General features: G+C 58.6%; 101 protein-coding genes, 1 tRNA gene and 3 pseudogenes (1 of these 105 cut by a window edge). 43 read left to right on the top strand and 62 right to left on the bottom strand.

All coding sequences use genetic code 11. The features are described from left to right. Positions 1-41: 41 nt before the first annotated feature. Complete coding sequence (locus LOY68_RS12200; RefSeq protein WP_265044832.1) at positions 42-968, bottom strand: LysR family transcriptional regulator; 927 nt, start codon at positions 966-968, stop codon at positions 42-44. Between the two features lie 132 nt (positions 969-1,100). On the opposite strand from LOY68_RS12200, the gene LOY68_RS12195 reads away from it, so the two are divergent. Further along, positions 1,101-1,499 carry a RidA family protein gene (locus LOY68_RS12195; protein WP_265044831.1) on the top strand — a complete coding sequence of 133 codons (399 nt, stop codon included), beginning with the start codon at positions 1,101-1,103 and terminating at the stop codon, positions 1,497-1,499. A 73-nt stretch (positions 1,500-1,572) separates the two neighbouring features. Here LOY68_RS12195 and LOY68_RS12190 read toward each other — a convergent pair whose 3' ends face one another. Beyond that, positions 1,573-2,226 carry an HNH endonuclease gene (locus LOY68_RS12190; RefSeq protein WP_265044830.1) on the bottom strand — a complete coding sequence of 218 codons (654 nt, stop codon included), beginning with the start codon at positions 2,224-2,226 and terminating at the stop codon, positions 1,573-1,575. A 321-nt stretch (positions 2,227-2,547) separates the two neighbouring features. Here LOY68_RS12190 and LOY68_RS12185 point away from each other — a divergent pair, with 321 nt between their 5' ends. The 5 genes from LOY68_RS12185 (at position 2,548) to LOY68_RS12165 (ending at position 8,398) form a co-directional block, all read left to right on the top strand. Further along, positions 2,548-3,924 (top strand): cystathionine beta-synthase, encoded by a 1,377-nt coding sequence (locus LOY68_RS12185; RefSeq protein ID WP_265044829.1) that lies wholly within the window; start codon positions 2,548-2,550, stop codon positions 3,922-3,924. Continuing rightward, the gene (locus LOY68_RS12180) at positions 3,921-5,099 is read left to right on the top strand and encodes a cystathionine gamma-synthase (RefSeq protein ID WP_054054970.1); all 1,179 of its coding nucleotides are present in this window, start codon (positions 3,921-3,923) and stop codon (positions 5,097-5,099) included. Before LOY68_RS12185 ends, LOY68_RS12180 begins: the two co-directional genes overlap by 4 nt. 157 nt (positions 5,100-5,256) lie before the next feature. After that, on the top strand, positions 5,257-6,390 hold the full coding sequence (locus LOY68_RS12175) for an aminotransferase class V-fold PLP-dependent enzyme (RefSeq protein ID WP_265044828.1): 1,134 nt from the start codon (positions 5,257-5,259) through the stop codon (positions 6,388-6,390). Positions 6,391-6,859: 469 nt separating this feature from the next. Next, a complete protein-coding gene (locus LOY68_RS12170) occupies positions 6,860-7,405 on the top strand; it encodes a GNAT family N-acetyltransferase (protein ID WP_265044827.1) in 546 nt (181 codons plus the stop codon). Between the two features lie 123 nt (positions 7,406-7,528). Next, positions 7,529-8,398: an AraC family transcriptional regulator gene (locus tag LOY68_RS12165; RefSeq protein ID WP_265044826.1), complete on the top strand. Its 870-nt coding sequence runs from the start codon at positions 7,529-7,531 to the stop codon at positions 8,396-8,398. Between the two features lie 294 nt (positions 8,399-8,692). Here LOY68_RS12165 and LOY68_RS12160 read toward each other — a convergent pair whose 3' ends face one another. Further along, on the bottom strand, positions 8,693-9,436 hold the full coding sequence (locus tag LOY68_RS12160) for an SDR family NAD(P)-dependent oxidoreductase (protein WP_265044825.1): 744 nt from the start codon (positions 9,434-9,436) through the stop codon (positions 8,693-8,695). A gap of 10 nt (positions 9,437-9,446) precedes the next feature. Further along, a complete protein-coding gene (locus LOY68_RS12155; RefSeq protein WP_265044824.1) occupies positions 9,447-9,854 on the bottom strand; it encodes a DoxX family protein in 408 nt (135 codons plus the stop codon). Between the two features lie 96 nt (positions 9,855-9,950). Here LOY68_RS12155 and LOY68_RS12150 point away from each other — a divergent pair, with 96 nt between their 5' ends. Beyond that, the gene (locus LOY68_RS12150) at positions 9,951-10,331 is read left to right on the top strand and encodes a winged helix-turn-helix transcriptional regulator (RefSeq protein WP_054614670.1); all 381 of its coding nucleotides are present in this window, start codon (positions 9,951-9,953) and stop codon (positions 10,329-10,331) included. Positions 10,332-10,521: 190 nt separating this feature from the next. Here the strand turns inward: LOY68_RS12150 and LOY68_RS12145 are convergent, their stop codons facing one another. From LOY68_RS12145 to LOY68_RS12130, 4 genes are all read right to left on the bottom strand, one after another. Further along, on the bottom strand, positions 10,522-11,361 hold the full coding sequence (locus LOY68_RS12145) for a helix-turn-helix transcriptional regulator (RefSeq protein WP_413787191.1): 840 nt from the start codon (positions 11,359-11,361) through the stop codon (positions 10,522-10,524). 205 nt (positions 11,362-11,566) lie between these two features. Further along, entirely contained in the window at positions 11,567-12,091 is a 525-nt protein-coding gene (locus LOY68_RS12140) for a hypothetical protein (RefSeq protein WP_265044823.1), read from the bottom strand. 67 nt (positions 12,092-12,158) lie between these two features. Beyond that, positions 12,159-13,079 (bottom strand): NADP-dependent oxidoreductase, encoded by a 921-nt coding sequence (locus LOY68_RS12135; protein ID WP_265044822.1) that lies wholly within the window; start codon positions 13,077-13,079, stop codon positions 12,159-12,161. Between the two features lie 20 nt (positions 13,080-13,099). Continuing rightward, positions 13,100-13,540 (bottom strand): ester cyclase, encoded by a 441-nt coding sequence (locus tag LOY68_RS12130; RefSeq protein WP_265044821.1) that lies wholly within the window; start codon positions 13,538-13,540, stop codon positions 13,100-13,102. Between the two features lie 91 nt (positions 13,541-13,631). Here LOY68_RS12130 and LOY68_RS12125 point away from each other — a divergent pair, with 91 nt between their 5' ends. Further along, complete coding sequence (locus LOY68_RS12125) at positions 13,632-14,543, top strand: LysR family transcriptional regulator (protein ID WP_265044820.1); 912 nt, start codon at positions 13,632-13,634, stop codon at positions 14,541-14,543. Positions 14,544-14,712: 169 nt separating this feature from the next. Here LOY68_RS12125 and LOY68_RS12120 read toward each other — a convergent pair whose 3' ends face one another. The 3 genes from LOY68_RS12120 to LOY68_RS12110 form a co-directional block, all read right to left on the bottom strand. After that, positions 14,713-15,114, bottom strand: a complete 402-nt coding sequence (locus LOY68_RS12120) for a hypothetical protein (RefSeq protein ID WP_265044819.1) — start codon at positions 15,112-15,114, stop codon at positions 14,713-14,715. A 121-nt stretch (positions 15,115-15,235) separates the two neighbouring features. Further along, positions 15,236-15,838 carry an NADPH-dependent F420 reductase gene (locus LOY68_RS12115; protein WP_265044818.1) on the bottom strand — a complete coding sequence of 201 codons (603 nt, stop codon included), beginning with the start codon at positions 15,836-15,838 and terminating at the stop codon, positions 15,236-15,238. A 72-nt stretch (positions 15,839-15,910) separates the two neighbouring features. Beyond that, the gene (locus LOY68_RS12110; RefSeq protein ID WP_163909540.1) at positions 15,911-16,645 is read right to left on the bottom strand and encodes an SDR family NAD(P)-dependent oxidoreductase; all 735 of its coding nucleotides are present in this window, start codon (positions 16,643-16,645) and stop codon (positions 15,911-15,913) included. A 110-nt stretch (positions 16,646-16,755) separates the two neighbouring features. Between LOY68_RS12110 and LOY68_RS12105 the strand changes: the two genes are divergently transcribed. Further along, positions 16,756-17,118 carry a winged helix-turn-helix transcriptional regulator gene (locus LOY68_RS12105; RefSeq protein ID WP_054615284.1) on the top strand — a complete coding sequence of 121 codons (363 nt, stop codon included), beginning with the start codon at positions 16,756-16,758 and terminating at the stop codon, positions 17,116-17,118. Positions 17,119-17,141: 23 nt separating this feature from the next. On the opposite strand, the gene LOY68_RS12100 is transcribed toward LOY68_RS12105, so the two are convergent. Continuing rightward, positions 17,142-17,636 (bottom strand): hypothetical protein, encoded by a 495-nt coding sequence (locus tag LOY68_RS12100; RefSeq protein WP_265044817.1) that lies wholly within the window; start codon positions 17,634-17,636, stop codon positions 17,142-17,144. A 123-nt stretch (positions 17,637-17,759) separates the two neighbouring features. Between LOY68_RS12100 and LOY68_RS12095 the strand changes: the two genes are divergently transcribed. After that, positions 17,760-18,662 carry an AraC family transcriptional regulator gene (locus LOY68_RS12095; protein ID WP_265044816.1) on the top strand — a complete coding sequence of 301 codons (903 nt, stop codon included), beginning with the start codon at positions 17,760-17,762 and terminating at the stop codon, positions 18,660-18,662. 16 nt (positions 18,663-18,678) lie between these two features. On the opposite strand, the gene LOY68_RS12090 is transcribed toward LOY68_RS12095, so the two are convergent. Both LOY68_RS12090 and LOY68_RS12085 read right to left on the bottom strand, forming a co-directional pair. Continuing rightward, the gene (locus LOY68_RS12090) at positions 18,679-20,538 is read right to left on the bottom strand and encodes an ABC transporter ATP-binding protein (RefSeq protein ID WP_265044815.1); all 1,860 of its coding nucleotides are present in this window, start codon (positions 20,536-20,538) and stop codon (positions 18,679-18,681) included. Positions 20,539-21,120: 582 nt separating this feature from the next. Then, a complete protein-coding gene (locus tag LOY68_RS12085) occupies positions 21,121-21,408 on the bottom strand; it encodes a hypothetical protein (RefSeq protein WP_265044814.1) in 288 nt (95 codons plus the stop codon). Between the two features lie 395 nt (positions 21,409-21,803). Here LOY68_RS12085 and LOY68_RS12080 point away from each other — a divergent pair, with 395 nt between their 5' ends. Beyond that, positions 21,804-22,643: a hypothetical protein gene (locus LOY68_RS12080; RefSeq protein WP_265044813.1), complete on the top strand. Its 840-nt coding sequence runs from the start codon at positions 21,804-21,806 to the stop codon at positions 22,641-22,643. Positions 22,644-23,693: 1,050 nt separating this feature from the next. Here LOY68_RS12080 and LOY68_RS12075 read toward each other — a convergent pair. Beyond that, positions 23,694-24,869 carry a XylR family transcriptional regulator gene (locus LOY68_RS12075; RefSeq protein WP_265044812.1) on the bottom strand — a complete coding sequence of 392 codons (1,176 nt, stop codon included), beginning with the start codon at positions 24,867-24,869 and terminating at the stop codon, positions 23,694-23,696. Positions 24,870-25,045: 176 nt separating this feature from the next. Here LOY68_RS12075 and xylA point away from each other — a divergent pair, with 176 nt between their 5' ends. The 5 genes from xylA (at position 25,046) to LOY68_RS12050 (ending at position 31,015) form a co-directional block, all read left to right on the top strand. Further along, positions 25,046-26,362 (top strand): xylose isomerase, encoded by a 1,317-nt coding sequence (gene xylA / locus LOY68_RS12070; protein WP_265044811.1) that lies wholly within the window; start codon positions 25,046-25,048, stop codon positions 26,360-26,362. Between the two features lie 149 nt (positions 26,363-26,511). Next, positions 26,512-27,513, top strand: coding sequence for a D-xylose ABC transporter substrate-binding protein (gene xylF / locus LOY68_RS12065; protein WP_265044810.1), 1,002 nt, complete (start codon positions 26,512-26,514; stop codon positions 27,511-27,513). Between the two features lie 166 nt (positions 27,514-27,679). Beyond that, the gene (gene xylG / locus LOY68_RS12060; protein ID WP_265044809.1) at positions 27,680-29,236 is read left to right on the top strand and encodes a D-xylose ABC transporter ATP-binding protein; all 1,557 of its coding nucleotides are present in this window, start codon (positions 27,680-27,682) and stop codon (positions 29,234-29,236) included. After that, complete coding sequence (locus tag LOY68_RS12055; protein WP_163909527.1) at positions 29,237-30,373, top strand: sugar ABC transporter permease; 1,137 nt, start codon at positions 29,237-29,239, stop codon at positions 30,371-30,373. 105 nt (positions 30,374-30,478) lie between these two features. Then, positions 30,479-31,015 (top strand): AAA family ATPase, encoded by a 537-nt coding sequence (locus LOY68_RS12050; RefSeq protein WP_265044808.1) that lies wholly within the window; start codon positions 30,479-30,481, stop codon positions 31,013-31,015. A 162-nt stretch (positions 31,016-31,177) separates the two neighbouring features. On the opposite strand, the gene LOY68_RS12045 is transcribed toward LOY68_RS12050, so the two are convergent. Continuing rightward, the gene (locus LOY68_RS12045) at positions 31,178-42,952 is read right to left on the bottom strand and encodes a peroxidase family protein (RefSeq protein ID WP_265044807.1); all 11,775 of its coding nucleotides are present in this window, start codon (positions 42,950-42,952) and stop codon (positions 31,178-31,180) included. A 692-nt stretch (positions 42,953-43,644) separates the two neighbouring features. On the opposite strand from LOY68_RS12045, the gene LOY68_RS12040 reads away from it, so the two are divergent. The 4 genes from LOY68_RS12040 (at position 43,645) to LOY68_RS12025 (ending at position 51,537) form a co-directional block, all read left to right on the top strand. Then, on the top strand, positions 43,645-45,381 hold the full coding sequence (locus LOY68_RS12040; RefSeq protein WP_265044806.1) for a type I secretion system permease/ATPase: 1,737 nt from the start codon (positions 43,645-43,647) through the stop codon (positions 45,379-45,381). A 6-nt stretch (positions 45,382-45,387) separates the two neighbouring features. Further along, the gene (locus tag LOY68_RS12035; protein WP_265044805.1) at positions 45,388-46,728 is read left to right on the top strand and encodes an HlyD family type I secretion periplasmic adaptor subunit; all 1,341 of its coding nucleotides are present in this window, start codon (positions 45,388-45,390) and stop codon (positions 46,726-46,728) included. 1 nt (position 46,729) lies between these two features. Beyond that, positions 46,730-48,058, top strand: a complete 1,329-nt coding sequence (locus LOY68_RS12030; RefSeq protein ID WP_265044804.1) for a TolC family outer membrane protein — start codon at positions 46,730-46,732, stop codon at positions 48,056-48,058. Positions 48,059-48,513: 455 nt separating this feature from the next. Then, on the top strand, positions 48,514-51,537 hold the full coding sequence (locus LOY68_RS12025) for an Ig-like domain-containing protein (protein ID WP_265045770.1): 3,024 nt from the start codon (positions 48,514-48,516) through the stop codon (positions 51,535-51,537). Between the two features lie 734 nt (positions 51,538-52,271). Here LOY68_RS12025 and LOY68_RS12020 read toward each other — a convergent pair. The 3 genes and pseudogenes from LOY68_RS12020 to LOY68_RS12010 all read right to left on the bottom strand — a co-directional run. Next, a complete protein-coding gene (locus LOY68_RS12020; RefSeq protein ID WP_265044803.1) occupies positions 52,272-52,739 on the bottom strand; it encodes a hypothetical protein in 468 nt (155 codons plus the stop codon). Between the two features lie 273 nt (positions 52,740-53,012). Then, positions 53,013-54,545, bottom strand: coding sequence for a sensor domain-containing diguanylate cyclase (locus tag LOY68_RS12015; protein ID WP_265044802.1), 1,533 nt, complete (start codon positions 54,543-54,545; stop codon positions 53,013-53,015). Positions 54,546-54,713: 168 nt separating this feature from the next. Next, positions 54,714-54,891, bottom strand: a pseudogene (locus tag LOY68_RS12010) (IS5/IS1182 family transposase); the annotation flags it as partial. A 140-nt stretch (positions 54,892-55,031) separates the two neighbouring features. On the opposite strand from LOY68_RS12010, the gene LOY68_RS12005 reads away from it, so the two are divergent. Next, positions 55,032-55,514 (top strand): GNAT family N-acetyltransferase, encoded by a 483-nt coding sequence (locus tag LOY68_RS12005; RefSeq protein ID WP_265044801.1) that lies wholly within the window; start codon positions 55,032-55,034, stop codon positions 55,512-55,514. Positions 55,515-55,654: 140 nt separating this feature from the next. On the opposite strand, the gene LOY68_RS12000 is transcribed toward LOY68_RS12005, so the two are convergent. Continuing rightward, on the bottom strand, positions 55,655-56,509 hold the full coding sequence (locus tag LOY68_RS12000) for an SDR family oxidoreductase (RefSeq protein ID WP_265044800.1): 855 nt from the start codon (positions 56,507-56,509) through the stop codon (positions 55,655-55,657). Between the two features lie 87 nt (positions 56,510-56,596). Between LOY68_RS12000 and LOY68_RS11995 the strand changes: the two genes are divergently transcribed. Continuing rightward, positions 56,597-57,004, top strand: coding sequence for a winged helix-turn-helix transcriptional regulator (locus LOY68_RS11995; RefSeq protein ID WP_265044799.1), 408 nt, complete (start codon positions 56,597-56,599; stop codon positions 57,002-57,004). 123 nt (positions 57,005-57,127) lie between these two features. Here the strand turns inward: LOY68_RS11995 and LOY68_RS11990 are convergent, their stop codons facing one another. From LOY68_RS11990 to LOY68_RS11975, 4 genes are all read right to left on the bottom strand, one after another. Then, positions 57,128-57,556 carry an ester cyclase gene (locus tag LOY68_RS11990; protein WP_265044798.1) on the bottom strand — a complete coding sequence of 143 codons (429 nt, stop codon included), beginning with the start codon at positions 57,554-57,556 and terminating at the stop codon, positions 57,128-57,130. A gap of 49 nt (positions 57,557-57,605) precedes the next feature. Next, positions 57,606-58,016: a nuclear transport factor 2 family protein gene (locus LOY68_RS11985; protein WP_265044797.1), complete on the bottom strand. Its 411-nt coding sequence runs from the start codon at positions 58,014-58,016 to the stop codon at positions 57,606-57,608. A 30-nt stretch (positions 58,017-58,046) separates the two neighbouring features. After that, positions 58,047-58,667, bottom strand: coding sequence for an NADPH-dependent F420 reductase (locus tag LOY68_RS11980; RefSeq protein ID WP_265044796.1), 621 nt, complete (start codon positions 58,665-58,667; stop codon positions 58,047-58,049). Positions 58,668-58,734: 67 nt separating this feature from the next. Next, entirely contained in the window at positions 58,735-59,673 is a 939-nt protein-coding gene (locus tag LOY68_RS11975) for an SDR family oxidoreductase (RefSeq protein WP_265044795.1), read from the bottom strand. Positions 59,674-59,844: 171 nt separating this feature from the next. Between LOY68_RS11975 and LOY68_RS11970 the strand changes: the two genes are divergently transcribed. Further along, complete coding sequence (locus LOY68_RS11970) at positions 59,845-60,297, top strand: winged helix-turn-helix transcriptional regulator (protein ID WP_265044794.1); 453 nt, start codon at positions 59,845-59,847, stop codon at positions 60,295-60,297. A 161-nt stretch (positions 60,298-60,458) separates the two neighbouring features. After that, positions 60,459-61,289: an alpha/beta fold hydrolase gene (locus LOY68_RS11965; RefSeq protein ID WP_054615301.1), complete on the top strand. Its 831-nt coding sequence runs from the start codon at positions 60,459-60,461 to the stop codon at positions 61,287-61,289. Between the two features lie 118 nt (positions 61,290-61,407). On the opposite strand, the gene LOY68_RS11960 is transcribed toward LOY68_RS11965, so the two are convergent. Then, complete coding sequence (locus LOY68_RS11960) at positions 61,408-64,476, bottom strand: efflux RND transporter permease subunit (RefSeq protein ID WP_265044793.1); 3,069 nt, start codon at positions 64,474-64,476, stop codon at positions 61,408-61,410. Then, positions 64,473-65,582, bottom strand: coding sequence for an efflux RND transporter periplasmic adaptor subunit (locus LOY68_RS11955; RefSeq protein WP_265044792.1), 1,110 nt, complete (start codon positions 65,580-65,582; stop codon positions 64,473-64,475). The genes LOY68_RS11960 and LOY68_RS11955 overlap by 4 nt, the downstream gene beginning before the upstream one ends. 216 nt (positions 65,583-65,798) lie before the next feature. Here LOY68_RS11955 and LOY68_RS11950 point away from each other — a divergent pair, with 216 nt between their 5' ends. Continuing rightward, the gene (locus LOY68_RS11950) at positions 65,799-67,256 is read left to right on the top strand and encodes an efflux transporter outer membrane subunit (protein WP_265044791.1); all 1,458 of its coding nucleotides are present in this window, start codon (positions 65,799-65,801) and stop codon (positions 67,254-67,256) included. 91 nt (positions 67,257-67,347) lie between these two features. Here LOY68_RS11950 and LOY68_RS11945 read toward each other — a convergent pair whose 3' ends face one another. From LOY68_RS11945 to LOY68_RS11935, 3 genes are all read right to left on the bottom strand, one after another. Next, a complete protein-coding gene (locus tag LOY68_RS11945) occupies positions 67,348-68,619 on the bottom strand; it encodes an OmpP1/FadL family transporter (RefSeq protein ID WP_265044790.1) in 1,272 nt (423 codons plus the stop codon). Between the two features lie 193 nt (positions 68,620-68,812). After that, a complete protein-coding gene (locus tag LOY68_RS11940) occupies positions 68,813-69,439 on the bottom strand; it encodes a TetR/AcrR family transcriptional regulator (RefSeq protein WP_163909508.1) in 627 nt (208 codons plus the stop codon). A gap of 135 nt (positions 69,440-69,574) precedes the next feature. Further along, a complete protein-coding gene (locus tag LOY68_RS11935) occupies positions 69,575-70,501 on the bottom strand; it encodes a Gfo/Idh/MocA family protein (RefSeq protein ID WP_265044789.1) in 927 nt (308 codons plus the stop codon). A gap of 153 nt (positions 70,502-70,654) precedes the next feature. On the opposite strand from LOY68_RS11935, the gene LOY68_RS11930 reads away from it, so the two are divergent. Both LOY68_RS11930 and proP read left to right on the top strand, forming a co-directional pair. Continuing rightward, the gene (locus LOY68_RS11930; RefSeq protein ID WP_163910419.1) at positions 70,655-71,560 is read left to right on the top strand and encodes a bestrophin family protein; all 906 of its coding nucleotides are present in this window, start codon (positions 70,655-70,657) and stop codon (positions 71,558-71,560) included. 116 nt (positions 71,561-71,676) lie between these two features. After that, on the top strand, positions 71,677-73,179 hold the full coding sequence (proP, locus tag LOY68_RS11925) for a glycine betaine/L-proline transporter ProP (RefSeq protein WP_163909506.1): 1,503 nt from the start codon (positions 71,677-71,679) through the stop codon (positions 73,177-73,179). 125 nt (positions 73,180-73,304) lie between these two features. On the opposite strand, the gene LOY68_RS11920 is transcribed toward proP, so the two are convergent. Both LOY68_RS11920 and LOY68_RS11915 read right to left on the bottom strand, forming a co-directional pair. Further along, positions 73,305-73,760: a hypothetical protein gene (locus LOY68_RS11920; RefSeq protein WP_163909505.1), complete on the bottom strand. Its 456-nt coding sequence runs from the start codon at positions 73,758-73,760 to the stop codon at positions 73,305-73,307. A 293-nt stretch (positions 73,761-74,053) separates the two neighbouring features. Further along, entirely contained in the window at positions 74,054-76,957 is a 2,904-nt protein-coding gene (locus LOY68_RS11915; protein WP_265044788.1) for an EAL domain-containing protein, read from the bottom strand. A gap of 230 nt (positions 76,958-77,187) precedes the next feature. Here LOY68_RS11915 and LOY68_RS11910 point away from each other — a divergent pair, with 230 nt between their 5' ends. Further along, positions 77,188-77,859: a class I SAM-dependent methyltransferase gene (locus tag LOY68_RS11910; RefSeq protein WP_265044787.1), complete on the top strand. Its 672-nt coding sequence runs from the start codon at positions 77,188-77,190 to the stop codon at positions 77,857-77,859. Between the two features lie 9 nt (positions 77,860-77,868). On the opposite strand, the gene LOY68_RS11905 is transcribed toward LOY68_RS11910, so the two are convergent. The 6 genes from LOY68_RS11905 to LOY68_RS11880 all read right to left on the bottom strand — a co-directional run bounded on the left by LOY68_RS11905 (position 77,869) and on the right by LOY68_RS11880 (position 83,921). Beyond that, positions 77,869-78,906: a GGDEF domain-containing protein gene (locus tag LOY68_RS11905; protein WP_163909502.1), complete on the bottom strand. Its 1,038-nt coding sequence runs from the start codon at positions 78,904-78,906 to the stop codon at positions 77,869-77,871. A gap of 54 nt (positions 78,907-78,960) precedes the next feature. Beyond that, positions 78,961-79,356: a RidA family protein gene (locus LOY68_RS11900; RefSeq protein ID WP_163909501.1), complete on the bottom strand. Its 396-nt coding sequence runs from the start codon at positions 79,354-79,356 to the stop codon at positions 78,961-78,963. Between the two features lie 17 nt (positions 79,357-79,373). Beyond that, complete coding sequence (locus LOY68_RS11895; protein WP_265044786.1) at positions 79,374-80,357, bottom strand: GlxA family transcriptional regulator; 984 nt, start codon at positions 80,355-80,357, stop codon at positions 79,374-79,376. Between the two features lie 579 nt (positions 80,358-80,936). Then, complete coding sequence (locus tag LOY68_RS11890) at positions 80,937-82,340, bottom strand: MFS transporter (protein ID WP_163909499.1); 1,404 nt, start codon at positions 82,338-82,340, stop codon at positions 80,937-80,939. A 496-nt stretch (positions 82,341-82,836) separates the two neighbouring features. After that, entirely contained in the window at positions 82,837-83,433 is a 597-nt protein-coding gene (locus LOY68_RS11885) for a hypothetical protein (RefSeq protein ID WP_265044785.1), read from the bottom strand. A 29-nt stretch (positions 83,434-83,462) separates the two neighbouring features. After that, positions 83,463-83,921 (bottom strand): metallophosphoesterase family protein, encoded by a 459-nt coding sequence (locus tag LOY68_RS11880; RefSeq protein ID WP_265044784.1) that lies wholly within the window; start codon positions 83,919-83,921, stop codon positions 83,463-83,465. 194 nt (positions 83,922-84,115) lie between these two features. Between LOY68_RS11880 and LOY68_RS11875 the strand changes: the two genes are divergently transcribed. Continuing rightward, the gene (locus tag LOY68_RS11875; protein WP_163909496.1) at positions 84,116-84,370 is read left to right on the top strand and encodes a DUF6555 family protein; all 255 of its coding nucleotides are present in this window, start codon (positions 84,116-84,118) and stop codon (positions 84,368-84,370) included. Between the two features lie 190 nt (positions 84,371-84,560). On the opposite strand, the gene LOY68_RS11870 is transcribed toward LOY68_RS11875, so the two are convergent. Further along, complete coding sequence (locus tag LOY68_RS11870; protein ID WP_265044783.1) at positions 84,561-85,436, bottom strand: LysR family transcriptional regulator; 876 nt, start codon at positions 85,434-85,436, stop codon at positions 84,561-84,563. Between the two features lie 103 nt (positions 85,437-85,539). On the opposite strand from LOY68_RS11870, the gene LOY68_RS11865 reads away from it, so the two are divergent. The 4 genes from LOY68_RS11865 (at position 85,540) to LOY68_RS11850 (ending at position 87,872) form a co-directional block, all read left to right on the top strand. Beyond that, on the top strand, positions 85,540-86,133 hold the full coding sequence (locus LOY68_RS11865) for an NADP-dependent oxidoreductase (protein ID WP_265044782.1): 594 nt from the start codon (positions 85,540-85,542) through the stop codon (positions 86,131-86,133). An 18-nt stretch (positions 86,134-86,151) separates the two neighbouring features. Further along, entirely contained in the window at positions 86,152-86,475 is a 324-nt protein-coding gene (locus tag LOY68_RS11860; protein WP_320110097.1) for a zinc-binding dehydrogenase, read from the top strand. A 34-nt stretch (positions 86,476-86,509) separates the two neighbouring features. Next, positions 86,510-87,379: an NmrA/HSCARG family protein gene (locus LOY68_RS11855; RefSeq protein ID WP_265044781.1), complete on the top strand. Its 870-nt coding sequence runs from the start codon at positions 86,510-86,512 to the stop codon at positions 87,377-87,379. 91 nt (positions 87,380-87,470) lie between these two features. Further along, on the top strand, positions 87,471-87,872 hold the full coding sequence (locus LOY68_RS11850; protein ID WP_265044779.1) for a DoxX family protein: 402 nt from the start codon (positions 87,471-87,473) through the stop codon (positions 87,870-87,872). Positions 87,873-88,136: 264 nt separating this feature from the next. Here the strand turns inward: LOY68_RS11850 and LOY68_RS11840 are convergent, their stop codons facing one another. Then, positions 88,137-89,036: an AraC family transcriptional regulator gene (locus tag LOY68_RS11840; protein ID WP_163909491.1), complete on the bottom strand. Its 900-nt coding sequence runs from the start codon at positions 89,034-89,036 to the stop codon at positions 88,137-88,139. Between the two features lie 156 nt (positions 89,037-89,192). Between LOY68_RS11840 and LOY68_RS11835 the strand changes: the two genes are divergently transcribed. Continuing rightward, positions 89,193-89,951: an SDR family NAD(P)-dependent oxidoreductase gene (locus LOY68_RS11835; protein WP_265044777.1), complete on the top strand. Its 759-nt coding sequence runs from the start codon at positions 89,193-89,195 to the stop codon at positions 89,949-89,951. Between the two features lie 132 nt (positions 89,952-90,083). Here LOY68_RS11835 and LOY68_RS11830 read toward each other — a convergent pair whose 3' ends face one another. The 5 genes from LOY68_RS11830 to LOY68_RS11810 all read right to left on the bottom strand — a co-directional run bounded on the left by LOY68_RS11830 (position 90,084) and on the right by LOY68_RS11810 (position 94,521). Continuing rightward, on the bottom strand, positions 90,084-90,710 hold the full coding sequence (locus LOY68_RS11830) for a LysE family translocator (protein WP_265044776.1): 627 nt from the start codon (positions 90,708-90,710) through the stop codon (positions 90,084-90,086). 67 nt (positions 90,711-90,777) lie between these two features. Then, a complete protein-coding gene (locus LOY68_RS11825; protein ID WP_163909488.1) occupies positions 90,778-91,776 on the bottom strand; it encodes a bile acid:sodium symporter family protein in 999 nt (332 codons plus the stop codon). 106 nt (positions 91,777-91,882) lie between these two features. Then, on the bottom strand, positions 91,883-92,146 hold the full coding sequence (locus LOY68_RS11820; protein ID WP_054048774.1) for a hypothetical protein: 264 nt from the start codon (positions 92,144-92,146) through the stop codon (positions 91,883-91,885). Between the two features lie 21 nt (positions 92,147-92,167). Next, the gene (locus LOY68_RS11815; protein WP_265044774.1) at positions 92,168-93,106 is read right to left on the bottom strand and encodes a class I SAM-dependent methyltransferase; all 939 of its coding nucleotides are present in this window, start codon (positions 93,104-93,106) and stop codon (positions 92,168-92,170) included. Continuing rightward, the gene (locus tag LOY68_RS11810; RefSeq protein WP_265044772.1) at positions 93,103-94,521 is read right to left on the bottom strand and encodes an iron-containing redox enzyme family protein; all 1,419 of its coding nucleotides are present in this window, start codon (positions 94,519-94,521) and stop codon (positions 93,103-93,105) included. Before LOY68_RS11810 ends, LOY68_RS11815 begins: the two co-directional genes overlap by 4 nt. A gap of 173 nt (positions 94,522-94,694) precedes the next feature. Between LOY68_RS11810 and LOY68_RS11805 the strand changes: the two genes are divergently transcribed. After that, positions 94,695-95,606, top strand: coding sequence for an alpha/beta fold hydrolase (locus LOY68_RS11805; protein ID WP_265044770.1), 912 nt, complete (start codon positions 94,695-94,697; stop codon positions 95,604-95,606). 28 nt (positions 95,607-95,634) lie between these two features. On the opposite strand, the pseudogene LOY68_RS11800 reads toward LOY68_RS11805, so the two are convergent. The 6 genes and pseudogenes from LOY68_RS11800 to LOY68_RS11775 all read right to left on the bottom strand — a co-directional run. Beyond that, a pseudogene (locus LOY68_RS11800) lies at positions 95,635-95,820 on the bottom strand (restriction endonuclease); the annotation flags it as partial. Positions 95,821-95,862: 42 nt separating this feature from the next. Next, positions 95,863-96,585: a LysR substrate-binding domain-containing protein gene (locus LOY68_RS11795; protein ID WP_265044767.1), complete on the bottom strand. Its 723-nt coding sequence runs from the start codon at positions 96,583-96,585 to the stop codon at positions 95,863-95,865. A gap of 36 nt (positions 96,586-96,621) precedes the next feature. Next, positions 96,622-96,753, bottom strand: a complete 132-nt coding sequence (locus LOY68_RS11790; RefSeq protein WP_265044765.1) for a helix-turn-helix domain-containing protein — start codon at positions 96,751-96,753, stop codon at positions 96,622-96,624. 86 nt (positions 96,754-96,839) lie between these two features. Further along, complete coding sequence (locus LOY68_RS11785) at positions 96,840-98,027, bottom strand: toll/interleukin-1 receptor domain-containing protein (RefSeq protein ID WP_265044763.1); 1,188 nt, start codon at positions 98,025-98,027, stop codon at positions 96,840-96,842. A gap of 61 nt (positions 98,028-98,088) precedes the next feature. Further along, on the bottom strand, positions 98,089-99,291 hold the full coding sequence (locus tag LOY68_RS11780; protein WP_265044761.1) for a hypothetical protein: 1,203 nt from the start codon (positions 99,289-99,291) through the stop codon (positions 98,089-98,091). 195 nt (positions 99,292-99,486) lie between these two features. Beyond that, complete coding sequence (locus LOY68_RS11775) at positions 99,487-99,888, bottom strand: DUF1801 domain-containing protein (protein WP_265044759.1); 402 nt, start codon at positions 99,886-99,888, stop codon at positions 99,487-99,489. A gap of 159 nt (positions 99,889-100,047) precedes the next feature. Between LOY68_RS11775 and LOY68_RS11770 the strand changes: the two genes are divergently transcribed. Next, a complete protein-coding gene (locus LOY68_RS11770; protein ID WP_265044757.1) occupies positions 100,048-100,710 on the top strand; it encodes a glutathione S-transferase family protein in 663 nt (220 codons plus the stop codon). A gap of 144 nt (positions 100,711-100,854) precedes the next feature. On the opposite strand, the gene LOY68_RS11765 is transcribed toward LOY68_RS11770, so the two are convergent. From LOY68_RS11765 to LOY68_RS11755, 3 genes are all read right to left on the bottom strand, one after another. Next, the gene (locus tag LOY68_RS11765; protein ID WP_054048786.1) at positions 100,855-101,238 is read right to left on the bottom strand and encodes a c-type cytochrome; all 384 of its coding nucleotides are present in this window, start codon (positions 101,236-101,238) and stop codon (positions 100,855-100,857) included. Between the two features lie 66 nt (positions 101,239-101,304). Further along, entirely contained in the window at positions 101,305-101,508 is a 204-nt protein-coding gene (locus tag LOY68_RS11760; protein ID WP_054615324.1) for a hypothetical protein, read from the bottom strand. A 128-nt stretch (positions 101,509-101,636) separates the two neighbouring features. Continuing rightward, positions 101,637-101,957 (bottom strand): hypothetical protein, encoded by a 321-nt coding sequence (locus LOY68_RS11755; protein ID WP_054615325.1) that lies wholly within the window; start codon positions 101,955-101,957, stop codon positions 101,637-101,639. Between the two features lie 162 nt (positions 101,958-102,119). Here LOY68_RS11755 and LOY68_RS11750 point away from each other — a divergent pair, with 162 nt between their 5' ends. Continuing rightward, positions 102,120-103,055 (top strand): transporter, encoded by a 936-nt coding sequence (locus tag LOY68_RS11750; protein WP_265044754.1) that lies wholly within the window; start codon positions 102,120-102,122, stop codon positions 103,053-103,055. Positions 103,056-103,061: 6 nt separating this feature from the next. Here LOY68_RS11750 and LOY68_RS11745 read toward each other — a convergent pair. Then, positions 103,062-103,969: pseudogene (locus LOY68_RS11745) on the bottom strand (LysR family transcriptional regulator). 100 nt (positions 103,970-104,069) lie between these two features. Here LOY68_RS11745 and LOY68_RS11740 point away from each other — a divergent pair. After that, entirely contained in the window at positions 104,070-104,732 is a 663-nt protein-coding gene (locus LOY68_RS11740) for an NADPH-dependent F420 reductase (RefSeq protein ID WP_265044753.1), read from the top strand. Between the two features lie 228 nt (positions 104,733-104,960). Here the strand turns inward: LOY68_RS11740 and LOY68_RS11735 are convergent, their stop codons facing one another. Next, positions 104,961-106,049 (bottom strand): polyamine ABC transporter substrate-binding protein, encoded by a 1,089-nt coding sequence (locus LOY68_RS11735; RefSeq protein ID WP_265044752.1) that lies wholly within the window; start codon positions 106,047-106,049, stop codon positions 104,961-104,963. Positions 106,050-106,098: 49 nt separating this feature from the next. Further along, positions 106,099-107,400, bottom strand: coding sequence for an NAD(P)/FAD-dependent oxidoreductase (locus LOY68_RS11730; protein ID WP_265044750.1), 1,302 nt, complete (start codon positions 107,398-107,400; stop codon positions 106,099-106,101). A 156-nt stretch (positions 107,401-107,556) separates the two neighbouring features. On the opposite strand from LOY68_RS11730, the gene LOY68_RS11725 reads away from it, so the two are divergent. Both LOY68_RS11725 and ahr read left to right on the top strand, forming a co-directional pair. Further along, positions 107,557-108,429 (top strand): LysR family transcriptional regulator, encoded by an 873-nt coding sequence (locus LOY68_RS11725; RefSeq protein WP_265044749.1) that lies wholly within the window; start codon positions 107,557-107,559, stop codon positions 108,427-108,429. A 73-nt stretch (positions 108,430-108,502) separates the two neighbouring features. Beyond that, positions 108,503-109,534 (top strand): NADPH-dependent aldehyde reductase Ahr, encoded by a 1,032-nt coding sequence (ahr, locus tag LOY68_RS11720; protein WP_054048802.1) that lies wholly within the window; start codon positions 108,503-108,505, stop codon positions 109,532-109,534. Between the two features lie 65 nt (positions 109,535-109,599). Here the strand turns inward: ahr and LOY68_RS11715 are convergent, their stop codons facing one another. Further along, positions 109,600-110,130: a MarR family winged helix-turn-helix transcriptional regulator gene (locus LOY68_RS11715; protein WP_265044747.1), complete on the bottom strand. Its 531-nt coding sequence runs from the start codon at positions 110,128-110,130 to the stop codon at positions 109,600-109,602. A 107-nt stretch (positions 110,131-110,237) separates the two neighbouring features. Here LOY68_RS11715 and LOY68_RS11710 point away from each other — a divergent pair, with 107 nt between their 5' ends. Further along, positions 110,238-111,044, top strand: coding sequence for an SDR family NAD(P)-dependent oxidoreductase (locus LOY68_RS11710; protein WP_265044746.1), 807 nt, complete (start codon positions 110,238-110,240; stop codon positions 111,042-111,044). Between the two features lie 107 nt (positions 111,045-111,151). Here the strand turns inward: LOY68_RS11710 and LOY68_RS11705 are convergent, their stop codons facing one another. Genes LOY68_RS11705 through LOY68_RS11695 form a run of 3 tightly spaced genes read right to left on the bottom strand, consistent with a single transcriptional unit; the run spans position 111,152 to position 113,287 of the window. Beyond that, positions 111,152-112,129, bottom strand: coding sequence for a saccharopine dehydrogenase family protein (locus LOY68_RS11705; RefSeq protein WP_265044744.1), 978 nt, complete (start codon positions 112,127-112,129; stop codon positions 111,152-111,154). Next, positions 112,126-112,527 carry a VOC family protein gene (locus tag LOY68_RS11700; protein WP_265044742.1) on the bottom strand — a complete coding sequence of 134 codons (402 nt, stop codon included), beginning with the start codon at positions 112,525-112,527 and terminating at the stop codon, positions 112,126-112,128. The genes LOY68_RS11705 and LOY68_RS11700 overlap by 4 nt, the downstream gene beginning before the upstream one ends. 16 nt (positions 112,528-112,543) lie before the next feature. After that, positions 112,544-113,287 carry an SDR family NAD(P)-dependent oxidoreductase gene (locus LOY68_RS11695; protein WP_265044741.1) on the bottom strand — a complete coding sequence of 248 codons (744 nt, stop codon included), beginning with the start codon at positions 113,285-113,287 and terminating at the stop codon, positions 112,544-112,546. Between the two features lie 138 nt (positions 113,288-113,425). Here LOY68_RS11695 and LOY68_RS11690 point away from each other — a divergent pair, with 138 nt between their 5' ends. Beyond that, entirely contained in the window at positions 113,426-114,334 is a 909-nt protein-coding gene (locus LOY68_RS11690; RefSeq protein WP_265044740.1) for an AraC family transcriptional regulator, read from the top strand. Positions 114,335-114,458: 124 nt separating this feature from the next. Here LOY68_RS11690 and LOY68_RS11685 read toward each other — a convergent pair whose 3' ends face one another. After that, entirely contained in the window at positions 114,459-114,794 is a 336-nt protein-coding gene (locus LOY68_RS11685) for a hypothetical protein (protein WP_054615337.1), read from the bottom strand. 159 nt (positions 114,795-114,953) lie between these two features. Here LOY68_RS11685 and LOY68_RS11680 point away from each other — a divergent pair, with 159 nt between their 5' ends. Then, a complete protein-coding gene (locus LOY68_RS11680; RefSeq protein WP_054615338.1) occupies positions 114,954-115,205 on the top strand; it encodes a hypothetical protein in 252 nt (83 codons plus the stop codon). 66 nt (positions 115,206-115,271) lie between these two features. Here LOY68_RS11680 and LOY68_RS11675 read toward each other — a convergent pair. Further along, positions 115,272-115,343: transfer RNA gene (locus LOY68_RS11675), tRNA-Gln, on the bottom strand; it runs 3 nt beyond the window's last position.

Raw genomic sequence — 115,343 nt, 5'->3', positions numbered from 1 at the left:
AAAATCAATTTCGGAAATGCCGAAGAATGTTTTCAAGGGCCTTATGCATCCGGCCGATCCGTGATCGGCGCATGCTGCGTCATCAGTTCCGCGACCCAATCGATAAACACCCGTAGCTTGCGGCTGATATGCCGGTTCGGCGGAAACGCTACATAAATCGGCATCGGATCAAGCTGCCAGCCCTCAAACAAACGCACCAAATCACCGCTCGCTTCGTGGGCCTTGGACATGTAGTCGGGCATCCACAGCACGCCGAGCCCGGCCAGGCCCGCCGCGAGATAAGCGTTGCCGTCATCGACCGCCAGTACGTAGCGCCCCTTTATCTCCACGCTCTCACTGTCGCTACGCATGGCGTAGGGCAAGGCCCTGCCGGTGCGCGCCCAGAGGAAACCGACGATGCGATGCGCCGAATCCTCCAGCTCCCGTGGGTGCAATGGCGTGCCGACGCGCGCCAGATAGCTCGGCGCCGCAAACACGCCGAGTTGCAGATCGCCGACCCGCCGTGCCATCAGCGACTGATCGGTGAGTTCGCCGCCGCGCACCACGCAATCGACGTTCTCGCCGATGATATCGACCATGCGATCGCTGACGCCCATGTCGATCTGGATGTCGGGATAGCGCGCATGAAACTCAGGCAGCGCCGGCACCAGAATCATGCTCGCCAATGGACTCGGCACATCGACCCGCAAGCGTCCCCGAGGCTGCACCGACGCACCGGACAAACCGGTCTCGGCATCGTCCAGGTCCGCCAACAGCCGCACCACGCGCTCGTAAAACACCGCGCCGTCGGCGGTGACGTTGACCTTGCGCGTGGTGCGATTGAGCAGCTTGACCCGCAACCGCGCCTCCAGTTGCTGCACCAATTGCGTCACGCTGGTCTTGCTCATGTGCAACGTCTCGGCAGCCTTGGTGAAACTGCCTGCCTCCACGACTCGCGCAAAGGCCTGCATCGCATCAAAACGGTCCATATTCGCCCCGGATTGTTTGGGTTTTACAAACAGTGATAGCTACGGTTGCTCGTTTATCGGGCGGGTGCAAGTCCTTACAGTCACTTCATCGTTAATGACGGGTCACTGTTGACCTGCCGATGGAGGCACTTTATGACTCAGCGTGATGTGGTTTTTCCGCCTGGACGCCAGGCACTTTACGAGCGCAATCGCTATTCGCCAGCGATTAAATCCAATGGCTTTTTGTTTGTGTCGGGGCAGGTCGGCAGTACCGAGGACGGTTCGCCCGAGCCGGTTCTGGAGGATCAGGTACGCCTCGCCTTCAACAACTTGAACGCGATTTTGAAGGAGGCCGGTTGCACGTTTGATGACGTGATCGATGTCACCGTCTTCATCGTCAATCCCGAAGAGAAGTTCGAAACCATCTGGAAGATCGTGCCGGAGTTCTGGGGTAATGCGCCGCACCCGACACTGACTGGCGTCGGGGTGACGTGGCTTTATGGGTTTGATTTTGAGATCAAGGTGATTGCCAGGTTGCCGGAGGCTGCCTAGGGCTATCTGCTAAACCTGTGGCGAGGGAGCTTGCTCCCGTTCGGGTGGCGCAACCGAACGGAAACAAGATTGGCTAGATCCGATTACCCTTGGATAGGTTGCAAGGTTCGCAGAGTAACTGCAGGTTTCTGACGGTGTTACTGCCACCGAGCGAAAACGGAACGATATGGTCGAAACACAGCAGCTTGCGCACCCCACGCTCGACGCAAGCCCCGCCATCCCGTTGCCAAACCTCACGTTGCACCGCCCGGGAGATTGCCTCCCTGCGCGGGGCGACGGGTTTTGGTGCAGGCATACCGTTGATATCAACGGGGAAGCGCATACCTTCGCCACTGACCTCAATTGAGGTGGTCAACACGGGTGCAGCGCTCACCGAAGGCAAAGTGGCCTTGGCGGCAAAGGCCTTGATATATGACACAACGTCATTGAGTTCGGCGTCGGAACTCAATATCAACTTAAGCGCAGGCTGCCCTTTTTCCAAGCCTGCGGATGCATAAGTGCCGCTATGTCGTCCTGAATCACCGGCGTACTCCAAGGCAATTTCCGGAACAGGTTGATCGTCCGGGGGGTACGGTAACCAGACGAACGCGGCATCTTCGCGATTGGGCTGGTCAGTCTGGACGACTATTCCAAGCCCCGCAGCATTAAAGGAAGTGACTTTCAGTCGAACTCGGTCCGGATGCCCGAATTCCTGAGAGAACCGTTCTATGACCCGATCTTTGAGCACTCGACATTTCCCTTTGCCTTAAATTCGAGATTCGTTGCCACCTAGCCGGTAAGACGGATGACGTTTGCCCCAAGACTATATGAGCGACGAGAAATTTCGTAGACGCTTAATTGAGTCCAGATCTCAGATTCATAGTTTGGCGCCTAATAAAGCCCCCAAGACCCAAACCACTGTCGCGCGACGAACAGCGTCGTGCCGTTACCGAATGGCGACACCCGGTTGCGGATGGGGCCAACCCGGCCTATGGTCCAAGCGTGATTTGCCTGCAACGGGCGGGCGACATTTCGCCGCCAGTTGCTGCCCCCCACAGGAGGTGACGCTATGCCGAATAATTCCCGCCCCGCCGTTCTCGAACTGATCGGCAATACCCCGCTGGTGCGCGTCAGCCGCTTCGACACCGGCCCGTGCACGCTGTTTCTCAAACTCGAATCGCAGAACCCCGGCGGTTCGATCAAGGACCGCATCGGCCTGGCGATGATCGACGCCGCCGAGCGCGACGGACGCCTTAAACCCGGCGGCACCATCGTCGAAGCCACCGCCGGCAACACCGGCCTGGGACTGGCGCTGGTCGGCCGGGCCAAGGGGTATCGCGTGGTGCTGGTGGTGCCGGACAAGATGTCCACCGAGAAGGTCTTGCACTTGAAGGCCATGGGCGCCGAAGTGCACATCACCCGCTCCGATGTCGGCAAGGGCCATCCCGAGTACTACCAGGACGTGGCGGCGCGTTTGGCCAAGGAAATTCCCGACGCGTTCTTTGCCGATCAGTTCAACAACCCGGCCAATCCGCTGGCCCACGAATGCAGCACCGCACCGGAAATCTGGGCACAAACCCAGCATGATCTGGACGCCATCGTCGTCGGTGTTGGTTCTGCCGGCACCCTGACCGGGCTGACCCGTTTCTTCAAACGCGTACAACCCAACCTCGAAATGGTCCTGGCCGATCCGGTCGGCTCGGTGATGGCCGAATACAGCCGCAGCGGCACCCTCGGCAAGCCCGGTTCGTGGGCGGTGGAAGGCATCGGCGAGGATTTCATTCCATCGATCACCGACCTCTCCAGCGTGCGCCACGCCTACTCGATCGGCGATGAAGAAAGCTTCGACCATGCCCGCCAACTGCTTCGCGCCGAAGGCATTCTCGGCGGCTCATCGACTGGCACCTTGTTGGCTGCAGCGCTGCGTTATTGCCGCGAACAAACCGAGCCGAAACGCGTGGTCACGTTCGTCTGCGACACCGGCACCCGCTACCTGTCGAAGGTCTACAACGACCAATGGATGAACGACCAGGGCCTGTTGCAGTACAAACGCTACGGCGATCTGCGCGACCTGATTTCCCGGCGCTTCGAAGATGGCCGAGTGATCAGCGTCGGCCCGGACGACACGCTGCTCACCGCGTTCCAGCGCATGCGCCTGGCGGATGTGTCGCAACTGCCAGTGCTGGTGGACGGCAAGCAATTGGTCGGGGTGATCGACGAGTCGGATATTCTGTTCGGCATGCAAGAAGATGCCTCGCACTTTCGCTTGACCGTGGCCAGCGCAATGACCGACAAAGTGCAAACCCTGTCGCCCGGCGCCAGTCTGGCTGAACTGCAAGCCGAACTCGATCGCGGACTGGTGGCGATTATCGCCGACGCCTCAGGCTTCCACGGCCTGATTACCCGCGTCGACCTGCTCAATCACTTACGGAGATCCCTTACATGAGTCAGCACGATGAAACCGGTGCGCCGCGCGCCTTCGCCACTCGGGTGATCCACGCCGGGCAGGTGCCGGACCCGTCCACCGGGGCGCTGATGCCGCCGATCTACGCCAACTCCACCTACCTGCAATCGAGCCCCGGCGTGCACAAAGGCCTCGACTACGGCCGCTCGCACAACCCGACGCGTTTCGCCCTGGAGCGTTGCGTCGCCGACCTTGAAGGCGGCACCCAGGCCTTCGCCTTCGCCTCCGGGCTGGCAGCGATTTCCACCGTGCTTGAGCTGCTCGACGCCGGCTCGCACATCGTCTCCGGCAACGACCTGTACGGCGGCACCTTCCGCCTGTTCGACAAAGTACGCCAACGCAGCGCCGGGCATCGCTTCAGCTACGTTGACCTGACCGACCTGTCGGCTTTCGAAGCGTCGTTGCAGGACAACACGCGGATGGTCTGGGTCGAAACCCCAAGCAACCCGCTGCTGAGCCTCACCGACCTCAGCGCCATCGCCCGCCTCTGCCGTGACCGCGGGATCATCTGCGTGGCCGACAACACTTTCGCCAGCCCATGGATCCAGCGTCCGCTGGAACTCGGCTTCGACATCGTCGTGCACTCGACCACCAAATACCTCAACGGGCACTCAGACGTGATCGGCGGCATCGCCATCGTCGGGCAAAACCCGGAACTGGCCGAACGCCTGGGCTTCCTGCAAAACTCGGTCGGCGCGATCTCCGGCCCGTTCGACGCATTCCTCACCCTACGCGGCGTGAAAACCCTGGCCCTGCGCATGGAACGCCACTGCAGCAATGCGCTGGAACTGGCGCAATGGCTGGAGCGTCAGCCGCAAGTGTCACGCGTCTACTACCCGGGCCTGCCCTCGCACCCGCAGCACGAACTGGCACGCCGCCAAATGCGCGGGTTTGGCGGGATGATTTCGGTTGACCTGAACACCGACCTGGCGGGCGCCAAACTCTTCCTTGAAAGCGTGAAAATCTTTGCCCTGGCTGAAAGTCTGGGTGGCGTGGAAAGCTTGATCGAGCACCCGGCGATCATGACTCACGCGAGTATTCCGGCGGAAACCCGGGCGCAGTTGGGGATTGGCGATGGCTTGGTGAGATTGTCGGTCGGGGTTGAGGATGTGGAGGATTTGAGGGCGGATCTGGCGCAGGCGTTGGCGCGAATTTGAATTGAGGGCTGGACTGCAAACATTGCCAAGTCCAGCAATCGACCTGATGAGGCCAGCCGCTCGATAGAAGTCGCCATTCAATCCCGAGCAATTTGTCATTTGCCAAGGCTTAGGGCAGGGTCGAAACCACTGAGATCCCTGCCAAAGGAGTTACCCCATGTCAAAGCTCTATCCCAGTATCGATCCCGAGGGGCTGGTCGAGTACTCAGTGGTCTATACCGACCGTTCACTCAACCACATGTCGCAGTCGTTTCAGGACGTGATGAAGAACATTTCCAGGACCCTGAAACAGGTCTACAACGCCCAGGCTGTCGCGGTGGTCCCGGGCAGCGGCACATTCGGCATGGAAGCGGTCGCGCGACAGTTTGCCACCGATCAGCAATGCCTGGTGATACGCAACGGCTGGTTCAGTTATCGCTGGAGCCAGATCCTTGAGATGGGCAACATCCCAGCGGCCACCACGGTGCTGAAAGCCCGACCGGTCGACACGGGCCGCCAGGCTGCCTACGCCCCACCGCCTCTGGACGAAGTGCTGGCAGCCATTGCGGCGCAGAAGCCGCAGATTGTCTTCGCGCCCCACGTTGAAACCTCATCTGGGATTATCCTGCCCGACGAGTACCTGCGGGCCGTCGGCGACGCCGTGCATGCGGTGGGCGGCCTGTTCGTGCTGGACTGCATCGCCTCGGGCACGCTTTGGGTTGATATGCAGAAATGCGCGGTCGACCTGCTGATCAGCGCACCGCAGAAAGGCTGGAGCGCCTCCCCTTGCTGCGCCCTGGTGATGCTCAGTTCTTTGGCCCTCGAGCGCATCGAACAGACGCAAAGCAGCAGCTTCGCCTGCGACCTGAAAAAGTGGCTGCAGATCATGCAGGCCTACGAACAGGGCGGACATGCCTACCACGCGACCATGCCCAGCGATTCCCTCGCGCGATTTAACGAAGTGATGAAAGAGACGCAAGCCTACGGTTTCGAAAAGGTCCGCGGCGAACAACAGGCTCTGGGCGATCGGGTGCGCGCGATGTTGACCGGCAAAGGATTCAAAAGCGTGGCCGCAGCCGGCTTCCAGGCCCCAGGTGTCGTGGTGAGCTACACCGATGATGCCGACATCAAGAGCGGTAAGAAATTTGCCAACCACGGCCTACAGATCGCCGCCGGAGTTCCGTTGCAATGCGACGAGCCGGCCGACTTCCAGACCTTCCGCATCGGCCTGTTCGGACTCGAAAAGCTGCACAATATCGAGCGCACGGTCAGTACCCTCGAGCAGGCACTGGACGAGGTGATGGGTAATTAAGGCCGATTCGGGCCTGCCGCAGGTAGCGAGGTTGTGAATTTCAGGAAGGCATTCGGCGCTGGGCACTGCCGGCCCATGGCGCTGATCTTTGGCGAGTTTGACGCTGGTCGCCCGGACGTCATGTTAGAACCATAAGGGACAGCCCGTGGACGTGTGTTACTGACACGGGCGTCCTTTTGCGCTATCAGAAAAGGTTTCCAACGACACCTTTCACGGGGCGGAAGATTGGTGGCTGGATGACTTGGATCGACCCGAGGCTGACGTTTGCCGAGGTTTGCTTTCGGCCAATAGCTGCCTTTCAGGAAGAGCAACTAACGATCCATAACCGCACAGCCAGCTGTTACTCGGAAAATAAATCCCCCCCTTTTCTACAGCGATGGCTCCATCATTACCCGTCACATTGGATCTTTCTTTATCAAACTGCCGCTCTAGACTGGCTCCAACCCCTAGGCCAATCGGAAAGAAACCCATGTCCGTCCCCGACTTCGACTGCCAACCCGATCTGTGCGGAAGCTCCCTGAGGCTTAAACCTCTGGCAGACAGTGATTTTGAAGGTATGTTTCAGGCAGCGGCTGATCCAGGCATCTGGGGTAGCCATCCCGCCAAGGATCGGTATAAACGCGAAGTTTTCGAGGCGTACTTCGCCTCTCTACTCACCACGAAGAAGGCGCTCGCTGTCATTGATATTGCCTCGGGGGAAATCGTTGGCACATCAAGCTACTACACGCCGCCGGATCTACCGAACAGCATTGCCATCGGTTTTACATTTCTGGTGCGTGCGAAGTGGGGTGGCAATTCCAACCGCGAGCTTAAGCAGTTGATGCTGGAGCATGCATTCACGGCTTACGACATCGTCTATTTCCACATAGCGGCTACGAACATTCGTTCGCAAACGGCCACGATGAAGTTGGGTGCGGTGCACTTGTATGACGCCGAACTGAAAATATCCGCCGCGCCTGCCTTGGCGAAGTGTTATGGACTTACACACGCTCAATGGAAGACGTCGCAGGGGTGAAAGGGGCGGTCACTCATCTATGGATATTCCAACCCAAAACCAGCGTTGAGCAAACCCGGCTAGGCATGCTCCCGTCGCTATAGTCGACTCTATTGCCGACCGTACTTCCAGGAGCTTGCCCCAGTGTCTGACACGCCGATCAACGCCGCTTACACAAAGCGCTTCAACGCCGTACTCGCCTACATTGATGAGAATCTCGAAGGTGATCTGTCGGTGAAGACGTTGAGTCATGTGGCGAATTTTTCGACGTTTCACTTCCATCGCCAATTCACCGCGTTCGTCGGCGTGCCGGTTTCACGTTATGTGCAACTGATGCGGCTACGACGCGCCGCCCATCGCTTGGCCGCCGTTGCGGATCACTCGGTACTGGAGGCGGCACTCGGTGCCGGTTTCGACAGTCCCGAGGCATTTTGCAGGGCGTTCAAGCGAGCGGTCGGTATGACGCCGAGTGCGTTCAGGAAGGCACCGAACTGGCAGGTCTGGCATGCGGTGTTCGCCATCCCTCACTTTTCCAGGACTATCATCATGCAAGTACGAATCGTGGAATTCCCCGAAGTCCGGGTCGCAGCGCTTGAACATTGCGGCTCCCCCGGGCTCGTCAATGAGAGCGTGAGCAGGTTCATCGAGTGGCGCATGCAGAGCGGACAGTCGCCGGTGGCATCGAGTCGCAGCTTTGGCATTCCCTACGGCAACCCCGACACCACGCCAGCAGAAGCATTCCGCTTCGCCATTTGCGGCGAGATTCACGAGGCGGTGGAACCGAATGCGTTCGGCGTGCGCGAACTGGTCATTGCTGGCGGTCGTTGCGTCGTAGTGCGGCACGTGGGGTCGCCGGACCACATCGGCGAATCGATTTATCCGATTTACCGCGATTGGCTGCCTGCCAGTGGCGAAGAACTGCGTGATCAGCCACTGTTCTTCCATTACCTGAGCGTGTATCCGCAAACACCGCAGGATCAATGGCAAACGGATGTGTATGTTCCGTTGCAATAACGGGACGACCTGCTTTTTGATCTTGGCTGACGAGTGTCTGCTCAGGGGGATAGCTTTTTGTGACAGGCTGCAATCGGCCAGAAGTGGACGTTCAACATCCGTCTTTTCGCCTGTTCTGAATGCTATACACGGTGAGGCTTTCTATTAGCGCGGCCCATGGGATAGAGGATTACTTTGGATCGAATGCAGCCGCCGCAACCGCATCCGAATTCCGCTTGACCGCTAATCACGAGACATGGCATGTCATGTCTCCTGATTTCCGTTGAGTTGGCATTTAGTGTTTGGACACGACAGTTAGCGGGCGCTGTCGATGATTTGACCTCCGTCAGGCGTGAGGCTGTATCCCGTCAAGAACTGCGAGTCCCTGCTGGCGAGAAACAATACCACTGGCGCAATATCCTCTTCCGGTGATCCATAACGGCCAAGCGCGTTAGTAGGGGCAGGCGCATCGACTGCTGTTCCCCAAGTATCAGCAACCGGCATGACATTGTTGACAGTGATCTTGTCAGCGCCCCACTCCCTGGCCGCAGTGCGAGTCAAAGCACGTACTGCCTCCTTTGCCATGTTGTAAGGCGCATAGCCCTGCATGCCAATTACGCCGGCCAAGGAAGCGAAGTTAATAACCCGGCCCTCACCGCTAGCTTTAAGGTAGGGATAGCACGCCTGCATTGTTCGCAGATAAGCAATCGGGCCCATTTCTAAATTACGCTGCAACAACTCGGCCGATAGCTCAATCACCGATGAAAAAACCGCAGAGGGATCGAAAGCATTGTTAACCAAAATATCGATTCGTCCATAGGCAGCCATCACCTTGTCGACAGCGACAGGAAATTGATCGGGATCAGCGATATCGCAAACGATTCCGAGGGCGCCACCGCCAGCGGCCTGTATATCGGCAACCACCTGATCAACATTTTCAGCCGTGCGCGAAACGACCGCGACTTTCGCACCCTCCGCCGCCAAAAGTTTAGCGGTGGCTCGGCCGATACCACGGCCGGCGCCGGTGACAATAGCAACTTTTCCATTGAGTCGAGTCATAGTATTCCCCTCACTTAAAAGCATCATGAATGATCGCCATCGGCGCATAAGGCGATGGATTTTCGCGAACAAAGTTTTGTGTCACGAAGGAAGCAGCGAGGAGAATGATCCCAACGGCTGCCGGGATAGATCCTTTGGGTTTACGAACACCCAGGTGGGCTGACGCTGATAGCAACAGGTGATAAAACATTCCGGCATACGCCAGATCACTGATTGCCACATTGAAACGCCACAAAATCGCGATGGGCCCCAGTATCTTCACCACGATCATCAACGGCACGAGATGGGCGGCTGAATAGCCCAACTCCGCTTGTGCGTTGCGAACAAAGTCTCCTTTGGCGATGTACATCGAGGCAGAGGCGAAATAGAGCAGCGAAAGAAGCGCTGTGCTAACCCAGTAAATATAATTTCCGATCATGATGTTTTTCCTAAACAGGTGTTGTTACTTCGACTTGGGGCAAAGATGTCGTTTAATATGAAAGACCACAAGTAGGATGAAAAACTGGTGCTTAGTATGGAAAACCAGACTAATGATGACGGTCAGATCAATATGCATGAGGAAATGCGGCGCGCATTTTCGCTGCTTTCAGGCAAGTGGAAGCTGGAGATCATGTGGCTGCTAAACCAGCGAATCTACCGTTTTGGGGAACTGCGCAAAGCGATCAGCGGCATTACACAACACATGCTGACGGCGCAACTTCGAGAGCTTGAGAGCGATGGCTTGATCTCGCGAACGGTCTTCGCAGAAGTGCCCCCGCGTGTTGAATATGAAATGACAGCAAAAGCACGTGCACTCGGACCGACGATGGAGGCGCTCGCTAAATGGTGGAACGAATACGGCGGAAGCGTGCCGGTGAAGCCCGCCTCACGTGGCCGCAAAGCAAAAATAATCTAGTTGGATCAACGACTGATTTGAGTCGATCTGGGTGTAGCTTGAAAGGCAGCAATGGGTCGAACGGCCGGTCATGACTGACTGCTTTTGGCCGATTGCTGTCTGTCGCGACCGACCGATAGCGGCCAGGAGCGAAGCTTAAAGAGCCCCCATGCTAAAAAGGTGATGCCCACCCTACCCTATTCACACCCCATCATTTCAACGCAACACTTCCCAATGCCAAATGCCTTTCCACAATCGCCCTAACGCGATCTGCATCAACGCTCGTAACCGGGTTGTAGACGATCATCGAAAGATCCGGGCGGCCGTCCACCGCAAAGCCGGAGTATTCCAGTTCGATAACGCCATGGGTTGCATGCCGCAGGCGTTTGGTTCCTTCTCCGTGTAGACGAACGTCGTTATCACGCCACAATGCCGAGAAATCCGGGCTCAGGCTGCATAGTTCATCGGCGAGTTTGATCACTTCAGAGGCCGCTCCGGCGCGGGTAGCTTCGGCCCGAAAAGAGGCGACAATGAAACGCGCGACAGCTTGCCAGTCGTCTTGTCTGGCTCGAGCGCCGGGGTTGCAAAACATCAGGCGCAGGATGTTGCGCTGTTCCACTGGCAGCAGGCTGTAGTCAGTAAACACTGCCGCCGCAGCGCTGTTCCAGGCCAGCACATCCCAAGTGGCAGTTTTAATAAAAGCGGGGCTGAACTCGAGGGTATCCAGAATTCGTTGCAAGCGCGGCGTCACGCCCTCTGGCGCACAGTAGACAACTTCGGGGGGATGACCAAAGGCGAGCATGAACAAGTGCTCCCGCTCCGGCTCGGTCATCAACAGGCTTTGAGCAATTCGGTTCAACACCTGCACGGAGGGTGCGCCGCCGCGCCCTTGCTCCAGCCACGTGTACCAGGTCGCGCTGATGTTCGCCCGGTGCGCGACCTCCTCTCGACGCAATCCCGGAGTGCGTCGACGCGCGCCGGAATATCCAAAACTTGCGGGGTCCGCTGGAAAAGCACCAACCAGGCGCTCGTTACCATGCCACTGCCGAATCAAACATCACTTTTCGCCTCATTGCCGAAACAATCAGCGAAGGTCTGGGCCTGCCTAAAGTGGCGGTGCCAGCGGATGAAGCCATGGCGACTTTCGGTTGGCTATCGAGCTTTGTGGGTAAGGACATGTCGAGCATGAGTACGAAGACTCAAACGCGGTTGGGTTGGCAGCCAAGCGGGCCGGGGTTGATTGACGACCTCAGAAGCTATTTCATCCTATAGGCATCCACGTCCCCATTGCCGGCGAGCGGAGCCGGCAAGATCATGTCGTCCAGGCCCATCTGGCGTAGAAACTCTGCCTGCTTCTGGTAATACACCGCATCGATTGTTTCGGTGCCTTTATGCTGACCATCAACGGTCACGCGTAAAGGTCGCTGGCCGCGAGGCATTGCAAGCACCTCGGCGGCAGCCTGACCGAGCGCTGAAACATCCAGCGCACCGCCATTGGCCAGGTCAATCGCATCAAGCTTCTCGCCCAGACCGGCCATGCGTGCGGCCAGCTCACCGTATTGATGCTCAATGGCCTGGTAGGCCGGAGCCTGCGCATCGGCAAAATGTTCGGTTCCAGAGGTAAACGCGCCCGGCACCAGGATGACGCTTTCGATACCTGACGGCATTACCTCCATGGCCATGACTTCGGCCAGCGCATCACCCGCCACCTTGCTCGCAATGTAGGGGCCCAGAAAGGGTTCGTGCAGCCGAGGCCAGCGCCAAAGCAATCGCCTTGCCAATGCCCGAACCTGCACCCGTAATCAGAACCACCTGTTGTGCATTGAGTGTCATGTTGTGACTCCCGAATCAATGGCCGGTACGGATGATGACCTTTCCACACGCATGCCCGGTGGCCACTTTTTCCAGCGCGGCGCGGGTCTCGTCCAGGGCAAAGATCGAGTCGGTGATGACCTGCAACTGCCCCGCACTGAACTGCCGAACGGCTTCCTGGAGAAAAGGCGTGGCACTGGCGAAGAACACCGCCTGGCCGACATGTCCTTCGCGGGATTCGATGTCAAATTCCACCAGGGTCGCAATACGGCCGCTCATACCCAGCACTGACCAAGAGTTCTCCAGCGTGGAGCCGCCCAAGATGTCGAGCACCAGGTCGATGTCACTCAGCGTGGTGAAATCCTGGCTGCGGTAATCGATCACTTCGTCCGCGCCCAGGCTCTTCACCAGTTCAATATTGCGCGCGGAGGCCGTGGCGATGACGTGGGCGCCAGCCATATGAGCCAACTGCACCGCCATGCTGCCTACGCCACCCGCTCCCGCATGGATCAACACCCGCTCGCCGCGTTTCAACTGCCCGACCTCGAATAACGCCTGTCGCGCAGTACCGAACGCCGTAGGCAGCGCCGCGGCCTGCTCGAAGCTCATGGTGGAAGGGATCACGCAAAGGTCGGCGGCGGCGACTATCAATTGCTGGGCAAACGCACCACCAGCGCTGGGTGAGCTGCGGCCGAACACGCGATCACCTGGTTTCAGGTGCGTGACTTGATCACCGACGCTGCTGACGACGCCGCTGAAATCGGTGCCGGGAATGTACGGCAGTTCGACTGGAAACACCGGCTGCATATACCCGGCGATTATCTTCAAATCCAGCGGATTGACGCTCGCGGCCTCGACACGCACGACGGCCTCGTCTGCGCCTGGCTGCCTTGGGCCGGCGTTGTGGAAAGTGACGACCTCAGGGCCGCCAAATAAAGAGATGGATGCTGCTTTCATGATGAGCCTCTCGCGGTGGTTCAAGCTTGAGCAGGGAATTGACCGAGTTGCAGGAACAGGCCGAACCAGTCCTCCATGTGCCAAGTCGTAACGACACGCTCGCCGTCCAGTGTATGGAACTCATGCAGACGGAAGCTCACCTTCTTGCCAGTGGCGGCAATGCCAAACAATTCGCCCAGATGGGTGCCCGTTATTTCAGCGCGAACAGCGATCTGACCAGGGACTTGGATCATGTCGTGGATAACGATGTGCACATCCGGAAATGCCTCGCCGAAGCTGCGGATAATCGGCTTGATGCCCTCCGGGCCTGGACCTTGCCCAGGCGCCAATGGGATGTCGTCCCAGTCGGCGGACAGCACGCTGTCGACGAGGTCAGGATTCTTTTCGCTAAAGGCGCGATACAGAGTTTCAACTGCCTGGCGTTCGGTGTTGAGGCGGGCGGTAAGTTCGCTGGAAGTCATTGCATTGCTCTCGTCGTGGGGTATGACGAAAGTGTCAGTGATGGGCTAACATCTGTAAAACAAATGATCTGTATAGGTGTTTATTTGAATTATGGATTTTCATGGCATCGATTTGAATTTGCTGGCCGCGTTTAACGCCTTGATGACAGAGCGAAACGTAACTCGAGCAGCGACTCAAGTCGGCGTCAGCCAGCCCGCCATGAGTGCAGCGCTTTCCCGTTTGCGCAAACTGTTAGGTGACCCGCTGTTTTTACGCAGTGCTGAGGGTCTCCTGCCGACACCGCGCGCGCGTGATCTGGCCCAACCCATCGCACTGGCATTAAGGCAAATCGAAGACGCATTGGTGACGAAACCCCGTTTTGCACCCGCCGATACAGTGATCACGATGAACCTTGGCCTGTCGGATTACCCCGCGTTCGTGCTGCTGCCAAAGTTGTTGCAGGCGGTGGAAGAACACGCGCCGAACCTGTCGATCAATGTCCACGCCGTCAACGGCCGCGACCACGCGGTGGACTTGCTCGATGCCGGGGTTATCGACGCCGCCATTGGCGTATTACCGAGCCATCAGGATGGCCGCATTCTGACACGGCCGATTCTGCGCGACGCTTTCGTCACGCTCATCGCTCACGACCACCCAGCGGCCAGAGGCGGGATGGACATGGATACATACCTTGCGTTGCCCCATGTGCTGGTCTCTCCAGAAGGAGAGCGACACGGCCTGGTGGATCAGGCGTTGGCGCAACTGGGTAAACAACGCAAATTGGCACTGACGCTGCCGCATATGTTCGCGGTGCCAGCGGTCATCGCCGCTTCTCACATGACCGCCACTGTCCTGAAACGAATAGCCCTCAGCTCACCCAATGGACGGCAACTCGCCCTGTTCCCTCCACCAGTGGCGCTACCGGAGATTGTTTTTCATCTGATCTGGCACCGTCGTGTCAATGGGAGTACGGCTCAAGAATGGTTCAGGGAGATGATTGAAAAGGTCGCGTTGGAGCTGTGATGGATGGGCAGCATCCGCTGGCCGGCGAACCTTTTCTTGAAGCGTCTCGCTTGCAGGACGTGGACATGGTGGCTGGTTTTTTTATTAACCAGGACACGCATCCATCGCGCAAAAAAAACCCGGCGGATAAGGCCGGGCTTTCGTCGAGTACTGCGGTAGAACCATGCATTCAGGCGGCACGGCGTTCGAGCAGACGGTCAGAACCACTTTCGGCAACCTGGTTGCCTTGCAGATGATCCGAACCATCAGAGGCAACAGAATCGCTGAACAGTGGATCGGTTTCAGTCGAGGCAACGGCGTCGCTGAACAGCGGGTCAGTCTCAGTAGCGGCTACGGCGTCGCTGAACAATGGATCGGTTTCAGTAGCGGCTACGGCGTCGCTGAAAAGACGATCCGAAGCATCCGCAACAGCGCGTTTTTCCAGAAGACGATCAGCGCCACCTTCGGCAACACGATTCTGCATCAGGTGATCCGAGCCGCCTTCAGCGACCACAGGTTGAGTAGAAGTGGCAGCGAATGCATTCAGTGCGAAGATCGAGAACACGATGCCGAGGATGGTTTGGCGTTTCATGATGGTGTGCTCCGGGGTGTAGTGATTGGGAATGGAGCCGATCTTACGCCGCGGTATTAATAAGAGAACTTCATTGAATCAATGGTTGTTATTGATACGATTAATGAGCCCTGGTGTGCGCCTATTGGTCGAACTTGACCAGGTCCTTGAAGATCAACTGACCCCAGCTATTTCCGCGTGCCTGCACCAGCAGTCCACCTTCCGAAAGCCCGCCCAGTTTGATCGGCGAAAAACCGAGATTTTCCGCAAGCGCACCTATCTCCGCTGCGGCGCCGTCATCGTCGCTCGCCAGGAACACGACTCGCTTGCCACCTTTTACCGCCGGATCCTGGTCAAGAACGCCAGCAACCAAATGGTTGAAGCCCTTGACCAGTCTTGCACCTGTGAAGGCCTGCGCGATGAACTTGGAAGAAGGCAGTCCTCCCAGTTCCTCGGGAGGTACGCCGTAGGCATTGGTCACATCGATGATGGTCTTGCCTTTCCAGCTCGGCAGGGCCTTGGCGACATCCCGGTGCGACTCGAAACGGACAGCCAAAAAGATGATGTCCGCCGTGAGGGCTTGCGCCAGTGTTTTGGGAATGATCCCGGGGCCGATATCGGCCGCAGCGGAGGCAAAACTGTCCGGGTCGCGAGTGGTTGCAACGGATACTTCGATGCCGCTGCGGGCAAACGCTTTGGCAAGCGCCTGGCCAAGTTTGCCGAAGCCGATAATTGCGTAGCTCATATATTTTCCTCAGGTTTTGGCACGCCCAACGGGCTCCGAATATCGATGGAGTGACCGGCCGGGCGTAGGGATTCAGATTTGCGCCAGACCGCCGTCGACGGCGACCTCGCTGGCGGTCATGAAGCTGCTGTCCTGCGACGCGAGAAACGCGGCAGCCGCGCCGATCTCCGCCGGATCGGCCATGCGCTGGAGCGGGTTCATCGAAGCGAAGAGCTTCATGCCTTCCTCGCCTAACGCTGCCTTAGCGAGTTCGGTCGCCGTCGGGCCGGGTGACAGCACGTTGACCCGGATGCCGGTGCCCTTCAGGTCCTCGGCCCAGGTCCGCGCGAGGTTGCGCACTGCCGCTTTGCTTGCGCTGTAGACGCTGAATGCCGGGGCGCCCGTGGTGCCGGCGCTCGATCCGGTGAGGATGATCGAACCGCCCTGCCCCATCAGCGGCAGCGCCTGCTGGACCGTGAAGATCAAGCCTTTCACGTTGGTTTCGAAGGTTTCGTCAATGTGCTCGGCGGTGATCTTGCCGAGCGGAAGCTGGCTGCCCGCCCCGGCATTGGCGAAGACGATGTCGAGGGTTCCGCGCTCAGCCTTCACCGCCGCGTAGAGTCGGTCGAGGTCGGCCAGCTCAGACACCGAGCCCTTCACTGCGCGGGCATTCGCCCCGAGCTCGGCTATAGCGGCGTCGAGCGCTTCCTGGCGGCGGCCGAAGATGAAGACAAAGGCGCCCTCCTCGATGAAGCGTTTTGCTGCGGCGAGGCCGATGCCGGTTGCGCCGCCGGTGATCACGGCGGTCTTTCCATTCAGTCTGGTCATATCGTGCATCCTTCGTTGGAGTTGTTCCCAAGCAGGATTGCTTGCTTGAGACGAGGATGCAGCGCTGATAACCTAAGGACAAGTATGCACCTTTTGGTAAGTATCGAAATATGACGACGACTTCTGAAATCTGTGGCACCGGTTGTGGGCTCAACGCCACGCTGCGCATCATCTCGGGCAAGTGGAAACCGCTGGTCTTGTTTTTCCTGCGCGACGGCCCGAAACGCTACGGCGAGCTCAAACGTTTGATCCCGGGCGTCAGCGACAAAGTGCTGATCCAGCAATTGAAGGATCTGGAAGCCGATCGCGTGCTGGCGCGAAACGACTACAAGGAAGTGCCGCCACGCGTGGACTACACGCTGACCCCGCTCGGTCGCAGTCTGGCTGACGCGATCATGCCGCTGTGCGCCTGGGGCACCGAGAACGCCGCGCAAATGGCCAGCATCTTTGCCGAGCGCGACGCTCTGGCCTAGCGGGAGGCTGAAGTACCGCTGTGTCAGGCAACCCTGCGCAGGCGCGCGCCGTTTTTCCGCAGAGCGAACACCTGAGCCGCCACGCCCACAACAAGCGCCAGGGCGATAAAACCCAGCGCACCTTTTAGCAAGGGCGAATTCGGGTCGGTGACGATCGGGTGGCCATCAGGGACTCGACGCAACGTCTCCGAGACGGTCGGAACCATCAGCAAGAACGCCGTCAGGCTCAGAAGAATGGTTTCAAGGTACACCCCTGCCCGGCCCAGCCAGGCAACGAAGCCGACTCCGTAACCGGCGAGCAACAGCACGATCGTGACCGCGCCGATCACCGGGCTGATAGGTTGATGGGCCACCAGAAACACAGTCAAGCCGCCGATCAGCATCGAGATGAAATACGCAAGGCCGGCCCGCGACCTTGGCACGATTCGTCCGTGCTTGATGAACATGTAGGCGGCCAAGGGAATGGCTGGCAAGCTTCCAAGGGTGTGTAGCCAGCCAAGGGCAGAGATCCCGAACATTCGACTATTCCTTTTTTGATTGGATGATGCGCATCACGCAGCGCACGTTGTTGCGTTGTCGATTAACCGCGTGAAAGCGTTATGCTTCGGGGCTCAGACTATTGAAGGCGTGGCCGGACTGACATGACGGATCTACTCGAAGACTTGACCATTCGTCCAGAGATGCAGCTAGAGGGGCTGGCCACAGGCGATCTGCTCTCGCAGGTTTTGGCGCAGATTCGTCTGACCGGGGATCGCGTCTACTCCACCACGCAAGCCTTGGGTCAACGCCTGAAACTGGACGAAAAAAGCTCGCACATCTGCGTCCTGCAACAGGGACAGCTGCACATCGAAGGCGCTGACGGACAGGTCCAGACGATCGAACAGGGCGACATCCTGCTGCTGCCCCACGATCCGTCATCGTTGAACATCACCGTCTCCGAGGGACCTGCGTCGCTCGTCATCTGTCGCTTCTGGTTCGATGCCAGCAGCTTTCAGGCCATGCTGTTCGCCCTGCCGTGGCTGATCCATATCAAGCACGCCGAAGCTGCGGCGTGGTCGGAAGGTATCCTGCATTTCATGCTGATCGAGGCCAATGACACCCAGCCTGGAGGCGCGTTGATGATTTCGCGCCTGATTGACCTCACTGTCATTCGCATCCTGCGCACCTGGGTTCAGCACGGCATGGCCTCAGGCTGGCTAGGCGGCTTGTCCGACGAGCGCATCGCCCGAACCCTCAGAGTGATCCATGAAAAGCCCGGACAACAGTGGCGCATCGAGGCACTCGCCACGATCGCCGGCATGTCACGTTCAAGCTTCTGCGATCGGTTCAGCGCGCTGGTGGGACGCTCACCGCTGCGTTACCAGAATGAATGGCGACTGACCCTGGCAAAAACCATGCTGGCCAAGCACAACAGCCGCATCGGCGAGGTCGGGTTTGCGATTGGCTACGAGTCCGAGGCTTCTTTCAGCCGCGCCTACAAGGCGTATTTCGGACGCTCGCCACGGGACGACAACAGCCTGGGTGGGGTTGAAGAACAGGTTTGAATCAGACGCGGCGTCCTCACAACTGATCCACAGCCTCGAACACGCCTTTATCCTCCCCCAGGAACCCGCCGCTTTGATGCTGCCACAGCCGCGCATACACGCCGTTCTTCCCAAGCAATTCGGCGTGAGTGCCCTGTTCGATGATGCGTCCATCATCCATGACGATGAGCCGGTCCATGGCCGCAATCGTGGACAGCCGATGGGCGATGGCGATTACGGTTTTGCCCTGCATCATTTCGTCGAGGCTTTCCTGAATGGCCACTTCGACTTCCGAGTCCAGCGCGCTGGTAGCCTCGTCGAGCAGCAGGATCGGAGCGTTCTTGAGCATGACCCGGGCAATCGCGACCCGTTGGCGCTGGCCGCCCGACAACTTGATGCCGCGCTCACCCACCAGAGTGTCGTAGCCGGTGTGGCCTTGTCGGTCGCTCAGTTGGCTGATGAACCCATCAGCCTGGGCATTCGTCGCGGCGTTGCGGATCTGCGCGTCGGTCGCATCGGGACGGCCGTAGGCAATGTTGTCGCGAATCGAACGGTGTAGCAGCGAGGTATCCTGCGTGACCATGCCGATGGCGCCGCGCAGGCTATCTTGTGTCACGTGTGCGATGTTTTGGCCATCGATGCGAATCTCCCCGCTGTCGATGTCATAGAAGCGCAGCAGCAGGTTGATCAGCGTGGATTTGCCGGCGCCGGAGCGGCCCACCAGACCGATCTTTTCGCCCGGGCGAATGCTCAAACTCAGGCCATCGAGCACCTGCCGTTCGCCGTTGTAGTTGAAGCTGACGTTGTCGAAAGTGACCGCGCCGCCGGAGGTTGCCAGCACGCCCGCGTCCGGCGCATCCTGCACCTTGGCGCCCTGGGTCAGCGTCGCCATGCCATCCTGTACGGTGCCGATGCTCTCGAACAGCGACGTCATCTGCCACATGATCCAGTGCGACATGCCATTGATCCGCAACGCCATGGCAGTGATCGCCGCCACGGCACCCGCGCCGACCTCGCCTTGATGCCATAGCCACAGCGCATAACCACCAGCGGCCATGATCAACGCCACGACCAGTGCCTGATTGACGATCTCGAACAGGCTGACCAGGCGCATCTGGCGAAAGCCGGTTTGCTTGAAATCCTCCATCGCCGCACGCGCGAAGTGCGCTTCACGATTGGAGTGGGAGAACAGCTTCACCGTCGTGATATTCGTGTAGGCGTCCGAGATACGCCCGGTCATCATCGACCGCGCATTCGCCTGCTCCTGCCCGACTTTTCCCAGGCGGGGCACGAAGTACAACATGGCCACGCCGAACAACACGACCCAGGCAACAAAAGGCAGCATCAGTTTCAATGCGAAGCCGCCGGCCAGTGCGATGATCGCGATGAAATACACACCGATCCCGGGCAAGATCTCGATCAGGGTGAACAGCACGTCGCGCACGGCCAGCGCCGTCTGCATGACTTTGGTCGTGACCCGGCCGGAAAACTCATCGGAAAAAAACGAAAGGCTTTGCCGCAGCATCAGGCGATGGAAATCCCAGCGCAGCCGCAACGGCAGGTTAATCGCCAAGATCTGATGCTGCACCATCGTGCGCAACGCCACCAGCCCGACGCTGGCCACCATGACAATGCCCATGCCCCACAACACGCGACTTTCCTGCGCAGCCGCCTCACCGCCCGCCTGCCAGGTCGAGAGCAGGTCCACGACCTGCCCGAGGAAAGAAAACAGCCAGGCTTCGTAAATCGATACAGCCGCACTGAGCAGCGCCAGCGCCAGGATGTAACCGCGAGCGCCCCGGGTGCAGGCCCACAGGAAGCGAGCCAGACCGTTGGGTGGCGGTGGTACCTCGTCAGGAGGAAAAGGGTCGAGTCTTCGTTCAAACGCACGAAGCATGGTGTTCTCCAAAACGATCAAGTTGAGGAGATTCTGCCATTGATCGGTTGCGTTGAGGGTTTTGCGAGGTTGGGTCGATCGTGAGCAGCATGGATCAACTTCATCAAAACCCTAACGAACTCAAGGCTTCGAGGAAACGCAACATCGCTGGTTTTTCGGCTGGTTTTTCACCGATGCAACACACTTGCGGGTCGCTTAGAGAGCACCAGACTGTAACGGGGTCGCCTACCTGCAACCCGTATGAGGCTTTATTGAGAGTTTCAGTTGACCAGGCGTCAACAGTCTCATTGAGAGACGTTTGAAAGCGCTTCCCATTGACGCTATAGCTGAAGCTCATGAACCGCGCCCCGATCCACGGTGCGTCACTCCCGACAAAGGTTACGTAACCTTGTACAACTTGCCCCACAGGTCCGTGCACAGCGCTCATAAATCATTTCCTGAGGGATGAAACCTTCAGGAATCATAGCAAGGGTTTAAGAAAGCGGTTTTATGCACTCTGGGCTGGAAGCGGTCGGTCGTACTCACCTGTTCTCGACATTTAGCTGCCATCCGCAAACGCTTAGAGATGAATTGAATCGCCTATCAGGCGCTGACCTGGTCGAATAGCCTTTGCAGAAAAACATCGCCCGCGACACAGTCTGAAAGCAAGTAATGCCCAGACCAATTGTCCCAGCCAGCCGATAGGGTGAACTCAGCACACTGGAAATCTTGGTGGATTTGTTCACTCATGCCCATGACGGGTGAACCCACCCGTTTGAACCCCCGAAGCTTGACCAGCTCTTCTGCTATCGATAGCCAACCAGCGTCTGACAACTCGTTGAAATCAAGTGCCAGATGACCATTAGCGGCCTTATGGAGAGTTGGGGTCATTCGTTTCCGTCCAAGGTGTGGCGCGAAGGGGATGCGCAAGCGGGGGTTGAAAACGGACCCAGGATACACATCAGTTCTCGCTTGCGGCATAAGCTACTGTTTCGCCAATAGAGTGCCCATGGGCCCCTTCTCGCCGTTCCCGGTCGGTTACGAAAGGCAGCAATCGACCCATAGCAGGCTCTCATAGGTACAACGATGCGGCCCTTCTCGCACGGAGAAATTGCCAATCGCAAAGTGTCGTGCAAAAGCATCACTTCTGATTGGACAAAATCTCAAACCAATACTAGCCTTGCGCCATGTCACATGAACCTTAGAGTATCAGGCAGATTTTAAGCTGCGAAAATTTAGTTTCTACGCGCGAGCAATTACAATTCTATACATAAGGCCATATTGAGATGATCAAGCAATTAATAATTATGGCAATCGGAGCGTCCTTGTCGGCTTGCCAACTACCAAATAGGACTGATGTGGTTCCGGATCTACCCTCAAACTTCAGTGCGAGAACAATAATAGAGTCTAATAATGGTCTGTTGTCAGAGGGGCTAAATAAAGTCCCAGGTTCCATATGTTTAGCGGACGAGGAAACCGGACTATGCAAAACTGAAAATCTGTTACCAAACCAATGCTTGGCCAAGGGTACCGCCGTACAAGTAAAAGCAGTAACTGACCCGTCACCAGCATACCATTCAATAATAACCAAAAACTACAACCTTAGCTTTACGACTCCTTTCATATCGGCCCCATCAAGTGCCGATTATATTGATGAGGTTAAAGCATCTATATCGGCTACTGCCTCTATTAGCACCGCCGGAACGGACGACGGAAACGGCTTTCCTGGAATAGACGGCATCAAGGCTTGTATTTTAAAAAATTTCGGCCCTGGAAATTATAAAAAAGTCATTTGGATTCAGTCTGCAAATATCATTTCTGTAACCACCTCAAGATACTCAAAAGTATCAAATGGCTCTGATGTTAAAGGTACTGGTTTCGGTTTCAATGGCTCAACCTACAACAGTAGTTCGGTAGGTGCGCAGACGATATGGATTGGGATTTTCGGCAACTCAATTTACAATGTCGGCGTAGTAAATAAGTCTGTGCTTGATAGCTCGAAAACATCTATAATCAGTTCCGACGATAAAACCACCATCATTGAAACTCCCTCGGCCCCTACTGCACCGCCACCTCCTGCCACTGTACCTATTCTAACTCCCGCAGTCGAGTCCACTCCATCCTAAAGATAGACGGCACAGAGAATAGTATAGTCTTCGATGAAGAACACTATATCGCCGGCAAGTCGAACAGTTTGTGAGATTTTTTATAAAGTATCCCGTCGGGCTTGTTCCAACGGGTTTTTATTTTAAGTTCAAACGATGATTAGTTGCTGGACTAACGGTTGTGAATGTCTGCACTTTGCCAATTCTGTTGAAAAAGTTGGCTTCAAATTCCACGCCAGAAAAGTACGCGCCTGAGATTGAACTCTGAATTTTTGGCAAAAGGTTCAGGACTCGGATTTAACATAGCGGCGTGCAACAGAGGTGTTTTCATCCATCAATATTCGAGTGTTTTGGAAAGCCGATTTTTTCAACACAATCGGCCGACTGCTGCCTCTCACGAAGGTCTGCAATCGACCCATTGCTGCCGGTGGCGACAGGCCTCATCGACCCATAGCGGGCAACGAAACGAAGACCTCGCCGTCAGCTAATCTATTTCAACTATAACGACACTGAAAGCGATTCAAGGGAATGAAAATGGGATTTAGGGATGATCTAGTCTGTTCAATGGTTTTGATCACTCTTGTTCTCGTTTACGCATCCAGTGCTGGCAGCACGCTTCACTTAGGCTTCTGGTATCTCATTGGAGTGCCAGTGGTAATGTTGCTTCCAGGCTTGATTCTACGTTCTCGGCCCCTGTTTCTAACTGGAACAACAGCCGCAGCGGTTGTCACTCTTCTGGTCTACATGGCGATCGTATCCAGCTCGGGTCGTGATGGCGGTCTCGTTGGGTTGGGTCATTTATTTTCTGTCCCGGGGATGGTCGTCGGCACAAGTGTTTCGGCTTGGTTGTTGAGGTTCCGTGTAAATACGAGCTTGCCATGGATTGTCGCGGGCTTTGCGTTTCTGGGAGCCGGCTTCGGTTTCATGATTGCCCAAGTTATCGTGTGCACCACCGCTATGTACTGCGGCGCACTATCGATGGGTGTTTGGAATTAACTGAACGAGCGTCCGCTTCTGGCCGAAATCCCCCCTCCGCCCCACACAACAATCAACAAATCCCACCCCACATCACTATCTAACACCCTGCTGATACTCACGAGGCGTACACCCAAACTCGCGACGGAACACCGTGTGCAGATACTGTGCAGATTTGAAACCACAATCGCGGGCAACGTCCGCAATCGCTGTCTCGGTATTTTCCAACCCGCTGGTAGCCGCCGCCAATTTGAAACGCAGAATCTCGTCATGCACGCTGCAGCCTCGCTCAGTGCGAAAGTGCGACTCCAGCGATGAGCGCGAGACGCCGACATACGCCGCCACTTGCGCGGTCTTGATGCCCTGGCAGGCATATTGGCGGATAAACAGCAGCGCTTGCATGACGTAGGGGTTGCCCAACGGTTGGTGCAAACTCGACACCTGCACGTTGATCGCATCCGGCGGGATCAGGATGTGCGTGCCGGTGGACGGCATGCCGTGCAGCATCTGGTGGAGTAGTTGCGCGGCGGTGCGGCCCATGGTTTCGGTGCCCTGGATGACCGAGCTCAGGGGGACTCGAGTCAGGCTGCGTGTCAGGGGGTCGTTGTCGATGCCGATCAACGCCACTTGCTCCGGCACGGCGATTCCGGCGGTCAGGCAGGCTTGCAGCAACTGGCGGGCGCGGGCGTCGCTGACGGCGATGATGCCGATGGGCTTGGGCAGGCTTTGCAGCCAGGCGATCAGTTGTTCGACGGCGCTGTCCCAGAGCGGTGCGCTGGTGCCCATGCCGCGATAGACCTCGGCGTGCAAGCCGTCACGTTGCATCAGTCGTCGAAAGGCTTTTTCCCGTTCCTGAGCCCAACGATTGGCCTGCGCTTCAGGCAGGCTGAAGCAGGCAAAACGCTGCAGCCCGGCCTCGATCAAGTGCGCGTAAGCCAGGGTGATCAGTGCGTTATTGTCGGTGGCGACGTACGGAATCCCTTTCGGATACGCGCGCTCATCCTGATAGGAACCCCCCACCGCCACCACCGGCAACTTGATGTCGGCCAGCGCCTCGCCAATCAGCGGATCGTCGAAGTCGGCAATGATCCCGTCACCTTGCCAGCGCTCGATCCCTTTCAACCGGCAGAGAAAATCCTCTTCCAGGAACAGGTCCCAGGACGCGCGGGTGCTGCTCAGGTAGTTGCCGATGCCGCTGATGATGCCCCGGTCATAGATCTTGCTCCCGTTGAACAACAGTGCGATGCGGTGAACAGGCGGTACTGTTTTCATTGTTTTCAGGCTTGTTCCGGGGCCCCTTCTCACGGAGGCGGTTTGCACAGACTAGGCGCGCCGGCGGCGAATCTCAATACGCAAAATCGCACCCTGTGTTGGTGATTTTCATAATCAGCAGGCATGGGGCCGTTGCTAGTATCGAGACACCGCCAAGAACAACAAGGACATTGCCAATGCTGTACTTCCCCGATGTCGACAAGATTCGCTACGAAGGCCCTGCCAGCGATTCTCCCCTCGCCTTCCGTCACTACGACGCTGACAAAATCATCCTCGGCAAACCCATGCGCGAACACCTGCGCATGGCCGCCTGTTACTGGCACACCTTCGTCTGGCCGGGTTCCGACGTGTTCGGTGCAGGTACTTTCAAGCGCCCATGGCAGCACGCCGGCGACCCGATGGAACTGGCCATCGGCAAAGCGGAAGCCGCGTTCGAGTTCTTCTCCAAACTGGGTATCGACTATTACTGCTTCCACGACACGGATGTCGCCCCGGAAGGCAACTCACTGAAGGAGTATCGCAACCACTTCGCGCAGATGATTGATCACCTGGAGCGACACCAGGAAGAAAGCGGGATCAAGCTGCTGTGGGGCACCGCCAACTGCTTCAGCAATCCGCGCTTTGCCGCCGGCGCCGCCAGCAACCCGGACCCCGAAGTGTTTGCCTTCGCTGCTGCCCAGGTGTTCAGTGCCATGAACGCGACCCAACGCCTGAAAGGCTCCAACTACGTGTTGTGGGGCGGTCGCGAAGGCTACGAAACCCTGCTCAATACCGACTTGAAACGTGAACGCGAACAACTGGGCCGCTTCATGCGCATGGTGGTCGAGCACAAGCACAAGATCGGTTTCAAAGGCGACCTGCTGATCGAACCCAAGCCGCAAGAGCCGACCAAGCACCAATACGATTACGACAGCGCCACCGTGTTTGGCTTCCTCCAGCAGTTCGGCCTGGAAAAGGAAATCAAGGTCAACATCGAAGCCAACCACGCGACCCTGGCCGGTCATAGCTTCCATCACGAGATTGCGACGGCCATCTCGCTGGGGATTTTCGGCAGCATCGACGCCAACCGTGGTGATCCGCAAAACGGCTGGGACACCGATCAATTCCCCAACAGCGTCGAAGAAATGACCCTGGCCACCTATGAAATTCTCAAGGCCGGCGGGTTCAAGAATGGCGGGTACAACTTCGACTCCAAGGTGCGCCGCCAGAGCCTCGATGAGATCGATCTGTTCCATGGTCACGTCGGCGCAATGGACGTCCTCGCCCTGTCCCTGGAGCGGGCTGCCGCCATGGTTCAGAACGATCAGCTTCAGCAGCTCAAGGATCAACGCTACGCCGGCTGGCAGCAGCCGTTCGGGCAGGCCGTGCTGACAGGTGAGTTCAATCTCCAGTCATTGGCCGAACATGCCTTCGCCAACGAACTGAATCCGCAAGCCGTCAGTGGCAGGCAGGAAATGCTCGAAAACGTCGTCAACCGGTTCATCTATCGCTAATCGCCAACGGAGTCTGCGGGCGCAACAACGCTGTGACATTCGCACGACAAATCTGTGTCCGCTGCGTCTGCCGATTCTCTACAGTTCTACCAGCCCGAGACTCATCGTCAGGCAGTGTCTTTCAAACAAAAATAAAAGGACGCACCACCATGAAGAATGTAAAACGCGCGCTATTGGCCAGCGCCCTGGCGCTGCTGTCGCTGCCAGTAATGGCCGATGCTGCCCACCCGAAAATCGGCTTCTCCATTGATGATCTGCGGCTGGAACGCTGGTCGCGTGACCGCGATTACTTCGTTGCGGCGGCGGAGAAAATGGACGCCAAGGTCTTCGTACAGTCGGCCGATGCCAACGAGCAAAAGCAGATCTCGCAAATCGAAAACCTCATTTCTCGTGGCGTCGATGTGATCGTCATCGTGCCGTTCAACGCCACGGTGCTGACCAACGCAGTGGCCGAAGCGAAGAAAGCCGGGATCAAGGTCGTGTCCTATGACCGCCTGATTCTCAACGCGGATATCGACGCCTACATTTCCTTCGATAACGAAAAGGTCGGCGAGATGCAGGCCAGTGGCGTGCTGCACGCGGCGCCCAAGGGCAATTACTTTCTGCTCGGCGGTGCGCCCACCGACAACAACGCAAAAGTCCTGCGCGAAGGTCAGATGAAAGTGCTGCAACCAGCCATCGACAAGGGCGATATCAAGATCGTCGGCCAACAATGGGTGAAGGAATGGAACCCTACCGAAGCGCTGAGCATTGTTGAAAACGCCCTGACCCGCAACGACAACAAAATCGACGGCATCGTCGCCTCCAACGACGCCACCGCAGGCGGCGCCATCCAGGCACTGGCGGCTCAGCAACTGGCCGGCAAGGTGCCGATTTCCGGGCAGGACGCAGACCTCGCAGCGGTCAAGCGAGTGATCGCCGGCACGCAAACCATGACCGTGTACAAGCCGCTGAAACTCATCGCCTCCGAAGCCGCCAAGCTCTCGGTACAACTGGCGCGTAACGAGAAACCCGCCTACAGCTCGCAGTACGACAACGGCAACAAAAAAGTCGACACCATCCTGCTGACCCCGACTCCGCTAACCAAGGACAACATCGACCTGCTGGAACAGGACGGGTTCTACACCAAGGCGCAGATTGCCGGGCAGTGACCAAGGCATCAATCCCTGGTTATGCGTAACCCCTTGTGGAAGCGAGCCTGCTCGCGAAGACGGTGGTTCAGCCTGCATCGCGATTGAATGTGCTGACGCCTTCGCGAGCAGGCTCGCTCCCACAAAGATTAGTGCCATGTGAGTCTTTGTTATACGAGCCCTCTCCATGTCCGACTATCTGCTGCAAATGAACGGTATCGTCAAAACCTTCGGCGGTGTCAAAGCGCTCAATGGCATCGACATCAAGGTCAGGCCGGGTGAGTGCGTCGGGCTGTGCGGCGAGAATGGCGCCGGCAAGTCCACGCTGATGAAGATCCTCTCTGCGGTCTACCCCTATGGCACCTGGGACGGTGAAATCCTCTGGGAAGGTCAACCGCTCAAGGCGCAATCGATCAGCGAAACGGAAGCCGCCGGTATCGTCATCATTCACCAGGAACTGACGCTGGTTCCCGACCTGTCGGTGGCCGAAAACATTTTCATGGGCCATGAACTGACGCTGCCCGGCGGGCGGATGAATTACCCGGCGATGATTCACCGCGCCGAAGCCCTGATGCGTGAATTGAAAGTGCCGGACATGAACGTATCGCTGCCGGTGTCGCAGTACGGCGGCGGCTATCAGCAACTGGTGGAAATCGCCAAGGCCCTGAACAAGCACGCGCGCCTGTTGATCCTCGACGAGCCTTCGTCGGCCCTGACCCGCTCGGAAATCGAGGTGCTGCTGGACATCATCCGCGACCTCAAAGCCAAGGGTGTCGCCTGTGTCTACATCTCCCACAAGCTCGATGAAGTGGCCGCCGTGTGCGACACCATTTCGGTGATCCGCGACGGCAAACACATCGCCACGACCGCCATGGCGGACATGGATATCCCACAGATCATCACCCAGATGGTCGGACGGGAAATGAGCAACCTCTACCCCACCGAGCCGCACGACATTGGCGAGGTGATTTTCGAGGCGCGTCACATCACCTGCTACGACGTCGACAACCCCCGGCGCAAACGGGTCGACGATATTTCGTTCAGCCTCAAGCGCGGGGAAATCCTCGGCATCGCCGGGCTGGTCGGTGCAGGTCGCACGGAACTGGTGACAGCGCTGTTCGGCGCCTACCCCGGCCGCCACGAAGGCGAAGTCTGGCTGGACGGCCAACTCATCGACACCCGCACGCCGCTCAAATCAATCCGTGCCGGCCTGTGCCTGGTGCCGGAGGACCGCAAGCGTCAGGGCATCATTCCAGACCTGGGCGTCGGCCAGAACATTACCCTGGCCGTGCTCGACAGTTACTCGAAACTGACCCGCATCGATGCCGAAGCCGAACTGGGCAGCATCGGTCGGGAAATTTCGCGTCTGCACCTCAAGACCGCGAGTCCGTTCCTGCCAATCACCAGTCTGTCCGGTGGCAATCAACAAAAAGCCGTCTTGGCGAAGATGCTGCTGACCAAACCCCGGGTGCTGATTCTCGATGAGCCCACCCGAGGCGTGGATGTCGGCGCCAAGTACGAGATCTACAAGCTCATGGGGGCGCTAGCGGCCGAAGGCGTGTCGATCATCATGGTGTCATCGGAGCTGGCCGAAGTGCTCGGCGTTTCCGACCGCGTACTGGTGATCGGCGAAGGCCAGTTGCGTGGCGACTTCATCAACCACGGACTCACCCAGGAACAGCTGCTCGCCGCCGCACTCAGCCAGCCTGATGGCCATAACAATAATGATCGGAAATCCGCGTAAATGAATCAGGTCAAACAACTCTTCACCCGCTACAAGATGCTCGCGCTGGTGTTTGCCGTGGCGTTTATCTGGCTGTTCTTCAGCTGGCAGACCGAGGGCGGATTCCTCACACCGCGCAACCTCTCCAACCTGCTGCGCCAGATGTCCATTACCGGGATTCTTGCCTGCGGCATGGTGCTGGTCATCATCAGCGGCGAGATCGATTTGTCGGTCGGCTCATTGCTGGGCCTGCTCGGTGGCCTCGCGGCTATTCTCGACGTTGTCTACCACATACCGCTGCTGGCGAACCTGAGCCTTGTCGCCCTGTGCGGACTGCTGATCGGCCTCGCCAACGGCTACATGGCCGCCTACCTGCGCATTCCGTCGTTCATCGTCGGGCTGGGAGGCATGCTGGCTTTCCGCGGTATTTTGCTGGGGATTACCGGCGGCACGACCATCGCCCCGGTATCGCCGGAGCTCGTCTACATCGGCCAGGGTTATTTGCCCCACACGATCGGCACGGGCCTGGGCGTTCTGCTGTTCGCACTGACGTTGTTCCTGACCTGGAAACAACGGCGCAATCGCGCCCTTCACGGCTTGGCGGCACATTCACTGGTGCGTGACGTTGTACGCGTGCTGTTGATCGGCGCGGTGCTGGCCGGCTTCGTCCAGACCCTCAACAGCTATGACGGCATTCCCGTACCAGTCCTGCTTCTGCTGGTTCTACTGGGCGGGTTCAGCTACGTGACCAGCCAGACCGTCTTCGGCCGACGCGTGTATTCCGTGGGCAGCAACATGGAAGCGACGCGTCTGTCCGGCATCAACGTGCAGGCCGTGAAGCTGTGGATTTTCGGGATCATGGGCGTGATGTGCGCCCTCGCCGGCGTGGTCAACACCGCACGCCTGGCCGCCGGTTCGCCCTCGGCCGGCAGCATGGGCGAACTCGACGCCATCGCCGCCTGCTTCATCGGCGGCACCTCCATGCGCGGCGGTTCCGGAACCGTCTACGGCGCCCTCCTCGGCGCACTGGTCATCACCAGCCTGGACAACGGCATGTCCATGCTCGACGTCGACAGTTACTGGCAGATGATCGTCAAGGGCAGCATTCTGGTGTTGGCCGTGTGGGTCGATGTGAGCACTCGGACCGGGAGGCGTTGATGCGCTGAGGATGAAGTTGTCCGCGGCAGTTTGCTTCTGGTCAGACTTTAATTGCCCATGCAAAACCTGCACAATCGCCGGCTTTTTCTGTGACAGGACGTCCCCATGCAACGGATTGTAATTCTGGGCAATGCCGGTAGCGGCAAATCTACCCTCGCCCGCGCCTTGGGCAAGCGCCTCGACCTTCCCGTTGTGCACCTGGACACCCTGTTCTGGGAGCCCGGCTGGGTCGAGCCCGATGCCGAGCAATTTCGCTTACGCGTCAGCGAAGCGATCGCCACGGATGCCTGGATTTGTGAGGGCAACTACGCCCGGCGCACATTCGACCTCCGCCTGCCCCGTGCCGACCTGATCATTTGGCTCGATACGCCACGGCTCACCTGTTTCACCCGGGTGATCATCCGCAGCATCATGAACCGCCCTCGCTCAGACCTTCCAGCAGGCTGCACAGAAAAGCTCGACCGAGCGTTCCTGACCTTCCTGAACTTCGTCTGGACTTTCGATCGCGGCTACCGCCCAGGTATCGACGCGGTGCGCCAAACCATTGGCCCGCAAATTCCTACGGTGCACTTGCGGGGCAGGCGTCAGATTGATGCATTTCTAGGTAGCTTGCCTGCGGTGCCTGAGGCCTGCTTTGAATAGATGACCCATCTCGGCCGGGCGCTCATTTGGCGGCCTCAGCCCATCGGGCCAGAAAATACGTGACAACCTTATTCAGGACGAGACAGGCTGATAAAAAAAGGGAGGGCATCCATTGCCCCCCCTCCTCTATGCACGCTCCCTGCAGCCATACCGATCAGAACCTCAACTAGCCAAAATGAAGTCCGAAGCAGTAACTGTCGTTGCGTCGGCCACCCCTATCAGGCGGATGGACTCAGCACCTGCGGAGCTGATCAAGGTATCCGCACCGAGATCGGTGATGATGACGGTGGCGGCAAAGGTCGCAGCTGTGACGCCGAACGAGGAAATATCGAGAAGGTCCTGGCCTCCCGCCGCGTTGGCATCGAAGTTGAAGATCTGATCGGCCCCGAAGCCCGCTGCGAACAGGAAGATATCGTTGCCATCGCCGGCATCCATGAGGTCGTTGCCGGCACCACCTGTGACCGTATCGCTGCCAGCACCGCCATCGATCAAGTCATTGCCGATGCCCCCCAACAAGGTGTCGTTACCGATACCGCCGAGCAACGTGTCGTTGCCATCGCCACCCTGGAGCAGATCGTTGCCGGTACCGCCATCCAGGCGGTCGTCACCCAGCCCGCCGAGCAGCGTGTCGTTGCCGAGGTCACCATTGAGCGTGTCGTTACCGCCGTTGCCGGTGAGGATGTCGTCGCCGCTGCCACCATTGAGGGTGTCATTACCTGCCCCGGCGGTGATGACGTTGTCCGACACGTTGCCGTTGCCGACGAAGTTGCCGACGCCGGTGTAGGTCAGGATTTCGACGTTGGCGCTGAGTGTGTAGCTGGCCTGCGACGCCTGCACGGTATCCGTCCCGCCACCGGCCACTTCTACTACCGCGTCCGCGGTTGCATCGACGATGTAGGTGTCGTTGCCGGCGCCCCCAACCAACTGGTCGGTACCCGCACCACCATTGAGGACGTCGTTGCCGGCCCCGCCGGTCAGGGTGTTGGCCAGCGCATTGCCGGTACCGGTGAAGTTGCCGACGCCGGTGAAGGTCAGGTTCTCGACGTTGGCACCCAGCAGGTAGCTGGCCAGACTGGTTTGCACCAGATCGGTACCGCCACCCAGTGCTTCGATGACGGTGTCGCCGACGTTGTCGACCACAAAGGTGTCGTTGCCGACACCGCCGTTCATGACATCCACGCCGAGCCCGCCATTGAGGATGTCGTTGCCGCTGTCGCCATTGAGGGTGTCATTACCTGCACCGCCGGTGATGACGTTGTTCAACGCGTTGCCGTTGCCGGTGAAGTTGCCGACGCCGGTAAAGGTCAGGTTTTCGAGGTTGGCACCCAGCGTGTAGCTGGCCAGCGCCGTCTGCACGGTATCCGTACCGCCACCCGCCGCTTCAACCACCACGTCCGCTACAACATCGACGACGTAGGTATCGTTGCCGGTTCCCCCCACCATCTGGTCTGCACCCGCACCGCCGTTGAGCACGTCGTTACCGGCCCCGCCGGTGATTGTGTTGGCCAGCGCATTACCGGTACCGGTGAAGTTGCCGGCGCCGGTGTAGGTCAGGTTCTCGACGTTGGCACCCAGCACGTAGCTGGCCAGGCTGGTTTGCACCAGATCGGTCCCGCCACCCAGCGCCTCGGTGACGGTGTCACCCGCGTTATCGACCACAAAGGTGTCGTTGCCGGTACCGCCGTTCATGGCATCAGCACCGAGCCCACCGTTGAGGATGTCGTTGCCGTCCCCGCCACTGAGGACGTCGTTACCGACTCCGCCGGTAATGGTGTTGGCCAGCGCATTACCGGTACCGGTGAAGTTGCCGGTTCCGGTGTAGGTGAGGTTTTCGACGTTGGCACCGAGCACGTAGCTGGCCAGGCTGGTTTGCACCAGATCGGTCCCGCCATTCAGCGCCTCGGTGACCGTGTCACCGACGTTGTCGACCACAAAGGTGTCGTTGCCGGCACCGCCGTTCATGGCATCTGCGCCGAGCCCGCCGTTGAGGGTATCGTTGCCGTCCCCGCCACTGAGGACGTCGTTACCGACCCCGCCGGTGAGGGTGTTGTCCAGCGCATTACCGGTACCGGTGAAACTGGCGACTCCGGTATAGGTCAGGTTTTCGACGGTGGCACCGAGGACGTAGCTGGCCAGACTGGTTTGCACCAGATCGGTCCCACCACCCACCGCCTCGATGACCGTGTCACCGACGTTGTCGACCACAAAGGTGTCGTTGCCGGCACCGCCGTTCATGGCGTCCGCGCCGAGCCCACCGTTGAGGGTGTCGTTGCCGTCCTCGCCATTGAGGATGTCGTTGCCGTCTCCGCCGTTGAGCGTGTCGTTGCCTGTGCCGCCAAACAACTGGTCAATGCCGCCCAGACCATTGAGCGTATCGTTCCCGCCCAGGCCACTCAGCACATCGGCACCCGCGCCACCGGTGAGCGTTTCCCCCAAGGCGGTACCCACCAGCACCACGCCAGGTGGCAGCGTAACGGCGGCGGTTGCCGCAGAGGTCACCGTCTCCAGCGTGCCGAAGCCATCGGTATAGCGCACGATCACCCGCAGTTGCAGATTGTTCTGCGCCACACCCGGGGTGAACGTCGCAGCGGTCGCGCCGGTAATGTTGGTGAAGGAAGCGCCGACACCTTGCTGCCATTGGTAGCTGAAGGTGCCCAACCCATCCGCATCGGCAATCCCGGCCGTCAGCGCGGTCAGCAGCTGCCCTTCTTCAGGCGTCGTGTCGCTGATCAGCAACGCGCCTGTCGGTGCATCGTTGACGTTGGCCACCGGGTCCGAAGGGTCGGACGCGATGCTTTCGGCCACACCGAAGTCATCCACGTAACTGACCACCACGCGCACCTGATCGCCGACCTGATCCTGAGTCAGCGTGAAGGTGCTGCCGGTGGCGCCGGCGATGTTGACGAAGCTGACCCCATTGGTCGCCTGCCACTGGTAGGTGAACTGCGGATTGCTGAGGCCATCAAGGTCGATGATGCTCGACGGGTCGGCGGTCAACAGTTGGTTCTGCACCAGAAGCCCGTTGATGGTCGGCCCTTCGGTCGGCGTGCTGTTCCCCGACGAGTCGATGATCTCCAGGGTGCCCTTGGCATCCTGATACACCGCCCTGACGCGGATGTTCAGGCCCGCCACATCGTCCGCCACCCGGTAGGTGGTGCCGGTGGCTCGCGACGCTTCGCCGGCGGCAAGAACGGTGATGTCTTCATAGATGCCCGTGCCGGGAATGTTTTCGACCTGCCAGTAGTAAGCCACCGCACCGGTTACCGCGCCGGTCGGATTGACCCCACTTACGCTGTCCGCGTCGTGTACCGCCCGATTGCTGACGCGCAGCAACTGGCCGGCGACAGGCGTGTCGTCACGCAGACCGGTAGCATCGTCGAGAATCGCCAGATGACCCGATGGGCCTTCGTTCAAGGCGGTACCCACACCGGACTCTTGTGCCAGGTCAGAGAACTGCAGACGCTCGATGCCCGTCAGTCGATCGACGCCATCACGCCCCGCCACCAGGTCGGTAACGATAACGGTGTCGCCCTGGACTTCGACAAGGTATTCCGTCGAATTACCGGAGTACACCGCGGTGTCGTAGCGGTCATTGCCGGTCAGAATCTCCCGCACGATGACCAACTGGCCGGGGTTGTAAGTACCGTTGAGCATGAACGGCACCATCGGCTCCATGCTGTCGAACGTGGCGATTTCCGGGCCAGTGCCATCGTTGTTCGCCCGCACGCTGATGCGTACGTTCAGCCACTTGTCACCATCGATGATGTCGTCACCACCGCGACCTTCGATAAGGTCGCTGCCGCTGCCACCGAGGATGATGTTGCCGCCGTCGAAGAACGTCGCTCCGTCTGGTAGCAAATCCGCCAGGCCGTTGATCAGGTTGATGTTGGTCAACACACTGCCGGTCGCGCCTGCGCCGGGCAGCGAGGTGGCATCTTCGTTATCACCGCGCAGGAAGTCACCGTGCTTCGAACCCGACAGCCCTTCCATGATGTCGAAACGCACGAGCGCCGAGGCACCCGATCCCGGCACCGGAGGGACATCGAAAAAGCGGTCGGTGAAATCGATGGACACGCCTTGGGCGAGGTCCTTGAAGGTTGCCCAGTCGTAGCCGGAACCGCCGATATAGCGGTCACCGAAGCCGAGACTGCCGACCATGATGTCGTCGCCGCCCTCGCCGTTGAACTTGTCGTTTTCGCTGGCGCCGATGAACACATCGTGGCCGATGACAGGGTCGTTGCCGAGCGGGTCGAAGTTGTCGCCAGGTGCACCGTCCGAGGTGCCCTTCTCGATCCAGTCGTCGCCTTCGTTACCCATGTCCTGTTCGTTGGCTTTGCTGCCCAGGATGAAGTCGTTGCCCTGGCCACCAATGGCCTCGGAAGCGTCCTCGCCAGTCACGATGAAGTCATTACCAAAGCCGCCAATGATCAGGTTGATGCCGTTACCGCCGTGCAGCACGTCGTTGCCGTCGCCGCCCTGGATGTTATCGTCGCCGCCACGGTCGCTGATGATGTCGTCGCCTGCACCACCGCGCAGTTGGTCATTACCGTCACCGCCTTCGATGCGATCGTTGCCGCCGTCACCCCAGACCGTGTCATCGCCCTCACTGGCGATGAGGATGTCTGCGCTGTTGGTGCCGCCGAGTACGATGTGCTCTCCACCGGTGTATCGGATGTAGTTGGCGTCCGGCCCTGCGGTCAGCGGGTTGTCGCGGAACACCACCTGCTCGCCGTGCTCGCCCAGTGGATCGGCGCTGCCCAGGCCATCGTTGAACTGCTTGCTCTGGTCCCTTTCCAGATAGAACCCCGGGTCCGAGAACACCAGGCCTGGCAAGTGCGTGGCCGAGGTGTTGGCCATGATCAACTTGGCGAACGAGTTGCTTTCCAGCTCGGCATTCATCGAGAGGCCGGAGGTACGCTCCAGATAGTAGAAGCGGTCGCCGTCCTGCAGTTTTTCCATCTGGTTCTCGAACACGAAGTTGAAGGTCGAGCCGAGCATGCCGCCGAACGGCGTTTTCTCTTCGGCCAGGCCGCCAATCCAGAGGTCGATAGCATCGACACCCGTTACAGTCACACCCTTCAGATCGTCGACAGTCCCCAGCACACCGTCCTTACCGGCACGCGTCACGTTGGCCCAAGTGCCAGTGCCGTTGAGGAAGTCCATGCGGTCAGCCGGCGCACCCGTACCGCCGAAAACCAGCGCCATGGCAGCATCGCGTTTGGCTTCCAGGGTGGTCGCGGCCGTGATCGTGCCATGCGTGCCATAGGCCGCGATGAAGTTGATCAACGACTCCGGATGCTTGAGGTGTTGGACCAGGTCGACCCAGCTGGTGTAAGGCTTGAGTTGGGTATCACCGGTCTGGCTGTAGATGTCGCGGCGGATCGCGTTGAGTGAGGGAATCCCCACGTCGCGGCCACGGGCGATGTTGATCGCCGGCAGGTCGAGTGGCAGGCCGAGCAGGTTATTGCGCAGCGCCTCGGTCACGAACTCGTCGATTTCGTTACCGGCTTGCCGAGTCACCCCTCGGATGATCGCACTGGTCGCATCCTCTGGCGTCACGCCACTGGCGGCGTACGCCAACGGGTTGAGGAACGCCGCGATCAAGCCCAGTTGCTGATCGGGATCAGCGCTGCTCGGATCGCCCACTACGTTGAAATCGACATCGTAGCGATCGACGGTCTCGGTCAGCATCGAGTGGCCAAACCGGTACACGGTGTGGGCGAACTCGGCGACGATCGAGGCATCGAGGTCGACGTCATAGACCTGGGTCGGCGCAAAGAACAGGTCGACGCGGGGCTGGATGGTTCGCGCGAACTCCTCGAACACCAGGTGCTGATATTGCATCTCGGTGCCGAACTTGGCCGCCTGGAACAAGCGCTCGCCATTCCACACCAACGCATCGATTTCAGCCTGGTTGGCTGGCAACACGCTCACCGGATTGATCAGCCACTCGTTGAGGAAGGCCACGTCATGCGAATCGAGCACGGTGTCCTTCGTCTGCGCAACCAGCCGGTTGTGCTCGGCGTGGAAGATCGCATGCACGGCGGTCAGGCCGATGTTCTCGTTGACCCGGCCGTCGCCGGCGATGTAATGCGCATCCAGCAGTTCGTTGTCGTAAGCCAGGTTGGCCCCGGTCTGCGGATTGAACGGCACTGCATTGCCAGCGACATTATCCGCGTCAGGAACAAGCACGCCACCGCTGAACACCGGCGCCGCATTGTTATTGATGTCAACGAGGAACTGATGCCCCGTGCGCACAGCATTGGTCAGGCTGATGGGGGCCAGCGGATTGCCTTCGACGAGAACGTCATCCGCGGTGCCGCCAAGACCGTCGAGCCCCTTCATCACGACCATCGGGAAGCCGTTTGGCCCCTTGATGAAATTGCCATAGGCGTCTGTCGCCAACAGCGGCGCGTTATCGACATCGGCATCGGTAAGGCGGATACCCAGGATGTCGTTGGCTTGCGCCTTGACCACCTTCCAGGTCGCCATGCCACCGATTTCAGTGTCGTCCGCGGTTCCGTACTTGCCATCCGACCCCAGGTCACGGTTGGTGATCAGCCTGCCGGTCGCGATGGGGCCGTCATCGGTCAGTACATAACCGCGCAGGAACACCTGGTGCGAAGGATGCGAGCTGTAGGTCTGGTTCTGGTCCACGAACGGCGTGGTGGTGTTGGTATGTTCATGGATGTCGTCGGCCGTGCCGAGCACACCATCCGCCCCTGGCTGGTTGGTCGCGCGAGTCAGCACCATGAAATTGGTGTGGCCGCCGGGTACATACAGCGGATCATCCGGTTGCAGCGGAATGTAGACGGTGCCCGAACCGCCCTTGGTGAGCAGGTCCAGACCATGGTCGAAGAACTGCCCGAAGAAGGTCATCCAGGCGTTGAACGGCGCGGACAATCCCGCATCCGCGGCGGTGTTCTCGAACAGGTACACATCGTGGTCATCGGCAGTACCGAACTGACCATCCATGCCGGGGCTGGCGACGATTCGTACGCCATCCTTGAGCACATCGTCGTTACCGCTCCCCACTACGCCGTAGTTGAGCACACCGTCCGCACCCGGGTCGTAAGCCGTGGCATAGGCCGCCGGGTTGTTCGACGTCTGGTCGACGATCAGGTTACTGATGGTGCGCGGTTGCGAGTCAAACACAGCGCCGCTGTTCTGCGCATACGACGATCCCGGGATGGCCGGCGAGCCGGGGCCGAAGAAGCCGGCAGGAGCACCCTCTGCCGGATTGAAGACCGGCTCGGTCAAGCGCGGGAAGGTGTTATCGGCGGCACCAAACTCGGTGTGGTTGTTGCCGTTGAGGTTCATCAGGTTGTTGTTCGATCCATCGACCGACCGCAGGCCCAACGGTGCGCGGATATTCGGGATCAGCGAAAGGATGTCCTGTCCGGCCGCGTCAGCCTCGGCAATCTTGATCTGATCAAGAATGAAGTTGAGGTCGGAGCGGACCATGTGAAGGCCCTCGCCACCCGCGGTTGCATCGACGACAGGTGCCTGCGCCACCGGCACGACCGGCGCGCCGGGAACCACCACGGACGTCGGTTGCGAGAACACCACTTCTGTCGTGCCATGACCGTCCTGGTAGATCGCCTTGACCCGCAGTGACAACCCGGCGAGATCCGGAGAGACCTTGAACGAGGTGCCGTCGGCACTCTGGAACGCCAGGTCACCGGCAGGCAGCAGGATGATGTCCTCGAACACGCCAGTGCCTGGATCGGCCTCGAACTGCCAGTAGTAGGACACCGAGGAATTGTTCAGAGTCCCCCCGACGTTGTTGGCATCGGTCACCCCGGCCACGCTGACGGTCAGCATGTCGCCCACCGTAATCGCCCCGCCGTTTGCATCGGCAATGGTCGGTCTGCCAACCGGTTGCGCATTAAGCCCCGGCACCAGCACTCGCTGGCCATCGGCGAATTGCAGACGCTCGATATGCAGCAGTGTATCGGTGCCGTCGCGAGCCACGTCGGTATCCGTCACCGTCCAGACATCGTCCGACAGATCCGCCGTGCCGCGGGTGTTCTGAGTCACCACATACTCGGACTGAAGCCCGGAGAATATCGCGGTGTCGAAAGCCGCCCCACCCGTCGAGGTACCGGGCAGGATTTCCCGCACGGCCTTGAGTTGGCCCGGGTTATAGGTACCGTCGATCATGAAAGGAATCATGTCGACCATGCTGTCGAAGCTGGCGATCTCGGGCCCGGTATGGTTGACATCACCAGGGGCGTAGACCGCAATCCTGACGTTGAGCCATTTGTCGCCGTCGATCAGGTCATCGCCCCCGCGGCCCTCGATCAGGTCACTGCCATTGCCACCCAGAATGATGTTACCCGTGGCAAAGCCTGTGGTCGGCAGCCCGGCATCGGACAGGAACTGCGCCAGTCCGCGGATCAACGCGACATTGGTCAGTGCGCTGCCCGTGGTGCCACCGTGGTTGATGATCGTGTCGGCATCGACATTGTCGCCTCTGAGCACATCGCCGAACTTCGAACCGGACAAGCCTTCGACCTCGGCAAACCGGTCAAGGATCGAGGCCGGCGATGCGCCGACCGGGTTGAACGGCCCGTTGTTCTGGTTAGGCGCGTTGCCGTGTGGCTGCGCCAGCGCGGCCATGGTCAGGTCAACGGTCACGCCGATCCGGTCATTTTTGTGGGTCACCCAGTCGAAACCGGACATGCCGTCCATATTGTCCTGGGCATCGCTGCCGACAAAGATGTCATCGCCACCCTCGCCGATCATTTCGTCGAAGCCACCGCCACCGACAAAGATGTCGTTGCCGATCACATCGTCGTCGAGCAAGGGCGAGGCGTTATCGCCAGGTGCACCGTCCTGGGTGCCCTTTTCGATCCAGTCATCGCCTTCGTTGCCGGTGGCTGGCAGGTTGGTCTTGGCACCCAGGATGAAGTCGTCGCCCTGGCCGCCAAACGTGGTGCTGATATCTTCGGTGGTGATGATGAAGTCCTGGCCATCGCCACCCAGGATCAGGTTGCCTGCAACCCCCATGCTACCGGCCACGATCACGTCGTTGCCGGCATTGCCTTCCAGGCGGTTGTCGCCGAACGAGTCGGTGATGATGTCATCGCCCGCGCCACCCAGTACCGCATCGTTGCCGGCGCCGCCTTCGAGACGGTCGTTGCCGCCGTCGCCGTAAAGGGTGTCATCGCCGTCACCGGAGATGAGGATGTCATTGCCGGCGGTGCCGCCGAGGACGACATGGTCTTCACCGGTGTATTGCAGATAATTGCTGTCCGCGCCAACGGTGTCGGGGTTGTTGCGGATCACCAGCGGCACGATTTCCACGCCGTTGATCATGAGTCCGCCAGTCGGGTCGGCCTTGCCGTCCACGCCAAGGTTGGTGAACTGATCGGCCTGATTCACTTCAAGGGTGAACGTCGGCGTCAGGAACACGGTGTTCGACAGGTGGGTGACATCGGTGTTGAGCATCATCAACTTGGCAAAGGAGTTGTTCTCCAGCTCGGTGCCGAAGTTCAGGCCCGCGGTACGCGACAGGTAGTAGAAGCGGTCGCCGTTCTGCAACGCCTCCATCTGGGTTTCGAACACGAAGTTGAACGTCGAGCCGAGCATGCCGCCGAACGGCATTTTCTGCTCGGCGAGGCCACCGACCCAGAAGTCGACATCGTCGAGACCCGTGATCGTCACACCCGTCACGTCGTCGGCCGTCCCCATCAGCCCGTCCTTGCCAGCCAGCGTTACGTTGGCATAGGCACCGGTGCTGTTGAGGAAGCTCAGGCGGTCAGCCGGTGAACCGGCACCACCGAATACCAGCGCCAAGGCCGCAGCGCGTTTGTCGGCCAGTGTGGTCGCCGCTGTAATCGTGTCATGCGTGCCATAGGCCGCGATGAAGTTGACCAGCGACTCGGGGTGCTTGAGGTGGTCCGCAAAGTCAGCCCAACTGATGTATGGCTTGAGTTGGCTGTCGCCGGTGGATGCGTACATCTCACGACGCGCTTCATTCAACGTGGGGATGCCCGTGTCGCGGCCACGCGCCATGTTCAGGGCCGGCAAATCGAGCGGCAGACCGAGCAGATTGTTACGCAACGCTTCGGTGACGAACTCGTCGATCTCGTTTCCGAGCTGGCGGGTCACACCGCGAATGATTGCCCCGGCCGCTTCGTCCGGCGTCGCCCCGCTGCCGGCGAACGCCAGCGGGTTGAGGAAGGCCGCGATCAATCCCATTTGCGAGTCCGGGTTGTTCGGGTCAGTGAGCAGCGGATTGAATTCGGGGTCGAAGCGATCGACGGTCTCGGTCAACATCGAGTGCCCGAAGCGATACACCACGTGGGCGAACTCGGCGAGGATGGCCGGGTTGATCGAGGTGTCATACCCGTTGGGTGCAAGGAACTCGTCGATCTGTGGCTGAATGGTCCGCGCGAACTCCTCGAACACCAGGTGCTGGTACTGCATCTCGGTGCCGAACTTGGCGGCCTGGAACAGGCGTTCGCCGTCCCACACCAACGCCGCAATGCCGGCAGGTGTCGTCGGAATCGCGGTCACGTCAACCGCCAGCCACTCATTGAGGAAGGCCAGATCGCCGGCGGCAAGGAGGGTGTCCTTGGTTTGCTGGACCAGGCGATTGTGTTCGGAGTGGAACACATGGTGCACGGAGGTCAGGCCGATGTTCTCGTTCACCCGGCCGTCGCCGGCAATGTAGTGAGCGTCGAGCAGTTCGTTGTCGTAGGTCAGGTTGTTGCCGCCCGCGCCAACCGGCTGCGCATTGCCGATATCGTCGTCAGCATCCGCCTGCAGAACCCCGCCAACGACTACCGGCGCGGCATTGTGGGCGATGTCGTCGAGGAAGCCATGCCCGGCGCTCACGGCGCTGGCCAGACTGATCGGCGCATCCCGGTTGCCTTCGACCAGTTGCGTGACGTCATCCGCTGTCCCGGCAATCCCGTCATTACCGTTACTGACGCGCATCACCACCTGCGGCATGCCGCTCGGCCCCCGGATGAAGTTGCCATACGCATCGGTCGCCAGCAGCGGCACGCTGTGCACATCGGCGTCGGTCAGGTTGATGCCAAGAATGTCACGGGCCTGGGCCTTGACCACGGCCCAGGTCGCCATGCCGCCATTGGTGCCATCGCCATCATCGGCCGTGCCGAACTTGCCGTCGGCGCCGAGATCGCGGTTGGTAATCAAGCGTCCCGTTGCAATAGGGTCACCTGCCGCGTTCAGGGCGTATTCGCGCAGGAACACCTGATGCGAAGGGTGCGAGCTGTAAGTCTGGCTTTGGTCCACGAACGGCGAGGTGGTGTTGGGCTGGCCATCATCGGCAGTGCCGAGTATTCCGTCCGCGCCGGGGGTATGCACTGCACGTGGCAGCACCATGAAATTGGTCGGGCTGCCCGGCACGTACAACGGATCGTCCGGCAGCAGCGGAATAAACACGAAGTCGGTGCTGCTCTTGGTGACCAGGTCGAGGCCGTGATCGAAGAACTGGCCGAAGAAGGTCATCCACGAGTTGAAGCCGGCGGTCAGACCCGCGTCCGGCGACACGTTGGGGATGAAGAACACTTCCTTGTCATCGGCTGTGCCAAACACGCCATCCAGACCGGGACTGATCACCGGGTCGGCGCCGCCGTTCGCCGCAACCGCGGCCGGGTTGTTGGCTGTCTGGTCGTTGATCAGGTTACTGATGATCCGTGGCTGCGGGTCGACCACATTCCCTGGCGCGGCATAGGCCGCTCGATACTGGGCATCCAGCACGCGCAGGAAGGAGTTGTCCGCCGCGCCAAATTCGCTTTGCCCGGCGACCAGGTTGTTGTAGCTGCCATCGACGGTTCGCAGGCCGAAAGGCACCTGACTGTTGGGGAGCAAATCACTGAGGCTGGCGCCGTTGGCATGCGCTTCTGCGATGAAAATTTGCTTGAGGATAAATTCCAGGTCTGACTTGTTGAAATTGGCCATTGCGGTGTCCTCGATCGATTGGGAGAAAAGCACGGGACGATGAAACCCTCCCACGCCCAGTCAGGTGCTGGCTTGCGCAGTTCGTTGGTTCGGTTGTTTGGCGAGAGCAGGCGTGGATCAGGCAAAGCCGTCCCCAGCGCCCGGTAAGGCGCGCCTGGAATTCGCGAAATGTAAGGTCGCTGAGCGATTAGGCAGAGCGATTCCGGGCCGCTGGTGGGCCATGGAATCGGGAAGTCGAAGCGAACTTCCTGAACAGCTCCGTCACGGTGCTACAGAACGAAATGATCGACATGCCGTGCTCCTTCAGGACAACCGTGCCTTGCACTTTCGAAGCGATGGCAAGCTTCAGACGGGCGCCCTTGAAGATGACTAAAGTTCCATAGCCATACGATGTCAATATTACGACGTAAAAAATTCGATTTGTATTTGGTACCACAACTTACTGTTCTTAAAAGAGTTATAGAAATTCAGAAGAACAGCTAGAGCGAAATGTTATTTCAAACTGTATCGCTAGAGAAACAAACGCCACCTACGCTGCTGCATGTGAACATAAAAATTTATGGAACTTTTTCAAGAACGCTATCGCTTGTGTCCACGAGAAGCATTCGCAACTACATCTATGGTTAGCGATGACATTTGCTGCTGCTTTTTTGCCGCAAGCACAACCGACTTTTTCGGTGAGGGTCTTTCAAATGCACAATCTCTCGAGTACCCGATCCGAACTGGCTGAAGCTATTTTTCGCCTGCGTCGCAGTTTTTATTCGCTGGCAGGGTTCAGCGGCATCATCAACGTCATGATGTTGACGCCTGCCGTGTACATGCTTCAGGTGTATGACCGGGCCTTGGTGAGTCGCAACGTCACGACATTGACGATGTTGACCTTGCTGGTGATAGGGCTGTTCTTGCTGATGTCCACGCTGGAATGGGTCCGCACCCGCGTGTTGATCCGGGTCGGCAACTGCCTCGACATGGACCTCAACCGACGCGTCTTCACCGCTGCGTTCGAGCGCAACCTGAGCCGTGCCGGAGGCAATCCGGCCCAGGCCCTGCAAGATCTCGCGCAAGTGCGTCAGTTCCTCGCCGGCAATGCCCTGTTCGCTTTTTTCGATGCGCCCTGGACGCCGCTGTACCTGCTGGTCGCCTATCTGAACCACCCGCTGCTCGGACTGATCACCCTGATCGGCTCGCTGATTCTGGTGTTCCTGGCCTATCTCACCGAAAAGGCCACGCAGAAGCCGCTGGCCGAAGCCAATCAGGCCGCCCTCTCCTCCGCCTGCTACGCCAACAACAACCTGCGCAACGCCGAGGTCATCGAGGCCATGGGCATGCTGCCGTCGATTGGCAAGCGCTGGTACCAAAGCCATTTGCGCATCCTGGAAATGCAGACCCTGGCCTCCGACCGTGCTGCCCTGATCAGCAGCACCGGGCGCTTCGTGCGTATCACGCTGCAGTCGCTGATCCTCGGCGCCGGCGCACTGCTGGCGATCGAAGGCAAGATCACCCCCGGAATGATGATTGCTTGCTCGATCCTCACCGGCCGGGCGCTGGCCCCGGTGGAACAAGTCATCGCGTCGTGGAAGCAACTGCTCGGTTGCCGTTCGGCCTGGGGCCGGCTCAACGAGATGCTTGAAGACTATCCGCGCCGGCCACCCAGCATGTCGCTGCAGCGGCCGCTTGGCATGCTGGCGGTGGAGAATGTGTATGCCGGCGCGCCCGGCACCGGCAACACGATTCTGCGCGGGGTGAGCTTCAACATCTCGCCCGGCGAAAGCCTTGGCATTATCGGCCCATCCGCCTCGGGCAAATCCACCCTCGCCCGCCTGCTGGTCGGCGTCTGGCCAGCGCAGGCCGGCAAGGTGCGCCTGGACGGCGCGGACATTTTCACCTGGAACAAGGGCGAACTGGGCCCCTGGCTCGGTTACCTGCCGCAGGATGTGGAGCTGTTCGAGGGCACCATCGCCGACAACATCGCGCGCTTTGGCGAAGTGGACAGCGACGCGGTCATCCGCGCTGCAAGAGCGACGGGAGTGCACGAGATGATCCTGCGTTTTGCGCAAGGTTATGAGACCCGTCTGGGCACCGACGGCAGCCCGCTTTCCGGTGGCCAGAAGCAACGCATCGCCTTGGCCCGCGCGCTGTATGGAGAGCCCAATCTGATTGTGCTGGATGAGCCGAACGCCAACCTCGACGACGTCGGTGAAAAGGCCCTGGTCGATGCGCTGGCCCAACTCAAGGGCCGTGGCGCCACCGTCATCCTGATTTCCCACCGCCCCAACGTGCTTTGCGCCGTCGACAAGGTGCTGATGCTGCGCGACGGCGGCGTTCAGATGCTGGGCACACGTGAAGAAGTATTCGCAGCGCTGCGCAAGACCCATGTGATGCCTGCAGGCGCATCGACTCCGCTGGCCTCCGTCAAAGCACGGGAGTGACCGATCATGCAAATGAACCAACACATCGAGATGATTCACACCGATCCCCGGAACGTGGTGGATCTGGACGTCGGCAAACCCATGCGCAGGGGCATGTGGCTGGTACTCGCCGGCTTCGGCGGCTTCCTGCTGTGGTCCTGGCTGGCGCCGCTGGATGCCGGCGTGGTAGCGACAGGCACGGTGAAAGTCACCAGCAATCGCAAAGCCGTGCAACATCTGAGCGGCGGCACCGTGGAGGCCATTTTTGTACGCGAAGGCGATACCGTAAAAAAAGGCCAGGAGCTGGTCCGCCTCGACTCGCTGCGTGCGGTTGCCGAACTGGGTGCGATCAGCGCTCAGTACATCGTCAGCAAGACCGTGGAAAACCGCCTGGAAGCGGAACGCGACGGCCGCAATGTGGTGAACTACGATCCCGAATTGCTCAAGCATTTCGGCAACGACCACCGCCTGGTCGCCGCCATGGATCTGCAACAACGTTTGCTCGATACCCGGCGCGCCGGCCTCGCTGGCGAAATCAGCATTCTGCAGGAAAACCTCGCAGCGTCGGCGGTGCAGCTCAAGGGCTTGCAGCAGGTCTATGGCGCCCGCGCCTCGCAGATCAACTTCCTCAGCCAGGAACTGCAAGGCACCCGCATGCTGGCAGCCGAAGGCTATGTGCCGCGCAACCGGCTGCTTGAGCTGGAACGCAGCAATGCCGACCTCTCCGCAGGCCAGGCCGAAAACCTCAATAACATCGCTCGCATACGCAGCCAGGCCACCGAAATAAAACTGCGCATCCTGCAGCGCCAGCATGATTACCAGAAGGAAGTCGAATCGCAGCTCACCGACACCGCCAAGGAAAACACCACCCTGGCCGACCGCTTGCGTGCGCTGGATTACGAAGTGACCCACACGGTGATTCGCTCGCCCATCGATGGCATGGTCCAGTCCCTGAGCATTGCGACCATCGGCGGGATCATTCAGCCCGGTTTCAAGATCATGGAAATCGTTCCGGACAACGAACCGCTGCAGGTCGACGCGATGATTCCCGTACAGGCCATCGACAAGATGGTCCCCGGCCTGGCCGTGGACATTTCCTTCCCGGCCTTCAACCATGCCCGGACGCCCAACATCCCAGGCCGCGTGAAGACCATTTCCGCCGACCGCCTGCTCGACGAGGAAAGCAAGCAACCGTTCTATCTGGCCCAGGTAGAAGTCACGCCCGACGGCATGAGCCTGCTTGGCAGCAACCACATTCGTCCCGGCATGCCCGCCAGCGTCACCATCAAGACCGGCGAGCGCAACTTGATGAGCTATCTCCTCAAACCCATGCTCGAGCGAGTCGACAGCTCGTTCAAGGAGCAATGAAATGGACCGTCATTGCCTGATCTTCTGCCTGCTGGGGCTGTCCTTCCCGGCCAGCGCCATGGACCTCAAACAAGCCTGGGACCTGCTGCAGTACCAGGGCCCCGTCTACCGCGCCGCCGTGCATGAAAAAGAGGCCGGCCTGGAAAACCGCGCCATTGGCCAGGCTGGACTGCTACCGCAGATCAGCGCCTCGGCCTACGACAACAAGGTCAATGGCACCCAGCGCCAGAACGGCATCGAAAGGGACCTGGACTACGACTCCAAGGGCGCGAATGTGCGCTTGCGCCAGCCGCTGTTCAACAAACAGAAAATGGCCGAGTACCGCCAAGGTAAACAACGTGCCGACTACAGCGTCGCGGTGTTCGATGCCAAGAGTCAGGACGCCGCGGTGCGCCTGGCCGAAAGCTATTTCGACGTACTCCTGGCCAGTGAAACCATTGTCCTCGCCAAGTCCAAGCTGAGCGCCTTCGATGAACAACTCGCCTCGGCGAAACGGCGCATGGAACTGGGGGCCGGTACTGTCACCGACATCGACGAATCGGTCGCTCGTCGCGACCTCGCCGAAGCCGAGCTGATCGAAGCTCAGGACAACCTGATCAATGCGCGTCGCAAGCTTGAGGAACACATCGGAGAAACACCCGAATCGCTGACCACCTTGCGTCCGGGCTTCGACACCCCACCGCTGCTACCGAACAACCTGCAGGACTGGCTGATCAAGGCTCAGACCGATAGCCCGCTGATCCATGCGCGCCGCCATAGCAGCGACCTCGCTGAAGAAGAAGTGAAGCGCGCCAAGGCGGGACACTGGCCGACACTGGATTTCGTTGCCGGCTACACCGCAGGCGATAGCCAATCAATCTCCGAACTCAATCAACGCAACCGCTACGGCTCAATCGGGCTGGAAGTCAATATCCCGCTGTACAACGGTGGCGGCACCAGCGCACTCACACGCCAAGCCAGCGCCAATAGTTACAAGGCCCTGGACGAGCTCGACGCCACGCGACAAGAAGTCATCTCCGGAACCACCCGCGAGTATGCCGGCATCCACAGCGGCGCCAAGCGTATTCACGCGCTGGAGCGGGCCGTGGAGTCCAACGAACGCTCACTGACGTCGACACGCAAGGGTTTCAAGGAAGGCGGCACCAGCACCAATTCCGACGTGCTCAATGCTCAGGAGCTGCTCTTCGTTGCGCAACACGATCTGTTCGAGGCCAAGTTGCGCTACTTGATGTCGCGCCTGCGCCTGGCCTCTTCGGTGGGCAGTCTGGGCGACGACGATATCGACCAGATCAACAACTACCTTGGCCCGGAACTGCTGGTCACGAACTGACATTCGCCTGTCGACCGGTCGAGCCAAATGAGGGCCGACCGGCTCCCCCACTTCCGGGGAACGCTGATTCATCCACTCCCGCCGCTCAAAACCATCCCGCCGAACCACGCTCACCGCTATGGCGCTGATTTTTCACTGTCGAAAATGGGCAATCAGCATTCCCACAAATGGGCCACTACACCCACCAAAAACGGGGAGTTTCAACCGTATTTGAGGAATCTCCCCCACCCGGTTTTTCGATCACTTGTCACACTCACAGCCACCGGTCAATTAAACTGAACTTTTTCGTCGCGCTGCTGTAATGGCTCGTTTGTTGCTCCACACCCTTTACCCGCATTAGCTGTCGTCCCGAACGTGGAGACGGCGGGGCATCACGCGAGGGGTGAAAAATGAAACGCGCAAAAACACCATGCACTTCCATCGTCTTGTTGCGCAGGTCAAGCCTGCCCTATGCGATGCTCCTTACGCTCAACACCGCCAATGCCGTGCCGCTCGACGATGTCAGCCAGCCGCCCCCGACGGACCCCTCGGCGTATACCAACCCGCCCGCCGACCCTGCGGCAGCGCTGGAAGCCTTGAAAACAATGCCGCCGACCAACCAGGGCGCCATTGCCCTGCCCAACGGCGTGTACGGTGACCGCAACACTCCACGTGCTGACAACGCGCTGCCGCCAGCCCTGCAAACCTCGTTCAAAATCCCCACCAACGGCAAACCCAGCCCGTTGTTCGGGGCGCAGCCCTACACCCAGCAACTGCTGCTGATGGAGGAATTCGGCACGGAAAAACTCGACCCGACCCTGCCCGCGCCGACACTGACCTTCCCTGTGCCGCTTGCCGGCCCGGCGCCGCAGCAGGACCCGGACAGCATCGCTCGCAGCGGCCCGTCGAGTGCGGCACTGGAAGCCTTCATGCGCCAGCCCGGGATCTACCCGTTTCCGTCGCAGTACTCCAACGTGCTGGATCGCAACCCGTGGAAATCGCAGATCGAGGCCTTCCTCAACCGCCATCCGGTCGGTTCGCCGGCTGAAGGTCGTCCGCCAGGAAAGGGCTGGTCGCATCAGCGCTGGAACGAGTTCTACCCGCAGGTTGCCTTCAAAACCGTGCAAGCCGGTGCCAAACTCAACGGTGGCATGCGCGACCGCCGACAAATGCACAACTACGCCGTCGGTGAGTTCGGGCCTGGCGGGCTCTACTACCAGACCTCGGACATCCCGACCACCACGGGCACCACCAAAGGCATCGACACCCGTTTTCACCCCAAAATGCCGATTCAGAACCACAAGGCGCTATGGACCTTCGACGGCACCTTTCCAACCAAACTGCTGATGGTGCGCTACGGCCAACCGGTGCTGATGCGTCACTACAACGCGCTGCCGATCGACCCTTCCGCCAACATGGGTTTCGGCCTGCACACCCTCAGCACCCACGAACACAATGGCCACAACCCGGCCGAAAGCGACGGCTATACCAATGCGTTTTTCTTTCCGGGGCAGTACTACGACTATCGCTGGCCAATGCAACTGGCCGGCTACGACACCATCAACACCAAGGCTGAAGATCCTCGCGCGGCGTTCCCCTGCGCGCCGGGCGAAACCCTGTTCGTCAACGACGCCACCCCGGGCCTGAAGACCTGCAACAACGGCACCATCAAGATTCGAGGCGACTGGCGCGAAACCATGAGTACTCACTGGTTCCACGACCACATGCTCGATTTCACCGCGCAGAACGTCTACAAGGGCAACGCGGTGATGATGAATTACTACAGCGCCCTCGATCGTGGCAACGAGGCGGTCGAGGACGGCGTCAACCTGCGCCTGCCCAGCGGTTCGGCGCTGCCCTGGGGCAACCGCGACTATGACGTCAACATCATGATGGCCGACAAGGCCTGGGATAAGAACGGCCAGCTGTGGTTCAACCCGTTCAACACCGACGGCTTCCTCGGCGACCAGATCCTGGTCAACTGGCAGTATCAGCCGCGCCTGAACGTGCGTGCTCGCAGCTATCGTTTCCGCATCCTCAACGGCTCGGTGTCGCGCTACTTCAGGATCGCGCTGGTGCGTGAAATCGCCGGCACCGGCGGCGAGTTCCCCGGACCGGCAGGCTCCGGCGTGTCTTATGCGCGCGTGCCGTTCCACCTGATCGGCAACGACGGCAACCTCATGGAACACGCCGTGCCGTTCGACGGCAGCATGGACCTGGACGGCGACGGTGACCTGCAGGACCACAACGCTATCCTGCCGACCCAAGGCATCGCCGAGCGTTACGACATCATCGTCAACTTCGCGAAAAACGGGATCAAGACTGGCGACAAACTGTACTTCGTCAACCTGATGGTGCACCAGGGCGGGAGGGGGCCGGAGATGGATCCGATAAGCCTGGCCGACGTACTGTCCGGGAAGTACAAAGCGGTGCTCAAGCTGGGGAGCAAAGGACTGGAATGGGACGGCGGCGACCCGGTGGTGGGCAAGTTCATGCAAATGGTGGTGCAGCCTTACAGCGGCACGGATGTAAGCATGAACCCTGCCGAGTACGAGCCGGCCAAACCGGGCAAGGCGGCGGGTAAAATCATGATTCCGCTGACCCTCAACCGTGACGATCCGACGGTGCAGGCCAAACTCAAACTGGCGCGGCATCGCGAGTTCATCTTCGGTCGCTCCGATGGCACCGACGAAGCACCCTGGACCATCAAGACCGACGGCGGTTTTGGTTATCAGATGGACTCACGGCGAATCAGCGCCGCTCCGCAACTGGCCAACGGTCCGACGGATGCCGGGTACTCCGGCGACGGTACCCTTGAGGTGTGGAAAATCAGGAACGGCGGCAACGGCTGGAACCACCCGGTGCACGTGCACTTCGAAGAAGGCATCGTCCTCAACCGCGACGGCAAGGCGCCGCCGGAATGGGAAAAATGGGCGCGCAAGGACGTCTATCGCATTGGCGAGGGCATCGACAGTTCAGTGGATGTCGAAATGGCGATCCGCTTCCGCGAGTTCGCCGGGACCTACATGGAGCACTGCCACAACACCCAGCATGAGGACACTTCGATGCTGCTGCGCTGGGATATCGAAAGGCCCGGCCAGTTCCAGTTGATGCCAACGCCCCTGCCCGGCTGGGACGGCGTCACCTATGTGAACTCGGCGGCGCTGCCGACCTTCCGCACGGGCGAAGGCGAAAACAAAAAACCGGTCGCCAAACCCGACAGCGCCACCAACAGAGACGGCAAACCGCTGACCATCAATGTCCTGGCCAACGACTCCGACCCTGACGGTCATGTGCCACTTAAAGTGGTGGGTCTGACGCAACCGAGCGCCGGCAAGGGCACGGTCACCGTCAGCACCGACGGCCTACGTGTGATCTACACGCCACCGCCCACAATCGCCGCGTCGTTCGTCGCCAGCTTTACCTATCAAGCCAGCGATACCAAGGGCGCGCTATCGACACCGGCGACGGTGACCGTGGCGGTCTCGGCACCCCGGTAACACGCTGACATGACCGCAACGCCGCAGCCCTGCTCAGGCATTGCCTGAAGGGCTGTTCGCGGCGTGGCAGGTTGTGTTCCTGGACGGAAATCTCAATCGCTCGATAGCTGCCTTTCATGGGGTAGCTATCGAGTCTTGCCATTCGCGATCGGCAGCATTCAGTCCGGAATTTCAAGAACGGTCAGCTCAGGCTTATCGTTCATCACCGGGACGAAAATTCGGAGAGCGCCTCCTGAACCCACTTGAAAATGCTTCCCCCACGTCAGAGGAAACACCCCCTTAAACGGGCTTTATTTACCCCAACTTTATAGCGAAAGAGGCCCATAAAATGGGTTACAACGGCAGAACTTACAGGCTCTAAAAATTTGGCACAGAGCTTGCTGAATGTTAACCAAGCACATTAATCAAGAACGTCAAGTTGATTGAGCCGGGTCAGCGGTACTCCCAAGGCACCTGCATTCAATGGTTAATAAAATGCTCAGGCCCAAGTTCGCCGCTCATAGTACTTTGCTACTTTATGGAGTGACCATCATGCCCCATGAATCGATAACACTTACGTCTTTGCTCATACTGCTCATTTTTACTCTTGGGGTAGGCTGGAATCTCATCATTTTTTTATTCGATTAGGAATGAACGGTAAGTACTGAAGCCTTCCGACTGCCTTGATGCCCTCTATGGCCGTTTGCTTCCTATCGTGGAAGACGGCAATCGGGCTGAAGCGGACGCTCGTTCAGTTAATTCCAAACACCTATCGATAGTGCGCCGCAGTACATGGCGGTGGTGCACACGATAACTTGGGCAATCATGAAACCGAAGCCGGCTCCCAGAAACGCAACGCCCGCGACTATCCATGGCAAGCTCGTATTTACACGGAACCTCAACAACCAAGCCGAAACACTTGTGCCGACGACCATCCCTGGGACAGAAAATAAATGACCCAACCCAACGAGACCGCCATCACGACCCGCGCTGGATACGATCGCCATGTAGACCAGAAGAGTGACAACCGCTGCGGCTGTTGTTCCAGTTAAAAACAGGGCCCGAGAACGTAGAATCAAGCCTGGAAGCAACATTACCACTGGCACTCCAATGAGATACCAGAAGCCTAAGTAGAGCGTGCTGCCAGCACTGGATGCGTAAACGAGAACGAGAGTGATCAGAACCATTGAACAGACTAGATCATCCCTAAATCCCATTTTCATTCCCTTGCCTCGCTTTCAGCGTCGTTATTGTTGAAATAGATTAGCTGACGGCGAGGTCTTCGTTCCGTTGCCTGCTATGGGTCGATGACGCCTGTCGCCACCGGCAGCAATGGGTCGATTTCAGCCCTTCACCAAAGGGCTGATTTGGGTTGTCTTCTACCGGTCATTACCAGGGGGCGTGCTGGACAACGGGATGATTACCTGAAGGCAGAGCGTGGCTGCGAAGCTGTCGAGTTTTGGCTTTTGCGCAGTGACATCCGGGTAGCCGATCTGCTACCTATCTGCAAGTTGGACTTGATCTCTACCACTTGATTTTGCACTGTACATCGCGGTATCGGCACGCCGAATGAAGGCGTCGAACGATTCTGATGGAATCCACGTTGCAACGCCGAAGCTACAAGTCGCCTGTCCAATATCATCAAACGGTACGGTGCTTATTAGAACTCGAAGTTTTTCTGCCAGCAGCCTTGTATCGTTCAGTTCGATATCCGGGCAGATCAATGCAAACTCTTCACCGCCTGTTCTGCACAGCAGATCGGTTTTGCGTGTTGCCGAACGTATTCGTGCGCACAACGACTTCAGAACGTTATCACCACACTGATGGCCCCAGCGGTCGTTGATGTGTTTGAAGTGATCGACATCAAACATGATCAGCGACAGAGGGCGGTATTGCACGCTAGCCTCGATGAGCAGGCGCTCCATCAACTCTTCGAAGTATCGACGGTTATAGACTCCGGTCAGGTGATCGGTAATGTTCAACAAACGCAAATCTTGCGTGCGTTCATTAACCAGCGAGAGCGCGCGGGCGCGCTGCGTAATCAGCAAGTACACCATCAAGGTCAGCAGCAGCGTCAACCCTGCTCCGAACACGATAATCAGGCTGATGGACAGTGCGTAGCTGTTGGCGACCAGAAATGTTGAGCTGGGTCTAAACTGGATCAAGTAATTTTGGTCGGCTACTTTCAGCAACCGCTGCGTGTGCAGCGCTGAAGGGGCAGCAGGGGCCAAGCTCTGATAAATGTTTTCCGCTTGATGCTGCGTGCCGATCAATGAAAGCGTCACGTTCAGTCGTTGCAGACTTGGTAATGGAATGCCTTGTTCCATCAAAGAAGCCAAGCGTACGCTGGAGACAACGAACCCCTGCAAATTATCACCGTTCAATGCAACCTCAGGGGACTCGTGGAATACAGGAGCAACAAAGAAAACCCCCGACTGCCCATTGGTCATTTTCAACGGTTCCGACACGACTATTTGACGTGTTTCTCGTGCCTTGCCCATCAAGGCTTGGCGCCCCGGGCGAGCCATAACATCCATGCCGGGTATGATCTTTACGTCATCGCGCTTCAATAGGTAGAGCAATATCCAGTGTTCCGGCCGGCTGGCGAGGGGAACTCTTTCGCCGGTGACGGGATTAATTTCATGATATGAAAAATCACTGGTGCCATTGAGAAGCGCCTTGGCGCGAAACGCTTGTAGATCCTTCTCTAAGATCTTTGGTACCCAGCTATAGGCTTCCTCCTCTCCAACCAGAGGCGTAACGAATCCCAGAAACTCCTTTTCAGTGACATCGTCGGCGTTGATAAAGAAACGCCTCACAACGTCTAATTTCAAGACCTGAGTATTAAAGCGTCGTTGCAGGCGACTGAATCTTTCGTCGACCTCAAGTTGAAAAGCAACGCTAACGGTACGCTGCTCTGACCCTAAGAACAGAATCAGCACCAAGAACGTGACGGCCACCCCAGCCAGGCACACCAAACCGCAAAGAGTCACGTCTGATGCTTTGAGTACGCTCTGACGAGTAGACATCATTTTGTTTCCTTGCTCATCGCCAAAAACAGTGTGCAGTGACCTGGAGTACTTTTGGAGTATCGGCACGCTTGTCGTTATCTTTATGAATCAGGCGTTAGAGAAAGGGGTTTATATGAAGGATTCCAACCAGTTAACGGTTCAAATCTCGAGCGGTCGTGGCAAATGGGGATGGTGAGCAGGTCGGCCAGTATCGGCTGGAATGACACCTTCAAAACCCAGATGCATTCGGTCGAGTTCGTCGACGAAGACGTCGACTACGGATTGGTATCGCTCACGTAGTCGTCGAGGCTCTCGGGAAGTAAGGTACTTTGACTCGATGTTCACCTTGAATGAAGCGTTTCACTGGCTACCCCTGTAAATGAATGAGACAGCCCTTCATTCATATTTGAGATGGATGTCTGAGTTCGACGGTGAAGCCAAACTGGGAACCACATATCAGGCTCTCTATACTGGCCTCCCAGGATGGTAGTTGGAGCGCCAAATATGCCCGTCACACCCAATCAAAATTCCCCAATCATTTTGGTCCTAGCTCAACAAAGCGACTTGGATAATCTTGTAGCCATTCGAATTGAGGCCATGCGCGAAAGTCTGGAGCGTGTTGGGCGATTTGATCCAGTGCGCGCGCGCGAGCGGTTTCTTAGCGGTTTTGAAGCTCGCAACACACGCTATATCGAGGTATCTGGAGAGAGGGTTGGTTTTGTAGTGGTCAAGCATCACCACAATGAACTCTTGCTCGACCACTTGTATGTGAGACCGACCGCGCAAGGATCAGGTGTAGGGTCTGCTGTTCTCACTCAGATTTTCAAAGAGGCGGATGCGGCTGCGCTCCCTATTAAAGTTGGAGCACTCAAACAAAGCGCTTCGAATCACTTTTATACCCGCCATGGCTTCCAATTCATCGAAAGCAGTGAATTCGACAATTATTATGTTCGTCAGAGTGTTCCGGCGATTGGCCCGGCTTGCTAGCTGGATGTGATGCACCTCGACGTACGTTTTTACACACTCTGGGCCGAAAGCAGACGGTCAACCCGGTCCTCGATGGTTGGCGTGGATGGCTTTGCTCAATGCGGTTTGGAAGCATTAAGCAAAGCTGCTGCTGGCTAGTTTTAGTGCTTAAGCGCCGCGCTAACGGATTGAGCAATCGGGGTCGTTGGACGTCCCAACAACTCACTCAGTTGGCGAGAGTCATCAAACAGATCGCCTTTAGCTGCGGCGGCATCAGAATCAGCCAGCAGCCCTGCGAACTCTTCCGGTAGGCCCAATCCAATGAGTACTGCCTTGTATTGCTCTTGTGGAAGATCGTTGTAAACAACGGTCTTACCGGATTGTTTGGCGACTTCCGTGGCCAGTTCGGATAACGAGTAACTCTCATCACCTGCCAGTTCATATACCTTGCCTGCCTGACCTTCGCTGGTCAGTACAACGGCTGCCGCGTCAGCATAATCTTTTCGCGCTGCGGAGGAGATTCGACCCTCTTGTGCACTACCAATAATAGCTCCGTGCTCGACCGCAGGCGGCACGCTAACGGTGTAGTTCTCGCTGTACCAACCATTACGCAGCAGTACGTAATTCAATCCAGACTCTACCAACGCCCGTTCGGTATCCCGGTGCTCGACAGCCAGGCCAAGTGTCGACTTGTCTGCGTGCAGCATGCTGGTGTAGGCCAGAAGTTGGACGCCCGAAGATTTGGCCGCGTCAATGACGGCACGATGTTGTGCCGTACGCTGGCCGACTTCGCTTGACGAAATCAGCAGCAGACGCTGAACACCGACCAAGGCGCTACGAAGGGTGTCAGGCTGGTTGTAATCCGCTTGACGGACGTCAACGCCTTTCGCGCCAAGATCCTGCGCCTTGAGTGGATCGCGCACCAACGCGACGATTTCGTGTGGGTTGACGGTTTCAAGCAGCGAATCGATAACGAGACGGCCCAATTGGCCGGTAGCACCTGTGACGGCAATCATAATGAAGCACCTTGATTCCAAAGGAAGGAGTGATCATCCTATGGCACAGGCTAACTAATAGTAAGTACGTACAAAAAGGTAAGTATTATGAGCCGCCAAGATTATATCCCTCACCTTGTCTCCGAAAAAATACGTCGCGGCGAACTTATGCATGCTGATTGCCCTTCGCGAGAGGTCCTCAAGCATATGACCAGCCGCTGGGGCGTCCTGGTGCTAGTTGTTTTATTGGGGGGCACGCATCGTTTTAGTGAGCTGCGTCGGAAAATCGGTGGAGTGAGTGAGAAAATGCTTTCACAGACACTCCAGGGGTTAGAGGGCGATGGGCTCGTCAACCGGCTCTCTCGACCGATAGTGCCGCCCTATGTGGAATACACGTTGACTCCCCTGGGAGAGGCAGCAGCGACCAAGGTAGAAGCAATGGTCGACTGGATTGAAAACAACCTGCCCGAGATTATGCAGTTCAGGAGCGAAAACGCGGACGCTGAAAAGAGCTGACCTCCGCGAAGGGCCGCTTTGGGTCAATAGCAGCTTTCCACGGAGGACAACTCTGGGTCAGATATCCGAGCGCGCCCTCGCCTCCATAAAAGCAAAACTTGATGCGCCCCCCAACACCACCCATCACCCACCAACAAGCCCAAGCTGCTGCTGCATGACGGAAGCCGCGTTGTAGCAATTAAACGAGATGACCTTTCCATCCTCCAGGTGAAAAACGTCACAGCACGGAACATCAATCACCTTGCCCGTTGGAGCGACGGTCCCTGAGGGAAGTGTCAGCTCACCTTTATGCGTGCCCCGAATGGCGAGTTCGACGACTACGACATTCTCCGCGACGTAGATGTTGAATAGCTCGCGGTGAACATCAGGGAATGCACTTGCGAATGCGTCGATTGCATCGCCAATCGCCTGCCCGCGCAACGTCATGCCGGTAGGAATGTCGCGCATGTATCCTTCTTTCGAGAAGAAGGAGACGAACTTCGCGATGTCTTTTCCGCTTCCCTCCCCGGCGGCGTACAGTTCTGTGACGATTTGTTTATTGTTAAACATCATCAATCCTCCACGTAGTGGGTACAGACTCACTTGGTGCCGTAGCCGCTGTTCAACGGCTGGCGTTCGGCTCGGAAGCGCGGGCCAGTGCTTGCGTATCGATATATTCCCGGATGTGCGTCAGCTTTCCATTGCGCACCGTAATGGCGAAGACCCAATCGTCCTCCCACGTCTTGTTCGTCGCTTTTATTTTGCCGCTGGCGAAGCCGAGGACCAGGACGCGGTCGCCCTGCGCTATGAATTCAAGGGGTTCCAGGAGTGAGGTTTCCATCGTTTCGGATTGCGTCTTAAACAAATTCGCCAACCCGGCGTGCCCGCGGTGCGTGCCGGCCAGCGGCCATTTTTCGCCCGGAATGACCCACGCGATATCTTCGGCGAACAACGCCAGCAGACCTTGCCTGTCGCCGCGGCCGATGGCTGCAAACGCATCCTTCACAATCTGGACATTCTCTTGCTCGCTCATCGAAATCTCTCCGTTTCTCGGGCGTCTGACTCAGCCGATATCGACGTTCAAGGCGATGTCCCAACTGCCGGCACCGTTTTTCGCCAGGCCGATCATCATCAGCCCGAGCGCCTCGAGCGTCTGGGCCATGTGCAGGCCGCCGACATCCAGCGGGCGCAGCCCGATACTCTCGATGAACGTCGAGACGCGTGCTTTGGCCTGCGAATCGTCGGCGGCAATGAACGCGTCGAGGCGCCCGCCCTTGGCTAGAACGTGTCCGAAAAGGGTGTTGAACGCCTTCACGACATGCGCGCTGGCGGGGGCGATTTTGGCGATTTCCTGTGCACCCGAACTGCCGGCCGGAGAGACGAGGCCCGTGAGGTCCGGGGAGGCTGTGTTGGTGATGTCGATGATCACTTTGCCGTCGAGCGCGTCGCCGTAGTCGGCCACCACCGATGCAGCACCGGTGTACGGCACGGCGAGGATGACGATGTCGCCGGCCGGCGCGGCCCCGTAGATTCCAGTGGTCGCGCCAGCGGCGAGTTTGTCGGCCAGCGCCTGCGCCTTGGCCGGGTCGCGGCTGATCACCTCAACGGTATGTCCGGCGTTGGCGGTACGACCGGCAATCGCCGCGGCCATGCCGCCCGAGCCGATAATGCTGATAGTGCTCATGGGTATTTCCCTCGTGAAATTGTTGTACGCCGGGCCAGTGGCGACCCGGTTGCCTGCTCGACTCAAATCAGTCGGCAGGGAAGTAATGACCGTTGTCCAGGTCCTCTAGCAGGCCGGGCTGGGCAGGCTTCCATCCGAGGGTCTGGCGGGTGATGAGGTTTGAAGCCGGCAGGTCCAGCGTGACCATATTCGCGAGGAACCCGAAGTACCCCGGCAGCATCAGTACGTCCGCGGGAATGCTCACGGCCGGCATGCCCAGACGGCTGCCAATGGCCTCGGCGATCTCGCGGAAGCGGATGCCCTCGCCTTCAATCCCGTGCCAGGATTTGCCAGCGGGACCTTTCTCCAGCGCGAGGCGGAACAACGAGGCGAGATCGCGGGCGTGCACGGCGGGCCACAGGTTCGCGCCATCTGCGGGGTAGCCGATGACGCCCTTCTCCTTCGCGAGCCCAATCAGCAGCGTGAGGAAGCCGGCATCGGTCGTGCTGTGCGCGATCGGAGGAATCCGCACGACCGACGACCGCACGCCCCGCTCCGCGAGGCCGATCACGGTGGTTTCCACGACGTTACGCACCCGCAAGGTGCCTTTGTACTGGTCGCCGCCGGGAAGGGCCGGATCCTCCTCGGTGGCTGGCCGGCCGAGGTTTTCCCAACCGGGCGAGCCAATGCTCCCGGATACAACCAGCGGCTTTCCGGTGCCGGCCAGTGCCTCGCCGTACGCGAGCATGATCTGGCGCTCCGCAACCGCCACGGCGTCAATGCCGCCGGAGGGAAGCAGGTCTTGCCGGTGCGCGACGTGGATCACGCCGTCTGATTCCGATGCTGCCGACTTAAGCACGTCGAGGTCGGAAATATCCCCGCGACGCACCTTGGCGCCGAGTGCGGACAGCGCCGCCGCGGACTCGTCGGACCGAGCCAGGCCGGTGACTTCGTGGCCGGCGGCGATAAGGTCGGGGATGATGTACGAACCGATATGGCCGGTTCCGCCAGTGACTAAAACGTGCATGTTAAGGCTCCATGGGCGGGATGTGATGCGAGAAAGAGTGATGCGGGAACGCTCAGCGGAAGTGGCTGACGTCGATTGAGAATGTAAAACCATGCTGGTCGCTTCACTTGCAAAAAGCAAGCAATCAGTCGAATTTTACTTGCAGCATGCAAGCGATGCTAAGATCCCGCCATGAAGAAAACTCTTAAAGAAGACATTCGATCCCATTGCGCGGTGAACTACGGCGTGGAGATCTTCGGCGACCGTTGGTCACTCTTGATCATTCGCGACATCGTTTTTGTTGGAAAGAAAACCTATGGCGATTTCCTGAAATCGGAAGAGGGAATCGCGACCAATGTTCTGGCTTCCCGACTTGCCTTTCTGGAGGAGCAAGGCGTTCTCTCGAAGGCGCCCAACCCCAACGACAAGCGCAAGGATTTCTACACGCTGACCGAGAAGGGCCTGGACCTCATTCCTGTTGTGATCAGCATCGTGCTGTGGAGCGCGAAGCATGATTCGAAGTCGTACGTGCGGCATCACGAGGATTTGATTGCTCGATTGAGCCAAAACCCCATGCAGGCGAGCGAGGAAGTGAAAGCGCTGGTCCGCAATGGCGGGTGCATCTTTCCTGAGAACGGGGAATGAACAACGCGGTAAACGCGCCCTGCCCCACCCATCGCTTCAAAGCCCCCTTCCCCGTCCGTCTTCTACACTGACCAAGCCCGCGCGTGCCCCTTGGCGCACGACTGCGGGCTCACTGCCTTTTGCACGCCCCACACCCACCAAAACGCGAGGGGACACACGCCATGAACTCAATTACGACCAAAGACGGCACGCAGATTTTCTACAAGGACTGGGGACCGAAAGACGCGACGCCCATTGTGTTTCACCACGGCTGGCCATTGAGCGCGGACGACTGGGACAACCAGATGATGTTCTTCCTGCTCAAAGGCTTCCGGGTGATCGCGCACGACCGTCGCGGGCATGGACGCTCGACCCAAACCTGGGAAGGCAACGAGATGGACACCTACACCGCCGACGTCATCGAGCTGACCGATGCGCTCGACCTCAAGGGTGCGATCCATGTCGGTCACTCGACCGGGGGTGGTGAAGTCGCACGCTACGCAGCCCGGGCCAAACCGGGACGGGTGGCCAAGGCTGTGCTGATCAGCGCGGTTCCGCCGATCATGGTCAAGTCGGAAAAGAACCCCGGCGGGTTACCCCTGGAAGTGTTCGACGGGTTCCGCGCGGCATTGGTCGCCAGTCGCGCGCAGTTTTACGTGGACGTGCCGGCGGGGCCTTTCTATGGGTTCAATCGGCCTGGCGCCAAGGTCTCGCAAGGCGTCATCGATAACTGGTGGCGGCAAGGCATGATGGGCGGCGCGAAAGCGCATTACGATTGCATCAAGGCGTTTTCCGAGACCGACTTCACCGAAGACCTGAAAGCAATTCAGGTGCCGACGTTAGTCATGCATGGTGAGGATGATCAAATCGTACCGTTCGCCGACTCGGCGCCGCTGTCGGCCAAACTGCTGAAGCATCCAACGCTGAAGACTTACCCGGGCTTCCCGCACGGGATGCCGACGACCAACGCGGATCAGATCAACGCCGATCTGCTGGCGTTTATTCGCGGCTGAAGATAAGGGGACAGATTTATTTTCGAAGGAAATAGATCTGCCCCTTTTTGCTTTGAACGGTGAGAGAACGGTTGGCGTCCTCTCATCCAGCCTCGCGCGCTACGTCGGATTTGCTGTTTCAGTGCCCCTTATCGTCAGGACGGATCTTGAACCAGATGGAGTACATCGCCGGCAGGAACACCAGCGTCATGATGGTGCCAACGAACGTGCCTCCGATAAGGGTGTAGGCCAGCGTCCCCCAGAAGACCGAGTGTGTCAGCGGAATGAACGCCAGGATCGCGGCGAGTGCTGTCAACAGTACCGGGCGGGCACGTTGTACCGTGGCTTCGACCACTGCGTGAAACGGGTCCAGTCCTTCTTGCGCGTTCTGATGGATTTGCCCAATCAGAATCAGCGTATTGCGCATCAAAATGCCCGAAAGAGCGATTAGACCAACCAGCGCGTTAATACCAAACGGCTGCTGGAAGATCAGCAGTGTCGGCACCACGCCAATCAACCCCAGAGGTGAAGTGAGGAACACCATGATCATTGCCGAGATCGAACGAACCTGCAGGATGATGACCAGCAGCGTCATGGCAATCATGATCGGGAATAACGGCAACATCGCTTTACCGGCCTTGCCCGACTCCTCGATTGCACCCGCCTGCTCAATCCGGTAGCCGCCAGGCAGCTTGTCGATGACCGGCTGCAACTCTTTCATGATCACACTCGAGACGTCCGGTGGCTGCAAACCTTCGGCAATGTCACCGCGCACGGTGATGGTCGGTGTACGGTCACGACGACGGAGGATCGGATCTTCCATGCGCACATCGACCGCGCCCACCTGAGACAAAGGAATCCGCTGACCCGCCGTACCGATCAGCGTAAAGCCTTCTATCTTGGCGGGGTCGAGCCGGATATCACCCGCTGCGCGCCCCATCATCTGGACCGAGCGAATGTCCTCACGCACCGCAGTGATCGGTACGCCAGCCAGCAGGAACTGCAATTGCTGCGCGACTGAATTTGACGTCAACCCCACCGCCTCCAGGCGATCCTGATCCAACGCGAAATGCAGCGTCGGCGTCAGCGGTCCCCAATCGGTGTTGACGGTTCTCATCATCGGGCTCGACTGCAACACGTCCTGTACCTGGCCCGCAATCTCGCGCAACGTTGACGGATCCGGCCCCATTACCCGATAGGCAACAGGGAATGGCGAATACGGACCAAACACGAGCTGAGTCACCCTGACCCGCGCTTCCGGGGCAAGTCCCTGCGCAGCAGCCTCGCGGATACGAAACTTGAGGGCCTCACGCGCCTCCTGGCTGTCCGTCAGCACCACAATCTTGGCGAAAGACGGATCAGGGAGTTCCGGCGCCATCGCCAGATAGAAACGCGGCGCGCCTTGCCCGATATAGGCGGTGACGATTTTTGCCTCAGCCTGCTGTTGCAGCCAGGCCTCTATCTTGGCAGTGGTGGCGCTGGTCTGCTCAATGGAGGTGCCATAAGGCATTTGCACTTCAATCAAAACCTCTGGACGGTCCGAGGTCGGGAAGAACTGCTTCTTGACCAGGCTCATGCCGAGGATCGCCACGACAAACGAAGCGATAACAGTGCCAGCCACCAGCCATTTGCGAGCGATGACCCGCGTCAAAATCCGCCGGAAATGGTTGTAGTGAGGCGTGTTGTAAATAGCCGCGTGACCACCCTCGACCTTCTTGATGTCCGGCAACATCTTCACGCCCAGGTACGGGGTAAAAGCGACCGCAACCACCCAGGATGCAATCAGGGCGATGCCCACGATCCAGAACATGTTGCTGGTGTACTCGCCGGCGGTCGACTGCGCGAAGCCGTTGGGCATGAAGCCGATAGCGGTCACCAGCGTACCGGAGAGCATCGGCGCGGCGGTATGACTCCAGGCGTACGCGGAGGCTTTGATGCGGTCGTAGCCCTCCTCCATTTTCACCACCATCATTTCGATAGCAATGATGGCGTCGTCCACCAGCAGTCCGAGCGCCAGAATCAACGAGCCGAGGGTAATACGGTCAAAGTTCTTTCCCGTGGCCGCCATCACCACAAACACCACTGCCAACGTCAACGGCACAGCCGCAGCGACCACTACGCCGACACGCCAGCCCATGCTGAGAAAGCACACAAGCATCACCACCAGCAGCGCGACGAAGAATTTGACCATGAACTCGCCGACGGCCGAACTGATATTCACCGATTGATCGGTGACCTTGGAGAGTGTCATGCCCAACGGCATGCCTTGATTTATCTTGACCGTCTCCGCGTCCAGCGCCTTGCCGAGGTCAAGACCGTTCCAGCCCTCGCGCATCACGATCCCCAGCAACAAGGCCTCTTCACCGTTATTGCGCACAAGAAAGGTTGCGGGATCTTCATAACCACGTTCGATCGTCGCCACGTCAGAGAGTTTGAGCGTGCGCCCCTGAACGGAAATGGGCGTGTCACGAATCTTCTGCACCTTATCGAACGCACCATCCAGCCGCAGGAAGACCTGAGGCCCATTGGTTTCGATGGAACCGGCGGGCGTGAGCACGTTTTGATTGTTCAGCGCGGCAAAGATGTCCTGTGGAGAAATGCCCAAGGTGGCCAGCCGATCATGCGAAAAGGAAACAAAGATACGTTCGGGCTGCTCCCCGATAATGTTGACCTTCTTTACGCCTGGCACATGTAACAGTTGTTGGCGCAACGACTCCGCATCACGCACCAACAGTCGCTGCGGCTCGCCTTTGGCTTTCAGGGCAAACAGCGCAAAGGTCACGTCCGAAAACTCGTCGTTGACCATTGGCCCGATGACTCCCGCTGGCAGTTTGCGGGCCTCATCGTCGAGCTTTTTACGCGCCTGATAGAACTCCTCCTGCACTTGCGAGGGCGGCGTGCTATCGAGCAGTGACACCATCGTGAAGGCGAGGCCGGGACGGGTGTAGGTTTCCGAGCGGTCGTACCACTTCAGTTCTTGCAGGCGTTTTTCGAGTGGCTCTGCTACCTGATCCTGCATCTCCTGCGCCGTGGCGCCCGGCCAGGCAGTAATGACTGTTAACTGCTTGACCGTAAACGGAGGATCTTCCGCACGGCCCAGTTGAAAGAACGACAAGATGCCCGCGACGGCAATCAGGAAAATCAGAAACACCGTGATGGAGCGTTCACGAACGGCGATCGCAGAAAGATTGAAGCGACCTTCGCTCATGGACGACCCCCGGCAACTTTGGCGTCATCCTGTTGGGGCAGTCTCACCTCTTCACCCTCGCGCAACAGGTGCGCACCTAACGCCACGATCTGCTCGCCGACCTTGAGATCGCCTGCGACTCGCGCCGAGTCGTCGCTCAAGCCCAAGACTTGAACAGGTCGCCAGGCCACCTTCGCCGGTGTGCCGACGATGACCCACACGCCAGTGCCTTTGCCTGGGTCATAAACGGCAGCAATCGGCACTTGCATCGAATTCCCCTGCGCGGCGCCTTCAGCGATCCGAAGCGTGACCGTCGAACCTATCGGTGCATTGGCCAACGCACCCTCAAGCACATACCGCGCCTCAAAAGTGCGCGTCATACGGTCGGCCGAGTCGGACAGCAGCCTCAGCTTCGCTGTAACTGCGCCCGTGGTATTGCCATAAAGCGTCGCCTGTGCGGTGGATCCTGCTGCGGGACGCAACGTCTCGGGCAGGTGCACGATCGCTTCGCGCTGACCTGCCCGCGCCAGTCGGACCACGGGCTGCCCAGGGCTGACGACTTGCCCCGGTTCGGCAAGCGTCTCCACCACAACGCCGTCGGTATCGGCAAACAACACCGCGTAACCAGAAGCATTGCGGGCTACGTCAGCCTGCGCTTCAGCGGCGCTGAGCTGCGCCTTCGCGGTATCCGCTGCGGCTTTGATCTGGTCGTAGGCCGATGCAGAAATAGCGCCTGCGGCGACCAGGTTGCGATATCGGGCCTCGTCATCGACTGTCTGCTTGGCTCGGGCCCGAGCGGCTATGACCGACTCTTGCTGTGCACGCGCCTGCAACCCCAGGTCAATGGGGTCGAGGCACATCAGTGGCTGACCACGTTTAACGGTTTGACCGGTATCAACCAGACGCTCAAGCACCTTGCCTGACACCCGAAAACCCAGGTCGCCCTGGACGCGAGCAGCCACGACTCCCGTGAAAGAACGTGACGCGTCGGAGGAACCCTGAACCGCTGCGGACCTGACCAGAGGCGCATGCGTGCGCGGATCTTCAACGGTGGATGAGTCGCCACACGCCGTCAGGACGAGAGGCAACAAGCAAGCGGCAATGGGGATAGGTCGAAGCCTGCGCATAGGTTCCCTTACTTAAAAATAGGACGAGCGTCATATTCTCAGCCTAGTGACTATTTGTGTCAACGGTCACGAATCGTGAAGCGAACAGCCTCTACCGCGATATTGAAACCTCATAAAGCACTTAAAATATTTGGTTAAAGCTAAAATCACGTCAATTGACAGGAAGTGACCTATTAGTAATATAGTCACAAATATTCTCTTACTGAAGGAATCTCAATGCCTCCCCTCCGTCCAATTGCTCTTTTGGTCAGCGCCGGCTTGATGGCAGGTTGCGCGGTCGGTCCGGATTACCATCGTCCAGACGCTCCGCTGTCGGATCGTTACTTGGGCCAGCCTTCTGTCGAACATCGGCCTGGCGCGACGTCGACCAGCCTCGTCGCCTGGTGGGAAGGCTTTGGTGATCCCGTGCTGACCGACTTCATCTCCAAGGCACTTGAGCAGAATCTGGACCTGGCGCAGGCGTCGGCGCGAGTTACTCAGGCGCGGGCCGGACTCGGCGCTACCAATGCCGCGTTACTGCCCTCGGGGAATATCAGCGGCCAGGCTGCGCGCGCCTACCAGTCAATCGAGACGCCACTCGGTCAGGTGTTGAATTCAACACCTGGCTATGATCGGTACGGAAGTTCCTATGAGGTCAACCTCGATGCCAGCTGGGAGGTTGATGTCTTTGGCGGCCTGCGACGTGGACGCGAGGCCGCTCTGGCCGAGTATCAGGCATCCCGGGCGGGCGTCGCGGCGACACGATTGGCCGTCGCAGCGCAGACCGCCGATATCTACATCACTGTCCGCGGATTGCAGGCTCGGCTGGACATAGCGAATCGACAAGTCAAAACGCAGCAGGAGCTACTGGAGAAAGTCCAATTGCTCTACAGCAAGGGGCTCGCCGCCAACTATCAGGTTCGTCAGACCGAGGGGACCTTGGCGCAGGTCCAAGCAACAGTACCGGCCCTGCAGACCGGTCTGGATGCGGCGATGAATGCACTGGATGTCATGCTCGGCACGCCACCAGGCACCCACCGCACGCAACTGACAACGGCGGCGAGCATCCCTGTGGCGCCGCCGTTGAAGGCGATGGGAACGCCGGCTGATTTGCTGCGCCGCAGACCGGACCTGATGGTGGCTGAGCGCCGTCTTGCGGCCTCAAACGCACGCATCGGGGAGGCGATTGCCGAGTACTACCCGAAGTTCTCCCTTAGCGCATTGCTGGGCAGTGCCACCGCTGTATCCGCAGGCAATCTTTTTACCGGCGGCGCCAGCCAATCGGCGGGCGTACTGGGACTGCGCTGGAGGCTCTTCGACTTCGGTCGCATAAACGCCCAGATCGACCAAGCCAAGGGACAGGAAGCCGAAACCCTGGCCGCTTACCGTCAATCTGTTCTGCGCGCTACCGAGGATGTCGAGAACGCACTCTCTGCACTGGTGAATCGCGAATCTCAAGCAACCACCCTCGCCGGGGGAGAGGCGTCCCTGACACAGGCTCGACAATCGTCGTTCATCGCCTATGAGAAAGGCACGGCCAGCCTGATCGATGTCCTGCACGCTGACGAGACGCTGCTGCAAGCTTCCGATGCTCGAGCGCAAGCACGAACGGAATCTGCGCGAGCGGCGGTAGCAGCATTCAAGTCACTCGGTGGTGGCTGGCAACCTTGGGATGTCGCAGTGACGAGTCGATGAAGCTTGAGGGGGAAAGGCCCTAACCATGCTCTAAAAGGTCGGGAGGCAACGTGCGCTCCCGACCAGACGTCTATCGTGCAACAGCATTCAATTAGAAGCGGTAACTCACAGAAGTCCCAAGCCCGCTCGCACTGTTTTTATATTTGGCACTGTATGCACCTCTGGTCGCCGAAGTATCGTTGATCTGAACGCTCTCCTCCCACAGGTAGGAATAGGCGACATCAATCGTGACATTGTCCACCGGCGTCCAGCCAGCACCGAAGCTGACAACCTTGCGGTCGCCCGTGGGAATACGTGGTCCCCGATTGGTGTTGTTGGTGGGCGACTGGTCAACTGAAAAGCCTGCGCGAAGCACCCATTGGTTGTTCAGTTGATACGCCGCCCCGATAGCGTGAGCCCACGTATCGTGCCAATTCTGCTCTTCGGTAATGGTGCCCAACGCGCCGCTCAACACAGGGGGTAAACCGGTGTTCTCGATGGTTAACTCTTTGAAGCGACTCCAGCGAGTCCAGGTGCTCCCCAAGTAGACGGTCCAGTCGTTGTTGAGCTGATGCGTCACCGAGAAATCCACCGACTCTGGGGTATCCACATCCAGCGAAGCGTCATAACTGCGGCCACTGACCCCCAACACGCTGAAGATGCCGTCAGTGACCTTGGTCTTGGCATCCAATTTATAACTGACCTTGGAATGGTAGGTCATGCCCAAACGGGTTCGGTCTGTCGCCTGCACCAGGATACCGGCGTTGAAACCGAGGGCCGTGTCGTCACCCGTGCTTTTGAGTTTTCCGTCATTGCGACCAGGGCTAAGTGGATTGGGCACCATCCCGGATATCTCACCGCTGATTCGGTTGATGGTCGGACCGAACCCGATCGAAACTCTGTCGTTGAAGGCATAGCTGATGGTGGGCTGGAACGTAAGGGTCGTGACCTCGCTTTTGTTGGCGTAGTAACGCCCGGCGAAACCACTGCCATAGTCAGTCATCAAACCAAAAGGTACATAAAACCCTACACCGAACGCCCAATGCTCATCGATGGGTTTGACGTAGTAACCCATCGGCACGGTGGTGGTTGGCACCATGTCGCCGTCTTCCTGGCCGCCGAATGTGCTCTGGGTGTGGCTGATGTCGGACTTGGCAAAAAGCGTCGCAGCTCCCACGCTGACCTGCTCTCTTTTCAAACGAGACATTCCCGCAGGGTTACCGAATACCGTGCTCGCATCTTCAGCGGATGAGGAGCGACCGGCAAACCCCGACCCCATCCCGCTGATGCTCTGTTCATTCAGAGCAAAGCCGCTTGCAAGAACGTTTGAGGATGCGAGCACGACAGCAAGGCCAAGTGGGCTCTTGAGCACTGTTTTTTTCATTGTTTGAACTCTATGGGATCACTGAGATGACGCAGTAGATGCGACGGACCACCATACTTATTCATGTGACCAATTCAGTCAATGGTCACAATACAGATAAATAAATGCCCTTCGCCGGATGGACGAAGGGCCAAGTGAAAGCGTTTGATGATCTGTTGCTTACCCGGGGATGCCGTAAACCTTTAGCCGAAGGTCAAGGCATGAGGCTACGCAAGATGAGGTTGGAGGTGAGCATGGGCGCTTCCTCGACGAAATCGAGGTTGTATTGCAGCAGCAAGGGATTGACGAAGGGCCGCAACGCGAGATGTATCGCTTCTACTGTTTCATCTAGCGGAGTCTTGCGTTCAAATTCGCCAACCTCTCGCCCCTCCCGAACGATTTGCGACACGAAGCTTTTGATCTGTGCGTCATAAGCCTGCGTACTGGGCCAGCTTTCCGCCGCCGCGAACGCTGCTATGTCATAGAGTTTGCGGTCGTTGAAGAACAGATTCACACCTGTAGCGATAACTGTTTTGACCAAGCGTCGAAAGCGCTCCGTCGGCGACAGGCCTTCGACATTGATCGCCTGCTCGACTGCCGCGACGATTTCTGCCAGGCAATTAGCGCAGATGGCCTCACCGATTGCTTGTTTGGAATCAAAGAATTTGTAGATGTAAGCCTTGGAAAACCCGATGGCCTTTGCCAAGTCGGAAACCGTGGTTTTGCTGTAGCCGTATTGGCTGAAGTGCTCGTTGGCCGCCGCGACAATCTGGTCTCGAATGTCGTGATCGGCTGGGCCACGGGTGCTGGGCGAAGATGAAGATATTGATGGCTGATTCATGGGAACAGCTTACTCATCCTGTCGACGACTGACAACTTGTGACCGATCAGCTACACAGTCACAAAACAAGCCTCTCAACGCGTTCGGCTGAGCGCCTCGTCACCAGCCCAACGCGCTCGTTGCCCATAACCACTACTAATCGTAGAACGCCTCAACCAACACCCGACTCCCCACAAAAAAACTATCCGCAACCAGCCGCAACGGCTGCAAGTCCAGGTCACTGGCCTTGTCACCAATCAACTGCTGAAAATGCCGATACACCGGCGCGTACTCGCCCTCCTCCGACACCGTTTGGCGCACGCCGTCGATGCTCAACAGCGCACCACCGTTGTCCAGGCGCAGAACGCCTTCGGCGCAGCGGATTTCGATGCTCCAGAGTTCGTCATGGCCATGGTCGAAGTCGAACTCCGCGCGGATATCGAGCTGGCGCGCATCGGACATTTTGATGTCCGCAGCAATCGGCGACTGGCAGTTGTTGGGGACGCGCAGTTCGGCGGATTCGACAAACAGCGGCGACGGCAGCAGATGAGTAACTATCGACAAGGCATTGATGCCCGGATCGAACACGCCTAGGCCGCCGGGTTGCCAGATCCACGCCTGGCCGGGGTGCCATTTGCGCACGTCTTCCTTCCAGTCGATCTGCACGCTTTGCAGGGTGCGGGTGGCCAGCCAGTCGCGAGCGGCTTCGATGCCCGGCGCGTAGCGCGAATGCCAGGCGAACAACCCGCTGACGCCTTGTTCCGCGACCTGATTCACCAGCGCCATCGCTTCGCCCAAAGTGGCGCACGGCGGTTTTTCCACCAGCACGTGTTTGCCAGCGGCCAACGCTTGTTGCACCAGGGCGAAGCGTCCTTGCGGCGGTGTGCAAAACGCAATCGCATCGACGGGCGGGCCGTTTTCCAACAGCTCGCCCAGGGACTTGAAGTTCTCAACCCCGACGCACGGTTGGCCTTGGGTGGCGACAGACACTAACTGGAACGCGGGATTGGCGTGGATCGCGGGGACGTGTTGATCCTGGGCAATCTTGCCGTAGCCCACCAGACCGAGACGGATCGGTTGCATCACTGACTCCTGATTGTTTTTCTTATCTTGATAAGCGAACGCGCAAGATTACACCTCTCGGATCATTGATCGCAGCCCCCACCGAACCTTTACCCGGCAACTACCGTCCGAGTTAGAGCGTTAATGCCAAACACTCCGCTGCGAGGTCGCCGCTTGAAAGCCGCTGTCATCAAAAAATACCGCCTGATCATCAAGACCATGGGCTATGTGGGCTGGGCCCTGTTCTGGTTATTGCTGTGGGATATCGCTGTCACCGTGGACTTCATGCTGTTTCTCGACAGCAAGATCACCTTGCCGCTGATGCCTTTGACGTTGCTGGGTTCGGCGTTGGTGGTGCTGATCAGTTTTCGCAACAGCAGTGCCTACAATCGCTGGTGGGAAGCGCGCACGTTGTGGGGCGCGATGGTCAATAACTCCCGCAGCTTTGCGCGGCAAGTCCTGACGTTGCTGGATGACCGGGGTAACGAGGTCAATCCGATGAAGGCCACCCTGCTGCGGCGCCACGTGGCGTATGTGAATTGCCTGGCGGCGCACCTACGGGGTCAGCCGTGCCCGGACGAGATACGCGCGTTTATTCCCGCCGAAGAGTTCGCGCGCAGCGGCACCACCAATAATTTTTCCAACGATATTCTCAACGGAACGGCGGCGTTGCTGGCCCAGGAATACAAGGCCGGGCGCCTGGACAGTATTCGCCTGGCGCGGCTCGAATCGACCCTGGTTGATCTGTCCAACAGCCAGGGCGGCATGGAGCGGATTGCCAATACGCCACTGCCCTACCCTTACGTGTATTTTCCACGGCTGTTTATTTCGCTGTTTTGCCTGATTGTGCCGGTGGGGCTGGTCGAGTCCCTGGGCTGGTTTACTCCGCTGGCCTCGACGGTGGTGGGCTTCATGCTGCTGGCCATCGAACGCATCGGCACCGATTTGCAAAGCCCGTTTCGCGACAGCGAGCACCAGATCCAGATGGAAGCCCTGTGCGAAACCATCGAGAAAAACCTGCAATCGATGCAGCGTGATTCGCTGCATGGCGATCGACTTGCGTCTCCCGCTATCGCCTAGCGCTGATAAAAAAAGCGCTGGGCGGTGAATTATTCAGTGTCCTCATGTATCTGAACCAAAGAGTACGTGCCATTAAAACAATGGCAATGAAATGGATCAGCGACAGAGTAACTCGGATGAAATCACGCAAAAAAACCGTCAATCCGATCGGATTGGAAGACATCACCATTGTCGACGACGCCAAGATGCGCAAGGCGATCACCGCCGCCGCACTGGGCAATGCCATGGAATGGTTCGACTTCGGCGTCTATGGCTTTGTCGCCTATGTGCTCGGCAAGGTGTTCTTTCCCGACGCGTCCCCCAGCGTGCAGATGATTGCCGCGCTGGCGACCTTCTCGGTGCCGTTCCTGATCCGTCCCCTGGGCGGTCTGTTCTTCGGCGCATTGGGCGACAAATACGGTCGACAGAAAGTCCTCGCGGCCACCATCGTGATCATGTCCCTCAGCACCTTTGCCATCGGACTGATTCCCTCCTATGCCTCGATTGGCATCTGGGCGCCGATCCTGCTGTTGCTGGCCAAGATGGCCCAAGGTTTCTCGGTCGGCGGCGAATACACCGGCGCCTCGATCTTCGTCGCCGAATATGCCCCGGACCGCAAGCGCGGTTTTCTCGGGAGCTGGCTGGACTTCGGCTCGATCGCCGGCTTCGTCCTCGGCGCAGGCCTGGTGGTGATGATTTCTGCGGTGATCGGCGAAGAGAAATTCCAGGAGTGGGGCTGGCGCTTGCCGTTCTTCCTCGCCCTGCCCCTGGGCATGATCGGCCTCTATTTGCGTAACGCACTCGAAGAGACCCCGGCGTTCCAGCAGCACGTCGAAAAGCTTGAGCAAGGCGACCGTGAAGGTCTGGCGCGCGGCCCGAAAGTGTCGTTCAAGGAAGTGGCGACCAAGCACTGGCGCAGCCTGATGACCTGCATCGGCGTGGTGGCCGTGACCAACGTCACCTACTACATGCTGCTCACCTACATGCCGAGCTACCTCTCGCACAACCTGCATTACAGCGAAAATCGCGGCGTGCTGATCATCATCGCGATCATGGTCGGCATGCTGTTCGTGCAGCCTTTGATTGGCTTTATCAGCGACAAGATCGGCCGCCGGCCCTTCATCCTGTTTGGCAGCATCGCGCTGTTCTGCCTGGCGATTCCGGCCTTCATGCTGATCAACAGCGGCAAGCTGGGGCTGATTTTCTCCGGTCTGCTGATCATTGCCGTGGTGCTCAATTTCTTCATCGGCGTGATGGCTTCGACCCTGCCGGCGATGTTCCCCACCCACATCCGCTATAGCGCGCTGGCCAGTGCGTTCAACGTCTCGGTGCTGATCGCAGGCCTGACCCCGACCCTGGTGGCGTGGTTGGTGGAAAGTACCAACAACCTGTACATGCCGGCGTATTACCTGATGGTGATCGCCGTGGTGGGCCTGGTGACTGGCATCACCATGAAGGAAACCGCCAACAAGCCGTTGCGCGGTGCGGCCCCGGCGGCGTCCGACCTTGAGGAAGCGAAGGAACTGCTGCAAGAGCATGAAGACAATATTGAGCAGAAGATCGAAGACATCGACGCGCAGATCGCGGAACTGGAAGCCAAGCGCAAGAACCTGGTGCAACAGCATCCGCGCATTGAGTGACATCCGGTCAACCCGCACGTGTCCTATCGGCAATGGTGCGTTGGCTGGGGCGGCGGGCGTAGGCGCGCGTTTAATCACACCAGGTGAATTGAACGCACGCCTGCTTCATACAACGAACTGCTCACTCAATGCGTGATGGCTTCACATTCAGTGCGCTGGTCGCTGTTGGAGATCGAGTTGCAATTGCTTCTGCCTCCGCCTGCCTTGGCATTGCAGTAAGCGCGCTGGTCACTGTCGCTGATGCTGTTGCAATTGCTGCGGCCGCCGCCCGATTCTGCGTTGCAGGTGGCGCGCAGGGCGGAGTCGGAGATCGAGTTGCAATTGCTGCTGCCTCCACCGGCCTTGGCATTGCAGTAAGCGCGTTGGTCACTGTCGCTGATGCTGTTGCAATTGCTGCGGCCGCCGCCGCTTTCTGCATTGCAGGTGGCGCGCAAGTCGGAGTTGGAAATCGAATTGCATTTGCTGCTGTCTCTATCCGCCCTGGCATCGCAGTAAGCACGCTGATCACTGTCACTTAGGCTGTTGCAGCCGGCAAAGGCATAACCGCTAAGCATCAACAGCATCGCAACAATAATTCTCATCACTCTCTTCCCTGGTTTTCCGGGAAACAGCCCGGCACTGTCTGGCTCTGTAGGACGCGCGCTGCAAGGCGCATGTCAAATTGACACTACTGTTTAGAATAGTTCCCTTACTGCGGACGAAGTAGCCATGTGGAAGCAATCACACGACTTGGTTGCGACCATTTCGCTTGGTTTGATAGTCCGCATCATCGGCACGCACCACCAGGTTTTCCACCGTGTCGTCCGCGCCGCAAGCCAGGTGCAAAAACCTGGTGCAACAGCACCCACGCATCGACTGACGGGGCGATCGGTCGTCAGCCCTGACGACCGATCAGCTCACTCGCCAACAACGCCTTCAACCCCATCGGTTTGGCAAAGTAATAACCCTGGGCCTGCCCCGCGCCCATTTCGCGCAGCAGGTCCAGGGTCGCTTCATCCTCGACACCTTCCGCCACCACGCTCAGGTCCAGTGATTCGGCCATGCGCACAATCGCCCGGACGATTGCGCGGCTGCGCGGGCTGCTGGTCAGTTCGAGGATGAACGATTTGTCGATTTTCAAGCCGCTGAAACGGTACTGGTGCACGTAGCTCAGGGATGAAAACCCTGCGCCGAAGTCATCGAGCACCACCGACATGCCGTTGTCGGCCAGTTGCTGCATGGTCAGTCGCGCAATCGCCGGCTCGGCGACCAGCGCACCCTCGGTCAATTCCAGGCAGATCCGCGACGGCGCGACCCCGTGTTGCGCCAGCAAGGCAAGCACGTCACTGGCGAAGTCCGGGCGCGTCATGCTGTAGCTGGAGCAGTTGACGTGCACTGGCGGCCAATTGGCGTGCTCGGGTTGGGCGAGGATCACCGCGATGCTGGTCAGCATGTACAAATCCAGTCGGCCGATCAGGCGCAAGCCTTCGACATCCGGCAAAAACTCGCCCGGCGCGATCACCCGGCCGTCCGGCTGATGCCAGCGGATCAGCGCTTCGAGGGCCAGCAGTTCGCCGGTTTCAACGCTGACAATCGGCTGGAAATACGGCAGAAGTTCGTTGGTGCGTTTGAGCGCGTTGCGCAACGCCCCTTCCCGTTCGACTTGGTCCGAGACCTCGCGGCGCACTTCCTGGTTGAACACCGCGTAGCTGTCGCGCCCGGCACTCTTGACCCGGTACATCGCCGCATCGGCGTCGCGCAACAAGTCGGCGGGCTCGTGATGGAACTGACTGTCGGCGCTGACAATGCCGATACTGCAGGATGAAAAAACCTGATGGCCATTGATGTTAAACGGCAGGTCAAACGCCACCAGGATCCGTTCGGCGATTTCGATCACCACCTCCAGCGGCGCCTCGGGCGCGAGCACCGAAAACTCATCGCCTCCCAACCGCGCCAGCATGTCGGTGTCACGCAGGCAACCGCGCAGACGCTGGGCGGCCTGCATCAATAGCAGGTCGCCGAAATGGTGGCCGAGGCTGTCGTTGACCATTTTGAAACGGTCGAGGTCGATGAACATCACGGCCAGGTGTCCGCCCTCGCTGCCGAACTGCGACCAGGCCTGATTAAGGCGCTGTTGCAGGTAGGTACGGTTTGGCAGCCCGGTCAGCGCATCGTGAGAGTTCTCGTGTTGCAACTTGGCATTGGCGTGATCGAGTTCGCGGGTGCGGTTCTGCACCCGGGCTTCGAGCTTGAGGTTGGCGGCGTGGATCGCTTCGGCGGCGGTGCGGCGCGACAGGGCGGTGTCGATGTGTCGCGACACAAACGTCAGCAATTCCTGATCGCGCAGGGTGTAGCGCACTTGCGAGGTATAGCTTTGCACCGCCAGCACGCCGCGCACCACATCGCCATCGAACAACGGGATACCCAGCCAGGAATAGGATCGGTAATACACGTCGGCGGGTTCTATTTCAGCGTCCACCGTCAATCGATCAGCCTCATCGGCATCGATCAGGCAAGCTCGACGCTGACGGATCACGTACTCGGTCAAGCCCCGGCTGCCACGCCGTGCTACCGGGCGAACCGTTTGCCGCTCATCGACGTAATAAGGAAAGGTCACTTCAGCGGTCGCGTCATCGAACAGCGCAATGTAGAAGTTCTGCGCGAACAACAGATCGCCGACGATGCCGTGCAAGGTTTTAAACAACTCGGCCATGTCGCCAGGCTGGCTCGACAGCTCAGCAATCTGGAACAGCGCGCTCTGCAGATGTTCGGCGCGCTCCCGGTCGGCCACTTCCTGGCGCAAGGCGTCGTTGAGTGCCGAAAGCTCCAGGGTGCGGCGCATCACCGTCTCTTCCAGATCGGCGCGGTGCAGAATCCGGTCCAGCGCCATCGCCACATGCCGGGCCACCACCAGGAACAGCGCGCGGTCTTCAGCGCTGTAGGCACGGGAAACGTCGTAGACCTGCATCGCCAGCATGCCAAACACGTCGTCCGAGGCATTCTTCAGGGGTGCGCCCATCCAGAACTCGGGACGATCGCCCACGCAGTAGAAACGCCCCTCGGCCTGAGCCGCGAGAATGCCCGCAGAGTCGATCAGCAACGGCTGGCCCGTGGTCAACACATAAGCGGTCAGCGACAGGTGCGCAGGGTCAAGGTATTCATAGTTCTCGGACTCCAGCGCTTCAACGTCGATGATGTCGACGTAATACGGGTAGTCCATCTTGCCGGTGCGTGGGTCATATAGCGCGAGGTAGAAGTTCTCGGCGTCGATCAGGCTGGCCAGCAGTTGGTGAACCCCCACCAGAAACACCGAGCGGTCGCGAGTCGAACTGGCCAGGTAAGTAATTTCATACAGCACACGCTGGGTAATCTGCGCGCGGGCCAGGGTATCGGTCTGGACCTGAATGCCCAAACGCTGGGCAAATTCGTCGAGCGCCGGTTCTTCGGCATCGTCAATCGGCGCGAGCAACCAGCCGAGCACACTTTCGCCGCGACCGGTCGGCCAGCGGTGCAGGCGCCAGGTCTGGCAAAAGGCTTCAAAGTCTTCATTCGCAACGCTTGACGGCCACTGCACCCGCGGGTCGCCCTGCCCGACCAGATGCATTTGCTCACCGGCGCGATAAACCACCCAAGAGGTGGTATGCGCCCAGTTGCGCGCTGATTCCAGCAAATGTTCGATGGTATCTCCGTTGCCAGCGTAGGCCATGCCGAGCGTATCCACGTTCCCTTTTAGTTGAGAGGTGGTAACACCGCAATCGTTCGATTGCCGCGCAGAGTCGGTCAATGGACGAAAACTCATTAGCGCTCCCTGGGCTAAAAAACTGGCGATACTTTCTTATTGAACACTAGCGATGTACCAGTGATCTTTCCGTTTAAAGCTTATGGCAACTTTTATCAATAGTTTTATGCGCTTTAGTGCCAAGTATGGGACGGACGACGATTTATTCGCTAGTTATTGTTCAGGAGCACTGCTTCCTCGCACATCAACTTGTCCTATCCTTCATCCAACCAACCACTCTGGACATCAACATGCCCGCCCCGGAATCCACCCTTCTCGACAGTTGGCACCACAACGCCCAACCGTGGATTGATGCCATCCGCAACGGCACGATCGAAAGCCGCCTGCAGGTCACCGACCAGGCGATCCTGCTGGCGGTGCTAAGTCGTCAGCCCGCACGGGTTCTGGACCTCGGTTGCGGTGAGGGCTGGCTGTTGCGTGCATTGGCTGATCGAGCCATTGAGGCGGTCGGGGTGGATGGCGATGCGACGCTGGTCGAGGCGGCGCGAACGGCGGGTTCTTCGCAGGTGCAGGTGGCGAGCTATGAAGCGTTGGTGGAGGCGGAGATTGATATCGGCAGCGACTACGACCTGATCTGCGCCAACTTCGCACTGTTGCACCAGGACATCATCCCGTTGCTCGCCGCCATGAACGCCCTGCTCGCCCCCGGTGGCGCGCTGGTGATCCAGACGCTGCATCCGTGGACTGCGGCGGCGGGCGATTATCAAGATGGATGGCGCGAAGAGACGTTCGCCGGGTTCAAGGGCCAGTGGCAACCCATGCCGTGGTATTTCCGCACCTTGTCGAGTTGGCTGAATGCACTGGACATGGCCGGTTTTCGGCTGGTTGGCCTGCAAGAACCGCAGCACCCACAAAGTCCGGTGCCGCAGTCGTTGCTGTTGGTGGCTGAGCAACGGGGCTGAGCGCTGGCCTCACACGACTTGATTACGCCCATTGCGCTTGGCCTTGTACAGCGCGTCATCGGCCCGAACCACCAGGCTTTCCACCGTGTCGTGCGCGTTGGCAAGGGCGACTCCGAACGACGCCGTCACCGTATCCAACACTTCATTGGTGCCGCGCGCCTTGATCCGCAGCGCCTGAATCTTCTGGCGCAGCAACTCGGCAACGTCACGGACAGCCGAGAGGTCGGCGCAACCACGCAAGATCACGCAAAACTCTTCGCCGCCATAACGGGCCGCCAAGGCCTGGGGTGGCAGTGAGTTGCGCAGCACCTGCCCCACATGTTCAAGCACGCGGTCGCCCAGCGGATGGCCGTACTGATCATTGAATTGCTTGAAGTGATCGATATCCAGCATGACCAGCGCGACACCCTGCGCCTCGGTGCGCAGCGCTTGCTCCAGCACGCGGGAAAAGGTGTTGCGATTGAGCACTTGGGTCAGGCCGTCGAGCGTTGCGTCGAGTTGGGCTCGCTGCAGTTTATCGCGCAGGCTTTTGATCTCGTTCTGCGCCGAATGCAGTTGAGCGAGGAAGCGCTCTTGCTGATCGTGCATCGCCTGAGTGCTCTGTTGCAGCTCGATGAGGATGGTCGGCAATCGCTTGTCGTCCGGCTCTTCGAGCATTTCCAGGCATTGTCCGAGGCTGGCCTTGAAATTGAGGCTGCCACTGACGCTATGGGAGACGTCGCGCTCCATGCCATCAACCAGGTTGATCGCTTGCTGCTGGCCGGCGCGGGCATCTTCCAGTTCGTCGCGAATGATGAAGTCGCGGAACAACTTCGATGCAGACTCCGAAGGGAAATAGTCGAAGTCTTTGACCACCCGATCCAGATGACGATTGAGCTCCGGCTCCAGGCCTTTGCTGTAGGTGTACCAGAGCGCGTAGTGCACCGGATTCGGCGGAATATTGTGTCGCACCATGAGCGGCACGGCTTGTTTCAACAACGCAGCCGCCTCGCGGTAGTCCTCTGGATACAGTGCTAAAGCAGTCGCATGCAGCTCTGATTGGCTCATGACTTCACTATTATTGGTTGTTATTGGCGAATTCGAATGCGCGGCAGCATAGCGTTACGTTCGACGCACCGCTATGCACTTGATCTCCACCAATAATCCCGGATGAGCCAGTTCACTCACACCGATACACGTCCAGGCGCACAGCCCCTTCGGGAACAGGCGGTTTTTCACGTCCCGAAACACCGCCATGTGCTTCGACATATCAACGTGGTAGGTCGTCATCTCGACCACGTCCTCGAAGGTACAACCGCCCGCCTCGAGCACCTGGCTGAGGTTTTCCCAGGCACACATGAACTGCTGCTCAGGGTCTTCGATGACTTGCAGGTCAGGCGTCCGGCCCACTTGGCCGGCACAGTAAAGTGTGTCGCCGACCTTGACCGCAGGGGCATAACCCGCGCGTTCGACGATGGGTTTCATGGCGGCAGGAATGATGATTTCACGGTCAGGCATTACGGGGCTCCGGGGGGTTATTTGACCAACCGCGTTTCCTTGGACGGTCGGTAGCCAAAGTACGAGCTGTAGCATTTGCTGAAGTGGCTGGGCGACACAAAACCGCACGCCACCAGCACGTCCACCTGGGACAGTTCGGTGTGCTGCAGCAAGCGCCGCGCCTCGGTAATGCGCAGTTCCATGTAATAGCGTTGCGGCGTGGTGCCCAGTTGTTCCTTGAACAAACGCTCGAGTTGGCGACGGGATCGACCGGCGTAAACCGCCAGTTGCTCCAGCTCCAGCGGCTCTTCGAGGTTCGCGTCCATCAGCTTCACCACCTCGCGTAGCGGTGCGCTGACGCAGATATTTTCCGTCGGCTTGATGCGCCGGTAGCGGGATTCTTCGAACGCCAGGATGTCTTCGATGCCTTCGACCAAGGCCTTGTCGTGCAAGCCTTTGATCCAGTCCAGCGCCATGTGGAAAGCACCGGAAGGACTGGACGCCGTGAGCCGGTCGCGATCGATCACGTAGGGCTCGCTGGTGACTTGCGCAGCTTTGGCGATTTCGGCCAGTGCGGGGCGATGTTCGGGGTGGATGGCGCAGCGGTAGCCGTCGAGCAAACCGGCGCTGCCGAGGAACCACGCGCCGTTCCACAATCCGGACAGGATCACGCCGTGGTCTGCCGCGCTTCTGAGCAAGTGGATCAACTCATCGCTGGCTTTGAGTTCGGTGCGGTAGCCGCCACAAATGACCAGCAGGTCCAGGTCCTGAATCGCGGCACCTTCGAAACGCGCATCGGGCCGGATGACCAGGCCCAGGTCGCTGATAACTTCGCCATCGTGCAAGCCGAACGTTCGGGTGGAGAACAACTTGGGGCGAAGCAGGTTCGCGGTGACGATCGTGTCCAGCGCTTGCGTGAAGGCCGGCAGTGAAAAATGCTCCAGCAGCAAAAAGCCTGTGCGCGCCATGGGGACTGGCTCACCCGATTGCTCATTCAAATAGCGGAGATTTTTCCCCTTCATGCCTCCGCTGAATTGGCGTCGTTCGATCAAGGTCTGGGTTACTCGATGATGAGGGCTGATAACCCCACATGCTAACCCCCAGACTGGTGTTCGGGCTATCGGGCTGAATTGCTGACCTTTACCTGATTGTAGGAGCGAGGCTTGCCCGCGAAGGCGGTGTGTCAGGCATGACGCCTTCGCGAGCAAGCTTTGCTCCTACAAGGGATTGGTGTTGGCCGCAAATCCTGCGAACAACATCGAACAAATGTGGGAGCGGGCTTGCTCGCGAAAGCGGTGTGTCAGATGGCGGGGTTTTCGACTGGGCTGACGCCTTCGCGAGCAGGCTCGCTCCCACAGGGGATTGGTGTTGGCCGCAAATCCTGCGAACAACATCGAACAAATGTGGGAGCGAGCCTGCTCGCGAAATCGGTGTGTCAGATGGCAGAGTTTTCGACTGGGCTGACGCCTTCGCGAGCAAGCCCGCTCCCACAGGGGATCGGGCTTGCTCGCAACTCTTGCGAACGATACCTAACCCATGTGGGAGCGGGCTTGCTCGCGATGACGGTGGCACAGCCACCGTCGATCTAACTGATGAACCGCTTACAGATCAGTAATTTCTTTATGCTGCGGCACCAGCGCTTTCATCACGCTCCACGCCACCAGATAGGCCAGTGCGCAGATGGCAAACATGATCATGTAGCCGGTGTGAATGTCGTTGATCGATTTGTAGTAGTCGAACACCCAACCGCCGATCTTGGTCATCACCACTCCGCCCAAACCGCCGGCCATGCCGCCTATCCCCACCACCGAAGCCACGGTTTTTTGCGGGAACATGTCGGACACGGTGGTGAAGATGTTGCACGACCACGCCTGGTGCGCCGAAGCGCCCACACCGATCAACAGCACCGGCACCCAGAAGCTGATGTAGCCGAACGGTTGCGCCAACAACACCAGCAGCGGGAACAGCGCGATCACCAGCATGGCTTTCATGCGACCGTCATACGGCTTGTCGCCGCGTGCCATGAAGTAGCTCGGGAACCAGCCGCCACCGATGCTGCCGACCATGGTCATGCTGTACAGCACCGCCAACGGAACCACGATGTCCGGGCCTTTCATGCCGTACTGCGCCGACAGGTAGGTCGGCAGCCAGAACAGGAAGAACCACCACACGCCATCGGTCATGAACTTGCCGAAGGCAAACGCCCAGGTCTGGCGATAGGTCAGCAACTTGAACCACGAGACTTTCTTGGCCACTTCGCCCGCCACCGGCGTAGCGATCACTTGCACCGGTTCATCGCTGCGGATGTAAGCCAGTTCCGCCGCCGACAGACGCTTCTGCTGCTCCGGCTTCTGGTACAGCGTGATCCACACGGCCACCCAGACGAAGCCCAACATGCCGATCACGATAAACGCCGCTTCCCAACCCCACAGGCCCGCAATCAACGGCACGCAGATCGGCGCCAGAATTGCGCCCACGTTGGCACCGGAGTTGAAGATGCCGGTCGCGAACGAGCGTTCTTTCTTCGGAAAATATTCCGCAGTGGCCTTGATCGCGATCGGGAAGTTACCCGCCTCACCGATCGCCAACACCGCGCGGGACAACATGAAACCGGCAATCGACACCGGGATCACCGCCAAGCCGAACGCACTGCACACCGCGGCGATCCCCTCGCCCATCGGCACCGCAAACGCATGCATGATCGCACCCGTCGACCAGATGCCGATCGCCACCACAAACGCGGTCTTGGTGCCGATCTTGTCGACCACCCGACCTGCGAACAACATGGAAATGGCGTAGACAAACTGGAACACCGAAGCAATGTTGGCGTAATCGGTGTTACTCCAACCGAACTCCGTCGACAAACCCGGCGCCAACAGGCTGAGCACCTGACGGTCGAGGTAATTGACGGTGGTGGCAAAAAACAACAGCGCGCAGATCGTCCAGCGGTATTTGCCTACGGCTTGGCCGACGCGTTGCGCATTGATGGGTTCATTCAGATTCATAGCATCACTTTATTATTGGATTAGGGTGATGAACTCTCGACAACCGGACGAGAGCACAGGTGCACGTTCTCCATGCCCGGCGGCTGGAGTCAGACCTGTAGCAACTGCTATGGGGTATTTGTTGAAACCGTTGCCTGCAACGGACCGGACTGTGCATCAAGGCAAGCAGTCAGGATCGAACCACGGGGAGCGGAATTCGGGGAGACGAGTACGCAGGTTGGATTCATGATGGGGCCGACACTCTTTTTTATTTTTAGGGTTCAACAGCGATCTATCGTCTGTCGTCGTACAACTGTGCCTTTTATATCGAGGCTAATACCTGGCTGTCAATCTGAAAGATGGCCGTTCGTCATGACACGACCTCTCTATCCAGATCCAGCTCAGTAGGGAATACGACGGGTACAGGCGGGTTCAGTGGCGTGATTTGCTGCGCCAACAGCAGATGGGATGAAAAAAGCCGTTGTACGACAACGAAAGATCTAACCGGCGCGGGATATCACTCATCGGCGCCGCAATCGACATCGCCTGCGCCCATATGATCGAAGCCGGTCAGCATGACTGACGTAACTCCTGAAGACGGATCGCTTGGGCGTTTGCCCGTCGAATCATCGGCCGATTCATATTGCACGCTGGTGTCCATGATATTTTCCGGCAATGTCCCCTGCTCTGTTTCGGACAACAAGTAAGCTTCGGCGCGCGGCAATTTGAAGGCGTTGCGGACCTCGGCCTCGTTGAATGTCCCCTTGAGCAAGAGCGTCACCTGCTGCAACTCCCCATGCTCCCAGCTCAATTGCACCTGCGTCGCGAGCGGATGAATCCTGGCAGCCAGGTTTGCGGGCAATTCCGGGCCTTCGGTGTAGGCATCACCATTGCTGCAGGGGTCGCCTTGATTTTCGTAGCCCTTCAAGCTGCAGTTGAAGCGCTTGTCGCGATGCCCCAGCGACTGCTCCATATAGCAACCAAACTCGCTCGAAGACATGCGCGGCCATGCCAGCACATCGACGGTGGGCGGCGGCAGTCCAGCCCCCAAGGTCTGCCCTGCACAGGCCAGCAACGCGATGAACATCGCCATATCGGTATTGATCTTGAGCATCTTTCTTTGCACCAGAAGGCCAGGGACGATCATTCCACCAACGATACCAGACGCGGCTCCATCGACGTCGCCAGCACCTCAAGCAGCGCCAACGTCACCGGCAACTTGAAGCGGCGCCGCCCTGCACTGCCGGGATTGAGAAAAAGCCGTTCACCGCGCCATTCAATCAGTGGTTTATGAGAGTGGCCAGTGATCACCAGCCTGACGCCTGCATCGAGTGCAACGGGGACATCGGCAATGTCATGCACCAACAGCGTCTTCCAGCCATGGAGGTCGAAATACAGAAGATCGGCAATCTGTTTTGCCCACGGCGCGTCCAGGTCATTGTTGCCGCGCACGACGTATAGCGGAGCGATGGCCGCGAGTTGCTCAAGGATTTCCGCGCTGCCAATGTCACCCGCATGAACGATCCGTTCACAGCCCTGCAACGCCGCAATCGCCTCGGCACGGAGCAAACCATGGGTGTCAGAAATCACACCAATTTTCATGTACCGCTCCACATAAATGAATGACCTCGCCACCGGTCATTGCCATTGAACTCTCGCCTCACAGCACCGTCCAGCAGCGCCTTCAAACCCGCAATCTTCCCTTCAGAAATCAATCAGTAACAACAACTGAAAACGCTTTGAATTTTTTTCTGGCGCCACCACTCCTTTATCTATGAGCAAATGGAGGGGGCCTCATGAAGACCGATCTTTACATCATTGAATACCAGCTTCACGGGCAGACAAAATCATTCATCATCCGCGCGCAAAGCATGACCAATGCCCAGGCCTGGCACTGGGCGAGTTGTGATGCGGGGATAGCGCCGATACCAAAACCTGGCAGGCCACCACTCAAAGTCGTGTCCAAACCCCAGGCGGAAAAGTATGGGCTGACAGAGGTCAAATGGCGCGAGTCGGCGACGCTGAACTGGACGGAGGTTTCGACATCATGACTGTGGCCGGCAGCATCCCCGCAAAAGTTTGCTGTTGAATATGTCGGCGTTGGATTGAAGCAAAGCCTTCCCAATCATAAATCAACCAGTCGTGGGAAAAATTCTCGCATTCGGGACATTTGTGAGTTGGTGGAGGACTGCTTGCGATGTAACCACAGCGGGTCAATACCCGAGACCAGTAAGCGGCCTTCTATCCTGTCAGTACCAGAGACATGTCCGGATACTTCGCGCATATGAAATCGACGAATGCTCGAACTTTTGGAGTAGCCAGGCGCCTGGAGGTATGTAAGACCCAAAGCTCGGGTTCTACACCCGATACCGTGCCCCACTGGACCAACTCGCCACGGGCGAGCTGGTTCCATGCGATGGACTGTGGAATCAGGGCAACACCACCGCCGGCGACAGCCGCATCGCGGACCATCAGTAACGAGGAGAATCGCAGCCTTGGAATAGGCTCCAGAACCAAACGCCCTCCGTCGAGACTCCAGTGGGTCGGCTGGAAGCTCGACGTTACGATGCCAGGAATGGGTCTGACTTCCCCCGGATCGGGCTTAAGCACTTCTGGCGCCGCCACTACTACCAGCCGGTCTTTGGCGAAGCATCGGCCGACCAAATTGCTGTCTGGGCTCGGATTGATCCGAATGGCGACGTCGAATTGCTCCTCCACAAGGTCAACCAAGCGATCCTCCGCCACGACTTCGATTTCGACCTCCGGGTAGGCGGCACAGAATTCTGCTCCGATGCGGCCCATTGCGAGCTGGGAGAACAGGACTGGGGAGGCGACACGCAAGCGTCCGCGAGGCGTCGATACGCCCTCGCGAGCCGTTGTCATGGCATCGGCCACCTCGCTCAACGGTCCTTCTGTTCGAGCCATCAACAATTCGCCAGCTTCGGTCAGCTTCAGGCCGCGAGCGCTGCGCTCGATGAGCCTCACCCCGAGTTGCTCCTCAAGGTCGGAGATTCGACGCGACAAGGTGGCTTTGGATATGCCGCTCGCACGGCTCGCCTTTCCAAGCCCCTCATTCGTTGCAACGAGTATGAAATCGATCAGAGCGTTCAGATTCATGGTGTTCCACTTTTGAAACGAAGTGTCTGCATTTTGGTGTCTACGCATTATCCGTGCAACAGCCTATCTTCTCGTCATCGGAACTCGATACGAGGAACTGCAAATGAGCACCCTGCAACGAGCTGTACTGATCCGGGCATACGGCGGCGCTGGCACCGTGGAAGTGGCCACAATCAAAAAACCGGAACCTGAACAAGACGAGGTTCTCGTCCGGGTTCGTGCCGCCGGCATAAATGGCATTGATTGGAAAGTCCGCGAAGGTCATGTCCGAAACGCGTTTACGCTTCCATTACCAATAGTGCTGGGCGCCGAAATGGCGGGGGTTGTCGAGGCTGTCGGCCCCGGTGTCTCTCGCTTCCGTATCGGCGATCGTGTCATGGCCGCGATTGGGAAACTGGGCGCCTACGCCGAATTCGTGAGCATCAGTGAATCGAGCCTCTCCCTGACGCCTGAGAATCTTGATGATGTGCATGCTGCTGCGGTTCCTGTCGCAGCCGTGGCAGCCTGGAATAGCCTCCATCATGCGGGGCCGATCCATCCAGGCCAGCGCATCCTTATTCACGGCGCGGCTGGTGGGCTGGGCGCCTATGCCGTGCAGTTTGCCAAGCGGGCAGCTGCCGAGGTCTTCGCAACGGCGGGCACGACTGACCTGGATTATGTGCGCAGCCTCGGCGCCGATCATGTCATCGACTATTAAGCCCAACGTTTCGAAGACATCGTCCGGGACATTGACCTGGTGCTCGACTACGTCGGGGGCGAAGTACTGGATCGCTCCTGGCAGGTGCTGGCTGAGAACGGCGTCATTGTCGGCACGTCATCACCCGACATTCTGGCGCGCACGCCGGCGAATCGCCGAGGCCTGTGGTTCATGAACAAACCTGATCCCGAACTTCTGGCTTCGCTGGCAAAAGAAATCGCCAGCGGCACGCTGCGGTCCAGGATCGGCGAGGTCATTGGCTTCGCAGACATACCCACGGCGATTGAACGCAATCGCACCGTTTCCGGAACTGGAAAAGTCGTTGCGGACTTCTCTCGCTGATCCACTCCCCTCTAATCAATGCAGGAGATTCAAAATGAGCATTCTCGTTATTGGTGCCACGGGCACTATTGGTTCACTCGTCACTCAAGGTCTTGCCGACGCGGGCGCCGAAGTCAAAGCGCTCGTGCGCCAAGCGGGTAAGCGCGACTTCCCGGCAGGCGTCACTGAAGTTGTAGCAGACCTCACCGATGTACCTTCGATGCGCGCTGCGCTGTCTTCGATACGGACGCTGTTTTTGCTCAACGCCGTTACGCCCGACGAGGTCACGCAAGCCCTCATTACGTTGAACCTCGCTCACGAGGCCGGCATTGAGCGCATCGTTTACCTCTCGGTGATTCATGCCGACACGTTCACCAATGTTCCGCACTTCACTGGCAAGCATACCGTTGAGCGCATGCTAGAAAGCCTCGACATCCCGGCGACTATTCTGCGCCCGGCTTACTTTATGCAAAACGACCTGATGGTCCAACAGACGATCCAGAACTACTCGGTGTACCCGATGCCGATCGGCTCGGCGGGCGTCTCGATGATTGATGCACGCGACATTGCCGATGTCGCCGTGGCAGAACTGCTGCGACGCGACAAGGCATCTTCGGCTCTCGATCGTGTAACGCTGGAGTTGGTTGGGCCACAAGCACTGACGGGTGCATCCGTGGCCAAGACCTGGAGCTCAGCCCTGGATCGTGAGATCGCTTACGGTGGTGACGATGTAGCGGCCTTCGAAGGGCAACTGGCTTCGTACGGTCCCGGCTGGTTGGCATACGACATGCGCCTGATGATGGCGGGTATCCAGACGTTCGGCATGCAAGCAACTGAAGGAACCGTGGACCGACTGGAAGCCATCATTGGGCACCCGCTGCGTTCTTACGAAGACTTCGTCCGCGAAGCGACTGCTGGCGTTTAAAACAGGGCGGGGGGCATTATTTTCAACCAATGCATTGTCCCCTGTTAACCCATCTTCGTTCGGCTCCGCGCCGTCTAAAGTGGACACTGACATGAGTAATAAAGCGTTCAATCAATCCGCCAGCACGAGCACGGCGTTCAAGTACACGTCCCTTGGATTACGTCTTATAGCGGCCTTGGCGTTTCTGGCAGCTGGCGGTGCCAAGCTCGCTGGCGCGCCAATGATGGTCGATATCTTCGAACATATTGGCTTGGGTCAGTGGTTTCGTATCGCGACGGGGCTGATCGAAATCAGCGCTGCAGCCGCTTTGTTCATACCCGTCACCACGGGATTGGGAGGGCTGCTGCTGGCGATCACTATGTGCGGTGCGATTTTCACCCACCTCTTCGTTATCGGGGGCAGCCCTGTACCGGCAATCTTGTTGCTACTCATCACAGCCAGTATCGCCTGGCTCCATCGCGACAGTATTTTGAGTCTGATCCGTCCAGTGTAAGCCTCACCTTGCGGGAATCAACGCGATGACTACTTCCTCAACCGCTCCTGACACCCGAGTGCCCCGGCCTATTACTCATCGCACTCGAGGAGCGGCAGGTCATGGGCCTGTATCCCGCCTGATGAGTCCTTCCGATCTGGGTCGCGTCAAGCCCTTCGTGCTCCTTGATATCTTTGACGTCAGGGGCAATGTCATGCGCGAGTCTTGCCCATAAATTCGGCCTGGACTAGTCAGTCGTCAAGAATCCAAAAGTCAGTCTGACCTTTACGCCCTTGTTGAATTGGCGATTGCTTGCCGTACCTCGCGCACGTCGCGTGCAGGCGATACGCCGAATTGCCTTAGGTACTCGCGGCTAAACTGTGATGCGCTCTCATAGCCGACAGCGAACGCCACGTCAGACGCGCGATGCTCGCCGGCAAGCAAAAGCTGGCGAGCTTCCTGCAATCTGAGCTGTTTCTGATATCGGAGGGGACTGAGGCCAGTCATCGACAGAAAATGGCGATGCAGACTTGCCCGGCTCATGCCGCTTGCATCGCACAACGCATCGATGCGAAGTCGGACATTGTAATTGTCTCGGATCCACGCAACGGCCCGCCGGATGCTACCCAGTGCGCCTTCGGGTTGGGCAATCTGACGCAGTAGCCGCCCCTGAGGGCCTAGTAGAAGACGATAGAGCAACTCCCGTTCAACCATGGGGCCGAGAACCGGGATATCGGCAGGCGTGTCAAGCAATGACAATAAGCGCAGCAACGTGTCACGCAGCGAAGCGGTCATCGGGTTTATCGTGATGCCTATCCCCTTTTGTTCGCTCTCGCGAACCGGGGGCATAGTCGTCGCCAGTTCCGCCAGTATGGCCGGATCCAGAACGAGCGATACCGCAACGTAGGGCTGCCCTCCTTCAGCATCTAGAATCTGCCCGATCAGCGGCAGGTCCAGGGCGCTGATGAGATATTGCTCACTGTCGTAGCTTAGAAGATTGTCGTTAATCGCAACGCGCTTCGAACCTTGAAGAATGAAGCAGATCATCGAGCGATAAAGGCATGGCGCCTTGTCTGTAGAGCCTTGTCCGACGCAGATGTCCACACGCGGGATCGGTGTAAAAGTCAAACCCGGTGGCGCATGGCGCAGGGCTATATCAAGATGCGGTGCAAGGTCATTGTTCATGAGCCGATTATGCCTACGCCCCGCGACCGCGCAATGTGATTGATACAATCAGGCAATAAACTGAGCTTACTGGGTGTGGGTTACAAACCTGTCATTGCCTATCTTGAGCGGGTCAAAAACGCGCAGAAACGCGCGTTTACCTAGCAGAGACAAACCATGACCAACCAGATCGCACTCATCACTGGCGCCAGCCGTGGCCTTGGCCGCAACATGGCGCTTCACCTTGCCAAGCGCGGCGTCCACATCATCGGCACCTATCGCAGCGGCGAGGCAGAAGCCGAATCGCTGATGCGAGAAATCGAGGCACAGGGCGGCAAGGCCGCGATGCTGCCGCTAGACATCACCGATACTGCCAGCTATCAAGATTTTTCTAACGCACTGACTGATACGCTGAAGACAGACTTCGGCCGCGAGCGCTTCGACTTCCTCATCAACAATGCCGGCAATGGCCTCTTTGCGAACTTTGTTGACGCGACCGAGGACCAGTTCGGCTCACTGGTCGCCACACACCTTCGCGGGCCGATTTTCCTGACACAGAAGCTGTTACCGCTCGTGGAAGACGGCGGTCGTATCCTGAACGTTTCCTCCGGCTTCGTGCGCTTTACTCTGCCGGGCTACAGCATTTATGCGGCGGTTAAGGCTGCAGTCGAGGTGCTGACCCGTTTCATGGCCGTAGAACTCGGTTCGCGCCGAATTCGGGTGAATGCAATTGCCCCAGGCGCCATCGCAACCGATTTTGGCGGTGGTGCGGTGCGCGACAACAAGGATGTGAACGCCTATGTGGCACAGGGCATCGCGCTGGGCCGTGTCGGTCTGCCGGAAGATATAGGCGGTGCGGTTGCCGCCATCCTGTCCGATGACATGGCCTGGGCTAACGGGACGACTTTTGACATCTCGGGCGGGCAGTTGCTGTAGCCACCGCTGCCTTCACTCCATCCTGTCGCCGCCCTATCGAGAGACAACCCGATGGGAAAGGTGCGGTTGCCCAAGGTGGAACTGCCGGATAGGACGCAGGCAATACAATAGCGGTAGGCTCCCCAACCTCCCCTACCGCTGCTGAAAAGCCACCTTTACCCCAAGCCCGACAAACATCGTCCCGATGATTTTCCCTTCCCACCGACGCAGCCCCGACAGGCCTTTGATCAACCGGCTCAAAGGACGAATGCTGAGTGCAAGAACGCTGGTATAAGTGGCGCTGAGCGCCGAGAAGATCAAGCCAAGCACCGCGAATTGAATCAGGGATGAGCCCGACTCCGGGTGAATGAATTGAGGCAGGAACGCCAGGAAGAAAATCGCGGTTTTCGGGTTCAGCACTTCTGCGCCGACCGCTTGGAAAAAGGCCTGGGTCGAGGTCACGTCAGCCAATTGCTTTCGCTCAGTAGCGCCTGGCTTGGCCAGAAAGGCGCGCACGCCCAGGTAGATCAGATAGCACGCGCCCACCGTCTTCACGACATTAAACGCGAGCGCCGAGGTCATCAAAATCGCCGATAGCCCCAGCGCAGCACTCAGCGTATGGATCAGGTCACCCGATGCAACGCCCAGCCCTGTGGCGATCCCGACTTTACGTCCGCCCTGAAGGGTGCGTGTGATGACCAACAGCACCGCAGGGCCGGGGATTAGAAACAGACCGATCACGACGGCTACGTACGTCACGATAGAGGGCAGATCAAACATCGCAAGTCACCTCGAGGCAGGACAGGGCCACAGTTATCCTGATACGAGGTTCGAAAGCAACAGGTCCTTACGGATCAACCTGCCCCATCATTTCGGCGACCGTTTCCGTGCGATTGGCGTAGCGCTGCGCCAACACCGCACACACCATCAATTGAATCTGATGGAACAACATCAACGGCAGAATCAGCACGCCCAAGGTGCTGCCGGCAAACAGCACCTGGGCCATCGGCACGCCGGTGGCCAGGCTTTTCTTCGAGCCGCAGAAAAGGATGGTGATGCGGTCTTCCTGGCTGAAACCGAAGGCTTTGCCGAGTACCGTGGAAGCCAGCAACACCAGCCCCAGGACGATGCAGCACACGACCACCAGGCCGCCCAGTTCCCAGAGCGGAATCTGATGCCAGATGCCTTCGTTCACCGCCTCGCTGAAGGCACCGTAGACCACCAACAGGATCGAGCCCTGATCAACGAATTTCAGCCAGCTCTTGTTGCGCGCCACCCAGTTGCCGACCCAGCGCCGCGCGATCTGCCCGGCCACGAATGGCAGCAGCAGTTGCACGCTGATCTTCAGGATTGCATCGAGGGTCGAGCCGCCATCGCCGTGCACATCCAGCAGCAACGTGACCAGCAACGGTGTGAGGAAAATCCCGAACAAACTGGACGCCGCCGCACTGCAAATCGCCGCCGGGACGTTGCCCCGCGCCAGCGAGGTGAAGGCAATTGCCGACTGAACGGTGGCGGGTAGCGCGCAGAGGTAGAGCATGCCCATGTACAGATCGTTGCCGATCAGCGGCGACAGCAATGGCTTGAGCGCCAGCCCGATGATAGGAAACAGGATGAAGGTCAGGCTGAACACCAGCAGGTGCAAACGCCAATGGCCGGCGCCGGCGATGATCGATTCGCGGGAGAGTTTGGCGCCGTGCAGGAAAAACAGCAGGGCAATCGCGATGTTGGTCAACCAGCCAAAACCGACCGCAACCTGACCGCTGGCGGGCAGGAGACTGGCGAGGATCACCACGCAGATCAGGGTCAGGGTGAAGTTGTCGGGCAAGAAACGGGGGCGGGTCATCAGTAGGGTCATCCGGGCGCCAGGAACATAGCGACCACTCTATCCCGATGTCCGGTGACCGACTAACGCCAACGGGCCAGCAGATAGCGCCAAAAGGACAGAAAACCTACCGACTAACCACTGAATGGTAATCCCCTCCCGCCACCGCACGCGAATAAGCTGCATCTGCCTCCAGCCGCAAATCTCGCCACTCTTCCCAATTCACAATGCCCTGGCGATCCATTTCATCCGCTTGCCGAAGCAGCTCTTCATGATAGGCATCTGGGCAATCCATCCGCAGCGCGCAGTTCTCGAGCGCACAGTGCCAGGCATCCAGGGCGCAGAGCCGCTGTTCTTGAGCAGGAGTCAGCTGGTTTTGGAATGATTTCATGACGGTATCCTGAAAAAGGAACTACACCGGTAGACGTCGCGTGACGATCAATTCCACGGCCGCGATGCGATCAACCTGTTCATAGCCGGCCTCCAGCAACTCCTCGCCGAAGACGTCCGGGTCAAGCTCACGGTAACGCCAGTCCAGCGTCGGTTGATCCAAAGCCTCTTTGACTGACGCGAGAAACGGATCCTGGCCATCAACGATGGCAACGCCGGTATACAGCAGCAATGACCCGCCCACGGCCAAGCGCTCAAGCGATTCGTGAACGATCCGCACCGACAGGTCCGCGCCGAGCGCATCACCGCCATGGCGATAAGCCCGTTGCCTGGAATCCTTCATGTAAGGCGGATTGGCGACGATCAAGTCGAAGCGCCCTTCTACATCATTAAGCACATTGCTGGCGTGGCAGGCCACGTTGTTCAGGCCTGCGAGTTTGGCGTTGATCGCGGTGAACTCGAGCGCTTTGGGGTTGATGTCTACTGCGAAGACTTCAGCCTGGGGCTTAGCCTGGGCGATAAGCATCGCACCGGCGCCTGTGCCGCAACCGATGTCGACGGCGCGCTTGATGGCGCAACCGGTGGTTTGCACATGGCGGTTTATGGTTTGAGCAAAACGGTAGGTATCCGGGCCGAAGAACACCGAGTCTTCCTGGGTGGTCGGGAAGGCAGAATGAACCAGCAACAGGTTATCCAGTGATGACCATCTGACCGTACTGTTGAGCCGTTCATGATCACGTTCCAACACGCCGCTTTCGATCAGTTCGCTCTCTTCTTGGTGTGGCAGCAAACCGTGCTCGAATGGCCGATTCCAGCCAAACGCATCGCGCAGTGTGCTGCCGATGGCATTGCCAGCCCTGTCGTTGACCCGTTGATGAGTGATGGGCGTTGGCGTCACGAACGTGTATCCGCTAGCTCGCAGCAGCTTGCCTAGTTGCAACAGCGCGGTTTGTCCGCTCATACCGCTTGCCCCTTTACGTTCTCGCTCATCACCTTGACGAACTCCCGAGTGGCGTAGAGCCCGGCCGGGGTCGCATGCATGGCCGGGCACATGAACGCGCCAAGCACAGCCATTTTTTCACTGGCCGCGCAGTGTTCGAGATCGCTCAGCAGCCCTTGCAGGTCCGGGTCGGTTGGCATGGCCGGCGACGCTACATCTGCATTTGCAGGGCTCTTGCTCCTGAACTGAAATCGAAAGGCATTCGTAGCGCTTTCTTCCACGATCCGCTCACCTGCAATCCAGTCCCACAGCAGCTGTTTTTCGTAACCCGAGAAGACGCCAAACATCGGCGCGCCCGCCCCGTCGATCAACTTCCAGAACCGGCTGTTGGCCGGGTCCTCATCGCGCTTGATCCAGCCTTTGTTCAGCAAGACATCGAGGAATGCCGGGATCTGATCGGGTTCCGCCAGCCACTCATTCACGGTCTTGCCTTCCAGACGGCAATAGTCCGAATGCATGTGCTGGCCGAACGAGCGTTTGCGTTCGAGCATGGCGATGACTTGCTGCTCGAGGTCGAAGGACTTGATGATCGCCGTCGAGCCAATCCCCAGTTCATTGAGCTTGTAGCCTTGCACGACACGCCGATAAAACTCATCGCGCTCCGCCCCCATCGGCATCAGCGACAGCACACTCTGGGCGGCCTTGCGCGCATGGCCGGTGCTGGCGTTGTCGATGGTGACGTGCAACGAAAAATAGTACGGATCGATGCCCAGCTCATTCAATTCGAACGAGGTGATCAGCAAGTGCAACGGCAGCTGTTCATAGCCCAGGTTGTAGCCAATGACTTCGGGCAGAAACGCAGCGCCGTGCTGCCCCAGCGCCAGCTGGATCGCGCCCTGCTCGTAATAGATATCCGCCAGCGTATAGCCGGGGTCGCAGTCCAGGTCGGCGATGAGTTTTTTATACAACGCCACATGATTGAGCGCCGGTTCGCCGTCGCCCAATTCCTCCAGATACGTACGAATCAGCCCATGAAACCGATAATCCGCCCACTGCGGCAGCAGGCCGTAGAGCCACGCGCCATCGACTAACTTGGTCGGCGCGACATGCTGCAAGAAGTACAGCGCATGGCTGCGCCCCGTGAAAAATCGTCGAGGACCGCCGGCATGCCGCTCTTGCAGATACGCCGAGTACTGCTCGGCGACGTTCGCCACACCCTGGCCGATCCAGTCTTCAAGCGCCTGCGGGTTGCTCGGCACTTCGCAAGCCGCGTGCTCGGCGCGCGCCAGCTCGTGGTGCAGAAAGTCGACAACATCGACATCGCGCAATGCTTCGCTCGGCTGCATCAAGGCGTCGTAAACGGTCTTGGCCTGATTGCTGTCGGTGGCTACCGGGCTACCTATTGGCGTGCCTGTAAGGGTCTGAAGGTGTGTCATAGGAATACCTGGCAGTCTCAACACTTCAAAAGTCTCGGCTTTGCGCCGCTCTAATTCTTACGATTCACCCCTATTCAGAAGATTCATTGAATTTCACGACTGTCCGTTGGACGGCAATTTGTACAACGCCAGCTACCCTTCCATGGGCCCGCCCGCCCCTTTGGAGAACGCTGATGATCCGCACCCTGCTGACCGCTTCCCTGCTGCTAGCCTTGAGCCTTCCGGCACTGGCTGATGTAACGCCATTCCCCTCTGCTTTCCTGACCAAGGACATTCCCGTGGAAGGGGTCACGATGCATGTGCGCGTCGGTGGCAAGGGACCCACGGTGGTGCTGTTGCATGGTTTCGGTGATACCGGCGACATGTGGGCGCCGCTCGCTGCGGACCTCGCCAAGGATCACACCGTGGTGGTGCCCGACCTGCGTGGCATGGGCCTGTCGTCGATCCCGGACAGCGGTTTCGACAAGAAGACCCAGGCGGGCGATATTCGTGGGGTGTTGGCGGCGTTGGGCATCGAGCATTCGGTGGTCATCGGCCATGACATCGGCACCATGGTCGCCTTCGCCTATGCCGCGCGTTACCCGCAATTGACTGATCGCCTGGTGGTGATGGATGCGCCGGTGCCGGGCATTACGCCTTGGAACGAGATCGTCCGCTCGCCGATGCTGTGGCATTTCGACTTTGGCGGCCCGGATGCCGAACGGTTGGTTGCCGGTCGTGAGCGCATTTACCTGGACCGCTTCTGGAACGAGTTCGCCGGCGATCCCACCAAAGTCGACGAAGCCACCCGTCAGCATTACGCCAAGCTCTACGCCCGCCCCGGCGCCATGCACGCGGCTTTCGCGCAATTTCGCAGCATCCGCCAGGACGCCGTGGACAATGAAGCAACGATGAAGAACCGGCTGAAGATGCCGGTGCTGGCCATCGGCGGCGAAAAATCCTTCGGCAACAACGAGGCGATCGTGATGCGCAATGCCGCGGACAAGGTCACGGAAGTGGTGATCCCGGGGGCCGGCCACTGGCTGATGGAAGAAGCACCGACCGCGACCATTCGGGCGATTCGCGACTTTATTGCGCAGAAATAAAGCCGTTCATCTAACCGGACAAGTCGACTCACGGCACCGTGACATCCGCCTGCCCGTTGGATTTCAACGCTTCATGCACGAAGCCTTCGGCCTTTTTACGTTCCACGAAGGCCCTCACATAAGCCGCGCCTGCCGTCCGCTCCCGAGGGACGGCCATGGCTTGGCGAATCGCCGTGAAGGCCCCCTCAAGCACCCGATAGCACCGGTCGGATGATTTACCACGCAAGCATTCTCCATAGGAGAACGCTCGTCGTACTTACTCGGAAGGCAATTTCAGGTGGTCGATCAGGGTTTTTAACGTCGGGGGTGCCGCTTCGTATTTCTTGAAAGCCAGCAACAAGGAACGCTGCGCCCAAGGCTCATCAAGGGTGACCGCGTTCAGCTTATGGCTGCGCAGGTACTGATTGATAACGCTGCGCGGCAGCACCGCCACGCCCAGGCCGGCCGACACCATCCGGCACATGCAGTCGAAACTGCTGATGCGAATCCTCAGTTTGAGGGCCAGACCGAGTTTTGCCGCTTCGCTGGTCAGCAAGGTATGCATCGAGCTTTCGAGATGCGGCCCGACAAATTCGTGCTCCAGCACTTCTTTGAACCAGACTGATTTTCGTGAGGCCAGCGCATGGCCGGCCGGCACCACCAAAGTCAGTTCGTCATGGCGATAAGGCACCGTTTCCAGGCCTTGGGCCGCGGTCTGCACGGCAATAATGCCCAGATCGGCACGACCATCCGCCACCGCACGAATCACCGCTGAGCCGACTCGCTCTTCAATATCGAATTTGATTTGCGGGTAACGCGAAACAAAACTGGCCACGTCATCCGGCAGAAACTGCGACAGCGCCGAGGTGATTGCATGAATGCGCACATGCCCTTTCACGCCGGTGGCGTAATTCCCCAGTTCGTTGTCGAGCTGTTCGAGGGTTTGTTTGAGCTGCCGCGCATAAAACAGCATGGACTGCCCTGCCGGCGTCAATTCCACCCCCCGCGCATTGCGAATCAACAGCGGCGAACCGACCTAGGCCTCCAGCTCGGTGATCCGCTTGCTGATCGCCGACACCGCCAGGTGTTTTATGCGCGCGGCACGGGTGAGGTTGCGCTCCTGCGCCACAGTAATGAAAAGATCCAGGCTCGTCAGGTCGTATCGCAACGGGATAAATCCTTGGCTTGAGAGCGCTGAGTGAAACACGCCTGTCAATCATTGCGCTACGCGTGGATGCCCGACGCCACTGCTTTTTATGAATCACTTATAAAATTCGTGTAAATGTCCTGCTCGACCGCAGCATCGATTCTTTCCGCTTCCTCCTGATCGATAACATGATCAAATTTTCCCTCGGCAAACTTCGAATCCCAATACTGTTCCAAAATGAAATGGTCCTCACTGGACAAATTATTCAATACGCTGACCGACGCTCTATACACCTCATCCCAATCCACTTCGCCACTGGGATTAACATAACCACTCCGCGCGGTGGCATCATCATCCATTTCTTGAGCAAATCTGGAAAAAGCTACCCTTGCCAGGTTTATCGTCAGTGCCGGACTTGACAAATACTTATACTTATTCTGATCAGAAACAATATTAACCAGTACATCTTGAGCAAGATCTTCCGCCGCTTCTTCGCCTACGGCTTTTGACATGAAGAAACTAATCAGGCTACTCCTGTAAAATTCCAGCCGCTGATCTACTGGCTTCACGGCATGTTGCTCAAGCTGCCAGATACCTATGATTTTTTCATTGTTCAATTCAAGCTCATCTGCCTCAAAAAACTCTTGTTGAAGTTTTCTAAAGGTTTCGTATGCGGATTCAACATGAACGACTATAGAACCCCGAGTGATCTCAATGATTGAAATAGACGGATCCTTGAGTTTTTTTCCAAGATGCTGAAGTAGGGTTTCTACTCCTCTCTTTTCTGACTCTTCAAACTCCCCATCCAAGACAATGGCGTACCTGATCATTTCCTTTGGAAAATTCGGCTCTTTTCCATGGTCACTTGGAAAGCTTGGTTCGCTGACAGGTTTACGCCGCCCATACAACAGAGCTGTCTTTACAATTTCTTTCGCTGTGTTTTTATCTTTGCCGACGATATCCGCATAAACTCTTGCCTTTAACAAGCCGTCGGGCTTGCACTCTTTCACTTTAATAGGAATAATTTTTCTTTTCTCACCCAGGGGGTCATCTGCAAACGCAACTTGCCATTCGGCTGCCGTAAAATCGGAATTGAGAAAATCTTCAGTCAACACACAGATGGTGGAGTCTGAATTTTTTGTAGCATTGTGCATCTCTTGCGTCCAGCTGTTACCTGGGACAAAGTCCCACGCCTGAATAATAACTTTGTTCCCCACATCTTCCACAACCCACGCGATCCATTCAGCCCAAGCCACGTCATTTTTGTTGTAACTGACAAAATATGTTTTAGACATGAGAGCGTTATCCCAGAGTAATTACCCGTGGCTCAGGCACAATAACTGTGCACTGCCTTTATTATCCGAACATACTTGGCGGCTCAGTTCGGGTGGTTTTCTGTGTTTCATGATAAGCGCGAGGAGGATTACGCCAAAGAGATGCCAGTAGCCAACGTGCCTCTTTAGTATCCTTCTCTGCCCCCGGTCCAAAGTCGATTAATGATGCCTTTGAGCTAAATATCGGCTGGAGCATTTCGTAAGCGAACTTACCCGTTCTGACTCGCCGGGACACGATTGCATTAGATAAACGACGCCACACCAGACCTGAAACGTAGTTCCCCAAAAGGATTATCAGCAGCAGCACAACCATCAAAGTCAGAAAACACAAAAAACCTGCTATGAAGGCGCCCAAGAACAGCCCCTGTTGATTGGGAGAAAGGAAATGCCACGCGGCTACAAAAACAGGAATACAAAGACCGAACAACAAAGCGACTGAAACCATGACCAGGCTTATGGGCGTTATCGCAACGGCTAAAAAAGCCGACACCCAAGGTGCAGGCTGATGCCGCGACTGATAAAGTTTTAACGTCGAGCGCCAGTCACCATAAAGATACAACATCAGCGCTCTGACACTGGCAAAGCGCCTCGACTGAACTCTTTTCAAATTAAAAACCGGGTAACCTCTTTGCGCCGTATTCGGCAACCTACCAGAATTATACTCAACCAAAAATATCAAAGGCTTTTCCAAGTGAATGGCGGCCATAACCTCATGCTGCACAAACGACGGTTCAGGCCCCGGTATACATAAGACCATATCGCACTGGCGTATTCGGTCTTGAATAGCATCCAGCAGTTGATCATGTTCAGGGGCGGTCACAAATGGAAGGTATTCAAAATGAAGGCGACTGTCACCAATCATTGATATGAGCTCTTCCATCACCGTCAACTTGGAATGATGGTAGGACACAAACACCGCCAGCTTATTCCTGCGCGCTATAAAAGCCCAACCCAGAGTAGCTGTTACAATAATGGCTGATACACCTGCGATAGCAAAAACAAACTGCCCCGCCAACAACATCGGCGTCTTCGCCCAGTTCCACCCCTGCACAATTCCATCCCACTGCGCGCTGTAGACACCCAGCGTCGTCTGAATAGGGCTGGTAAAATAGTCAGGTATTATTTTTATTGCAGATATTAAATAGCCAACAACACTCACAATACAAACGACTACAACAACAAAAGCAAAAAGACCAAAAACAAAATAAGCCCAGGCGGAGCCCACCTGGCCCTGGGGGGGAACGACTCGCGTCCGAGGCCTTCTCATAAAAATCACCGCTGAATAATATCGACCCGTTAATCTATAAAAAACCTAGCACCTCCCGAGGCAACTCGCCAACGTGCAGGACGTATCCCTGACACTTTGACGAAGCGTCCGCCCGAACCATTCGAGCATCTCATCATGCCGTGACCAAGCCTTTCATTGGCCACGCTTCAAGGTGTTAAGCGCCACCGCCGCACGAATCAGCGCCTTCAACGCGGCCTCATCAATCTTCTCGTCCTGGTGAATATCAATCGCCCGCCGGGTGTTGCCTTCGAGGCTGGAATTGAACAGGCCTGAAGGGTCCTCCAGCGAGGCGCCCTTGGCGAAGGTCATTTTCACCACGGCCTTGTAGGCCTCGCCGGTGCAAAGGATGCCGGCGTGGGACCACACCGGCACGCCGCGCCATTTCACTTCCTCGACCACGTCGGGATCGGCCTTGTGGATCAGCGCGCGGATGTGCGCCAGGGTTTCGCCTCGCCAATCGTTCAGTTCGTGGATTTTTGCGTCGATCTGCGCAGCGGCGCTAGCGCCCTCTTCTGCGTCCGTTGCCTTTTTCATGCTGATCGCCTCACGGGGTGGTTGCCGACCCTTGAGTATTGCTGACGACGGATTTTTCTCCAGGCGCCGCGACCGCTGGGTAGGCTCGCCTCGCGCATCCCTGAACCTCGGTCGATACTGCAACGTTGTGGGCTGCACACGTTCATCGAGGACTGAAAGATGCCGCTGACTCTTTACTACCATCCGCTCTCGTCGTACTGCCACAAAGTGCTGATTGCGCTGTACGAAAATGGCCATGAATTCGAAAAGAGGATCGTCGATCTGGCGAGCGAGGCCGACCGCGCCGAGCTTCAGGCACGCTGGCCGATCGGCAAGTTTCCGGTGGTCCAAGATCACACGCGCCAGCGCGACATGCCGGAGTCCACGATCATCATCGAATACCTGGACCGCTTTTATCCTGGCCCGCAGCCGTTGGTTCCCGAGGATTGGGAGGCGGCGCTGGAGGTGCGTTTGTGGGATCGCTTTTTCGATCTGTACGTTCAGGGACCGATGCAGCGGATTGTGGCGGATCGTCTGTTCTCCCTGCATGGCGATTTGACCAAGGAGCGTGCGCTGCTGACGACGGCGTATTACATGCTGGAGCGGCGGATGGCGTCGAGGATCTGGGTGGCCAGCGAGGCCTTCAGCCTGGCCGACTGCGCGGCGGTCCCGGCGCTGTTCTACGCCAGCACGCTGCTACCGTTCCCCAACGACTGCGGGCATCTGAGTGCCTACTTTGAACGGTTGATCCAGCGACCGTCCGTGCAGCGGGTCATCGAGGAAGCCAAGCCGTACTTTCAGTTTTATCCGTTTGCGGAGGCGATTCCGTTGCGGTTTCGCTAACGTAGCCGCACCGCAAACTGATTGTAGGAGCGAGGCTTGCCCGCGAAAGCGCTATAACATTTAACCTCTGTGGTGGCTGTTACAAAGCCTTCGCGGGCAAGTCGGACCGCCGCACCGCTCGCTCCTACAATTGGTTTTGGGGTGCTAGGGAAAGGTTTGCAGGTAGGCCAGCAGGTTTTCGATTTTTTCCGGATCGCTGATGCCCCAGAAGATCATACGGGTGCCGGCCACCACGCTTTTGGGATCTTCGATGTACTTGGCCAGGGTTTCGCGGGTCCAGATCACGCCGGAGGATTTCATCGCCTCGGAGTACTGGTAACCGGTGGTGCTGCCGGCCGTCCGACCGATCACGCCATTGAGCTCTGGACCAAAGCCCGGGCGCGCCGATTCGCCGACTTGATGGCAACCGCCACAGGTGCGGCTGAACAGCTTACCGCCTGCCTCGGCATCGCCGGCCGCGTAGGCCTGGGTGCCGAGCAATCCAGTGGTGAGCATCAGGGCGAGGGTCAGGATGGCAGCGCGGTTCATGTAACGGCTCTCGAAAAAACGAGCGGCTATTTCATCACGACCCGCGTCGATACCGAAGCCTTCAATTTAATCGTGCAGCAAACCCGAGCTGTACTCGCTGAAGTTGCTACCGATAGCGCTCCCGCCGAAATTCAGCTTGTTCGAGGTGCGGCCATCAAACTGCTGGCAGCCATCGGAAAAACAACTGCTGGTGGTCACGCCGGAACCCGAACATGCGCTCAGGAGCAAAGCACCGGCGATCAACACGACTTTAAAGAGATTCGATTTCATTGTTCTGTTCCCTTTCGCTGCAAGCATGGCCACGCACCACCCGAAGCCATCATCCTAAGCCGCTCGCAGCTGAACAATCATGAAACTTCAAAGCTCGACAGCATCGGTTCAGCAATGCAAGCGACGGCTCATTTACGCGCCAATTTGTAGCGCACGCAGTCCTCATAAAAGCTCTTGCGGATCGCTTCGGGCTTGAACCGCGACTTGCTGTCGTAAGTTTGCTCGGTAATCCCCATGGCCATCATGCGCATCCATGATTTATCAAACTTGTAGCCCTGGATCTTCTGGCGCGCGGCGTACAGCGAAACGCCTTGCAGTTTCAATTCCTGAGCCCTCGCCGCTGTCCCTGCGCCCCAGCTGCACATGTACCGATCATTGGGCTTCAGCTCCTTGGCTTCCACCGGGATGGCAACGCTCGCCAGAGCCAGCGAGATCACTAGATTGCGCAATTAAATTCACCTAACCATCTGAAAGTGCGGCGATTCTGGCGATTAGTCGAAGGTTTGGGGGCCAGCAAAATGCCTTACTTGAGGCAGCCAAATCCGCACGTTCGCCTACACTTGCTTCCCGTGCATGGATTATTCAAATGTCAGTCGGCAAATGAGGCCCTGATGACAAAAACAAAAAGACTGATTGGCTTGATTGCCTTATTGCCTGCGATCACCGTGCAAGCGGACGACGGCGGCATCAGTTTCTGGCTGCCCGGCCAGTTTGGTGCACTGGCAGCGGCGCCAACCGAGCCGGGCTGGAGCCTGCCGCTGGTTTATTACCATGTCAGTGCCAGTGAAGGCGGGAGCAAGCCGTTTCCACGGGGCGGCCGGACCACCGTCGGGCTGGATGCAAAGGCGGATTTGCTGTTCGCCAGCCCCACCTACACCTTCGCCGAACCGCTGCTGGGCGCTCAAGCCGCGGTCTCGGTGGTTGCCGCCGTCGGCCGCTCCGAGGCCAGTGTCGATGCCACGTTGACCGGTCCGCGCGGCCGAAACTTTTCCGGCGGGGTGGACGATAGCCTCAAGGGCGCGAGTGACGTTTATCTGCTCGGTACAATGAAGTGGAACCATGGCGTGCACAACTTCATGGCGTACACCATGGGCAACGTGCCCGTTGGCGCCTACGACCCGGATCGCCTGGTCAACACCGGGCTTGGCCATGCCTCGATGGACGCGGGCGGCGGTTACACCTACTTCGACAAGACCAACGAGTTTTCCGCCGTGGCGGGCATGACCTACAACTGGGAAAACACCGATATCGACTATAAAAACGGTATCGACGCCCACCTCGACTTGAGCGCCTCGCACTTCGTCACCAGCCAGACGCACCTGGGCGTGGTCGGCTACGTTTACCATCAAGTCACGGGGGACAGCGGCAGCGGCGCGACCCAAGGCGATTTCAAATCCAAAGTCAGTGCCGTCGGGCCTCAGGCCGGGCACTTCTTCAAAGTCGGCAAAGAACTCTGGTACGCCAACCTCAAAGGTTACTACGAGTTTGACGCGGAGAATCGCGCCGAGGGCTGGAACAGCTGGCTGACGCTGGTTGTGCCGCTATAAGCCTGCTCAAGGCACAGCAAAATGCACCAGCGCCGCGTCGATAAATCGTCGGAGTTTGGCGGTTCTCTGACGATTGGCCGTATAGAGCAAATGCATCTGCCGGCTTGGTGCTTCGTATTCCGCTAACAGCCGCACCAACTCACCGCTGCGCAAGGCGGGCTTAAGAAAATCTTTGGGCCCAAGGACAATCCCGAATCCGTCCAGCGCGGCCGACAGCAGTGCCTTGCTCTCATTGACGTGCAATCGACTGGCGACTTGCACGCGCTCAACCGTCGAGCCCTTGCAGAACACCCATTCGCGGTCTGCCGGCCGGGACCAATAGGCATAACCCAGACACTCGTGGTGCTTGAGATCATCCGGGGTTTGCGGCGTGCCGCGTTCAGCCAGATAACCCGGCGCGGCGCAGGTGATCAATCGATAAGGCGCCAGCGGCCTCGCGGTCAAACTCGACGTGGCCAGCGGGCCGATCCTGAACGCGACCTCATAGCCCTCCTCCACCAGATCGACGAAACGATCGGTCAGATGCAGATCGATTTCCACCTCGGGATGCTGACGCAAAAACTCCGTGACAAACGGCATCAGGCTATACGAGCCGAAGGTCACCGGTGCGCTGACTTTCAGCTTGCCCCGGGGGGTGTCGTTCATGATCTGCGCCAGGGAGTCGGCAGCCTGGGCCTCGCTCAAGATGTGTTTGCAGCGTTCGTAATAAGCACTGCCCAGTTCCGTCAGGCTTTGGCGTCGGGTCGTACGGTTCAGCAGTCGTGCGCCCAGCCGCTGCTCCAGCGCTGCTCCAGCGCGGCGACATGCTTGGCGACCATCTGCGGCGACATGTCGAGACGCTCGGCGGCGCTGGCATAGGAGCCGGATTCGGCCGCCATCACAAAGGCGCCCATGCTCGTCAGGCGATCCATCATTCGACACTCCTGGTAACGAGACTAAGTAGCCGATGATTATTTATCTGCGCCTGGTTGGCAATCATCATGGTTTCTCCTTACCAACCTACGGAGTACGGACATGCGAATCGGGATTATTGGAGCAGGCTTTATCGGGCGCGCAGTGGCGCAATTGGTCATCGCGGCGGGGCATGAAGCGATGCTCAGCAATTCACGCGGCCCGCAAACCCTGAGCAGCGTGCTCAGCGGCATTCGCGGCAGTCAGGTCGGCACTGTCGAAGAGGCTACACAGTTTGGCGAGGTGGTGTTGGTGGCCATTCCACTGGAGCATTACCGCAGCTTGCCGGCCCGGTTACTGGAGGGCAAAACCGTGCTGGATGCCAACAACTATTACCCGGCACGCGACGGCCACATCGACGCGCTGGATCGTTTCGAAACCACCACCAGCCGCCTGCTCGCCGAGCACCTGCCCCACTCCAGTGTGGTCAAGGTGTTCAATGCCATCCTCGCCCAGGATTTGTTGCAAGACGGCCGCGCCAAAGCGGCACCGGATCGACGCGCACTCCCCATTGCGGCGGATGATCCGGTGGCGAAAGCGTTGGTGATCCAGTTGCTGGACGAGATTGGCTTCGACGCGGTGGATGCCGGTGGACTGGATGAGAGCTGGCGGTTTGAACGGGCTAAACCTGCCTATTGCATTGCGCTGAATAAGGATGGGTTGAAGGCTGCATTGGCGGCTGCCGAGCGGCAGGTCGAATTGCCCGAGGGGTCGTGGCGTCATTGAGCGGATTAACGAGACAGGTCTATTGAATAGCGGGGACGCATTTATTTAACGAATTGCTCACAAAACCGATAGGAGCTGCCGAAGGCTGCGATCTTTTGATCTTGATTTTTAAAGGCAAGATCAAAAGATCGCAGCCTTCGGCAGCTCCTACAGTGGACCGTTGGTGAGCACAGAATTTGTGGTCGGCGACGATCCACTGTGGGAGCGAGCCTGCTCGCGAAGGTGGTTTCAGGTGTTGGTCTTCAGTTTGTTCCACAGACGGGTGGTCAGCCGTGCGATGGCGGGCGGCAGGTCTTCCACGGTGAACAGTTTTTCCAGCACGGTTTTCGGTGGGTAAATCGCCGGGTCTTGCTTCACCTCCGGTACTACATCGGCGTCCGCCGCCAGGTTGGCATTGGCGTAGTGCACGCTGCTGCTGATGTTGGCAATCACCTTGGGCTCAAGCAGGTAGTTCATGTAGGTGTAGCCATTTTTCTCGTGGGGCGCGCTCTTGGGCATGACCACCATGTCCATCCACAGGGTCGAGCCTTCGTCCGGGATCGAATAGGCGATGTCGATGCCGTTCTTGGCTTCCTTGGCGCTGGCAGCGGCTTGCACGATATCGCCGTTGAAACCGATCACCGCGCAGATGTTGCCGTTCGCCAAGTCACTGACGTATTTGGAGGTGTGGAAGTACTGAATGTACGGCCGGATCTTCAGCAGCGCCTGCTCGGCCTTGGCGTAATCCGCCGGTTCGTGACTGTGGTGCGGCAGCCCCAGGTAATTAAGGGTGATCGGCAGGATCTGCGTCGGGTTATCAATAATCGCCACGCCGCACTGGCTGAGTTTCTTGATGTTGTTCTCATCAAAAAACAGGCTCCAGGAATGGGTGACATCGGTGTTGCCGAAGATCGCTTTGATTTTCTCGACGTTATAGCCGATGCCCGCCGTGCCCCACATGTAGGGATAGCCGTACTGGTTGCCGGGGTCGTTGACCTCGAGTTTTTTCATCAGCGCCGGGTCGAGGTTTTTCCAGTTCGGTAGTTGGCTTTTATCCAGCTTCTGAATCGCCCCGGCCTTGATCAACCGCGACATGAAATGGTTCGACGGACTGACCACGTCATACCCGGTATTGCCGGTCATCAACTTCGATTCCAGCACTTCGTTGCTGTCGTGGATGTCGTAGGTCGCCTTGATCCCGGTGGCCTTGGTGAAACCGGGCAGCGTGTCGTCGGCGATGTAGCCGCTCCAGTTGGAAATATTGACCTGTTCGTCGGCGTAAGTGACTGCCGAAAACGTCGTGAGTAAGACCGCCAGGGAGACAGGATGGACGCGCATGTTCGATCACCTAGTTTTGGAGAATTTTTGTTGTGTGATTGCCGATTTTCTAGATTTCTGTTCTGGCCCTGACCGCCTCCACGCGCATACGCAACATGGCACCGATATCGAGCAAAGGTTTGGGCGGCAGCCAACCGGGCTGGGCTCTTTGCATCACTGAAGCCAACAACGGCGAACTGGCGCCCGAAGCCAGTTCGGCGAGCAAGCGTCCCCACAGGGTGCCGCGCGCGACGCCTGAACCGTTGCAACCGGCCACGGCAAACACGCCCTCCTCAACCTTGGCGAAAAACGGTTGCCCGGAACGCGAGGCGCTCAGATGACCGGTCCAGGTGTAGCGAATGTCCTGCTCGGTCAACCACGGGAAGCGGCGCTGCAAGCCCATCGCGTGATGTTTTCGGCGCAGCAGCAGATCGCTGTTGGACAGGTCCCGGGAACGGTATTCAGCGGTGTTGCGGATCATCACGCGACGGTCCGGGGTCAGCCGCACCGTGGCACCGAGTGGCCGGGTAGACAGCACGCCCCAGGGCTCGACGCTGCCGATCGCTTTGAACTCATCGGCGGTCAACGGCCGTGTCAGGCTGGCGCTAAGTTCCATCGGGAACGTGCCGCTGTCGGCGATTCCCGAGCGCGGGATAAAGGCGTTAAGGCACACCAGCACCTGTTTCGTCTCGATGCTGCCCTCAGTGCCTTGGGCACGAACTCGTCCCTGAGCTGAACGTTCCAGCCCAGTGATATCGGTGTTTTCGTAGAGGGTGACATTCGGCGGCAACGCATCGAGCAAGCCCTTCACGTATTTGGCCGGTTGCAGCAAGGCGTTGCCGTTGCCGCACCAGATCGCGGCCTGGTAATGCCCGGTGCCGAGTTTCTGCTTGAGCTGTTCACCTTCCAGAAACTGTGCCGAGGCGCCCACGGCGTGCAGCGTTTGCAGCTTGGCTTCGACGTGGGTCAACTTGGCCGGATCGCTGACAGCGAAGAAGTAACCCGCGTCCCGGAAATCGCACTCGATGCAGTGACGAGCAATCCGCTGGCGGACTTCCTCGCTGGCAGCGCGGGAAATTGCGGTATCAACTTCATAACCGGCGAAACCCCGATTTCCCGACAACTCATCCGTGGCTGGATGTTCATGGGCCACGACAAACCCGGAATTGCGCGCCGACGCGCCTTGCGCCGCGCGCTGCCGGTCGACGATCACGATGCGACTCTGAGGGTGCATTTCGGCGAGGGAATGAGCGGCGCACAGCCCCGTAATCCCGGCGCCAATGATCAGCCAATCGGCTTTTTGCGAACCACTCAAGCGATCACGAACCGGGGCGTTTCCCGCCTGCGCAATCCAGCCACATACGTTTTCCATGCATCACCTCATTGACTGTCATTCGGCTAACCGCATCTGTCGCCACATGCAGTAATCGCATGAGCCGATTGAGATAACAGCAGCCAGAGCTAGAATCTATAAGGTCTGTAGTGATACAACCAACGTTATAAAATCATCGGACTATTCTGAAAACGCATGGATAAAATTCGCCACGTTCCTTCCCTCCAAGGCCTTCAGGCATTGGTGGAAGTTGCAGATTCGGGCAGCTTCACCCAAGCGGCGCAAAAGCTCTGTTTGACCCAAAGCGCCGTCAGCCGCCAAATCCAGCAATTGGAGAGCCACTTCGGCGTACCGCTGTTTGTCCGCAGCAGCCGCAGCCTGCAATTGACCGCGGAAGGCGAACAGGTACTGGTCAGCGCACGGCAGATCCTTGAGCAACTGAAAACCCTGGAGGATCGGCTTTCCCCACAGAAGCGTCCCTTCCGCATCCGCATGCACGTGTCCCTCGCGGTCCGCTGGTTGTTGCCGAAACTGAACGACTTCTACCTGCGCTACCCGGAGATTTCCCTGTCGATTGAAACCGTGGCGACGGAGATCGTCGAACCGGCCAGCGACAGCGACGCCTACATCCTTTACCTGCCCGAACCATCGAACGACCCGGCCAGCCTGACCCTGTTCGACGAAGCGCTGGTGCCGGTGTGCGCGCCGGGCCTGGGCCCACTGGATTCGATGGATGACCTTGTGCGCTTCGCGCTGCTGCACCGCTCGGCGGACAAGCAAGCGTGGATTGATTGGCTGGCGGCCAATGGCGGCAAGTCACTGGAGGATTACCGGCACATCCCCTTCAACCTCGACGAGTTGGCGCTGGATGCAGCGGCACGCGGATTGGGCGTGGCGATGACGGATCTGACCCTGGCCCAGGAATCGCTGGATCGCGGGGTGCTGGTGGTGCCGTTCGGTCAGCCGTTGAAAACGCGGGGGATTTATTCGCTGTGCCCACAGCCGTCGGCGGCGAGCCATCCGGCGTGTGCGCTGATCATGCAGTGGTTTGCGGAGCAGGCCAGTTAGTCAGATTGACCTGACCCGCTACACTTCTCTGGCTTCGCCAAAAAAACCTCGTTGTCTGATAAGGAGGTATCTCATGAGCGACCATCCCGAACTCACAAAATTTACTGGCTGGGCGGCAACGGCGGCCGGTGCGCCACTCGAGCGTTTCAGCTACGACCCCGGTCCGCTGGGGGAAGAAGAAGTGGAAGTGGCCGTGGAGTATTGCGGTGTCTGCCACTCCGACCAATCGCTGATCGATAACGATTGGGGCGTCAGCCGATACCCGTTTATTCCCGGTCATGAAGTGGTCGGCAAAATCGTGCGAGTGGGCACGCAAGTACGCGGTCTCGAAGTGGGACAGCGGGTGGGAATTGGCTGGTACAAGGGCAGCTGCATGCATTGCACCTCGTGTATCGGCGGCGATCATCACCTGTGCGGCACCGTCAAACCCACCATTATCGGCAGTAATGGCGGCTTCGCCGACCGCTTGCGTTCGCATTGGGCCTGGGCCCTGGCGATACCGGACAACCTCGACCCGGCCATGGCTGGACCGCTGTTCTGCGCTGGCTCGACCGTATTCAACCCGCTGGTGGAATTCAACATCAAGCCTACCGACCGGGTCGGTGTGGTGGGCATCGGCGGCCTTGGTCACCTCGCCTTGCGCTTCCTCAACGCCTGGGGCTGCGAAGTCACGGCGTTTACCTCGTCGCTGAACAAGGCCGACGAAGCCAAGCGCCTGGGTGCGCACAATGTGATCGCCTCCACCGACAGCGGCGCGCTGAAAGCAATTGCCGGTACCCTCGACTTCCTGCTGGTCACCGCCAACGCCAACCTCGACTGGACAGCCATGCTCGGCACCTTGCGTGGCAAGGGTCGCCTGCATTTCGTGGGCATTGTCCCCAGCGCCATTCCCGTCAGCGTGTTTGACCTGATTCCCCAGCAAAAGATTTTGTCTGGCTCGCCGGTCGGTTCGCCCAGCAACACGGCGACCATGCTGGAATTCTGCGCCCGGCATCAGATCCTGCCGCAGGTGGAGATGTTTGGAATGAGCCAGGTCAACGAAGCCGTCGATCACCTGCGCAGTGGCAAGGCGCGCTATCGCGTGGTGCTGGACGCCAGTAAATAAGTAGCGCAGAGCCATTTGTGGCGAGGGAGCATGCTCCCTCCGCCACAGGTTCGGCTGATCGCCCTTCAGTTCCCGCTGTAGGCAGCCAGAAACTCATCAGAAGCCACGTAGTCGGCGACCGCTCGCAAGGAGGCCGCCGCCTCGGCCCCCAACACCTCTTCGACACGCTGGTTAGCCGTACCCCAGTGCACGATCGCCTCCTGCAAGAGTTTGGTGCCCGCCGGGGTCAGGACCGCGCGTTTGGTTCGCCGGTCGTGTTCGTCCGCTTGAAGCTCGACCAGGCCATCGCGTATCAGCGGTTTAAGCGCATGGGTCAGGGCCGAAATCTGGATCGCCAGTTTTGCTGCCAGGTCCTGCAAGGTCGGCGCCTTGCCCGCGTTGGCGGCCGCCATCCGATTGGTTTCCGCCAGCAGTGAAACCTGCGTCGCCTTCAACCCCACGGGTGCGAGGGCATCGTCGTACAGGTTTCCCAAGCGTCGCGCCGCGAGCCTGAGGGCTGTATTGGTACACACCAGGACCTCGAAGGCCGTTTTCTCTTCGATTTGGTCCTGAGGTGCGTCATTTGTTGCTGTGGAATTGCCGGGAATTTTGTTCATGGCGAGATGATGGTTGAGTACAACACTATTGACAAGCCCCAGTCATTCGATCTTACACTTGTGGCCTCAACTATTAGCTTGAGCACTAAACCTAAAGAGGCAAAATCATGACTACATCGAAGAAAACTGCTGTTGTGACGGGCGCATCCTCAGGCCTCGGCGCTGTGTACGCTGACCGCTTGGCGGCACGCGGTTATGACCTGGTGTTGGTGGCTCGACGCGCTGATCGCCTGGCAGCGCTGGCCGACAAATTGACCAGCAGCTACGGCGTCAGCGTCCAGAGCCTGGTGGCGGATCTTGAGAAAGAGGCGGACGTCGCCAAGGTGGAAAAGGTCCTGAGCAGCGATACCAGCGTGCAACTGCTGGTCAACAACGCCGGGCTCGCCAAGTTGCGCCCGCTGGCAGATTCGTCCATCGATGACTCCATGACCCAGGTGTCGCTGAACATCATCGCGTTGACCCGCCTGACCCAAGCCGCCCTGCCCGCCTTCGTTTCGCGCAACGCGGGCGCCATCATCAACGTTGCGTCGGTGCTGGCGGTCCAGTCCTGGGCGATCAGTTCCGTGTACAGCGGCAGCAAAGCCTATGTGCTGGCCTTCAGCCGGGGCATTCAGGACGAACTGGCCAAAGCCGATTCGAACGTGAAGGTTCAGGTCGTGTTGCCAGCCTCGACCGCCACCGAAATCTGGACCGAAGGCGTCTCCGGCGTGCCGCTGTCGGCCCTTGGAAAGGACACGGTGATGAGCGCTGAAAATTGCGTCGACGCCGCACTCGCCGGCCTGGACAACGGTGAAGCAATCACTTGGCCTTCGGTCGAGGATCAGCGCCTGTGGGACGAATACGCCACCGCCAGCGCGGCACTCTTCGCCGCGACGCAAACCGGCACTCCCGCTTCTCGCTATCGCATTGCATGACCACCTCAAGCGGCTCTGGTATTCAGGGCCGCTTTTTTACCGCTTAAATATTTGCATTCAACGAATATCCATCTTCGATGAACGCAACATTCACGCGCTACAACACCCTAAAAATCGGTGATGGTCGTCCCGGCAATCGACTCGGCGAAACCCATTCCGAATACGCGCGCAGGGGTTTCAAAACCGGCTCGCCGTTCACCGGCCAATACCCGCCGCGCTGCTTCTACGGCAGCCATCGGCGTGTAGCTGTAGCCGTTGACGGTCTCGATCACCGAGCGCGCGACGCTGCCGTCAGCGCCGGTGACTTCAGCCACTGCCCGGGCGAGATGAGCTTCACGCTGCTCGGTGCTTGGGCCGTCGGGAAGCAGTGACAAGTCTCCCTCGGGGAACGCATCGCCGCTGATGTGCACGAACATCTCGATATTGGCGATGCCGGTGGAATGCCAACCAGTGACCAGGTCACCGAAGGACAGCGGCGCGCAGAGTGCCGGGCCGTCACCGAAATCGAAGTGTCGGGGTTGCACATCCGGCGTGGCCACCAGTTGTCCGTCAACCCGCGCGAGAAGGCCGGCGCCAATGATTTCGCTGACACTCATGGCTGATCCCCGGGACATGGAGCCCGCGACCTGCAGCGCCACCCGCAGTGACTGAGGGTTTTGCACGCGGCGCGCGACGTGCATCGCCAGGCAATCAGTCGGCACCACGTCCCAGCCAACGCCGGGCAGCAACATGACACCCGCTTCGGCGGCCTGCGCGCCCAATCGTTCGGCCAGTCGATAGACATTGATCTCGGCCGTGATGTCGAGGTAATCGACCCCGCCCTGGATACAGGCCTGCATTAGCGCCTCTGCGGTCTTGGCGAAAGGCCCGGCGAAATTCAGCAGCACGCTGATGCCGTCCAGGGCTTGCGCAGCATGGGCATCGGCGGTGAAGACCCGGTAAGGAACGTCGAGTTGCGCGGCGAGGGATGCCAGTCTTTCGGCATTGCGCCCTGCGATGACAACATTCAATCCCTGTGCCTTGGCGTGCTCGGCAGCCATGCGACCGGTGTAGCCCGTCGCGCCGTAGATCATCAGTGATTTCATGGCGTGTGCTGCCAGTTTTTGTAGACGAATTCGAGGCTGTAGCCGTCCGGGTCAAGGACATTGCCGGCGTAGTAGTTCGGGTCGTAATGCAGGCGCGCGCCCGGCGCACCCTTGTCGACAGCACCGTTTTCCATGGCCGCCGTGTAGGCGGCACGGACCTCGGCCTGACTGTTCGCCACGAAACCGACATGCACGGCGCGCCCTTCCATCACGCCCTCGCGCAGCCAGAAAAACACCCGCCCATTGGCGCCGAACCCCTTGAGGTCCGGGTGGCCGGGAGGTCCGTCCTTGCCGTCGTAATCGAGCCGCGCGGTAATCCCCAGCGGGGTCAGTGCCGCCGTGTAGAAGCGGATCGAACGTTGAATGTCACTGACCGAGATAAAGATATGGTCGAGCATGGGGCAACCTCGCTAATCAGATGATGTAGCCGCCCGAGACTTCAATCGTCTGGGCATTGATCCAGCGTCCTTCTTCGGACAACAACATGGCGATAACGCGAGCGACGTCCTGCGGCTCGCCCACCCGGCCGAGGGCGGTTTGCGAGGCGAGCAGCGTCTCGAACTCATCATTCAAACCGCCGCCCAGTTCGGTGCGGATCGCCCCCGGTGACACGGCATTGGCGCGGATGCGCCGAGGGCCGAACTCCTTGGCCATGTAGCGAGTCAACACGTCGAGTCCGCCCTTGAACGCCGCATACGGTGCGACGCCGGCCGTGGCCACGCGGGTCGTGGCGCTGGTGAGATTGACGATGCTGGCGCCCTCTTCCATCAGCGGCAGCAAGGCCTGGGTCAGGAAAAACGGGCCTTTGAGGTGCACATTCAACAAGCCGTCAAACTGCGCCTCAGTGACCGATTCGAGGGGATTGAACAAGCCATGCCCGGCGTTGTTCACCAGGCCGCCGAGCGTCGCCACGCCCCAGGTAGCCTGCAAGGCTTGTTGCACGGCCTCTCGGAAACGCGAGAAACCGCTGACCTCCGCGACGTCCAGTTCCAGCGCCACAGCCTTGCCGCCTGCTGCCTGAATACGTTGAACGACGGCGTGAGCTGAATCAGCATGGCTCTTGTAGGTCAGGATCACGCCCATGCCGCGCTCGGCACACAGTTCGGCGGTGCTGGCGCCGATGCCCCGGCTGCCTCCGGTGATAACGATTACGCTCATTCGTTGCTCCAATGTCGCTGGGATGAGTCACCACAGTAATCATCGCCATCGCCACGGGCGCAGCCGTTCCTGCCCGAATCCTGCCTGTTTCTGCTTTTTGCTTGCCGGGGCGCATCACCTTGAGTTCAGATGGTCCCTATGACAAACCCACTGAATGAACTGCGCGCCCTGGCTTCCCGGGCCGAAAACCGCCGCACGGAGACGGGCATCCCGCGCGTCGCCATGGTCCAGGGCGCCATCCCGGAGCATATGCTGGCCGCGGTTTACGACCCGATGATCAACCTGATCCTGCAGGGCAGTAAATCCATGACCGTCGGTGACCGCACGCTGCGCTATGACCCGGCGACGTACTTTGTCATGTCCATCGAGTTGCCGGCGGTGGGCACCGTGCACCCGGCTATTACGGGCGAACCCTATCTGGCGGTCAGCCTGACGCTGGACCCGACGGTGCTTTCAACGTTGCTGGCAGACGTGCCGATGCCCGCCAGGCGCTACGAACACGACGCCGGATTTTCCGTAGCCGCTGTCACGCCGGAACTGATGGACGCCTGGCTGCGCATGTTGCGATTGATGGACCACCCTGAATCCATCGCGGCCCTGGCGCCCGCCTATGAGCGGGAAATCCTCTACCGCGTGTTGCAAGGCCCGCATGGCTGGATGCTGCGTGAAATTGCGGCGCCGGATACCGCCATGGCTCGGGTCAGCCTGGCGATTCAGTGGATCCGCCGCGACTTCGCCGAACCGATCCGGGTTGAAGCCCTCGCCCAGAAAGCGGCAATGAGCGTGTCCGCGTTCCACCGGCACTTCAAAGCCGTCACCACGTTGAGCCCGTTGCAATATCAGAAACGGGTTCGACTGCTGCAGGCCCGGTCGCTGATGGTGGCCAGCGCCAAGAGCGTGACCAGCGCGGCGTTCGAAGTTGGCTATGAAAGCGCGACCCAGTTCAGCCGTGACTACGCGCGGATCTTTGGCCTGCCGCCGGCACGGGACGCCGCGAGGATCGTCGGCGAAACCAAAGGGCGGATTGATTCATCGGCCTTCAACTAAGCGAACTGGATGCTGCGGCGTAAAAACCTGCACGCAAAAAAAGCCCCGCGACCCAATGGGGTGCGGGGCAAAAAATTGGTTGGTTGCGGCCAACCAAAGGAGCATCGGTAAAAACGTTGATCGGTTACAGGCATTCCTGTGCGGCGCGCTCGAAACTCGATGGCATGAAGCTCGATGCCAGCAATTGGCGCTCATACACAAACACTTTGCCGCCGCTCGGTGTCTTGTAGGCTTCCAGCACATTGTTCGCCGTGACTTTGCTCGGCACCACGATCCGGTAGCTGCGCTGGGTTTGCGAGACCGTCGGGGCCAGTGCGTTGCCTTGGAGTTTGGGCACGACGCAATCAGCGTATTCGGCAGGCGTTTTTTTCGTCTGCAGGGTCAGCGTCGGGTCATTCGGCGCCGAGGCGCAACCGGCTAGCAGCAGGGTCATGACAGCCAGTTGGCTCAGTGTCTTCATCGCACATGTTCCTTGAGCAACGTTTTCGATGGAGGCGATTTTCGACGTTTACCCGGCAAAGCAGAACTTGTGATTCTTGATTGTCACTATTGCTTGAACCAATAGTTGCGCCGCGTGCAGACTGCCAGCCAACCCGACGACAACTAAAAGGATTTCCCCGTGCGTACTTTTGACCTGATTCGCGATGCTGTCCTGCCCGAGTTCCGTGACCGGGTGGCTGAATACCTGGTCGAGTACGAAACCGTTCTGGGTGAAAACCCTTCCGATTCGGAACAAGTGCGCGCCACGGCTCATCAGTTACGCGGGTATTTGCGCGGCTTGAACACTACGCGGGTGCTGGGAATGGCGGATTGGGAAGAGCTGGATCGGCGCGTGGTGGGGACGTGGCTGACGCAGCCGGATCAGCTATAAGCTTTGACAATACAGAACAAAAAAGGGGACAGATCAGTCGATCTGTCCCCTTTTCTATAAGGAATATGGCAGGGGCGGCTGGATTTGAACCAACGCATGGCAGGATCAAAACCTGCTGCCTTACCGCTTGGCGACGCC

Origin of the sequence: Pseudomonas sp. B21-053, from assembly GCF_026016365.1 — a bacterium.
GTDB lineage: Bacteria > Pseudomonadota > Gammaproteobacteria > Pseudomonadales > Pseudomonadaceae > Aquipseudomonas > Aquipseudomonas nunensis.
The sequence above is the reverse complement of the archived record's forward strand: the minus strand, read 5'-3'. Positions and strand labels throughout refer to the sequence as shown.

Bases quoted from the DNA above. Each gene is read 5' to 3' on its own strand.
- LOY68_RS12200 (WP_265044832.1), bottom strand. From the start codon at position 968: ATGGACCGTTTTGATGCGATGCAGGCCTTTGCGCGAGTCGTGGAGGCA.
- LOY68_RS12195 (WP_265044831.1), top strand. From the start codon at position 1,101: ATGACTCAGCGTGATGTGGTTTTTCCGCCTGGACGCCAGGCACTTTAC.
- LOY68_RS12185 (WP_265044829.1), top strand. From the start codon at position 2,548: ATGCCGAATAATTCCCGCCCCGCCGTTCTCGAACTGATCGGCAATACC.
- LOY68_RS12180 (WP_054054970.1), top strand. From the start codon at position 3,921: ATGAGTCAGCACGATGAAACCGGTGCGCCGCGCGCCTTCGCCACTCGG.
- LOY68_RS12175 (WP_265044828.1), top strand. From the start codon at position 5,257: ATGTCAAAGCTCTATCCCAGTATCGATCCCGAGGGGCTGGTCGAGTAC.
- LOY68_RS12170 (WP_265044827.1), top strand. From the start codon at position 6,860: ATGTCCGTCCCCGACTTCGACTGCCAACCCGATCTGTGCGGAAGCTCC.
- LOY68_RS12160 (WP_265044825.1), bottom strand. From the start codon at position 9,436: ATGACTCGACTCAATGGAAAAGTTGCTATTGTCACCGGCGCCGGCCGT.
- LOY68_RS12155 (WP_265044824.1), bottom strand. From the start codon at position 9,854: ATGATCGGAAATTATATTTACTGGGTTAGCACAGCGCTTCTTTCGCTG.
- LOY68_RS12150 (WP_054614670.1), top strand. From the start codon at position 9,951: ATGGAAAACCAGACTAATGATGACGGTCAGATCAATATGCATGAGGAA.
- LOY68_RS12135 (WP_265044822.1), bottom strand. From the start codon at position 13,079: ATGAAAGCAGCATCCATCTCTTTATTTGGCGGCCCTGAGGTCGTCACT.
- LOY68_RS12130 (WP_265044821.1), bottom strand. From the start codon at position 13,540: ATGACTTCCAGCGAACTTACCGCCCGCCTCAACACCGAACGCCAGGCA.
- LOY68_RS12125 (WP_265044820.1), top strand. From the start codon at position 13,632: ATGGATTTTCATGGCATCGATTTGAATTTGCTGGCCGCGTTTAACGCC.
- LOY68_RS12120 (WP_265044819.1), bottom strand. From the start codon at position 15,114: ATGAAACGCCAAACCATCCTCGGCATCGTGTTCTCGATCTTCGCACTG.
- LOY68_RS12115 (WP_265044818.1), bottom strand. From the start codon at position 15,838: ATGAGCTACGCAATTATCGGCTTCGGCAAACTTGGCCAGGCGCTTGCC.
- LOY68_RS12110 (WP_163909540.1), bottom strand. From the start codon at position 16,645: ATGACCAGACTGAATGGAAAGACCGCCGTGATCACCGGCGGCGCAACC.
- LOY68_RS12105 (WP_054615284.1), top strand. From the start codon at position 16,756: ATGACGACGACTTCTGAAATCTGTGGCACCGGTTGTGGGCTCAACGCC.
- LOY68_RS12100 (WP_265044817.1), bottom strand. From the start codon at position 17,636: ATGTTCGGGATCTCTGCCCTTGGCTGGCTACACACCCTTGGAAGCTTG.
- LOY68_RS12095 (WP_265044816.1), top strand. From the start codon at position 17,760: ATGACGGATCTACTCGAAGACTTGACCATTCGTCCAGAGATGCAGCTA.
- LOY68_RS12090 (WP_265044815.1), bottom strand. From the start codon at position 20,538: ATGCTTCGTGCGTTTGAACGAAGACTCGACCCTTTTCCTCCTGACGAG.
- LOY68_RS12085 (WP_265044814.1), bottom strand. From the start codon at position 21,408: ATGACCCCAACTCTCCATAAGGCCGCTAATGGTCATCTGGCACTTGAT.
- LOY68_RS12080 (WP_265044813.1), top strand. From the start codon at position 21,804: ATGATCAAGCAATTAATAATTATGGCAATCGGAGCGTCCTTGTCGGCT.
- LOY68_RS12075 (WP_265044812.1), bottom strand. From the start codon at position 24,869: ATGAAAACAGTACCGCCTGTTCACCGCATCGCACTGTTGTTCAACGGG.
- xylA (WP_265044811.1), top strand. From the start codon at position 25,046: ATGCTGTACTTCCCCGATGTCGACAAGATTCGCTACGAAGGCCCTGCC.
- xylF (WP_265044810.1), top strand. From the start codon at position 26,512: ATGAAGAATGTAAAACGCGCGCTATTGGCCAGCGCCCTGGCGCTGCTG.
- xylG (WP_265044809.1), top strand. From the start codon at position 27,680: ATGTCCGACTATCTGCTGCAAATGAACGGTATCGTCAAAACCTTCGGC.
- LOY68_RS12055 (WP_163909527.1), top strand. From the start codon at position 29,237: ATGAATCAGGTCAAACAACTCTTCACCCGCTACAAGATGCTCGCGCTG.
- LOY68_RS12050 (WP_265044808.1), top strand. From the start codon at position 30,479: ATGCAACGGATTGTAATTCTGGGCAATGCCGGTAGCGGCAAATCTACC.
- LOY68_RS12045 (WP_265044807.1), bottom strand. From the start codon at position 42,952: ATGGCCAATTTCAACAAGTCAGACCTGGAATTTATCCTCAAGCAAATT.
- LOY68_RS12040 (WP_265044806.1), top strand. From the start codon at position 43,645: ATGCACAATCTCTCGAGTACCCGATCCGAACTGGCTGAAGCTATTTTT.
- LOY68_RS12035 (WP_265044805.1), top strand. From the start codon at position 45,388: ATGCAAATGAACCAACACATCGAGATGATTCACACCGATCCCCGGAAC.
- LOY68_RS12030 (WP_265044804.1), top strand. From the start codon at position 46,730: ATGGACCGTCATTGCCTGATCTTCTGCCTGCTGGGGCTGTCCTTCCCG.
- LOY68_RS12025 (WP_265045770.1), top strand. From the start codon at position 48,514: ATGCTCCTTACGCTCAACACCGCCAATGCCGTGCCGCTCGACGATGTC.
- LOY68_RS12020 (WP_265044803.1), bottom strand. From the start codon at position 52,739: ATGAAAATGGGATTTAGGGATGATCTAGTCTGTTCAATGGTTCTGATC.
- LOY68_RS12015 (WP_265044802.1), bottom strand. From the start codon at position 54,545: ATGTCTACTCGTCAGAGCGTACTCAAAGCATCAGACGTGACTCTTTGC.
- LOY68_RS12005 (WP_265044801.1), top strand. From the start codon at position 55,032: ATGCCCGTCACACCCAATCAAAATTCCCCAATCATTTTGGTCCTAGCT.
- LOY68_RS12000 (WP_265044800.1), bottom strand. From the start codon at position 56,509: ATGATTGCCGTCACAGGTGCTACCGGCCAATTGGGCCGTCTCGTTATC.
- LOY68_RS11995 (WP_265044799.1), top strand. From the start codon at position 56,597: ATGAGCCGCCAAGATTATATCCCTCACCTTGTCTCCGAAAAAATACGT.
- LOY68_RS11990 (WP_265044798.1), bottom strand. From the start codon at position 57,556: ATGATGTTTAACAATAAACAAATCGTCACAGAACTGTACGCCGCCGGG.
- LOY68_RS11985 (WP_265044797.1), bottom strand. From the start codon at position 58,016: ATGAGCGAGCAAGAGAATGTCCAGATTGTGAAGGATGCGTTTGCAGCC.
- LOY68_RS11980 (WP_265044796.1), bottom strand. From the start codon at position 58,667: ATGAGCACTATCAGCATTATCGGCTCGGGCGGCATGGCCGCGGCGATT.
- LOY68_RS11975 (WP_265044795.1), bottom strand. From the start codon at position 59,673: ATGCACGTTTTAGTCACTGGCGGAACCGGCCATATCGGTTCGTACATC.
- LOY68_RS11970 (WP_265044794.1), top strand. From the start codon at position 59,845: ATGAAGAAAACTCTTAAAGAAGACATTCGATCCCATTGCGCGGTGAAC.
- LOY68_RS11965 (WP_054615301.1), top strand. From the start codon at position 60,459: ATGAACTCAATTACGACCAAAGACGGCACGCAGATTTTCTACAAGGAC.
- LOY68_RS11960 (WP_265044793.1), bottom strand. From the start codon at position 64,476: ATGAGCGAAGGTCGCTTCAATCTTTCTGCGATCGCCGTTCGTGAACGC.
- LOY68_RS11955 (WP_265044792.1), bottom strand. From the start codon at position 65,582: ATGCGCAGGCTTCGACCTATCCCCATTGCCGCTTGCTTGTTGCCTCTC.
- LOY68_RS11950 (WP_265044791.1), top strand. From the start codon at position 65,799: ATGCCTCCCCTCCGTCCAATTGCTCTTTTGGTCAGCGCCGGCTTGATG.
- LOY68_RS11945 (WP_265044790.1), bottom strand. From the start codon at position 68,619: ATGAAAAAAACAGTGCTCAAGAGCCCACTTGGCCTTGCTGTCGTGCTC.
- LOY68_RS11940 (WP_163909508.1), bottom strand. From the start codon at position 69,439: ATGAATCAGCCATCAATATCTTCATCTTCGCCCAGCACCCGTGGCCCA.
- LOY68_RS11935 (WP_265044789.1), bottom strand. From the start codon at position 70,501: ATGCAACCGATCCGTCTCGGTCTGGTGGGCTACGGCAAGATTGCCCAG.
- proP (WP_163909506.1), top strand. From the start codon at position 71,677: ATGAAATCACGCAAAAAAACCGTCAATCCGATCGGATTGGAAGACATC.
- LOY68_RS11920 (WP_163909505.1), bottom strand. From the start codon at position 73,760: ATGAGAATTATTGTTGCGATGCTGTTGATGCTTAGCGGTTATGCCTTT.
- LOY68_RS11915 (WP_265044788.1), bottom strand. From the start codon at position 76,957: ATGAGTTTTCGTCCATTGACCGACTCTGCGCGGCAATCGAACGATTGC.
- LOY68_RS11910 (WP_265044787.1), top strand. From the start codon at position 77,188: ATGCCCGCCCCGGAATCCACCCTTCTCGACAGTTGGCACCACAACGCC.
- LOY68_RS11905 (WP_163909502.1), bottom strand. From the start codon at position 78,906: ATGAGCCAATCAGAGCTGCATGCGACTGCTTTAGCACTGTATCCAGAG.
- LOY68_RS11900 (WP_163909501.1), bottom strand. From the start codon at position 79,356: ATGCCTGACCGTGAAATCATCATTCCTGCCGCCATGAAACCCATCGTC.
- LOY68_RS11895 (WP_265044786.1), bottom strand. From the start codon at position 80,357: ATGAAGGGGAAAAATCTCCGCTATTTGAATGAGCAATCGGGTGAGCCA.
- LOY68_RS11890 (WP_163909499.1), bottom strand. From the start codon at position 82,340: ATGAATCTGAATGAACCCATCAATGCGCAACGCGTCGGCCAAGCCGTA.
- LOY68_RS11885 (WP_265044785.1), bottom strand. From the start codon at position 83,433: ATGCTCAAGATCAATACCGATATGGCGATGTTCATCGCGTTGCTGGCC.
- LOY68_RS11880 (WP_265044784.1), bottom strand. From the start codon at position 83,921: ATGAAAATTGGTGTGATTTCTGACACCCATGGTTTGCTCCGTGCCGAG.
- LOY68_RS11875 (WP_163909496.1), top strand. From the start codon at position 84,116: ATGAAGACCGATCTTTACATCATTGAATACCAGCTTCACGGGCAGACA.
- LOY68_RS11870 (WP_265044783.1), bottom strand. From the start codon at position 85,436: ATGAATCTGAACGCTCTGATCGATTTCATACTCGTTGCAACGAATGAG.
- LOY68_RS11865 (WP_265044782.1), top strand. From the start codon at position 85,540: ATGAGCACCCTGCAACGAGCTGTACTGATCCGGGCATACGGCGGCGCT.
- LOY68_RS11855 (WP_265044781.1), top strand. From the start codon at position 86,510: ATGAGCATTCTCGTTATTGGTGCCACGGGCACTATTGGTTCACTCGTC.
- LOY68_RS11850 (WP_265044779.1), top strand. From the start codon at position 87,471: ATGAGTAATAAAGCGTTCAATCAATCCGCCAGCACGAGCACGGCGTTC.
- LOY68_RS11840 (WP_163909491.1), bottom strand. From the start codon at position 89,036: ATGAACAATGACCTTGCACCGCATCTTGATATAGCCCTGCGCCATGCG.
- LOY68_RS11835 (WP_265044777.1), top strand. From the start codon at position 89,193: ATGACCAACCAGATCGCACTCATCACTGGCGCCAGCCGTGGCCTTGGC.
- LOY68_RS11830 (WP_265044776.1), bottom strand. From the start codon at position 90,710: ATGTTTGATCTGCCCTCTATCGTGACGTACGTAGCCGTCGTGATCGGT.
- LOY68_RS11825 (WP_163909488.1), bottom strand. From the start codon at position 91,776: ATGACCCGCCCCCGTTTCTTGCCCGACAACTTCACCCTGACCCTGATC.
- LOY68_RS11820 (WP_054048774.1), bottom strand. From the start codon at position 92,146: ATGAAATCATTCCAAAACCAGCTGACTCCTGCTCAAGAACAGCGGCTC.
- LOY68_RS11815 (WP_265044774.1), bottom strand. From the start codon at position 93,106: ATGAGCGGACAAACCGCGCTGTTGCAACTAGGCAAGCTGCTGCGAGCT.
- LOY68_RS11810 (WP_265044772.1), bottom strand. From the start codon at position 94,521: ATGACACACCTTCAGACCCTTACAGGCACGCCAATAGGTAGCCCGGTA.
- LOY68_RS11805 (WP_265044770.1), top strand. From the start codon at position 94,695: ATGATCCGCACCCTGCTGACCGCTTCCCTGCTGCTAGCCTTGAGCCTT.
- LOY68_RS11785 (WP_265044763.1), bottom strand. From the start codon at position 98,027: ATGTCTAAAACATATTTTGTCAGTTACAACAAAAATGACGTGGCTTGG.
- LOY68_RS11775 (WP_265044759.1), bottom strand. From the start codon at position 99,888: ATGAAAAAGGCAACGGACGCAGAAGAGGGCGCTAGCGCCGCTGCGCAG.
- LOY68_RS11770 (WP_265044757.1), top strand. From the start codon at position 100,048: ATGCCGCTGACTCTTTACTACCATCCGCTCTCGTCGTACTGCCACAAA.
- LOY68_RS11765 (WP_054048786.1), bottom strand. From the start codon at position 101,238: ATGAACCGCGCTGCCATCCTGACCCTCGCCCTGATGCTCACCACTGGA.
- LOY68_RS11760 (WP_054615324.1), bottom strand. From the start codon at position 101,508: ATGAAATCGAATCTCTTTAAAGTCGTGTTGATCGCCGGTGCTTTGCTC.
- LOY68_RS11750 (WP_265044754.1), top strand. From the start codon at position 102,120: ATGACAAAAACAAAAAGACTGATTGGCTTGATTGCCTTATTGCCTGCG.
- LOY68_RS11740 (WP_265044753.1), top strand. From the start codon at position 104,070: ATGCGAATCGGGATTATTGGAGCAGGCTTTATCGGGCGCGCAGTGGCG.
- LOY68_RS11735 (WP_265044752.1), bottom strand. From the start codon at position 106,049: ATGCGCGTCCATCCTGTCTCCCTGGCGGTCTTACTCACGACGTTTTCG.
- LOY68_RS11730 (WP_265044750.1), bottom strand. From the start codon at position 107,400: ATGGAAAACGTATGTGGCTGGATTGCGCAGGCGGGAAACGCCCCGGTT.
- LOY68_RS11725 (WP_265044749.1), top strand. From the start codon at position 107,557: ATGGATAAAATTCGCCACGTTCCTTCCCTCCAAGGCCTTCAGGCATTG.
- ahr (WP_054048802.1), top strand. From the start codon at position 108,503: ATGAGCGACCATCCCGAACTCACAAAATTTACTGGCTGGGCGGCAACG.
- LOY68_RS11715 (WP_265044747.1), bottom strand. From the start codon at position 110,130: ATGAACAAAATTCCCGGCAATTCCACAGCAACAAATGACGCACCTCAG.
- LOY68_RS11710 (WP_265044746.1), top strand. From the start codon at position 110,238: ATGACTACATCGAAGAAAACTGCTGTTGTGACGGGCGCATCCTCAGGC.
- LOY68_RS11705 (WP_265044744.1), bottom strand. From the start codon at position 112,129: ATGAAATCACTGATGATCTACGGCGCGACGGGCTACACCGGTCGCATG.
- LOY68_RS11700 (WP_265044742.1), bottom strand. From the start codon at position 112,527: ATGCTCGACCATATCTTTATCTCGGTCAGTGACATTCAACGTTCGATC.
- LOY68_RS11695 (WP_265044741.1), bottom strand. From the start codon at position 113,287: ATGAGCGTAATCGTTATCACCGGAGGCAGCCGGGGCATCGGCGCCAGC.
- LOY68_RS11690 (WP_265044740.1), top strand. From the start codon at position 113,426: ATGACAAACCCACTGAATGAACTGCGCGCCCTGGCTTCCCGGGCCGAA.
- LOY68_RS11685 (WP_054615337.1), bottom strand. From the start codon at position 114,794: ATGAAGACACTGAGCCAACTGGCTGTCATGACCCTGCTGCTAGCCGGT.